The sequence below is a fragment of the Streptomyces bullii genome, from assembly GCF_042657145.1.
Lineage (GTDB): Bacteria > Actinomycetota > Actinomycetes > Streptomycetales > Streptomycetaceae > Streptomyces > Streptomyces bullii.
This window is the reverse complement of the sequence record NZ_JBHSNY010000003.1, coordinates 672,109-752,862: the sequence shown is the minus strand read 5'-3', so window position 1 is coordinate 752,862 and position 80,754 is coordinate 672,109. Positions and strand designations below refer to the sequence as shown.

The following is an 80,754-nucleotide window of genomic DNA, read 5'->3' as shown; positions in this document are numbered from 1 at the left end:
TATCTGGCGTTGACTTTTGGCACGCTGTTGAGTTCTCAAGGAACGGACGCTTCCTTCGTACTCACCCTCTCGGGCTTTCCTCCGGGCGCTTCCCTTCGGTGTTTCCGACTCTATCAGATCCTTTCGGACCCGATTCCCGGTCGGCGGGATTTGCCTTTCGGCTGCCTTTCCAGGTTCCGCTTCCGCGTTTCCCTTTCCGGCGGTTCTGACTCTATCAGATCCTTTCGGGCCTGATTCCCTGTCAGCGGGGGCTGCCTTCCCGGCTGTTGGGCCGTTCCGACGAGGTGAGACTTTAGCGGATTCCCGACTCCCGAGCTAATCGGGGGCCGCGTCCTTTTCGAACGGGGATTCCTCATTCCGTAAATACGCATGCCAATGACGCGACGACAGACAGGTGACTGTCGTCGAGTGGGGTGGTACCTGCGGAATGGCTGTCCGGGGACCGACCGGGGTCGGCGCTCACGTCGGACAACTCGGAGAACAGTACGGAGCGGGCAGGGGCGTGTCAACTTCGGTCCGCCCGGCGCACCGGGGCGTACTCTGAGGCTTATGACGACGCGTACGTGCACCCGGCAGTGGTGGGCCGCCTGACGGCGGCCGTCTCACGTATGCACTCAACGGCCGCCTCTCGGCGGCCGTTCGTGTTTCTCCCTCCTGAACTCCAGAGGGGCGGCCCGCCGGGCGGCGACCTCGACCAGGAGGTGGAGTAGGGATGACACGGGTCTTCAGCGGGGTCAAGCCGACCGGGCATCTGACGCTGGGGAACTACCTGGGGGCCATGCGGCAGTGGGTCGCGGTCGACCAGCACCGGGCGGACGCGCTCTTCTGCGTCGTCGATCTGCACGCGCTGACCGTGGAGCACGATCCGGCGCGGGTGCGTCGGCTGAGCCGGCAGGCGGCGACGTTGCTGCTGGCGGCGGGGCTGGATCCGGAGCTCTGCACGGTGTTCGTGCAGAGTCATGTGGACGAGCACGCGCGGCTGTCGTACCTGCTGGAGTGCGTGGCGACCGACGGGGAGATGCGGCGCATGATCCAGTACAAGGAGAAGGCCGCGCGGGAGCGGGTGCGGGGCGGGAGCGTGCGGCTGTCGCTACTGACGTACCCGGTGCTGATGGCGGCGGACATCCTGGCGTACGGGACGGACGAGGTGCCCGTCGGGGACGACCAGGCCCAGCACGTGGAGCTGTCGCGGGATCTGGCGGTGCGGTTCAACCAGCGGTACGGGCATGCGTTCGTGGTGCCGCGGGCCACTCTTCCGCGGGTGGCCGCGCGGGTGATGAATCTGCAGGATCCGACGTCGAAGATGGGCAAGAGCGACGACGTCGGGCCGGGGGTCGTCTATCTGCTCGACGAGCCGGACGTGGTGCGGAAGAAGGTCATGCGCGCCGTGACCGACAGCGGGCGGGAGGTCGTCTACGACCGGGAGGCCCGGCCCGGAGTGGCGAATCTGCTGGAGATCCTCGCGGCGTGCACGGGTGGGAGCCCCGCGGACCTGAGCGGTGTGTATGAGTCGTACGGCGCTTTGAAAGCGGACACCGCGGAGGCCGTGGTCGAGCTCCTCAGGCCCGTACAGGAGAGGCACAAGGAGTTGTGCGCGGATCCTGGCTATGTGGAGGGGGTGCTGCGGGATGGCGCGGAGCGGGCGCGGGCCATGGCGCGGCCGATCGTGGACGCCGCTTATCGCGCGATCGGGTTGCTGCCGGCCGTTCCTGACACGGGTGCCGCGCTGAACGCGGTGCGGTAGGCGCGGGGGCTGGTGGCGAGGCGCGATGCGAAGTGCTGGCGCATCGTGACCTCGCTGCCGAAGCCGGCGCGGCGGGCGACCTCCGGCATGGGGAGGTCGGTGCGTTCGAGGAGCTTCTGAGCGGCTGCCATGCGCTGGTCCAGGAGCCAGCGCAGGGGCGTGGTGCCGGTCGCCGCCGTGAAGTGGCGGGCGAAGGTGCGGGCGGACATGCCGGCGTGGGCGGCCAGGTCGGCGACCGTGAGGGGCTCGTGCAGGTGGCGCAGGGCGTGTTCGCGTACAGCGGCCAGGGTGTCGGCGTCCCGGTCCGCGCGGGGGGTGGGGTGCTCGATGAACTGTGCCTGGGTGCCGGTGCGGAAGGGCGCCGTGACCATGGAGCGGGCGATGGTGGCGGCCGTCTCGGCGCCGTGGGCTTGGCGGACCAGGTGGAGGCAGAGGTCGATGCCGGCGGCGGTGCCGGCCGCGGTCCAGATGTTGTCGTCCTCGATGAAGAGGGCGTCGGGGACGACGGTGACATGGGGGTGGTGTGCGCGGAGGAGGTCGGCGAGGTTCCAGTGGGTGATGGCGCGGCGGCCGTCGAGGAGTCCGGCCTGGGCGAGGGTGAAGGCGCCGCCGCACAGGGCGGCGAGGGTGGTGCCGCGGGCGTGGGCGCGGCGGAGGGCGTCGAGGACGGGGGCCGGTGCGGGGGTGAGGTGGTCGTCGAGGCCGGGGATGAGGACGAGGTCGGCACGGGAGAGCCAGGTGAGGCTGCGGTCGGGGAGGAGGGTGAGGCCGCCGCGCATCGGGACGGGGGTGGTCTTGTCGGTGGCGACGCGGCGCAGTTCGAAGGCGGGGACGCCGCGGTCGGTGCGGTCGGCGCCCCAGACCTCGGTGATGACGGAGACGTCGAAGGCACGGATGCCGGGGAAGGCGACGAGGGCCACGCGATACGGGCGGTCGCCGTCTCTCGTTCTGCTCTGGGCGGCCACGACTGGCAGTAAACCATCGATCGACGGCTTCTGCACCTCTGGGGCGTCGGGCGAGGCCGCGTCAGGATCGTGGGCATGGAGATCGCGGAGAACGCAGCGCTGGTGGTCGTCGACGTGCAGAAGGGCTTCGAGGAGGTGGACTTCTGGGGGCCTCGGAACCATCCCGGGGCCGATGACGCCATCGCCTCGCTCATCGATGTGTGGCAGGCGACGGGGCGGCCGGTCGTCTTCGTGCGGCATGACTCCGTCGAGCCGGTGTCGCCGCTGCGGCCGGGGTACGTGGGCAACGAGTTCAAGGAGTACGTGGAGCGGCGGCGCGGGAAAGGGGGCGCGGGTGCCGAGCTGCTGGTGGCGAAGACCGTGAACTCGGCCTTCTACGGAACGCCGGACCTCGACGCCTGGCTGAGGGCGGAGGGGATCTCACAGGTCGTGCTGGCCGGGATCCAGACCAACATGTGCGTGGAGACGACGGCCCGGATGGGCGGGAACCTCGGGTACGACGTGGTGGTGGCCTACGACGCGACGTACACCTTCGATCTGGTGGGGCCGTTCGGCTGGCGGCGGAGTGCGGACGAGGTGGCGCAGGCGTCGGCGGTGTCGTTGCACGGGGGCGGTTTCGCTCGCGTGGTGACGACGAAGGAGGTGGTGGGCGCGGCCGGGTGACCGCGCCCGGGCGGATCAGTCCTTCTTGCCGGAGGCCAGTTCGCGGCTGCGGTCGCGGGCGGCTTCGAGGGCGGCGATGAGGGCGGCTCGTACACCGTGGTTCTCGAGTTCGCGGATGGCGTTGATGGTGGTGCCGGCGGGGGACGTGACGTTCTCGCGGAGCTTGACCGGGTGTTCGCCGCTGTCGCGGAGCATGGTGGCCGCGCCGATCGCGGACTGGACGATCAGGTCGTGGGCCTTGTCGCGGGGCAAGCCGAGCAGGATGCCGGCGTCCGTCATGGCTTCGACCAGGTAGAAGAAGTAGGCCGGGCCGGAGCCGGAGAGGGCGGTGCAGGCGTCCTGCTGGGACTCGGGCACGCGCAGTGTCTTGCCGACGGCGCCGAAGATCTCCTCGGCGTGGGCGAGGTCGGCTTCGCTGGCGTGGCTTCCGGCGGAAATGACGGACATGGCCTCGTCGACGAGGGCGGGGGTGTTCGTCATGACGCGGACGACCGGGGTGCCGGGGGCGAGGCGCTCCTCGAAGAAGGCGGTGGGGATGCCGGCGGCTCCGCTGATGACCAGGCGGTCGGCGGGCACGTGCGGGGCGAGTTCGTCGAGGAGGGTGCCCATGTCCTGCGGCTTGACCGTGAGGATCAGGGTGTCGGCGGTCTTGGCGGCCTCGGCGTTGCTGACCGGGGTGACGCCGTAGCGGGTGCGGAGTTCTTCGGCTCGTTCCTGACGGCGGGCGGTGACCAGGAGGTCGGTCGGGGCCCATCCGGCTCGGATCATTCCGCTGAGCAGGGCTTCGCCGATCTTGCCGGTGCCGAGGACTGCGACTTTCTGGGTCATGGCTGCGGGTGCCCTCCGGGAGTTGCGTCGTCCGGGTTCATCCTCGCACCCGGGAGGGGTGCGCGGGGTGGGGTGTCCGGTGGGCGGAACGTCGGTGGTGGTGGCGGCGCAGGGGACCGGTGCTGGTGCCAGGTGCCGTTGCCGTGCGTGCGCGGCGTGCGGCGTGCGGCGTGCGGCGTGCGGCGTGCGGCGTGCGGCGTGCGGCGTGCGGCGGCAGGGTCTACGGGGTGCGGCGGCAGGGTCTACGGGGTGCGGCGGCGCAGTGTCGCCGCACCCAGGGCCAGGACCAGCAGGGCGCAGCCCGCCACGATCAGGGCGTCGCGTACGAATGCGGCGGTCATGTCGGTGTGCTGGAGGACTTCGTTCATGCCGTCGACGGCGTAGGACATGGGGAGGGCGTTGGAGACGGCCTCCAGGACGGGGTGCATCTTGTCGCGCGGGGTGAACAGGCCGCAGAGGAGGATCTGGGGGAAGATCACCGCCGGCATGAACTGGACCGCCTGGAACTCGGAGGCCGCGAAGGCCGAGACGAAGAGGCCGAGGGCTGTGCCGAGGAGGGCGTCGAGGAGGGCGACGAGGAGCAGGAGCCAGGGGCTGCCGGTGACGTCCAGGCCGAGGAACCACAGGGCCAGACCCGTGGCGAGGGCCGACTGGATGATCGCGAGGGTGCCGAAGGCGAGGGCGTAGCCGGCGATGAGGTCGCCTTTGCCGAGGGGCATGGCGAGGAGGCGTTCGAGGGTGCCCGAGGTCCGTTCGCGCAGGGTGGCGATGGAGGTGACCAGGAACATCGTGATCAGGGGGAAGATGCCCAGGAGTGAGGCGCCGATGTTGTCGAAGGTGCGCGGGTTGCCGTCGAAGACGTAGCGCAGCAGGAACAGCATCAGGCAGGGGACGAGGATCATCAGCGCGATGGTGCGCGGGTCGTGGCGGAGCTGGCGCAGGACCCGGGCCGCCGTGGCGAGGGTGCGGGAGGCGTTGAGGGGGCTCGTCGGGGCGGGCGGAGCCGTCGCGGCCGGTGTGGTCGTCGTGGTCATCGGGAGGTCTCCTTCCTGCGGCCTGCCGCTGTCGCCTCGTCGACCAGGTGCAGGAACGCTGTCTCGACCGTGTCGGAGCCGGTGCGGGTGCGCAGGGCCTCGGGGGTGTCGTCGGCGAGGATCTCGCCCTCGCGCATGAGCAGGAGGCGGTGGCAGCGTTCGGCCTCGTCCATGACGTGCGAGGAGACGAGGAGGGTGGCGCCACGGGATGCCGCGATGTCGTGGAAGAGGTGCCACAGGTCGCGGCGGAGGACGGGGTCGAGGCCGACCGTGGGTTCGTCGAGGACCAGCAGTTCGGGAGTGCCGAGGAGGGCCACGGCCAGGGAGGCGCGGCTGCGCTGGCCGCCGGAGAGGTTGCCGGCCAGGGAGTCGGCGTGGGTGGTGAGGTCGACGTCGGCGATCGCGCGGGTGACGTGGTCGTGGCGGCGTTCGGCTGCCGTTCGGCCGGGGTCGAGGACCGCGGCGAAGTAGTCGAGGTTCTGGCGGACCGTCAGGTCGTCGTAGACGGAGGGCGCCTGGGTGACGTAGCCGACGCGGGTGCGCAGGGTGGGGTGGCCCGCGGGGTGGCCGAGGACGTCGAGGGTGCCGGTGACCTTGGCCTGGGTGCCGACGATCGCGCGCATGAGGGTCGACTTGCCGCAGCCGGAGGGGCCGAGCAGCCCGGTGATCTGGCCCCGGGGGACGGTGAAGTCGAGGCCGCGCAGGACGGTGCGGGGCCCTCGGACGACGGTGAGGTTCCCGGCGCGGATGGCGGGGGTGCCGTCGGGGGGTTCCGCTGCCGGGCGGGGTGGACCGGAGGCGTAATTCATCATGTGATGAATAGTGCTCCCGTGCGGAGGAGGGCGTCAAGCGGGGACCGTGGACCTCTCTGGGGCGGGGGTCAGTCGGAAGAGGGGCTGGAGGCGGTGTCGGGGGTGGTGGGGGCGACGAGCAGCCTGACGTCGTAGACCTCTTCGACGATTCCGTCGGGGAAGACCTTGAGCAGGTGTTCGCGCTCCTCGCTGAGGAAGGCGGCGCCGCGTTCCTCGTCGTGCACCAGGAGGACCGAGTGGCTGGCGATGTTGGCGAGATGGGTGTCGAGGGGGACGCGACGGCTCCAGCGGACCGTGCGGCGGGTGAAGCGGAGGCGGCCGGTGGGGTCGGCGGCCTGGGCGTTGACGTTCCGTTTCTCGGCGGCGACGTTCACACCGAAGTGCCGGGCGGTGCGGTCGGCCGCCTCGGCGATCCACGGCACGTCCAGGGCGTCGGTGTTCCACCACAGGGCGAGCGCGCCGCCGGGGCGCAGGACGCGCAGGGCCTCCGGGACGGAGCGGGCGGGGTCGGTCCAGTGCCAGGCCTGGGCGTAGGTGACGAGGTCGACGCAGGCGTCGGCGAGGGGCAGGTCGTCGCCGTCGCCGCGGACGAGCGGGACGTCGGGCAAGGTGCGGCGGAACTGGGCGGTCATGCCGGCGCCGGGCTCGACGGCGATCACGTCGGCGCCGCGGGCGCGCAACAGGCCGGTCGCGATGCCGGTGCCGGCCCCGACGTCCGCGACGCGGGCGCCGGCCAGGGGTCGGCCGGCCAGCTCTTCCAGCGCGTCGAAGAGGGCGGGTGGGTAGGAGGGGCGGTTGGCGGCGTACTGGGCCGCGGCCGCGTTGAAGGAGTGGCCGCGGGCGGCGTGCGGGTTCTGGCCGGGGACGGCGCCCGAGCAGGTGGCGGCCTGGGTGGCGTGGCCTTCTTCGTGGGAGGCCGGGGCTTCGGCGGTGTGGGGCTCGGCGGTGTGGGGCTCGGCTGTGGGGCGCTCGGACGCCCGGATCCCGGCCGCCCCGGTCCCGGCGGTGGGGCGGGATTCGGTGGGCCGGAGGGCTGAGGGCCGTGTGGTCATACGGCCATGGTGGCCGCGGACGGGCCCGGGGCGGGGTGAGTTTTCGGTGAGAGGCGGCGGCCGGGCGATGCGGAGGGGGTCAGGAGCGGCGGCGCTTCTTCAACGGGTTGCCCGAGCGGCGGGTGGCGCGCTTCTCGTGCTGTTCGCGGGCCGCCTCGTACTCCTCGCGGTGCAGCTTCTCGCCGGGCGCCTCGGTGAGGGAGCGGAAGAAGTACGCGAGGAGGGAGCCGATGAACCCGATGGCCAGCAGGCCGCGCAGGGAGGCCTGGCGTTCGGGGTCGGGGCGGCGGGTGAAACCGTCCCAGGTGTGCCGGAAGGCTAGCGCGCTGCAGATCGCGAACATCACGACCATCAGGAGGGTGACGAACCGGCCGATGGCGGCGATTTGAAGCCCCTCGTAGGCGAGGCGCAGGACGAGGCAGACGGCGGCCGCCACGGCGAGCGAGCCGACGGCGACGCCGATGCGGCGGGCGGTGTAGCCGCCGTCGTGGTCCACCCAGGTCGTGCCGAAGAAGCGGAGGGGCTCCGGGCGCGGTCCGGTGGAGGGCGTGGAGCCCGCGGGGGTGTCCGTGGTGCCGGTTTCGTCGCTCACGGCTCGATTATGGCTCCGGCACCGCCGCGGGCTCCGGCCGGGTTCAGCCGCAGCGCGGACGGACGTAGCCGTCACTGCCGGTGTTCACGTACGCGTCCGAGACGTACTCGCCGTTGTCGATGTTGTCCCAGATGTTGCTGGTGCCGTACGGACCCGTGATCGTGGTGCCCGGTGTCTGGCAGTAGATCGGGACCTTGGCGCCCTCCGGGAGGACCCGGACGACGGGGTAACCGGTGCCGGGGCCGCTGCGGACGTTGAGGCGGTAGCCCGGGGCCACCGGGTAGTACGTCACAGCCGTGGTCTGCACGGCCAGGACGACCGGCTCCGAACCGCCTCCGTCCGCGACCTCTTGGACTCTGTCCGCTTCGACCCTGTCCGGCGCCTCTTCGACGCGGTCAACAGACATGCAAACCTCCCCCGTTGCGCCCCATGACTGCCATGGGGTCCCGTTGATTCCCCCGGATCACGCGACGAAACACAGACGCGCGACTCGCACACGGAGGCTAGCAAGCCGCCTCTGTCCCGTACGAGTCATCGACTAGGCTCCGAGCGTCGCGCGCGCGGACAGACAGCACGGGGGTGGTCCCATTGGCGCCACAGCGGAACGCCGGGGCGGGCGCGGAAGCGGAACTTCCCGAATACGCCGGTCACTACCGTCTGGAGTCCTGTCTGGGATCGGGCGGCATGGGCGTGGTGCACCTGGCCCGGAGCACCTCCGGGATGAAGCTCGCGGTGAAGGTCGTGCACGCGGAGTTCGCCAGGGACCCCGAGTTCCGGGGGCGGTTCCGGCAGGAGGTGGGTGCGGCCCGCAGGGTCAGCGGCGCCTTCACCGCGCCGGTCGTGGACGCCGACCCGGAGGCCGAACGGCCCTGGATGGCGACGCTGTTCATCCCCGGCCCGACCCTCGCCGAACAGGTGAAGCGGAACGGGCCTATGGCTCCGGGCCAGTTGCGCCGTCTGATGGCCGGGCTCGCGGAGGCGCTGCGCGACATCCACCGGGTCGGCGTCGTGCACCGGGACCTCAAGCCGAGCAACGTCCTGCTCGCCGAGGACGGGCCGAAGGTCATCGACTTCGGCATCTCCCGGCCGAAGGACAGTGAACTGCGCACCGAGACCGGCAAGTTGATCGGGACTCCGCCGTTCATGGCGCCCGAGCAGTTCCGGCGGCCCCGGGAGGTCGGGCCGGCCGCCGACATCTTCGCGCTCGGGTCGGTGATGGTGCACGCGGCCACCGGGCGCGGACCGTTCGACTCCGACAGCCCGTACGTCGTCGCCTACCAGGTGGTGCACGACGAGCCGGAGCTGACCGGCGTACCGGAGGAGCTCGCGCCGCTGGTCCTGCGATGCCTCGCCAAGGAGCCGCAGGAGCGGCCCTCGCCGGACGAGTTGATGCGGGAGCTGCGCTCGGTGGCGGCCTCGTACGACACGCAGGCGTTCATACCGGCGCAGCGGACGAGCGATCCGGCGGCGCTGGAGTCGGAGCCGGAACCCGGAGCGGGACCGGAGCCCGGAGCCGGAACAGGTCAGGGTCCGGGAACAGGTCAAGGTCCGGGAGCAGGTCAGGGCCCGGGTCGTCGTCCGGTGCCGGGGCCGGGACGGACATCCGAGCCGGAACCGGTCCCGGGCCCGGAGCGGGGACCGGAGTCGGAAGCCCGGTCCCGCCCCGGGTCCCCCGTGGAGGGGTCCGAGCGACGGGTCAGGAGGCGTCGGACGGGTCGTCGGGTGGCCCTGGCGGCCGGGTTGGTCGGGCTGGCCGTCGCCGGTGTGCTGGCGTCGGTGCAGTGGTCCGGCGGTACGGGACCGGCGCCCGAGAGCAGTACGCGTACGAAGGCCGCCGGTTTCAGCGCCTGGGAGACGGCGCCGGGGTCCAAGGAGAGCACACCGCAGTGTGCGTACGGCCGGGACAAGGTGCTGTGTGCCCAGTCCGGGCTGGTCTTCGCCCTCGATCCGGCCGACGGCCGCCTGCTGTGGCGGCAGTCCGTCGCCCGGACGCACGTGAGCGGGCCGCCCGTGCTGTCCGGCGGGCTCGTGCAGCCCTCGCTGGAGCAGGGCCGTCGCAGGGAGGCGCTCGATCCCGCCTCGGGCGAGGTGCGCTGGCGGCGGTCCATGCCCGCGTACAACGGCCTGGTGAGCGCCGGAGACATGCTTCTGCTCACCGGCACCGACGGGACGGTCACCGGCGTGGACAGCGCCTCGGGCGAGACGCGGTGGAGCCGGCGGGTGCCGGGCCACGCGGTGCCGTACTTCTCCTCGTTCGACGGCCACCCGCTGGCGTACGCGGCGAGCACCTCCGCCGACGGAACGAGCACCCGCCTCACCGCGGTCGACCCGAAGACGGGGGACGTGCGGTGGGACGCCCGGCTGGAGGGCGCCCTGAAACCGCTCGGCAGCGCGGACGGGTCGGTGTTCCTCACCGCCGTCGACGCGGTCTACGGGGACACGAAGGCGGTGGTCCGCTACACCCCGGGCAGCCGCGCGGTGCGGCGGGTCGCCCTTCCGGTGCCGGTGCAGCAGGCCCACGGCACGGTGCGGGGGGACATCGTCCACCTCGTCGGGAGCGGCGGATCGGTGGTGGCCGTGGACATGGGCGCGGGCAGGCAGCTGTGGCGCCTGGAGACGTCGGTGACCCGCGGCTCGACGCCGGTCACCGACGGCCGGCACGTGTACTTCACCGCCCCGGACGGTCGCCTCCTCGCCGTCGACGCGCGGGCGGGCCAGCTCGTGGGCCAGACGTCGCCGCGGCTCGGGCGCAACGCGGACCGGGTCGCGGCGGCCCTGCCCGAACCGGTGATCGTGGGCGACCGGGTCTACGCGTCCGCCCCGGACGGCACCGTCTTCGCGGTGGACGGTCGTGAGCCGTCGGACTGGTAGCGCGCCGGTGGCCCGTACGGGAACGGGCCCGATGACCCGAATCTGAGCTGGAACCCGTGACCCGTACGGGAAAGGGCCGCCCCCCGGTCATGGGGTGGCGGCCCTCGGTCCCTCGTGGAGCCTCCCGGAGCCTCGCGGAGCCTCCCGGAGTCTCGCGGGGGTCAGCCCAGTTTGCTCACGTCCCGCACGGCGCCCTTGTCCGCGCTGGTCGCCATCGCCGCGTACGCCCGCAGGGCCGCCGAGACCTTCCGGTCGCGGTTCTTCGGTGCGTACGTCCCGCCCAGGGCCTGCTCGCGGCGGGCCAGTTCGGCGTCGTCGACCAGGAGGTCGATCGAACGGTTCGGGATGTCGATGCGGATGCGGTCGCCGTCCTCGACGAGGGCGATCGTGCCGCCGGAGGCGGCCTCCGGGGAGGCGTGGCCGATGGACAGGCCAGAAGTGCCGCCGGAGAAGCGGCCGTCGGTGATCAGGGCGCAGGCCTTTCCGAGACCCCGGCTCTTCAGGTACGAGGTCGGGTAGAGCATCTCCTGCATGCCCGGCCCGCCCTTGGGGCCCTCGTAGCGGATGACGACGACGTCGCCCTCCTTGACCTGCTTGGTCAGGATCTTCTCGACGGCCTCCTCCTGCGACTCGCAGACGACCGCCGGGCCCTCGAAGGTCCAGATCGACTCGTCGACGCCGGCCGTCTTGACCACGCAGCCGTCGACGGCGAGGTTGCCGCGCAGGACCGCGAGGCCGCCGTCCTTGGAGTAGGCGTGCTCGGCGGAGCGGATGCAGCCGTTCTCGGCGTCCTCGTCGAGGGACTCCCAGCGCTCGGACTGGGAGAAGGCCTCGGCGGAGCGGACGCAGCCGGGCGCCGCGTGCCACAGTTCCACGGCCTTCGCCGACGGCGAGCCGCCCCGGATGTCCCAGGTCTTCAGCCAGTCCGCCAGGGACGGGCTGTGCACGGAGTGGACGTCCTCGTCGAGCAGGCCCGCGCGGTGCAGTTCGCCGAGGAGGGCGGGGATGCCTCCGGCGCGGTGCACGTCCTCCATGTAGTACGTACGGTTCTTGGCGACGTTCGGCGCGACCTTCGCCAGGCACGGCACCCGGCGCGACAGCTCGTCGATCTCGGGCAGGCCGAAGGGGACCTCTGCCTCCTGGGCGGCGGCCAGCAGGTGCAGGATCGTGTTGGTCGATCCGCCCATCGCGATGTCCAGCGCCATGGCGTTCTGGAACGCGGCGAAGGTGGCGATGCTGCGGGGCAGGACCGAGTCGTCGTCCTGCTCGTAGTAGCGGCGGGTGAGGTCCATGACCGTGTGGGCCGCGTCGACGTACAGCTGCTTGCGGGCCGTGTGGGTGGCCAGGACCGAGCCGTTGCCGGGCAGGGACAGGCCGATCGCCTCGGTGAGGCAGTTCATCGAGTTGGCGGTGAACATGCCGGAGCAGGAGCCGCAGGTGGGGCAGGCGTTCTCCTCGATGCGGAGGACGTCGGCGTCGGAGACCTTGTCGTTGGCGGCCTCGACCATCGCGTCGATCAGGTCCAGGGTGCGGACCGAGCCGTCGACCAGGGTGGTGCGGCCGGCCTCCATCGGGCCGCCGGAGACGAAGACCGTCGGGATGTTCAGGCGCAGGGCCGCGTTGAGCATGCCCGGGGTGATCTTGTCGCAGTTGGAGATGCAGATCAGGGCGTCGGCGCGGTGGGCCTCGACCATGTACTCCACGCTGTCCGCGATCAGGTCGCGGGAGGGCAGGCTGTAGAGCATGCCGCCGTGGCCCATCGCGATGCCGTCGTCCACGGCGATGGTGTTGAACTCGCGCGGGATGCCGCCGGCCGCGACGACCGCCTCGCTGACGATCCGGCCGACCGGCGCGAGGTGGGTGTGGCCGGGGACGAACTCCGTGAAGCTGTTGGCGACGGCGATGATCGGCTTCCGCCCGATGTCCGCACCGGGTACACCGGAGGCGCGCATAAGGGCGCGGGCGCCCGCCATGTTGCGGCCGTGGGTGACTGTGCGGGACCTCAGCTCGGGCATCGTCGCTCGCTCCTTCGGAGAGTCCTGCCAGAGGGCTCTGACAGATTTCTGACTGCTACCGAGCGTACGCCGGTCATCCAGGGGTCGGGACGCGGTGTCCGTAATGCGGGACGCATATCTCAGGGCAGCGGGGGTGGTCTCAGGGCATCGGGGAGGTCTCAGCACGACGGGGCCGGGTCGGCGTTGGCCACGGGTCGGGTGTCAGGGGTTGGTCAGATGGCCCTGCACCACCGGTGCCACCCGGGCGATGATCTCCTCCGGGTCCGCCGACGCCAGCGGCTCGACCTTGATCACGTATCGGATCATCGCGATCCCGACCAGTTGCGCCGCGGCCAGTTCGGCGCGCAGTTCCGCGTCCGGCAGGCCGAGCTGGGCCGCGAGGCGGCGCAGCAGCTGGGTGGCGATCATGCGGCGGAAGACGGCGGCGGCGGCCTCGTTGTTGACGGCCGAGCGGACCACCGCGAGCAGCGGGGTCCGGGTCACCGGGTTCTCCCAGAGGCCGAAGAACATCCGGGCAAGCCGCTCGCCGGTGTCCTCCAGCGGGCCTTCCAGGAGGGTGTCCCGGGCGGTGAGCGCGGGCGCGATGGCGACCTCGACGGCCGCCTCGAAGACCTGCTCCTTCGTGCCGAAGTAGTGGTGGACCAGCGCCGAGTCGACCCCGGCTGCCTTGGCGATGCCGCGCACGGACGCCTTGTCGTAGCCGCGCTCGGAGAACTCCGCGCGGGCCGCGTCCAGGATGCGGTCGCGGGTGTCGCCGGACTCCGCACGCGGCGGCCGGCCCCGGCGACGGGAGGCCGTGCCGTGGCGGTCGGCCGTGCCGTGGCGCTCGGCCGGGTCTTTGGAAGCGGGTGCGCCCTGGCGGCCCTGGGAAGCGGGCGCGCCCTGGCGATCGGCCGAGCCCTGACGGTCCGCCGAGCCCCGGCGGTCGGCCGAGCCCTGGCGTCCGGTCGTCCCCTGGGAAGCAGGTGCGCCCTGGGAAGCGGGTGCGCCCTGGGAAGCAGGTGCTGCGCCCTGGGAAGCTGTCTCCCGGGAGGTCCCGTCCCCGTCGGCCGGCGTCCCGCGCCCCGCCGTTCCGTCGGGCGGCGTCCCCTGCCCCGCCCTCGTGCCGGTCATCGCCGCGGCACCCGTACCGCCGAGGCCAGGTGCAGGCGGGCGAAGGCCAGCGCCTCGGCCAGGTCGGCCTCCCGCTCCGCGGCGGACATGGCGCGACGGGTGTTGACCTCGATGACGACATGGCCGTCGAAGCCGGTGAGGGCGAGACGTTCCAGCACCTCGGCGCAGGGCTGGGTGCCGCGGCCGGGCACGAGGTGCTCGTCCTTGGCCGAGCCCCGGCCGTCGGCGAGGTGGACGTGGCCGAGACGGTCGCCCATGCGGTCGATCATCTCCAGCGCGTCGCTGCGGGCCGTGGCGGTGTGGCTGAGGTCGATCGTGAAGTGGCGGTAGTCGTCCTTGGTGACGTCCCAGTCGGGGGCGTACGCGAGCATCTCGCGGTCGCGGTAGCGCCAGGGGTACATGTTCTCGACGGCGAACCGCACGTCCGTCTCGTCGGCCATCCGCCAGATCCCGCTGACGAAGTCGCGCGCGTACTGCCGCTGCCACCGGAACGGGGGGTGGACCACCACGGTGCTCGCCCCCAGCTTCTCGGCCGCCGTCCGGGCGCGCTGGAGCTTGGTCCAAGGGTCCGTCGACCACACGCGCTGCGTGATCAGCAGGCAGGGGGCGTGCACGGCCAGGATCGGGATCCGGTGGTAGTCGGAGAGGCGGCGCAGGGCTTCGATGTCCTGGCTGACCGGGTCGGTCCAGACCATGACCTCGACACCGTCGTACCCCAGGCGCGCGGCGATCTCGAAGGCCGTCGCCGTGGACTCCGGATACACGGAGGCCGTCGACAGGGCGACCTTCGCATCCGGGATGCGGACAACGTCCCTTGGTTCTGCCACGAGGGACAGGTTACGGGGTGAGGTCGGCAGGCCGCCGGGTCCCTCTTCGCCGTTGTGGTGTTTGCCATAGGCGCGGGTGCGGCGCGGTCGGGTGTGCTCGCGCGGTTCCCCGCGTCCCCCGCGGCGTCCCGTCAGCCCTGCCTCACGACGACACCATGTGGTCAAGTCGCCGCAGGATCACGCCCTCCCTGAGCGCCCACGGGCAGATCTCCAGCGTCTCCACGCCGAACAGGTCCATCGCGCCCTCGGCGACCAGGGCTCCGGCCAGCAGCTGAGCGGCCCGGCCCTCGGAGACTCCGGGCAGCTCGGCTCGTTCCGCGGCGGTCATGCCGGCCAGCCTGGGCACCCAGCCCTCCAGGGACTGCCGCTTCAGCTCGCGCTGCACGTACAGGCCCTCGGCGGAGCGGGCGGCGCCGGCGATGCGGGCGAGCTGCTTGAAGGTCTTGGACGTGGCCACCACGTGGTCGGGGGCGCCGAAGCGGCTGAACTCACCGACCGTACGGGCGATCTCGGTGCGGACATGGCGGCGCAGGGCGCGCACGTCGTCCGGGCTGGGCGGATCACCGGGCAGCCGGGCGGCGGTGAGGCGGCCGGCGCCCAGCGGCAGCGACACGGCGGCGTCGGGGTCCTCGTCCATGCCGTAGGCGATCTCAAGGGAGCCGCCGCCGATGTCGAGGACGAGCAGCTTGCCGGCCGACCAGCCGAACCAGCGGCGGGCGGCGAGGAAGGTGAGCCGGGCCTCCTCCTCGCCGGTGAGGACCTGGAGCTCGACGCCGGTCTCGGTGTGCACGCGCGCGAGGACGTCATCGGCGTTGCTCGCTTCCCGCACGGCGGAGGTGGCGAACGGCAGCAGGTCCTCGACGCCCTTGTCCTCGGCGGCCTGGAGGGCGTCGCGGACCACCGAGATCAGCCGGTCGACCCCGTCGGGGCCGATCGCTCCCTCGTCGTCGAGGAGCTCGGCAAGGCGCAGTTCCGCCTTGTGCGAGTGCGCCGGCAGCGGGCGCGCGCCGGGGTGTGCGTCCACCACCAGCAGATGCACCGTGTTCGATCCCACGTCGAGGACACCGAGTCTCATGGGGGAACGCTACTGCCAGCAGGGCCGGTCTCCGTCCCCGGCACTGTCCCGGAAGGACCCGGGGGCGTCTTACCCTGGTCGCGTGCCAAAGACGAAAAAGGCGAAGAACGAGAAGGCGACCAAGGCCGCGAAGAAGGACAAAGCGGCCAAGGGTTCTTCGCAGGCCGTAGCAGCGAGGAAGTCGAGGGAGGCGCCGGTGGACGACGAGAAGGGCCTCGACTTCGCCCGCGCGTGGGTGGAGTTCCCTGATCCGGCGGACGAGGAGCAGGTGTTCCGCTGCGATCTGACGTGGCTGACCTCCCGCTGGAACTGCATCTTCGGCAGCGGCTGCCAGGGCATCCAGGCGGGCCGCGCGGACGACGGGTGCTGCACCCTGGGCGCCCACTTCTCCGACGAGGACGACGAGCGGCGGGTCGCCGAGCATGTGGCGAGGCTCACGCCGGACATCTGGCAGCACCACGCCGAGGGCACGAGGAACGGCTGGGTCTCCGAGGACGAGGACGGCGACCGCCAGACCCGCCCCTACCAGGGCTCCTGCATCTTCCAGAACCGGCCGGGCTTCCCGGGCGGCATGGGCTGCTCGCTGCACATCCTGGCCCTGAGGGAGGACCGCGAGCCGCTGGAGACCAAGCCGGACGTGTGCTGGCAGCTGCCGATCCGGCGCACGTACGAGTGGATCGACCGGCCCGACGACACACGGGTGCTCCAGGTGTCGATCGGTGAGTACGACCGGCGCGGCTGGGGGCCGGGCGGCCACGACCTGCACTGGTGGTGCACCTCGGCGACCTCGGCGCACGGCGCGGGCGAGCCGGTGTACGTCTCCTACCGGGCGGAGCTGACCGAGCTGATGGGCAAGGCCGGCTACGACCGTCTGGTCGAGCTGTGCGAGCAGCGACTGGCCTCGCAGCTGCCGCTGCTGGCCCCGCATCCGGCGGATCCGGCCGGCTGAGCCCGGCTGACGCGCTGGACGGCCGACCCGGCGCCTACGACGTGGACGGGCTCGGGTCGCCGCTGCCGCCGGACGGCGGCGGTGAGCTCGCCGGGTCGGTGGGGGCCGACGGCGTGGGCGAAGGGTCCGGGCCGGACGACGACGGGGGCGGGTCGCTCGGCGTGGGATCGGCGGGGGCCGACGTCGTGGGAGTCGGATGGGGGCGGCTCGGGGGCGGGCCGTCCGGGACGCTGGGGCGGGGTTCGGGGCGCGGGGCCGGGTCGGAGGGGCGGGGTGCCGTGCCGTAGCCCTCGATGGTGACGACGGCGCCGGCGGGTGCGATCGCCACCCGCGCGCTCCAGGGGCCGGAGGGCTCGCGCAGATGGTCCACGTACACCTTGATCGTCAACGATTCGCCGCGCCGCAGCGTTCCCGACGACTGGCTGAAGTAGAGCCAGTCCGCTCCGGTGGAGGCGGACCAGCGGACCGGTCCGGTGCCGGTCGCGGTCAGGGTGATGAGGGTGGTGTCGCCGTTGTGGCCGGCCGTGACCTCCAAGCGGGCCGCGTCCTTCCTGTCGGCGCCGCTGGTCACCTCGACGGAGACGTCGTGGTCCCCGTTCCTGCCGTGTCCGCCGAAGCGGGCGCCGGGCTGGGTGCGGGCGTTGCCCGCGTTCTCGTAGCCGCCGCCCGCCACCTCACCGTCGAGGCCGACGGCCTCCTCCGCCTCCAGCGCGGAGGCCGAGCGGCCGTCCTGGGCCTCACCGACGGGGGTGCCCCGGTAGGCGGCCCACAGGGCCAGCACGGGAGCCGCGACGACGGTGGCGACGACGGTCGTGGTGACGGCACGCGCGCGTAGGCGGTCTCTTCGGGCCGCGTGGTCCTTGGGGTCCATCGGGAAGCCGCGCCGGTCGAAGCGGGGCGCGGCGCGGCGCACGCGCGGATGGTGGGCCAGGGCGAGGCGCAGGGCTGCGCGGGGTGCCGGAAGGACGGGCAGTTCGGCGGGTGTGGCGCTGGTGCCGGGCCAGCGGCCCGGGAGGGCGCGCTCGGCGGTGCGGCGGCATCGCGGGCAGTCGTCGACGTGCCGTACGAGCTCGCGGCGCAGGGCGGCGCTGAGCACGAACTGGTTGTCGCCGGTGAGATGGGCCACGCTCGGGCAGGCGCCGGTCTCCACGACGGCGAGGGCCGCGCGGGTGCGCTCCACCTCACAGGCGGCGGAGGCGAGCAGTTCGCGGGCCGCGGCCTGGTCGAGGCCGAGGACGGCGGCGACCTCCCGGGGGGTGAGGTCGTGGCGCACGGCCAGCTCCAGGGCCTCCCGCTGCTCCGGGGTGGTGCCGGCGGCCTCCGGCCAGGCGAGCAGCGCCAGTTCGCGCCGCCGCCGCTCCAGGTCGTCCACGGACACCGGCGGGTCGGCCGGCGGTGCGGACCGCTGCCGGTCGGTGCGGCCCGCCGCGTGGCTGGCCTGACGTTTCTGCTTGGCCTCGGCCAGCCTGCGCAGGCACGCCCAGCGGGCCAGCGCGTACAGCCAGGCCCTGCGGTCCCCGGCCGCCTCCGGGACGTGCCGGCCGCGGCGCTCGGCGAGCGCCAGGACGTCGCCCAGGGCGGCGGTCGCCGCGTCGTGGTCGCACAGCACGGACAGGCAGTAGGTGAACAGGCCGTCGAGGTAGGGCTCGTAGGGCGCGAAGGGCCGCACCGGCGTGCGCTCGGCAGTGCGGTCGCGGGCCTCCCTGCGCGCCCGGTGCGCGCCGGTCGTGCGGGTCGGTGTCTCCGAACTGCTGCTCATCATCCGGCGACCGTAGGGGCCCGGGAGTGGCACCTTGTGGCGCCTTGAGCACTTTTAATCCGTACGGGTGAAACGATCCCTCAATAGGGGACAGGCCCTTGTTCCGCCGTGGGCGCGGGGTGGCGCGTTCCCGGTGCGCGGGCGGCCGTCCCCTGCCGGGCCTGCCGCTGAACAGCGGGAAGACAGCGCGCAGGGCGCCCGTCAGTGCCGCAGTCACGGCCGCCGAAACCTGCCTGCGGATATCGATGTCAGTGCCGCAGGCTACGGTTTCGTCCATGGCTGCCCGTACCAAGACCACCAAGGACCGCCCGTCCTACCGCTGCACGGAGTGCGGCTGGCAGACGGCCAAGTGGCTTGGCCGGTGCCCCGAGTGCCAGGCGTGGGGCACGGTCGAGGAGTACGGCGCGCCCGCGGTCCGCACGACGGCGCCGGGCCGGGTGACGACCTCCGCGCTGCCCATCGGCCAGGTCGACGGCCGCCAGGCCACCGCCCGCTCCACCGGCGTGCCCGAGCTGGACCGGGTGCTCGGCGGCGGGCTGGTGCCCGGGGCGGTGGTGCTGGTGGCGGGCGAGCCCGGCGTCGGCAAGTCGACGCTGCTGCTCGACGTGGCGGCCAAGTCGGCGAGCGAGCAGCACCGGACGCTGTACGTCACGGGCGAGGAGTCGGCGAGCCAGGTCCGGCTGCGCGCCGACCGCATCGGCGCCATCGACGACCACCTGTACCTGGCGGCCGAGACGGACCTGGCGGCGATCCTGGGCCACCTGGACGCGGTCAAGCCGTCGCTGCTGATCCTCGACTCGGTGCAGACGGTGGCGTCCCCGGAGATCGACGGCGCGCCCGGCGGCATGGCGCAGGTCCGGGAGGTCGCCGGGGCCCTGATCCGGGCCTCCAAGGAGCGCGGGATGTCGACTCTCCTTGTGGGCCATGTCACCAAGGACGGCGCGATCGCGGGGCCGCGTCTCCTGGAACACCTCGTGGACGTCGTCCTGCACTTCGAGGGCGACCGGCACGCACGCCTTCGTCTGGTACGCGGCGTCAAGAACCGCTACGGCGCCACCGACGAGGTCGGCTGCTTCGAGCTGCACGACGAGGGCATCACGGGCCTCGCGGACCCGAGCGGACTTTTCCTGACACGTCGTGACGAACCGGTCCCCGGCACCTGCCTGACGGTCACCCTGGAGGGCCGCCGCCCGCTGGTGGCCGAGGTGCAGGCGCTCACGGTCGACTCGCAGATCCCCTCCCCCCGCCGCACCACCTCCGGCCTGGAGACCTCCCGCGTCTCGATGATGCTCGCGGTACTGGAACAGCGCGGCAGGATCAGCGCCTTGGGCAAACGGGACATCTACTCCGCGACGGTCGGCGGTGTGAAGCTCTCGGAGCCGGCCGCCGATCTGGCCGTCGCCCTGGCCCTGGCCTCCGCCGCGAGCGACACCCCGCTGCCGAAGAACCTCGTCGCGATCGGCGAGGTCGGCCTCGCGGGCGAGGTCAGACGGGTCACGGGCGTCCAGCGCAGGCTCGCCGAGGCCCACCGCCTGGGCTTCACGCACGCCCTCGTACCGGGCGACCCGGGCAAGATCCCTTCCGGTATGAAGGTCCTGGAAGTGGCGGACATAGGGGACGCCCTGCGGGTCCTCCCCCGCTCCCGTCGCCGAGAGGCCCCACGGGACGCGGAAGACCGCCGGTAGACTTTGCCCTGGTCTCGCCCGTCCGTACGAACCGAGTGTGCGAAACGGGAGCGCCCCAGAACCTGCGACCGGAGGAGTGCAGTGGCAGCCAACGACCGGGCAGCAGCTCCCGGAAAGTCCGGTGGGAGTGCCGGTTCCGATGGCCTGATGCGCGCCTCGCTGAGCGCCGTGGCACCCGGCACGCCCTTGCGTGACGGCCTGGAGCGCGTGCTCCGCGGCAACACCGGCGGTCTGATCGTGCTCGGCTCCGACAAGACCGTCGAGGCGATGTGCACGGGCGGTTTCGTCCTGGACGTCGAGTTCACGGCGACGCGCCTGCGCGAGCTGTGCAAGCTCGACGGCGGCATCGTGCTGTCCTCGGACCTGTCGAAGATCCTCCGGGCGGGTGTGCAGTTCGTGCCCGACGCGACGATCCCCACGGAGGAGACGGGCACCCGGCACCGCACGGCCGACCGGGTCTCCAAGCAGGTCGGCTACCCGGTCGTCTCGGTCTCCCAGTCGATGCGGCTGATCGCCCTGTACGTCGACGGCCAGCGCCGCGTCCTGGAGGACTCGGCGGCGATCCTGTCCCGCGCCAACCAGGCCCTGGCGACCCTGGAGCGCTACAAGCTCCGCCTCGACGAGGTCGCGGGCACGCTGTCGGCGCTGGAGATCGAGGACCTGGTGACCGTCCGGGACGTCTCGGCGGTCGCCCAGCGCCTGGAGATGGTGCGCCGCATCGCCACCGAGATCGCCGAGTACGTGGTGGAGCTGGGCACGGACGGCCGGTTGCTCGCCCTCCAGCTGGACGAGTTGATCGCGGGCGTGGAGCCCGAGCGCGAGCTGGTCGTCCGGGACTACGTCCCCGAGCCCACGGCCAAGCGCTCCCGCACCGTCGACGAGGCCCTGGCCGAGCTCGACGCCCTCACCCACGCCGAACTCCTCGAACTGCCGACCGTCGCCCGCGCCCTGGGCTACACCGGCTCCCCCGAGACGCTCGACTCGGCGGTCTCCCCGCGCGGCTTCCGGCTCCTGGCCAAGGTGCCGAGGCTGCCCGGCGCGATCATCGACCGCCTGGTGGAGCACTTCGGCGGTCTGCAGAAGCTGCTGGCCGCGAGCGTCGACGACCTCCAGACGGTGGACGGCGTGGGCGAGGCCCGGGCGCGCAGTGTCCGCGAGGGCCTGTCGCGGCTGGCGGAGAGCTCGATCCTGGAGCGCTACGTGTAGCTCCGCCGAGCTGCCGCGGCCTGACTAGTCGGCCTCCAGCACGAACGACGTCCGCACCTTCGCGAACCCGGGAGCCTTCGCCTCCACCAGATACGTCCCGGCCCCGGCCGACCCCGCCGGAGGCGTGGCGCACTGCGGCGCGCTCGGCCTGCGGTCCCACTTCACGGGGAAGGTGATGCTGCTCTCCGACGGCACCCGGAACACCAGGCTCCCCGCTCCCTTCGGGCAGTCCGCCGACGACCAGTAGGCGTTGTCGGCGCTCGCCTGAGTGATCGTCAGCACCGCGCTCTTGGGGCCGAGGTCGACCTTGCAGTCGTGCCCGGAGGTGTTCCGCGCGGTCAGCAGGAAGGTGGGCGTCTGGCCGGGCTCGTACGTGTTGTGTTCGCTGCGCAGGCTCAACCGGACCACGCTCGCGGTGCAGTTGGGCAGCGTGGACCCGGCCGGGAGCGTGTCCCCCGCGCCGACGCCGGGGCCGTCCGCCGTACCGCCCCCGGCACCGGCACCGGCGCCGCCGCTACCCGTGCCGTCCGCCCCGCCGGAGTCGCCCGTACCGGAGCCGGAACCGTCACCGTTGCCGTCGTCCGAGCCGGACGAGCCGCCGGTCCCCGAGCCGTTGCCGGGCTCGTCGCGCCCGCCGGGCGCCTGGCTGATGGCGGGTCCGGAACTCGACGGTCCCGGGGTGATCGAGGGCGCGGGATTCTTTCCGTTGGCACCGTTCTCGCGGTCGCCGCCGCCCCCGCCGCCGGACGTGACGATCCACGTGATCAGCAGCGCCAACAGGGCGACCACGGACAGCAGTACGGCCCTCCGTCGCCAGTAGATGGAGGAGGGAAGCGGCCCGACCGGATTGCGCAGAGATCCCACGGCGGAAACTGTACGAGAGATCGGCGCGTTCGCTTGTCCCACCCGCCGCTGGGACCACAACTTTTCCGGATCATCATCCCGGAAACGGTCCGCGCACCCCTGACTGTCGTCAGGTGCCGCTCGTGACGATCGCGGCGTGTGACGGCGACGGCCCACCGCCTACCGTCCGTGACCATGGACGTCCCCCACGCCGGGCTCCACCGAGACATCACAGACTTCGCGCACGGCAGCCCGACGTGGGTGCAGCACGCGACCCAGACATGGACGGAGGCCGAACTGCTGCTGTTCGTCGCGCTGTTCGCCGTCGCGTGGTGGCGTTCCCGGCGCGGCGGCTCCTCGGGCCTTCGCGATCGCGGACCTCGTCCCCTGGCCACGGCCCTGGCGTATGGGGGGAGCGGAGTGCTCAAGTCCGGTGTCACGCAAGAGCGTCCGTGCCGCGCGGTCGCCGGGGCGGTCCCGTCGCCGGCCGCCTGCCCGCCGCACGGCGGCTGGTCGTTCCCCAGCCACCACGGGACCGTCGCGGGCGCCGCGGCGGTCGGCCCGGTGCGGGTGCGCCGCACGCTGGTGTGGCTGACCGTCCCGATGCCCTGCTGACGGCCTTCTCGCGCGTCCTCGTCGGCGTGCACCACCGCACGACGTGGCGGATGGCCTCGCCCTCGGCGCCGTCGTCGCCCCCGTCGCCGTACGACCGGGAGCCTGCCCGCCATCCCGTCGAACATCGCGGGGGTGGGGAAGTAGGGGTTCGGCACCCGTCCCGCGCCCCGGCCGGGGTTCGGCACCCGTCCCGCGCCCCGGCCGGCCGGGGCGATGCGCGGCTCGTCGGCACCCGCCGTGCGGTCGCTCACCGGGCCGGCCCGGCCCACGCCCCGTACGACCCGTCCCGGTCCCCGGTGCGCCCCGCCGATGAGCCGCACGGCCGCACCACGCCCGCCTCGTACGCCACGATCGCCGCATGCACCCGGTCGCGCGCTCCGAGCCGGTCGAGGACCGCGCTGACGTACGCCTTCAGCGCCCTGCACCAGGTGCAGCCGGGCGGCGATCCCCGGGTCGGACAGGCCGACGCCGACCAGGCCCAGCACCTCGCGCTCGCGCGGGGTCAGCTCCGCCACGCGGTGCGTGCCCGTGCCTCGTGGGTGAGGCGGCCGCCGCCGAAGCGGTCGACGACGCACCGGGCCCGCTTCGGCGACAGGAAACAGGCGCCGCCCGCCACCGCCCGTACGCCAACGAGCAGTCCGGGCGCGGTGGCCGGACGTGAGCAGGAAGCCGGTGGCGCCACCGTCCAGCGCGCGGGCCACGTAGGCAGGGGCACGGCGGCCTGACGCGCGCCCGCGCACGGCGGTCGACGCCTCGGCGTCATCGGAGAACGTGGTCAGCATCGCGACGGCCGTGCCGGGCACGGTCCGGGCGATCTGCTTTGCCGCCGCGAGGCCGTCCAGGCGCGGCGTCGTCCGGGGGCGCCGTCCCCAGGGACGCGCACCACACCGTACCCGCACGTACCCGACCAGCCCCGCCCGGCATGGCAGGATCGAAAGGCCATGACTGCTCCCACGAAACCCCCGCACACCGGTTCCGCCGACGCCCTCTCCGGTCCGCCTCCCGGGGAGAGCCTGCACAGCCCCGTCATCGACTGGTTCGACGAGCACGCCCGCGACCTGCCGTGGCGGCGCCCGGAGGCCGGCGCCTGGGGGGTGATGGTCAGTGAGTTCATGCTCCAGCAGACGCCCGTGAACCGGGTCCTGCCCGTCTACGAGCAGTGGCTGGCCCGCTGGCCGCGCCCCGCCGACCTCGCCAAGGACGCCCCCGGCGAGGCCGTCCGGGCCTGGGGCCGGCTCGGCTACCCACGCCGCGCGCTGCGCCTGCACGGCGCCGCCGTCGCCATAACGGAGCGGCACGGCGGTGACGTACCCGCCGACCACGCCCAGTTGCTCGCGCTGCCCGGCATCGGCGAGTACACGGCGGCGGCCGTCGCCTCCTTCGCGTACGGGCAGCGGCACCCGGTCCTGGACACCAACGTGCGCCGGGTGTTCGCCCGCGCGGTCACCGGTGTGCAGTACCCGCCGAACGCCACGACCGCCGCCGAACGCAAGCTGGCCCGCGCGCTGCTGCCGGACGACGAGCGGACCGCCTCGCGCTGGGCCGCCGCCTCCATGGAACTGGGCGCGCTGGTGTGCACCGCGAAGAACGAGTCGTGCCACCGCTGCCCGATCGCCGCGCAGTGCGCCTGGCGGCTGGCGGGCAAGCCCGCGCACGACGGACCGCCGCGCCGCGGCCAGACCTACGCGGGCACCGACCGGCAGGTGCGCGGCCGGCTCCTGGCCGTGCTGCGGGAGGCCCACGGTCCGGTTCCGCAGACGGCGCTGGACCGCGTGTGGCACGAGCCGGTGCAGCGCGCCCGCGCCCTGGACGGCCTGGTCTCCGACGGACTCGTGGAGCCACTGCCGGGTGGTCTGTATCGGCTGCCGTTGACGTGACCCGGGGGGCACCACGGGGGCAAATCCACCCGCCCCCGGGCGAATTGCCCCAGCCCCTTACCCAGATCCGACGGCTGTTACACAACCGACGCACAGCCGAGCGCTAGTCGCGGGCTGGCTCGGACAGCGCCGTGACAACCCCTCCGTAGCTTCTTCCCATCACCACGGACAGCAGAACCCGGCGGCAGGGGCGCGCCGGTAACGGGGATGGAGGCGGTTGGACATGACGCAGGGCCAGGTGCTCGAGTTCGAGGAGTACGTCCGCACCCGGCAGGACGCGCTGCTGCGCAGTGCCCGCCGGCTGGTCCCGGACCCGGTGGACGCGCAGGACCTGCTGCAGACCGCGCTGGTGCGGACGTACGGCCGCTGGGAGACCATCGAGGACAAGCGGCTCGCGGACGCCTACCTGCGGCGCGTGATGATCAACACGCGGACCGAGTGGTGGCGGGCCCGCAAGCTGGAAGAGGTGCCGACCGAGCAGCTCCCGGACGCCTCGGTCGACGACTCCACCGAGCAGCACGCGGACCGCGCCCTGCTGATGGACGTCATGAAGGTGCTCGCGCCCAAGCAGCGCAGCGTCGTCGTGCTGCGACACTTGGAGCAGATGTCCACGGAGGAGACGGCCGCCGCCCTCGGCATGTCGGCGGGTACGGTCAAGAGCACGCTGCACCGGGCGCTCGCCCGGCTCCGCGAGGAGCTGGAGGCCCGCGATCTGGACGCACGCGCGCTGGAGCGTGAGGAGCGGGAGCGTTGCGCGGCCTAGCCACCACGGACGGCGAAGGGTCGGCTCCGGCCCGGGGCCACGTCCCGGCGGCGATCACGGTGACGGCCGTGCTCGCCGCCCTCGGCCTTTTCACGTCCGCCTGTGCCGCCGGCGGCACGGGTGCCCGCGACGAGGGCCCGGCGCACGCGGACTCCGTGGCCGGTGCCGCCGCCTCGCCCTCGGCCGCGCCGTCCAGGACACCCGACCGCGTGAACGCCGTCCGGCTCATCAAGGACGACCCGAAGGTCTCGGCGGAGGTCAAGCGGGAGCTGAAGCCGTGCGTCGCCGACGAGTACCCCGTCGACGTGTCGTACGGCAACCTGACCGGAGGATCGGCGGACGACGTCGTCGTCAACGTGCTGACCTGCGGTGACGCGGTTGGCATCGGCTCGTACGTGTACCGCGAGGAGGGCGGCGCGTACCAGAATGTGTTCAAGGCCGAGGAGCCGCCGGTCTACGCGGAGATCGACCGCGGGGACCTGGTGGTGACCAAGCAGGTGTACGAGAAGGGCGACCCGGTGTCGAGTCCGTCCGGCGAGAACGTGATCACGTACCGCTGGACGTCGGGCCGGTTCACCGAGGAGTACCGCACGCACAACGACTACGGCAGGGTCGTCGGCGACACCCCCTCGCCGGCCCCCGGCAGCTGACGCGGCGGCCGGGGCGGGCACCGGTCAGGGCCGTTCCGGCCCACGCAACGGGCGGCGGATCGGGCGGCGTGAACCGCTCGGCCGGACGGACCATACAGGGACGGGTGAACCTGGCAGGCTCCTGCCGCGTCCGTCCAGGGGACCCACCGAACACCCGAGATCACACGAGAACTGAGAGCACCGGGATGGCAGACCAGACCCACGTCCTGTTCGTCGAGGACGACGACGTCATCCGCGAGGCCACCCAGCTCGCCCTGGAGCGGGACGGCTTCGTGGTCACCGCCCAGCCCGACGGGCTGTCGGGCCTGGCGTCGTTCCGGGCGAACCGCCCGGACATCGCGCTGTTGGACGTGATGGTGCCCGGGCTCGACGGGGTGAGCCTGTGCCGCCGCATCCGGGACGAGTCGACCGTCCCCGTGATCATGCTGTCGGCGCGCGCCGACTCCATCGACGTCGTCCTGGGCCTGGAGGCGGGCGCCGACGACTACGTGACCAAGCCGTTCGACGGTGCCGTGCTGGTCGCCCGGATCCGGGCGGTGCTGCGGCGCTTCGGTCACGCCGGCGGTGGCCAGGGCGGGGATTCCGGTTCCGCGGCGAGCGGCGGGGTGCTGACCTTCGGCGATCTGGAGGTCGACACCGAGGGCATGGAGGTGCGCCGGGCCGGGCAGCCGGTGGCGCTGACGCCGACCGAGATGCGGCTGCTGCTGGAGTTCTCCTCGGCGCCGGGCACGGTGCTCTCCCGCGACAAGCTGCTGGAGCGCGTGTGGGACTACGGCTGGGGCGGCGACACCCGCGTCGTCGACGTCCATGTGCAGCGTCTGCGGACGAAGATCGGCCAGGACCGCATCGAGACGGTCCGCGGCTTCGGCTACAAGTTGAAGGCCTGAGCAGGGGTATGAGGGGGAACTTCCGGCGCCTGGTGGCCTCGTTCGTGGAACGCGCGGGTATCCGTACGGGCCTGAGGTGGAAGCTCAGCGCGGCCATCGCGCTGGTCGGCGCGCTCGTCGCGATCGTGCTGAGCCTGGTCGTGCACAACGCGGCCCGGGTGTCGATGCTGGACAACGCGCGCGACCTCGCCGATGAGCGCATCATGATCGCCCAGCGCAACTTCGAGCTGTCGGGGCGGCTGAACTTCCCCAACACCAAGATCGACGACCCGGAGCTGCCGGCGGCGCTGCGGGCCAAGGTCGAGGCGGGCCGGCGGGCGACGTACGTGGCGGACCGGCCCGGTGACGCGCCGGACATATGGGCCGCGGTGCCGCTGAAGAACGGCCATGTGATGTCGCTGCACTCCGGGTTCACCGACCGCAGCTCCGACATCCTCAAGGATCTCGACCAGGCCCTGTGGATCGGCTCCATCGCGGTGGTGCTCGGCGGCAGCGCGCTCGGCGTGCTCATCGGCGGGCACCTGTCGCGGCGGCTGCGCAAGGCGGCCGCCGCCGCCAATCAGGTCGCGGGAGGCGAGACGGAGGTGCGGGTACGGGAGGCCATCGGCGGGGTCGTACGGGACGAGACCGACGACCTGGCCAGCGCCGTGGACGCGATGGCCGACGCGCTGCGGCAGCGACTGGAGGCCGAGCGGCGGGTCACCGCCGACATCGCGCACGAGCTGCGCACCCCGGTGACCGGGCTGCTGACCGCCGCCGAGCTGCTGCCGCCCGGCCGTCCTACCGAGCTGGTGCTGGACCGGGCCAAGGCCATGCGGACGCTGGTGGAGGACGTGCTGGAGGTGGCCCGCCTCGACGGTGCCTCCGAGCGGGCCGAACTGCAGGACATCATGCTCGGCGAGTTCGTCACCCGGCGGGTGGCGGCCAAGGACCCGGACATCGAGGTACGGGTGGTGCACGAGTCGGAGGTCACCACCGACCCGCGCCGTCTGGAGCGGGTGCTGTTCAACCTGCTCGCCAACGCCGCCCGGCACGGCAAGCCGCCGATCGAGGTCACCGTCGAGGGCCGGGTCATCCGGATCCGCGACCACGGCCCGGGCTTCCCCGAGGACCTGCTGGCCGAGGGGCCGAGCCGCTTCCGCACCGGCAGCAAGGACCGGGCCGGTCACGGCCACGGTCTGGGCCTGACCATCGCCGCCGGACAGGCGCGGGTGCTGGGCGCCCGGCTGACCTTCCGCAACGTCCGGTCGGCGGGGGCGCCGGACGGGGTGCCGGCCGAGGGCGCGGTCGCGGTGCTGTGGCTCCCGGAACACGCGCCGACGAACACCGGCAGCTACCCGATGCTGCCGCTGCCCGGGCAGTGAGCTAGGACCAGTCCTGGTCCATGTCGAGGCCGCCTTCCCGGGGCTGGGTGAAGGAGAACCAGTTGCCGGAGTCGTCGCGGAAGAGGGCCTCCGTGCCGTAGGGGCGCTCCTGCGGCTCCTGGAGGAACTCCACGCCGCGGTCCTTGAGCTTGCGGTAGTCACCGTGGATGTCGTCGGTGGTCAGCACGCCCGCGCCGAGCGCTCCCTTGGCCACCAGCTTCCTGATCATCTCGGCGGACTCCGGGTCCATCGCGGGACCGCCCGGGACCATCAGCGTCAGCTCGACGTCGGGCTGGTGGGGGGATCCGACGGTGAGCCAGCGCATGCCGCCCTCCCCCATCGTCATGTCCGTGCGGACCTCCAGGCCGAGCTTCTCCGTGTAGAACTTCCTGGCCCGTTCCTGGTCGAGGACCCAGACGGTCGAGATGGCGAGACCCTTGATCATGGCGTGCTCCCGTGGGCGGTGTCGGTGCCTTGTCCCTCACCGTAGGCATCGGCGCTCTCAGCCCGCTTCTTCGGAATTGCGCTGTGCGCGGCCGGGAGCGGACCGGAAGCCGCCCGCCCAGAGCATGGCGTAGCAGCCCGGTATGAGGGCGGCGCCGCGGCCCACGTGCTTCCTGCGGTAGTCACTGGGCGTCAGCCCCGTCCACGCCTTGAACCGGGCCGAGAACGTGCCCAGGCTGCTGAAGCCGACGAGGTGGCAGATCTCCGTCACCGACAGGTCGGCGGTGCGCAGCAGGTCCTCGGCCCGCTCGATACGGCGGTGTGTCAGGTACTGGCCGGGCGTCTCGCCGTACGCCTCCTTGAAGGCCCGCAGGAAGTGGTAGCGGGAGTAGCCGGCGTGCGCGGCGACCGCGTCCAGGTCGAGCTCCGGGTCGGCCCAGTCCCGGTCCATGGCGTCCTTGGCCAGCCGCAGCTGCCGCACCTTGTCCATGTGCCCGATGGTGGCACGGGGGTCTGACACCCGTGCCGGGAGAAGGCCCCCCGGGGACGGCCACCCCGGGGGCCTGCGGATTCGCTCGGCCGGTTCAGACCGCCTCGACGACCGGCGCCCGCACCGCCGTACCGTCCGCCTGGTCCTGCTCGGCCTGCGGTCCGGCGCCCTTCAGCGGGACCTCCTTCACGAACACCGCCGCCACCAGCGCGACCACCGCCACGACGGCCCCCAGCAGGAACGCTCCGTGCGTTCCGGCGGACACCGCGTGCTGGTACGCCTCCCGGGCCACCGCTGGCAGCTTCGCCAGGCTCGCCGCGTCCAGCTGGGCCGACTGCTCGGTCACCTTCGAGCCCAGCGCCCCGGCCCGCTCGGCCATGACGTCCTGGACGCGGTGGTTGAACAGCGCGCCCATGATCGCGACGCCGAAGGACGAACCGAGCGTACGGAAGAGGGTGGTGGACGAGGACGCGACGCCCATGTCCCTCATCTCCACGCTGTTCTGCGCGACCAGCATGGTGATCTGCATCAGGCAGCCCATCCCGGCACCGACCACGGCCATGAAGACACCGGAGGTCAACCGGGAGGTGCCGGTGTCCATCGTCGACAGCAGGTACAGCCCGACGACCATCAGCGCACTGCCGACGACCGGGAAGACCTTGTACCGGCCGGTGTTGGTGGTCACGCGGCCCGCGATCATCGAGGTGACGAGCATCGCGCCGAGCATCGGCAGGAGCAGCAGCCCGGAGTTCGTCGCGGAGGCGCCCTGCACGGACTGCTGGTACAGCGGCAGGAACAGTGTGGCGCCGAACATCACGAAACCGGTGATGAAGCCGATGACGGACATCAGCGTGAAGTTGCGGCTGCGGAAGATGTGCAGCGGCACGACCGGCTCGGCGGCCCGGGTCTGCCAGAACACGAAGCCGACGAGCGCGGCGACACCGATGCCGGTCAGCTCCATGATCCGCGTGGAGGTCCAGGCGTACTCCGTGCCGCCCCAGGTGGTCACCAGCACGATCGCGGTGATGCCGACGGTCAGCAGCGCCACGCCCAGGTAGTCGATGCCCGCCTTGGCCCGCTTCTTCGGCAGGTGCAGCACGACGCCGACGGCGGCCAGGGCGACCGCGCCGAGCGGCAGGTTGATGTAGAACGCCCAGCGCCAGCCCCAGTTGTCGGTGATGGTGCCGCCGACCAGCGGTCCGCCGATCATCGCCAGCGCCATGACACCGGCCATCAGGCCCTGGTACTTGCCGCGCTCCCGGGGCGGGATCAGATCGCCGATGATCGCCATGACACCGACCATCAGACCGCCGGCCCCGAGGCCCTGCACGGCGCGGAAGGCGATGAGCTGCCCCATGTCCTGGGCCATGCCGCTGAGCGCGGAGCCGATCAGGAAGAGCACGATCGACGACAGGAACGAGCCCTTGCGGCCGTACATGTCACCGAGCTTGCCCCAGACCGGTGTGGAGGCCGCGGTCGCCAGGGTGTAGGCGGTCACGACCCAGGACAGGTGCTCCAGGCCGCCCAGCTCACCCACGATCGTCGGCATCGCCGTGCCGATGATCATGTTGTCGAGCATCGCGAGCATCATCGCGATCATCAGCGCGAGCAGGACGACCCGCACGCTCCTCGGTTGCTTGTCCGGCCCCGTCTGGGCCGTCGGTGTGTCCGCCATCGCTCCACTCCCCCACCGCTGCTACTTACTTGCCGCCCGGCTAGTTATTACACTCGGGAAGGTAGACACCTAACTAGCCGGGCGTCAAGTAAGTTTTCTGGAAAGCGCGTGACGTAGGAGGATGGGCGGCACCATGGACGGCACCAGGCAGCGGCGCCGCGGGAACACCCGCCAGCGCATCCAGGACGTGGCGCTCGAACTCTTCGCAGAGCAGGGCTACGAGAAGACCTCCCTGCGCGAGATCGCCGAGCGCCTGGAGGTCACGAAGGCGGTGCTGTACTACCACTTCAAGACCAAGGAAGAGATCCTGGTCAGCATCTTCGAGGACCTGACCCGGCCCATCGAGGAGCTCATCGAGTGGGGCCGGCGGCAGCCGCACACCCTGGAGACGAAGCAGGAGATCGTCCGCCGCTACAGCGAGGCCCTGATGGACACGGCCCCGCTCTTCCGCTTCATGCAGGAGAACCAGGCCGCGGTACGGGAACTGCGCATCGGCGAGGTGTTCAAGGACCGCATGCTCGGCCTGCGGGACATCCTCGTGGACCCGGAAGCGGACCTGGTCGACCAGGTCCGCTGCATCAGCGCCATGTTCACGATGCACGCCGGGATGTACCACCTGCAGGACGTGGAAGGCGACCCCGAGGACAAGCGCAAGGCCGTCCTGGAGGTCGCCACGGACCTGGTGACCCAGGCCCACAGGAGCGCCGGACGCTCCGGGACGGACGCTTAGACCGTCACGCCCTTGGAGCGCAGGAAGGCGACCGGGTCCACGGCCGTGCCGTAGTTCGGGGTCGTGCGGATCTCGAAGTGCAGGTGCGGGCCACTGGAGTTACCGGTGTTGCCGGACAGGGCGATCTTCTGCCCGGTCTTGACGGTCTGACCGATCTTCACGTCGATCCGCGACAGGTGGGCGTACTGGGAGTACGTGCCGTTGCCGTGCTTGATGACGACGGCGTAGCCGTACGCGGGACCGTCACCGGCGCCGTTGCCGCCGGCCTTGACGACGGTGCCGTCGTGCACGGCCAGGACCGGGGTGCCGCTCGGCACGGCGAAGTCCTGACCGCTGTGGGTGGACTGCCACATGCCGCCGGCCTGGGCGAAGCTCGCGGAGAGCCGGTACTTCTTCACCGGGTCGACCCAGGAGGGCTTGGCCTTCTTCTTGGCGGCAGCGGCCTTCTTCACGGCGGCGGCCTCGGCCGCCTTCTTGGCCTGCGCGGCCTCGGCGGCCTTGGCCTGCGCAGCCTTTGCCTGGGCGGCGGCCTGCGCCTGGACGGCACCGGCGACACCGGACGCGGCCGTGGTGTCGGCGGCGTTCGCGACCCCGGCCCCCAGCACGGCCGCGACTCCCAGGCCTGCGGCCAGGACGGAGGCGCGGGTGCGAAGTCGGGACGTACGGGAAGAACGGGACGTGACGCGCTGGGACATCGAAACCTCATGGGGACGGGAGCAGAGAAAACCACCCGACGCGCCGAGGCGTCGCCGAATGGGCTGTCCCTTGGTAACCCGAGGCCCGCCATATGCCCAAAACGGCTATCTACGACGGAAGCTAGTAATTTCCCTCAGTGGCCTACGTCTCTTGACGTAACCCTCATTCGGGACGAATACGCACAGTACGGCCTACTACAGCCGTGACTACAGACGAAAAGTCCCTTTTATCCGATCGCGCTTGCCACTATTCCGCCTAGTACCGGACAAATCGCCTGTGCGGCATGTCACCGGGCGGCCGATTCGGCCGTTCTGGAAATGTGGCGCACGCCTCTAGGCACCTACCGTCCGGTAACCCTACGGTTCCCCTCGCGCCACCCTCGCCTACGAACATGCACACGACATGTTGGCAGCGTTACGGACGTGAAGGGACCCCCACAACATGACCAGCCGACACCCCTGGCTGCGCCGCGCCTCGGTGACCGCCGTCTCGGCGGCCGCCCTCGTGGCGATGGCCGCTCCGGCCGACGCCACGACGTCCACGAGCACCACCACGACGTCCACGAGCACCGCCACAGCGGCGCGCACCACCACCCCGGCCACCGGCATCTCCACGGCGGCCACCACCGCCGCGAGCACCGCCACGGCCGCGGACGTCGACTACGCGACCTGGCAGAAGGACTGCCAGGCCGTGATGGACCAGGCGCTGCCGTACCTGAAGCAGCGGATCGCCGCCACCAGGCCCGGCGAGAAGCAGGCGATCGTCTTCGACATCGACAACACCACGCTGGAGACCGACTTCGGCTTCAGCTACCCGCAGCCCGCCAACAGACCGGTTCTGGAAGCCGCCCGGTACGCCCAGGACCGCGGCGTCGCCGTGTTCTTCGTGACCGCCCGTCCGGGCATCATCTACTCGGCCACGGACCACAACCTCAGGCACGTCGGCTACAAGGTCTCCGGCCTCTACGTCCGCGGCTTCCTCGACCTCTTCAAGAACGTCGCCGACTACAAGACCGCCCAGCGCGTCGACATCGAGTCGAAGGGCTACACGATCATCGCGAACATCGGCAACAGCGCCACCGACCTGTCGGGCGGCCACGCCGAGAGGACGTTCAAGCTGCCGGACTACGACGGGCAGCTGTCGTAGCGCCACCGCGCACGGAAAGGGGCCGGTGCCCGAAGGCACCGGCCCCTTTCTGATCGGCGTGACGCCTGCCGGCGACGCCTACTCCTTGCTCAGGTTCGGTCCGGTTCCACCGGCCGCCTGCTCGATCGGCGGGACGTCCGGCAGTGCCGACTTCTCCTCACCCCGGAAGGTGAACTTCTTGGTCTCGCCCTCGCCCTCGGTGTCCACGACCACGATGTGGCCGGGGCGCAGCTCGCCGAAGAGGATCTTCTCGGAGAGGGAGTCCTCGATCTCGCGCTGGATGGTGCGGCGCAGCGGGCGCGCACCGAGCACGGGGTCGTAGCCCTTCTTCGCGAGCAGCTCCTTGGCGGACTGGGAGAGCTCGATGCCCATGTCCCGGTCCTTCAGGCGCTCGTCCACCTTGCCGATCATCAGGTCGACGATCCGGAGGATGTCGTTCTGCGTCAGCTGCGGGAAGACGACCACGTCGTCGACGCGGTTGAGGAACTCGGGCCGGAAGTGCTGCTTGAGCTCGTCCGACACCTTGTTCTTCATGCGCTCGTAGTTGGTCTTCGTGTCACCACTGGCCGCGAAGCCCAGGTTGAAGCCCTTGGAGATGTCCCGGGTACCGAGGTTGGTCGTCATGATGATGACCGTGTTCTTGAAGTCCACGACCCGGCCCTGGGAGTCGGTCAGGCGGCCGTCCTCCAGGATCTGCAGCAGCGAGTTGAAGATGTCCGGGTGTGCCTTCTCGACCTCGTCGAAGAGGACGACGGAGAACGGCTTGCGGCGGACCTTCTCGGTCAGCTGGCCGCCCTCTTCGTAGCCCACGTAGCCGGGGGGCGAACCGAAGAGACGCGACACCGTGTGCTTCTCGCTGAACTCCGACATGTCGAGGGAGATCAGCGCGTCCTCGTCACCGAAGAGGAACTCGGCGAGCGCCTTGGACAGCTCGGTCTTACCGACACCGGACGGGCCGGCGAAGATGAACGAGCCACCCGGACGCTTCGGGTCCTTCAGACCGGCACGCGTACGGCGGATCGCCTTCGACAGCGCCTTGACGGCGTCGTCCTGGCCGATGACCCGCTTGTGGAGCTCGTCCTCCATGCGGAGCAGGCGGCTGGACTCCTCCTCGGTCAGCTTGAAGACCGGGATGCCGGTGGCCGTGGCGAGGACCTCGGCGATCAGCTCGCCGTCGACCTCGGCGACGACGTCCATGTCGCCGGCCTTCCACTCCTTCTCCCGCTTGGCCTTGGCGGCCAGGAGCTGCTTCTCCTTGTCGCGCAGGGAGGCGGCCTTCTCGAAGTCCTGCGAGTCGATCGCGGACTCCTTGTCCCGGCGGACCGCGGCGATCTTCTCGTCGAACTCGCGCAGGTCCGGCGGCGCGGTCATCCGGCGGATACGCATCCGGGAGCCGGCCTCGTCGATCAGGTCGATCGCCTTGTCCGGCAGGAAGCGGTCCGAGATGTACCGGTCGGCCAGGGTGGCGGCCTGGACCAGCGCCTCGTCGGTGATGGAGACGCGGTGGTGCGCCTCGTAGCGGTCCCGCAGGCCCTTGAGGATCTCGATGGTGTGCGGCAGGGACGGCTCCGCGACCTGGATCGGCTGGAAGCGGCGCTCCAGGGCCGCGTCCTTCTCCAGGTGCTTGCGGTACTCGTCCAGCGTGGTCGCACCGATGGTCTGCAGCTCACCGCGGGCCAGCATCGGCTTGAGGATGCTCGCCGCGTCGATGGCGCCCTCGGCGGCACCCGCACCGACCAGCGTGTGCAGCTCGTCGATGAACAGGATGATGTCGCCGCGGGTGCGGATCTCCTTGAGCACCTTCTTCAGGCGCTCCTCGAAGTCACCGCGGTAGCGGGAGCCGGCGACCAGCGCGCCGAGGTCCAGGGTGTAGAGGTGCTTGTCCTTGAGGGTCTCGGGCACCTCGCCCTTGACGATGGCCTGCGCGAGGCCCTCGACGACGGCGGTCTTGCCGACGCCGGGCTCACCGATCAGGACCGGGTTGTTCTTGGTACGGCGGGACAGCACCTGCATGACCCGCTCGATCTCCTTCTCGCGCCCGATCACCGGGTCGAGCTTGGACTCACGAGCGGCCTGGGTGAGGTTCCGGCCGAACTGGTCGAGGACCAGGGACGTGGAGGGCGTGCCCTCGGCAGGACCACCGGCGGCGGCGGTCTCCTTGCCCTGGTAACCGGAGAGCAGCTGGATCACCTGCTGCCGCACGCGGTTGAGGTCTGCGCCCAGCTTCACGAGGACCTGGGCGGCGACGCCCTCGCCCTCGCGGATCAGGCCGAGCAGGATGTGCTCCGTGCCGATGTAGTTGTGGCCGAGCTGCAGCGCCTCGCGCAGGGACAGCTCCAGGACCTTCTTGGCACGGGGGGTGAAGGGAATGTGACCCGAGGGCGCCTGCTGCCCCTGGCCGATGATCTCCTCCACCTGCTGGCGGACCGCCTCGAGCGAAATCCCGAGGCTCTCAAGGGCCTTGGCGGCGACACCCTCACCCTCGTGGATCAGGCCCAGGAGGATGTGCTCGGTGCCGATGTAGTTGTGGTTGAGCATCCGGGCCTCTTCCTGAGCCAGGACGACAACCCGCCGCGCGCGGTCGGTGAACCTCTCGAACATCGTTAATCGCTCCTCAGAGCGGTCAGGCAGTGGGGGGAACTTCCCCTCCCTGTCCTTCCGCAGCTTAGTCCCGCGAGCGGGGACCGCTCATTCCAACTGCCGACACCGTCCTTGGCCTCCTGACCCCGAACGCCGACATCTGCTCCAACCCGATGGTGCGAGACGATGTTCCCGCAGGCCAGGCAGATACCCCTCTCGCCAGTACGCCGATGGCGAACGTGAGACGGCCTGTCCTGCGTGTCGCCCCCTCCCACTAGGCATGTCTTACCCGTACGGACCGACAGTCCATGCCGAGCGCCCCCGCGGGCTCCGCTACGGGCGAACAACCTTGCGCCACGGCACACCCCCTCGCGCCCCCCGTTTCGGAACTATGTGCATCCACAACACCACCCAGCGTAACCGGCACGCGCTTCCGGCGGTTGCACTTGGCATGGTCGTTGGGGCGGGCGGGCGGTGGACGGACGGGGCGGACGCAGGGGCCGGTGCCCGGCGGACGTACGGGGTGGCCGACGGCGTGAGCGGTCAGGCGGGGCCCCGGACCGGTGGGTGGGTGAGCGAGCAGGCGTGGCGGTGGTACGAGAGGGCGTTGGGCTGGCCTGCCGTGCCCGGGGTGCCCGCGCGGCTCGTCGTGGGAGTGCGGTTCGACGTGCTGGACGTGCCGGCCGAAGCCGGATACGGGGCTCTGCGGCGCCTGGCGCCGGGGTGCCCGGTGGCCCTGCAGGGCGACCGCATGCGGCTGCTGGTGGCCGCGGGCACCGCCGAGGAGCTGCCCGGGCTGCTGGACTGGCTGGAGTGGGGGGCGGTGGCGCTCGATCTGGTGGCGATCGGCGCGGGCGGCCTGATGGACGCGCCCTCGCCCCCCACGCCCGTCCCCGCCGCGAGGCGGCCGCTTCCCCTGGACCGCCGAGGCGCGCGGGGGGCCGCCGTGTGGCTGCGGCCCCCGGAGCCGGGATGCGAGGTCGAGTCCTCGCTGCCGACGCTGTCGGCCATGGGGGGCGGTGGAAACGCCCCCGATCTCGTACGGCTCGTGGACACGGTGGCGACACAGTGCCACCGGATCCGGCTGAGGCGCGCCTGCGCCCAGCCGCCGGCCTGTTCACAGGCCGCGCGTGCCTGATGTCCCGAGGACGTCCCTTTCAGGGCTGCCCTCGAGGTCCCGCCGCCGATCAGCCGTTGGCCTTCTCGTACGCCTCGCGGATGGACGCGGGGACACGGCCGCGGTCGTTGACCTCGTATCCGTTCTCCTTCGCCCAGGCGCGGATGGCCGCGGTGTCCTGGCTGCCGCCGGCAGCGGAACGCGCCTTTCCGCGTCCGCCCGAAGCGCGGCCTCCGGTACGACGACCGCTCTTCACGTAAGGCTCGAGAAGGCCGCGGAGCTTGTCCGCGTTGGCGGTGGTGAGGTCGATCTCGTACGTCTTGCCGTCCAACGCGAACGTCACGGTCTCGTCCGCCTCGCCGCCGTCGAGGTCGTCGACAAGAAGGACCTGAACCTTCTGTGCCACCGGATTTCCTTTCATCGATAACTTGAGGGCCGGGGGTGTGCCGGCGTCCGCCGTATCGCCGTCCCCTGTTATATGCAGTACTGCAGTACGTCGGAAAGCAAACCGCTTTTGCCGGAAAAACACAAACCCTCGGCAGAGACCGGCGCCCCTCCCCTCGTCCGGAAACGTACGCGTTTCGGACATAGGGCACCCGGGCATGGGGCGCGGCGCGGAATATGTCGTGACGAACCCGGGGCGGGCCTTGACGGTGCCCGGCGATCACAGATGCAGAAGCATCCGGCTGTTGCCCAAGGTGTTCGGTTTCACCCGTTCGAGACCGAGGAACTCCGCGACGCCCTCGTCATAGGAACGCAGCAGCTCCGCGTAGACATCGGTGTCGACGGGCGTCTCGCCGATCTCCACGAAGCCGTGCTTGCCGAAGAACTCCACTTCGAAGGTCAGACAGAAAACACGGCGAACGCCGAGCCAGCGGGCGGTCTGCAGCAACTTCTCCAGCAACTGGTGGCCGACCCCCGCGCCCTTCAGGCCCGGCTTCACGGCGAGCGTGCGGACTTCCGCGAGGTCTTCCCACATCACGTGCAGGGCGCCGCAGCCGACGACCTCGGCGTTGTCGTCCCGTTCCGCGACCCAGAACTCCTGGATGTCCTCGTAAAGCGTCACCGTGGCTTTGTCGAGCAGGATGCCGTCGCGGACGTAGGCGTCGAGCAGGTGGCGCACGGCCGGCACATCGCTGGTGCGGGCCCGTCGGACGGTGATGGCTTTTGTGGTGGCTTCGGGGCTCTTCGCGGACATGAGCGGACGCTATCGCCCGGCACCGCCCTCTGCGGCGCCGGGGTTGTCCTCGCCGGGTTCCTTCTCCTCGCGGCGTTCCTTCGGCTCGCCGTGTTCGTTCGGCTCACGGGGTTCGCCGGGTTCTGTGCGTTCCCGGTGTTCCGACGGTTCCCGCGGCGGAGCGGGTTCGGGGGGTTCCGCGGTTTCCGGCCCCTGGACGATGCGTACGGCATCTCGCAGAGCATGTCGCTGTTCCTCGCTCATCATCCCGAAGAAGGCGACGAGAGCGGCGGCGGGGTTGTCGCTCTGGGACCAGGCGTCGTTCATCAGCGCAGCGGCGTAGGCGGCTCGTGTGGAGACCGCCTCATATCGATAGGCCCGGCCTTCCGCCTCGCGGCGCACCCAGCCCTTCTGATGGAGATTGTCCAAAACGGTCATCACCGTGGTGTACGCGATCGACCGTTCCTTCTGAAGATCTTCCAGGACTTCTCGAACGGTCACCGGGCGGTTCCACTTCCACACCCGCGTCATGACCGCGTCTTCGAGTTCTCCCAATGGGCGAGGCACACCTCAGAACAATAGTGGGAGAACTCGGCAATGGCGTGCCGGACAGTACCTTTCGCGGGCGAACAGGCACAAAAAGGGCGTACGACTCGGAAGCGCGGGGTGCGCGCGGTGGAGTCGTACGCCGGTGCCGGCGCCGTCGGCGGGAAGGCTCAGGCGTCGGTGTTCGTCCCGGGAGAGGTCTGGCGGGCGCCGTTCGCGCGCGCGATGGCGGCGTCGACGGCCGCGTCCTCCTTGGCCTTGTTGGCGCCGCCCTGGGTCTTCACGATCACGCGGATCACGCCGATGAAGAAGACGGCCATGACGGCCGGGGGCAGCAGCGCGGAGACGTAGTCCATGGATCCAGAGTAGCCACGGGGTGGTGGGCCGCTGGGCCGGGGGCGGCGGGTGCGGTGGGCGGCGCTCGTCGCCGGCGGGCGTCGGACGCCCTCAGCCGGCGGCGAGCTGCTGGTGGCCGGCCGGGGGCGGGGCCGGTTTGCGGCGCGGGAAGACCTCGCCCGGGGTGGGGATGGGGCGGCCGGGCTTCGGAGTGCCGGGCGCGGGGGTGGGGGAAGGCGCGGGGCTCGGCGCGGCGGGGGCGGGCTTGGGGGCCGGTTTCTCGGCGGGTTTCTTCTGGGCGTCCTCGTCCTCGGCGGAGCCCCGGGCGGCCTCGGGGCGGCCGGCGGACAGGCCTCCGGGGAGGGCCAGGAGGCGGGTGCGGGAGGCGGGGACGGTCGGGAGGGTGGAATCCGCCGTGCGGGCCGGGTTCGGGGCCGTGCGGCCGGTGAGGCGGGTGCGTACGTCCTGCTCGGCGAGGGGCCTGCACCGGTTCAGGAGGGCCTCCGCGACGGGGTTGCCGCGCAGGGCCCGGAGGGCGGCGAGGTCGTCGGCGTTCGGGAGGTAGCCGGCGCCCAGGGCCTCTTCCAGCAGCGTGAGGTAGCCGGCGGCGGTGCCGGGGAGTGCGGCGCGGTACCGGCCGAGGTCGGCCACGAGGAAGGCACGCAGGCGGGCACCCTCGCGCATCGCCTCGTCGAGCGACTCGGCGAGGCGGAGGCAGTCCTGGACGTCGTTGGCCGAGGCGGGTGTGGGGTGTAGGGCGAGGGCGAGGGCGCGGCGGAGCACGCGCAGCTCCTCCGCGCCGAACGCCATGCCGCCGCGGGATCCGTAGGGCGTGGGCATGCGGCGACGATACGCGCTAATCAGACAAATTCCGCATAGGGGGCGGGTGTGGCGCGGGGCTGCCACTCAGGTGGAGGTGGGGGCAGCGCACCTGCGGGCGGGCGGCACGCCGTCGCGCCGGACCGCGCGCCCCGCCTGCCCCGGCCGCAAAGGCCGAGCAGTCACATCCGTGACACGTTCCGCTCGTACACCAGCCGCAGGCCGATCAGCGTCAGCCACGGCTCGTGTTCGTCGATGACCGACGACTCGCCCAGGACCATCGGCGCCAGCCCGCCCGTCGCGATCACGGTGACGTCGTCCGGGTCGTCGGCCAGTTCGCGGGCCATGCGGTTGACGACCCCGTCGACCTGGCCGGCGAAACCGTAGACGATGCCCGCCTGCATCGCCTCCACGGTGTTCTTGCCGATGACGCTGCGCGGGCGGGCCACCTCGATCTTGCGGAGCTGGGCGCCCTTGACGCCGAGTGCCTCGACGGAGATCTCGATGCCGGGGGCGATGACGCCGCCGACGTACTCCCCCCGCGCGCTGACCGCGTCGAACGTCGTCGCCGTGCCGAAGTCGACGACGATGGCCGGGCCGCCGTACAGGTCGACCGCCGCCACCGCGTTGATGATGCGGTCCGCGCCGACCTCCTTGGGGTTGTCGGTGAGGATCGGGACGCCCGTCTTCACGCCGGGCTCCACGAGCACCGCGGGGACGTCGCCGTAGTAGCGGCGGGTCACCTCGCGCAGTTCGTGCAGGACGGAGGGGACGGTCGCGCAGATGGCGATGCCGTCGATGCCGTCGCCCAGGTCGTCGCCCAGGAGGGGGTGCATGCCCATCAGGCCCTGGAGCAGGACGGCCATCTCGTCGGCCGTGCGGCGCGCGTCCGTGGAGATGCGCCAGTGTTCGACGATCTCCTCCCCGTCGAACAGGCCCAGGACGGTGTGGGTGTTTCCTACGTCGATCGTCAGCAGCATGGCCGGTCCCCGCTCCCCTACTCCGCCGCTCGCAGGTCCAGGCCGATGTCCAGGATGGGAGCGGAGTGCGTGAGGGCTCCGACCGCCAGGTAGTCGACGCCCGTGTCCGCGTACGCCCGGGCGTTGTCCAGCGTCAGGCGGCCCGAGGCCTCCAGCTTCGCGCGGCCGTCGACGATCGCGACGGCCTCCTCGCACTCGGCCGGGGTGAAGTTGTCGAGGAGGATCAGGTCTGCGCCGGCGTCCACGACCTCGCGCAGCTGGTGCAGCGTGTCGACCTCGACCTCGATGGGGACGTCGGGGAAGCGTTCCCGGACCGCCTTGAAGGCCTGGGCGACGCCGCCTGCGGCGACCACGTGGTTGTCCTTGACCAGGGCCGCGTCCGAGAGGGACATGCGGTGGTTGACGCCGCCGCCGCAGCGGACCGCGAACTTCTCCAGGGACCGCAGGCCCGGCGTGGTCTTGCGGGTGTCGCGGACCTTGGCCTTGGTGCCCTCCAGGGCGTTGGCCCACGCGCGCGTGGCGGTCGCGATGCCCGACAGGCGGCACAGGATGTTGAGCGCGCTGCGCTCGGCGGTGAGCAGGTCACGGGTGCGGGTGGTGACGGAGAGGAGTTTCTGGCCCGCCTCCACGCGGTCGCCGTCCTCCACGTGGCGCTCGACGGTCAGTTCGTCCTCGCAGACCACGGAGAGCACCGCTTCGGCGACCCTGAGGCCTGCCGCCACGCCCGCCTCGCGCGCCGTGAAGTCGGCCGTGGCCACGGCGTCCTCGGGGATCGTGGCGACCGTGGTCACGTCGACGCCGTGGGCCAGGTCCTCCTGGACGGCCACGTTGGCGATGTCCTCCACCTCCACGGGGTCGAGACCGGCGTCGGCCAGGAGCTGGGCGAGCGCGGGGTCGAGGCCGCACTCCAGGTAGGTCTCGTCGGCACCGCAGGCGCAGTCGTCGCCGCAGCCTTGGGACGAGGCGAGGGGGAGGTCGGGGGTGGTCACGTCTGTCACTGCTCCTGTGGCTGCTGCCGGGTCGGGGGGAAGTCTGCGGTGTCGGTGGTGTGCACGGCCAGGGTCCGGTCGGGGTTCAGCCGTACGACGATGTGGCGGCGCCATGCCGCGTCGTCGCGCTCGGCGTGGTCCATGCGCCAGTGGCAGCCCCGCGTCTCCTCGCGCAGCCGCGCGGCGGCGACCAGGACGCGGGCCACGCACAGGAGGTTGGTGGCCTCCCAGGTGTCGACGCCCGGCTCGGCCGTCTTGCCGTTCTCCGCGAGGGCGTCGCGGGCGTCGGTGTGCAGCTGCTGGAGCTGGTCGGCGGCCTTGCCGAGGGACTCGGCCGAGCGCAGCACGCCGGCGCCCTGCGTCATGATCCGCTGGATCGTGAAGCGGGCCTCCGGCGTGAGCAGGGGGTGCTCGGGCGTCTCCGGGTACGGCAGGGGCCGGGGCACGCGCGCGTGGAGGGCGTTTCCGGTCCTGCTCGCCGCGATGTCCGCGGCGATGCGCTCGGCGTAGACCAGGCCCTCCAGCAGGGAGTTGGAGGCGAGGCGGTTGGCGCCGTGCACGCCGGTGCAGGCGACCTCGCCGCACGCGTACAGGCCGGCGACGGTCGTCCGGCCGTGGGAGTCGGTGCGGACGCCGCCGGAGGCGTAGTGGGCGGCCGGGGCGACCGGGATGGGGTCGGTGACCGGGTCGATGCCGTGGGCACGGCAGGCGGCGAGGATCGTCGGGAAGCGGTGCTCCCACATCTCGGCGCCGAAGTGGCGGGCGTCGAGGTACATGTGCTCGGCGTCCTGCTGCTGCATGCGGCGCATGATGCCCTTGGCGACGATGTCCCGGGGCGCGAGTTCGGCCAGTTCGTGCTGTCCGAGCATGAAGCGCACGCCGTCGGCGTCCACCAGGTGGGCGCCCTCGCCGCGCACCGCCTCGGAGACCAGGGGCTGCTGGCCCTCCGCGTCCGGGCCGAGGAACAGCACGGTGGGGTGGAACTGGACGAACTCCAGGTCGCTGACCTCGGCGCCCGCGCGCAGCGCCAGGGCGACGCCGTCGCCCGTGGAGACCGACGGATTGGTGGTCGCGGAGTAGACCTGGCCCATACCGCCGGTGGCGAGGACCACGGCGGGCGCGTGGACCGCTCCGACGCCGTCGTGCTGGCCCTCGCCCATGACGTGCAAGGTGACGCCGGCGGTGCCGCCGTCGGCGTCCGTGAGGAGGTCCAGGACCAGCGCGTTCTCGATCGTGCGCACGCCACGCGCGCGTACCGCCTCGACGAGGGCGCGGGAGATCTCGGCGCCGGTGGCGTCGCCGCCTGCGTGGGCGATGCGGCGGCGGTGGTGGCCGCCCTCGCGGGTGAGTTCCAGGCCGCCCTCGGAGGACTCGTCGAACTGGGCGCCGGTCTCGATCAGGCGGCGTACGGCGTCGGGGCCCTCGGTGACGAGGATGCGGACCGCTTCCTCGTCGCACAGGCCGGCGCCCGCCACCAGCGTGTCGTCCAGGTGCTGTTCGGGGGTGTCGCCCTCGCCGAGGGCGGCGGCGATGCCGCCCTGGGCCCAGCGGGTGGAGCCGTCGTCGAGGCGGGCCTTGGTGACGACGACGGTGTGCAGGCCGGCGGCCTCGCAGCGCAGGGCCGCGGTGAGACCGGCGACGCCGGAGCCGACGACCACCACGTCCGCGGAGATGGACCACCCGGGCGCGGGCGCGTGCAGTCGTATGCCTGTGCTGGTCACGAGGCGGCTCCGAAGGTGAGGGGGATGTTGTCGATCAGCCGGGTCGTCCCGACCCGGGCGGCGACGGCGAGGACCGCCTCGCCGGTGAAGTCGTCCCCGATCTCGGTGAAGTCGGACGGGTCGACCAGCGCGAGGTAGTCCAGTTCGAGGGGCGGGTCGAGGCGGGCGGCCTCGTCGAGGACCGCGCGGGCCGCGACGAGCACGGCCGCCGCGGCACCCGGCAGGGCCGTGGCGACGGCGTGGGCGTCGGCCGCCGCGCGGGACTCCCCTATGGCGCTGAGTGCCTCGGCACGCGCGTGCGTGGCGGGCACCTCGCGGGCGCGGGCGCGCAGCGCCTCCTGCGCGGCGTGCCGGTCGCGGCCCGCGAACAGCGCCTGCGACAGGGCGAGGGCGGTGCGCCGCTCCTGGGGCGAGAGGTAGCGGTTGCGGCTGGACAGGGCCAGACCGTCGTCCTCCCGCACGGTCGGCACGCCCACGATCTCCACGCCGAAGTTCAGATCGCGCACCATGCGGCGGATCAGGGCGAGCTGCTGGGCGTCCTTCTGGCCGTACAGCGCCACGTCGGGGCGGGTGAGGTGGAGCAGCTTGGCGACGACGGTGAGCATGCCGTCGAAGTGGCCGGGGCGCGAGGCGCCCTCCAGCCGCCCGCCCATGGGCCCGGCGCTGATGCGGACCTGCGGCTCGCCGCCCGGGTAGACCTCCTCCACGGACGGGGCGAACACCACGTCCGCGCCCGACTGGTCGGCGATCTTGATGTCGGCGTCCAGGGTGCGCGGGTAACGGTCTAGGTCCTCGCCCTGGCCGAACTGGAGCGGGTTGACGAAGACGGTGACGACGACCTGGCCGTCCTCACCGGCGATGTCGCGCGCGGTGCGGATCAGCGTGGCGTGGCCCTCGTGCAGGGCGCCCATGGTCATCACGACGGCGCGGCGGCCCGCACGCGTGCGTACGCGCAGTTCGTCGGCGGTGCGCAGCAGGGTGGTGGTCATCGGGCGTCTCCGTTCTGGGGCACGCGCGTCGTCGTACGGCTGGGACGGGCGGGCCGCAGGGGTGTGGCGGTGGTCCGGCGGCCCGTGCCCCGCCGTTCGGGGCCGCTCATCCGGCTTCTCCCCCGCTGCCGTCGGTCCCGGTCGTCCCGTTGGCGAGTACCCCGAGGAGGTCCTCGGCGAGCTCCGGCTTGAGCAGTCCGTGGGCGAGCGCCCGGTCGGCGGTGGCGCGGGCCATCGCCAGGTAGCCGCCGAGGGCCTGCGGGGCGTGCCGACGCAGCTCGGCGACGTGCGCGGCGACCGTGCCCGCGTCGCCGCGCGCGACCGGGCCGGTGAGGGCCGCGTCGCCGGAGCGCAGGGCGTTGTCCAGGGCGGCGCCGAGCAGCGGGCCGAGCATCCGGTCGGGGGCCTCGACACCGGCCGTGCGCAGCAGCTCCAGTGACTGGGCGACGAGGCTGACCAGATGGTTGGCGCCGAGCGCGAGCGCCGCGTGGTAGAGCGGGCGGTTCTCCTCGGCGATCCACTCGGGCTCGCCGCCCATCTCGATGACGAGGGCCTCGGCGGCCAGCCGCAGCTCCTCGGGTGCGGTGACGCCGAAGGAACAGCCGGCCAGCCGCTGCACGTCGACGGGCGTGCCGGTGAACGTCATCGCCGGGTGCAGGGCCAGCGGCAGCGCACCGGCGCGCAGGGCCGGGTCCAGCACCTTCGCGCCGTAGCGGCCGGAGGTGTGCACGAGCAGCTGCCCCGGCCGGACGGCACCGGTCTCGGCGAGTCCGGCGACGAGGCCGGGCAGGGCGTCGTCCGGCACGGTCAGCAGCACCAGTTCGGCGCGCTGAAGGACGTCGGCGGGCGTGACCAGCGGTACACCGGGGAGCAGTTGGGCGGCACGCCGCCTGGAGGCGTCCGACACCCCCGAGACGGCGACCGGGCGGTGTCCGGCGAGCTGGAGGGACGCGGCCAGTGCGGGTCCCACGCGACCGGCGCCGACGACGCCGACGGTGAGCCGCGCGGGGCGGTCCTTGGGGTCTGGCTGTGGGGTTGTGTTCACGCGACGGCGGCCTTCCCGTTCCAGTCCGCTCCGGGTACCGGACGATTTCTCGTCATGTTAACGCGATCGGTTCGGGGGGCGTCCGGTTGTCCACAGGCTGTGGGTTGACGCACATCGTCCGGGTACGGGCCGTCGTACGGAAAACCACATGTCCGCGTGGACCCGGGCGCGGGATGATCCCCGGCATGAGCGATACGGCGGAGCGGGACGGGACCGGCGGGCGGCTGTCGGACGAGGAGCGGCGCGGCCGGCTGCGTGAGCGGCGCCTGGCCGCCCACCGGGAAGCACGGCGGGTGTTCTCACGCTTCGGCTTCCACAAGACGCTCCGGGAACGCCTGGCGCTGCTCGACGCGGCGAGCGGGGTGTACGACCTGGACGAGCGGTCCGACGTGTACGGCGACGGCGTCGTCGAGGCCCTTGAGGAGAAGGTCGCGGGGCTGCTGGGCACGGAGGCCGCCGCGTTCTTCCCGACGGGCACGATGGCCCAGCAGGTGGCCCTGCGCTGCTGGGCGGGCCGCACCGGCGGCACGGCCGTCGCCCTGCACGCGCTCAGCCACCCGGAGGTGCACGAACGGCACGCCTTCGGTCAGGTCAGCGGCCTGCGCCCGGTGCGGGTGACGAGCGAGCCCCGGCTGCCGACCGCCGCCGAAGTGCGCGACTTCGAGGAGCCCTTCGGGACGCTGATGCTGGAACTCCCGCTCAGGGACGCCGGTTTCGTCCTGCCCTCCTGGCAGGAGCTGACCGAGGTGGTGGAGGCCGCCCGGGAGCGGGACGCGGTGGTGCACCTCGACGGGGCCCGGCTGTGGGAGTGCACCGTCCACTTCGGCCGCTCCCTGGACGAGATCGCGGGCCTGGCGGACAGCGTCTACGTGTCGTTCTACAAGACCCTCGACGGCTTCGGCGGTGCGGCCCTCGCCGGTCCGAGGACGCTGGTGGAGGAGGCCCGGGCCTGGCGGCACCGGTACGGCGGCACGGTCTTCCAGCAGTTCCCCACGGCCCTGTCGGCGCTGGTCGGGCTGGAGCACGAGCTGCCCCGGCTGCCGGGGTACGTGCGGCACGCGCGCGTGGTGGCCGCCGCGCTGCGCGAGGGCTTCGCTGCGGCCGGGCTGCCGTGGGCACGCGTCCACCCCCAGGTGCCGCACACCCATGAGTTCCAGGTCTGGCTGCCGTACGACGCGGACGTCCTCATGGAGGCCGCGGTCCGCACGGCCGAGGAGACGGGGACCGTCCTGTTCGGCCAGGCCTGGGATGCCACGGGCCCGGGCCTGGCCCGCACCGAGGTGTCCGTCCGGGCAGAGGGTCTGGAGTGGACGGCCGAGGACGTGCGGAGCGCGGTCGCCGAGTTCGTCGCGCGGCTGACCGAGGAGGTCAGCCGGTAGAGCGCGGGCGGGGGTCCGGCCACCGGGCCGGCGCCTGCCGGACCCGCACCCGGGCCGGGCGTTCCGCGACGACCACGCGGGACCGCCGGTGGGCACGGAACTGAGGCTGCCGATGCGCACCCGCCGGCCCCTCGCGCGCGGACGACCCGCGCCGGACACAAGCCGCCCGATGCCACCCGAGGCCCCTGGGCCGGCCTGCCGGCCCGCATCCGGGCCCGGCGATCGCCACGACCACGCCGGACCGCCGGTGGGCACGCACTGAGGCTGCCGAACCCCACCCGCCGGCCGTTGCACGGACGGACCGCGCCGGCCCCAGGCCGCCCGATGCCACCCGGCGGCCCTGCCCGCCGACGAACCACGCCGGACCCGGCCGCCCGGGGCCGCCCAAGCCCGCCCGTCAGCCGTGTCCGCCGGCCCGCACCAGGCCCGTCTCGTACGCCAGGACCACCACCTGGACGCGGTCCCTGAGGCCCAGCTTGGTCAGGATCCGGCCCACGTGCGTCTTGACGGTCGCCTCGGACAGGACGAGCCGGGCCGCGATCTCCCCGTTGGACAGGCCCTGCGCGACCAGCACCATGACCTCCCGCTCGCGGTCGGTGAGCCGCTCCAGCTCCTTGTGCTGGGGCTGCTGGCCCGTGCCCGGCAGCATCGGCGCGAAGCGGTCCAGCAGCCGGCGCGTGGTGGAGGGCGCGACCACCGCGTCACCGCTGTGCACGGCCCGGATCGCGGCCAGCAGCTCACCGGGCGGCACGTCCTTGAGCATGAAGCCGGACGCGCCCGCCTTGAGGGCGGAGAAGGCGTACTCGTCGAGGTCGAAGGTGGTCAGGATCAGCACCTTCGGCGCGTCGGGGTCCGCGCAGATCCGGCGGGTCGCCTCCACCCCGTCCAGCTTGGGCATGCGGACGTCCATCAGCACCACGTCGACGGCGGTCGAGCGCAGCACCTGGAGGGCCTCGACGCCGTCGCCCGCCTCCGCCACGACCTCCATGTCCGGCTGGGCGGCGAGCACCATCCGGAACCCGGTGCGCAGCAGCACCTGGTCGTCGACGAGCATCACGCGGATCGTCATCGGGTCCTCTTCCGTTTCCGTCACCGGCGAGCCGGTCTGCGGGGTGTCGAGCGGGCATCGAGCCGGTCATGCGGTGTTACCGGCAGTTACAGGTGTCACCAGGGGGCGTGCGGTGGCGTCAGTGCGCCGGTTTGAGCGGGAGCAGGGCGCTGATGCGGAATCCTCCGCCCGGGCGCGGTCCGGCGTCCAGGGTGCCGCCGACCATACCGACCCGTTCGCGCATGCCGATCAGGCCGTGGCCCTGGCCGTCGAAGCCGCCCTCCTCGTACAGCTCGTGCGGGGCACCCTTGCCGTCGTCCTCCACGAGCAGGCCGAGCCCGTCGTCGAAGTAGACCAGGCGCACGCTCGCGCCCGCGTTGGGCCCGCCGTGCTTGCGGGTGTTGGTCAGCGCCTCCTGCACGATGCGGTACGCGGTGAGCTCGACGCCGCTGGGCAGCGGGCGCGGGGTGCCCTCGACCCTGAAGTCGACGGGCAGGCCCGACCCCCGGCACTGCTCCACGAGTTCCTCGATCTGCTGGACGTCGGGCTGCGGCACGTACTCCCCGGCCTCCTGGTGTTCGCCGGTGCGCAGCACGCCGAGCAGGCGGCGCATCTCGGCGAGGGCCTGGCGGCCGGTGGAGGAGATGGTCTCCAGGGCCTTCTTCGCCTGGTCGGGCGAGGAGTCGAGGACGTAGGCGGCGCCGTCGGCCTGCACGACCATCACGGAGACGTTGTGCGCGACGACGTCGTGCAACTCGCGTGCGATCCGGGCCCGTTCGGCCGCGACCGCCACCTTGGCCTGCGCCTCGCGTTCCTTCTCCAGCCGGGCGGCACGCTCCTCCAGCTGCGCGAAATAGGCGCGGCGGGTACGGATCGAGTCACCGAGCACCCAGGCGAGGGCGAAGGGCACGGTCTGCAACACCGTCAGGGCGATGTTGCCGGCGGTGCCCGTCTGGTCGTTCGGCCAGCGCAACTGCGCCAGCGGGGCCGCGGCCAGACCGCCGGCCAGGGCGAACCGGGAGGGCCAGCGGGCGCCCTCCGCGGCCACCGTGTAGACGATCACCAGCAGCGCGAAGTCGGCGGGCAGGACCGCGACGTCCGTGACCAGCTGCGCCACGCCGGTGCCGGCCGCGAGGAGCAGCATCTTCTCCGGCATACGGCGGCGCAGCGCGACGACCAGGCAGAGCAGCAGCGTGATCGGGACCGCGGCGACGGGGAGGTCGGCTCGCCGGGCCTCCTCCTGGGCCGCTCCGCCGAGCACCGAAATCCCGAACAGGACGACGGCCCAGAAGCCGTCGACCCACGTCGGGTGCCTGCGGAGGAAGTCGTAGAGGCGCTGCACGTAACCCAGCGTAGGGAAGCGGGATAGGTGCAGGGGTCAACCGGAGGGCCGATCCGCGTCGGGCGCGTGTACTCCCCAAGGTGGAGTTTCGTTGGTTGCGTCCACGTAGCCTGAGCCGGTGACAGCGGGGACGAGGGACGAGTGGCGCGGCTGGCGCGCGGCGACGCGGACGGCTCTGTACGGGCCGGGCGGCTTCTACCGCGGGCCACAGGGCCCGGCCGGGCACTTCCGTACGTCCGTGCACGCCTCGCCGCTGTTCGCGCGAGCCGTGGCGCGGCTGCTGTGCCGGGTCGACGCGGCGCTGGGGCGCCCGGCGCGGCTCGGCTTCGTCGACATGGCGGCCGGGCGGGGCGAACTGGCCGCCGGCGTGCTGGCCGCGCTGCCCGCGGACGTGGCCGCCCGCACGCGCGTGTACGCCGTCGAGATCGCCGACCGCCCCGACGGCCTGGATCACCGGATCGAGTGGCGGGCCGAACCGCCGCAGGGTGTCACCGGGCTGCTGTTCGCCAACGAGTGGCTGGACAACGTGCCCGTGGACGTCGCGGAGGTGGACGGCGCGGGCGTGCCGCGGCGGGTACTGGTCCGCGAGGACGGCACAGAGCGGCTCGGGGAGCCGGTCGACGGAGCCGAGGCGCAGTGGCTGGCGCGGTGGTGGCCGCTGCCAGCCGAGGAGGGGCTGCGGGCGGAGATCGGGCTGCCCCGGGACACCGCGTGGGCGTCCGCCGTCGCCTGCGTCGAGCGGGGGCTCGCGGTCGCCGTGGACTACGCGCACACGGCGGACGCCAGACCGCCGTTCGGCACGCTCACCGGGTTCCGGGAGGGCCGGGAGACCGCGCCCGTCCCGGACGGGTCGTGCGACATCACCGCGCACGTCGCCCTGGACGCGTGCCTGCTGCCCGGCGGGCGCGTCGTCACGCAGCGGGACGCGCTGCGCGCCCTGGGAGTCGCCGGCCGGCGCCCCCCGCTCGCGCTCGCGTCCACGGACCCCGCCGCGTACGTGCGCGCCCTCGCGGGCGCCTCCGAGGCCGCCGAGCTGACCGCGCCGGACGGGCTCGGCGGCTTCGGCTGGCTGCTCCAGCCGGTCGGCCTCCCGGACGGGCTCGACCTACTTGTCGATGTCGCCGACCACGAAGAACATTGACCCCAGGATCGCCACCATGTCCGCCACCAGCGTCCCCGGCAACAGCTCCGTCAGCGCCTGGATGTTGTTGTACGAGGCCGAGCGCAGCTTCAGCCGGTACGGGGTCTTCTCGCCCTTGCTGACCAGGTAGTAGCCGTTGATGCCGAGCGGGTTCTCGGTCCACGCGTACGTGTGCCCCTCGGGTGCCTTCAGGACCTTGGGGAGCCGCTGGTTGATCGGCCCCGGCGGGAGCTCGGCGAGCCGGTCGAGGCAGGCGTCGGCCAGGTCCAGGGCGTTGTGGGTCTGCGCGAGCAGGCACTCGAAGCGGGCCAGGCAGTCGCCCTCCTCGCGGGTCACCACCTCCAGCACGTCCTGGAGCTCGCCGTACGCCAGGTACGGCTCGTCGCGCCGCAGGTCGAAGTCGACCCCGGAGGCGCGCGCGAGGGGGCCGCTCACGCCGTAGGCGTGCACGATCTCCGGGGCGAGGTGGCCCACGCCCCGGGTGCGCCCCCGGAAGATCTCGTTGCCGAGCACCAGGTCGTCGAAGACGTCCATGCGGGAGCGGACGGCGGCGACGGCGGCACGCGCGCGTGCGGTCCATCCGGCCGGCAGGTCCTCCTTGAGGCCGCCCACCCGGTTGAACATGTAGTGCATGCGCCCGCCGGAGACCTCCTCCATCACGTTCTGGAGCGTCTCGCGCTCCCGGAACGCGTAGAACACCGGGGTGATGCCGCCGAGCTCCAACGGGTACGACCCGAGGAACATCAGGTGGTTGAGCACCCGGTTCAGCTCCGCCAGCAGGGTCCGCGTCCACACCGCCCGCTGGGGAACCTCCATGCCGAGCATCCGCTCCACGGCGAGGACCACGCCCAGCTCGTTGGAGAACGCCGACAGCCAGTCGTGGCGGTTGGCGAGCACGATGATCTGCCGGTAGTCGCGCGCCTCGAAGAGCTTCTCCGCGCCGCGGTGCATATAGCCGATCACCGGCTCCGCGCGCGTGATGCGCTCGCCGTCCAGGACGAGCCTCAGGCGCAGCACACCGTGCGTCGACGGGTGCTGCGGTCCGATGTTGAGCACCATGTCGGTGCTCTCGGCGGCGCCGCCGATACCGACCGTGGTCTCCGTCGTAGGAGTCATGGACACAGTCTCTCCTACGTACGCTGGCCCTATGGAGACGGGGAGCCCGCAGAACACGGGACCAGCGGCGACGGCGGGGGCGGCGGGGGCCGGGGGAGCCCCGGGCCCCACCGGGGCCAGCGACACGAGGGACGAGCCGGTGTGGACCGGGCTGCCGCCGGGGCTGCTGAGGATGCGGCGGTTGCTGCTGGTGGTGTGGCTGGGACTGACGACCGTCGCCACGGCGCTGGTGCCGTGGCTGCTGGCCGGGCCCGCCTGGGCCGCCTTCGCGCTGCTGCCGCTCGCGCTGACGGCGTGGGGCTGGGTGCTGCTCGGCCGCAACTGGCGGTCCTGGCGGTACGCCGAGCGCGCCGACGACCTGCTGATCAGCCGGGGCGTGCTGTGGCGGCAGGAGACGGTGGTGCCGTACGGGCGGATGCAGCTGGTGGAGGTCACCTCCGGGCCCGTCGAGCGGCACTTCGGGCTGGCCAGCGTGCAGCTGCACACGGCCGCCGCGGCCACCGACGCCACCATCCCGGGCCTGGACCCGGCCGAGGCGGAACGGCTCCGTGACCGGCTCACCGAGCTGGGCGAGGCCCGATCGGCGGGCCTGTGACGGCGCCGGGCGTCGACGACGCCGTACGCGACAGGCCGCCCGTGGCCGAGCGGCGGCTGCACCCCGTCACGCCGTTCAGGCGGGCGTGGGCGCCGGTCGCCGTGCTCGTCGGGTGGGCGGTGCACGATCCCGACCAGGCGCAGCGCCACCTGACCCGGCTGACGACGGACACGATGCTGATCGCGCTGGCCGTGGTGGTCCCGGCCGCCGCGCTGTACGGCTTCTGCTCCTGGTGGTTCACGCACTTCGCGGTCACCGACACCGAACTGCGCATCCGCACCGGCCTGGTGTTCCGCCGCACCGCGCACATCCGGCTGGAACGCGTCCAGGCCATCGACGTCACCCAGCCGCTGCTCGCCCGGATCGCGGGTGTCGCCAAGCTCAGACTCGACGTCGTAGGCACGGACAAGAAGGACGAACTCGCCTTCCTCGGCGCCGACGAGGCACGGGCGCTGCGGGCCGAACTGCTCGCGCGGGCGGCCGGTTTCGCACCGGAGACCGCGCACGAGGTCGGCGAGGCGCCGTCCACGCGGCTGCTGCGCGTGCCGCCCGGCGTGCTGGCCCTGTCGCTGGCGCTGACCGGGGCGGCCTGGGGGTGGCTGCTCGTCGCGCTGGTCGTGGTGCCGGTGGTGTGGCTGGTCAGCGGCAGTCCGTGGACGGTGCTCGCGGCCGCCGTGCCGCTGCTCGGCGCGGCCGGGGCGAGCAGCGTGGGACGGTTCGTCACCGAGTACGACTGGACGGTGGGCGAGTCCCCCGACGGGCTGCGCGTCGACCACGGGCTGCTCGACCGCGCCCACGAGACGGTGCCGCCGGGGCGGGTGCAGACCGTACGGATCGTGGAACCGCTGCTGTGGCGGCGGCGCGGCTGGGTGCGGGTGGAGCTGGACGTGGCGGGCTCGTCCAACTCCCTGCTGGTGCCGGTCGCTCCGCGCGAGGTCGCTCAGGCCGTCGTCGCGCGCGTCCTGCCCGGGGTGACCGTGCCGCCGCACGAGGCGCTGTCGCGGCCGCCGCGGCGGGCCCGGTGGTGCGTGCCGGTGTGGTGGCGCGGGTACGGCCTCGCCGTCACCGACGCGGTGTTCGCGGCCCGCTTTGGGCTGCTGCGGCGGAGCCTGGCGCTGGTGCCGCACGCCAAGGTGCAGAGCGTACGGCTGGCACAGGGGCCCTGGGAGCGGGCCCGTGGCGTCGCCGACGTGCACGTGGACACGGGCGCCGGCAAGACGGTGACGGCGCGGCTGCGGGACGCCTCCGAGGCGGCGGAGCTGCTGCGGGCGCAGGCGGAGAGGTCGCGGACGGGGCGCAGGGACGCGCGGCCGGACCGGTGGATGGCCTGACGTACGACCGTGCGTCGACGGCGGCGGCACCGCCGTCGACGCCGCCGACGGGCGCGGACCGCCGAGGGGCCGCCGTCGCGCAGACGCGGACACGGCACTGCCCGCGACCCGGTGAACGAGCCGCGGGCAGCCGGTCGTACGTCCGTCAGGAAGCCGCGCTGCGCAGCCCCTGGACGTCGATCTGCTCCGTCTCGTCGTGCGCCGTCAGGTCGATGACCTGGCCCACGGCCCGCGACTCGGCGCCGGCCGGCTTGAACTGCGCCTCGGTCTCGGCCTTGTGCAGGGCGAGCGCCTCCTGGCCGACGACGTCGGCGAGGTCCTCGTTCTGGACGGCCTCCAGGGCGGCCGGCGACGTGCCCTTCTTCGTGCCGAAGAAGTCGAACCCGCCCTCGGTCACCGGGCGCCGCACGGGCGCGGTCGGCGGTACGACCGCCACCGCGGTCGGCACGGTGAAGTGCCCCGAGGGCTGCTGGCCGGGCTGGTCGTGCCGCGCGGCGGTGGAGGTGGCGGCGGTCGCGTGCTCCGGCCCCTCGGCCGCCTCGGACGGTCCCTGCGGCTCGTCCGCCGGCTCGCGCTGCGACTGCTCCGTCGTGGACCCGGCCGCGTCGCCGTGCGGGACGCCGTCGCCCTGCGGGGCATCGTCGTCCTCGGGGGTGCCGTCACCCTTGGGGGCGCCGTCGCCGTCGGGCGTGTCACCGTCGGGTGTGTCGCCGTCCTTGTCGGTCGCGTCGGTCTTTGCCGTGCCGTCACCGTCCGTGCCGTCACCGTCCGGGGCGACGCCGTCCGTGCCGTCACCGTCCGGGGCGACGCCGTCCGTGCCGCCACCGTCCGGGGCGACGCCGTCCGACGTGTCGCTGTCCCGGGTGTCGCGGTCCGGGGTGTCGCCGTCGAACCGGGCCAGCGCCGCCTTCGCCCTCAGGAACAGCTGGGAGCCCTCCGGCGAGAACACCGCGGGAACCGCCGGCTTCTCCTCGACTGCCTCGGGCTCACTCCCGCCCTCGGGCGCCGCGTCCACCCCGGCGGTCTCCGCACCGGACGCCTCATCACCGGACGCCTCGGCATGGGTCGACCCAGCACCGGCCGCCGTCTGCGGGCGAGCCGTCTGCGGACCGGTCGCCTCAGGACCGGCCGTGGCCGGCCCCGCCGTCAGCGCGCGGGCGGGAGCCGCGGCCTCTATCTCCAGGACCCGGCGTTCCTCCAGCACGCTCGCCCGGTCGGCCTCCGCCGTGGCGTAGCGCCGCAGCAGGGCCGCGTGCTCGTTGCGCAGCCCCGCCAGCTCCGCGCGCTTGGCCCGCAGCCGCTGCTCCAGCTTCACGCGCAGCTCGCGCGACTCCTCCAGGTCGGCCTCCAGTTCGGCGACCCGCTCCTCGAAGCGCCACTCGTCGCTCGCACGCGCGCGCGTGAGGTCGGCGACCTGCTTGCCGGCCTGGATGTCCCAGCGGCGCATCACGGCCGCACCGACGAGCGCCGTGGCCGCGCCGGCCGCGGCCAGCGTGCGCAGCACACCAGGCGCCGTGAACACCCAGGGGCCGAGCGCGCAGACGAGTGAGACGCCGGCGATCGCCGAGGGCGGCAGCAGCCTGTGCAGAGGTGGGGAATGGCGGTGACGTCCACGTGGCATGGCCAGAAACTTACCGCGCGTAGGGGAATCGTGGTGCCCCGCCCCGCAAAAACAAAGCCGCACGGATGGATTCACAGGGAATCAGGAACTCCGCGGCACGGCCAGTGGAATTCCCGCAAGATCATTTCACCGGTCGGCCGTCAGCCGCTCGCTGATCCACTGCAGCGTTCCCGGAATCTCCCGCCGCCAGGTGTTGAAGTTGTGTCCGCCGCTTTCCAGGATGATCGACGAGATCCGCGTCAGCCCGGTCGCCTTGACCCGGTCGATGAACCTCAGCGTGTCCTTGTAGTTGGACTCCCCGGTCCTGCTGCTGCTGACGAGCAGTGAAGTGTCGGCCGCGGGCATGTGCTTGAGGTACCAGAACAGGTCGGCCCGGTTCTCGCGTTCCTTGTCACCGTGGAACAGATCGCCCGTGGTGGGGTCGATCGGCGCCTTGTAGTACGCCGACAGGCCCGCCCCGGCGGCGTACACACCGGGATGGTGCAGGGCGATCTTGAGCGCGCAGTAGCCGCCCGTGGAGTTGCCGACGATGCCCCAGCCGCGCGGCTCCCTCGCCACCCTGTAGTGCGCGCGTACGGCGTCGGGCAGGTCCCTGGCGAAGAACGACTCGGTCTGCGGACCGCCCGGGACGTCCACGCACTCGGTGTCCCGGGGCGGAGCCACCGTCGGCCGCAGCATCACCAGGATCATCGGCTCCATCCGGCCCTCGCGGGCCAGCTCCAGGGCCGTGCGCGGATAGCGCAGCTTCTCCACCAGCGCCGAGGCCGTGCCCGGATAGCCGGTGAGGACGACGGCCACCGGGAACCTCCGCGTCCGGTACTGCGGCTGGAAGTACTCCGGCGGCAGGTACACGTACGCGGGCGTGGCGATCCGGGTGGTACGGCCCACGATGCCCACCTCTTGGATCGCGCCGCTCACCTGCGGCCGGCCGCTGCCCGCTCCCGGCACCCGGCGGGTGTCGGCCACCCGCAGCGGACCACCGGCCGCGTGGTCGACGACCACGCCCTGGTCCTTCTCCATCCCGAACAGGTCCGACCAGCTGGCGTAGAACCCGAAGGCCTGGTTGGCGGCCAGGCCCACCGCGGCGAAGATCGCCAGCTGGGTGGCGAGCAGCAGGCCGACCCGCCCGCAGACGGCCCGCCAGCCGCGCCGGGCCAGCCGTGGCCACAGCCACACCGTGCCGACGAACAGCAACACCGCGGCCAGGACCGCCAGCCCCAGCACCTCTTTGCTCGTGAGACCTATGCGTGGTTACCCGCCTGCGCTTTCCGCCCGGGCACAGCCGTCCCCACGTCCTTCGCGAGGGCTTGCCCCGGGCTTTCCTTGAGCTTTGAACCGGCTTTGACGAGCGGAGTGAACCTCTCCCCCCGAGACACCGTCCTAGAGGGCGCAATGTCGCCGGATGCCCGAATCGGCACCGGATCCAAGGTCTCTGCAGAACTACGGGATGCGATGTCTGTCAGGACAGATGAGGAAATGTCGGGCGAGGTTCCGAACCGCGCGCGCGGCACGAGCCGTACGAACCCGACAAGCCGTGTGCGCCGCCTGGTGCGCGGTCCGCGCCCCGAGGCCGTTCCCGTCCTCGTCGGCAGAGCCTGTGCCCTCGTGGGCCTCGTGGACATCGCCGCGGGCGTCTTCCCGCGGTTCCGGCACAGCCGTATGCACGCCATCGCGGAGGTGCTGCCCGGTGCGCTCGGCCCGTTCGCGGCCGCGCTGTCACTGAGCGCCGGTGTGCTGTTGCTGCTGCTCGCCCACGGCCTCAGACGCGGCAAGCGCCGGGCCTGGCGGGCCGCCGTCGCCCTGCTGCCGGCCGGCGCCGTGGCGCAGTTCACCTACCGGCACTCGATCGTCGGCGTGCTGATCTCCCTCGCGCTGCTGGCGCCCCTGCTGCGCCACCGCGACCAGTTCGCGGCCCTGCCCGACCCGCGCAGCCGGTGGCGGGCGCTGGCCAACTTCGTCCTGATGAGCGCCGGTTCGCTCCTCCTCGGGCTGCTCATCGTCAGCGTCCACACGGAGCGCATGGTCGGCGACCCGAGCCTGGCCGACCGCCTCACCCACGTCCTGTACGGCCTGTTCGGCTTCGAGGGCCCGGTCGACTACCGCGGCAACACCTCCTGGACCGTCGCCTTCTCCCTCGGCGCCCTCGGCCTGCTCACCGCCGTCACCACCATCTACCTGGCCTTCCGCCCCGAGCACCCGGCCGCCCGCCTCACCCCCGAGGACGAGTCCCGGCTGCGCGCCCTGCTCGACAAGCACGGCGGCCGCGACTCCCTCGGCCACTTCGCGCTGCGCCGCGACAAGGCCGTCGTCTTCTCGCCCAGCGGCAAGGCGGCCGTGACGTACCGCGTCGTCTCCGGCGTGATGCTCGCCAGCGGCGACCCCATCGGCGACGTCGAGGCGTGGCCGGGCGCCATCGAGCGCTTCATGGACGAGGCCCGGGCACACTCCTGGACCCCCGCCGTGATGGGCTGCTCGGAGACCGGCGGCGAGGTCTGGACCCGCGAGACCGGCCTGGACGCCCTCGAACTGGGCGACGAGGCGGTGGTGGACGTCAAGGATTTCTCCCTCGCCGGCCGCGCGATGCGCAACGTGCGCCAGATGGTCAAGCGCATCGAGCGGGCCGGTTACGAAACCCGGGTACGACGTGTCCGTGACCTCGGCGAGGCCGAGCTGGAGCGGATCCGCCGCGCCGCCGACGACTGGCGCGGCACCGACACCGAACGCGGCTTCTCCATGGCACTGGGCCGCATCGGCGACCCCGGCGACGGGGACTGCCTCGTCGCCACCGCCCACAAGACCGACGCCGAGCCGGGTCCGTACGGCGACCTGAAGGCCGTCCTGCACTTCGTGCCCTGGGGCACCGACGGCGCCTCCCTGGACCTGATGCGGCGCGACCGCTCGGCCGACCCCGGCATGAACGAGCTGCTGATCGTGGCCGCGCTCCAGGCCGCCCCCAAGCTCGGCATCGAACGCGTCTCGCTGAACTTCGCCATGTTCCGCTCGGCTTTGGCACGCGGCGAGAAGATCGGCGCGGGTCCGGTGCTGCGCGCCTGGCGCGGCCTGCTGGTGTTCCTCTCGCGCTGGTTCCAGATCGAGTCCCTGTACAAGTTCAACGCCAAGTTCCAGCCGCGCTGGGAGCCGCGCTTCGTCGTCTACCGCGCCTCCGCCGACCTGCCCCGCATCGGCTTCGCCGCCATGCAGGCGGAAGGCTTCGTCAACCTCGCCCTGCCGCTCCCCCGCTTCCTGCGCCACCGCCGCGCGACCGCCCGACGCCCCTGCGCCCACAGCACCCCCGGCCCGACCTCCGAACGCAACATCAGAGCGGCATGACCCGACCGGCCCACCAGGACCCCCGAACAGGCCCGAGCGGAAGCCGAGCCCCCCGCCCCGGGGCTTCCGCTCGGGCCGTGCCGTGGGAGGAGTGGGCGCGGGTCAGGGGCGGCGGCGGGAGACCTCGGACGCGGTCAAGCGCCACCAGCCGGGCGAACAGGGCACCTACCACAAGCCGGACGGGCGCGGGCGGGGACGGATAAGCGCCACCACAACCGGGCGGGCGCGGGCGCCCACGCGGCCCAGCCCAGGCACAACCCGCGACAAGTGCGCCACGCGTCCCGCCCGGCCGGACGACGGACGGGGCCACCCACCCGACACCGCACGCACCCGACACGGGCGGACGCGGACACAGCCGGGCACCACCCCAGGCACCACCCCAGGGACCAGCCAGGCAGCACCCAGGCTCACGCACGACACATCCAGCCGGCGAACGCCGGGGCGGGCCGGAAAGAAAATCCCGCCACGGAGTCGCGCCTGCGCACCGCCTACGCTGAACACATGAGCTATGAGACCGGCCGCCGCCACGTGGCGGGCCTGCCCGCATGGGACCGCTGCGCGGTCATGGGAGTCGTCAACGTGACCCCCGATTCCTTCTCCGACGGCGGCCGCTGGTTCGACACGACGGCCGCCGTCAAGCACGGCCTCGCCCTGGTCAGCGAGGGTGCCGACCTGGTCGACGTCGGCGGCGAGTCCACCCGTCCCGGCGCCACCCGGGTCGACGAGGCGGAGGAACTCAGGCGCGTCATCCCCGTCGTGCGCGGCCTCGCCTCCGAGGGCGTCACGATCTCCGTCGACACCATGCGCGCCTCCGTCGCCGCGCAGGCCCTGGCGGCCGGGGCCTGCCTCGTCAACGACGTCAGCGGCGGCCTCGCCGACCCGTCGATGATCCCGGTGGTGGCGGACGCGGGCGCCCCCTTCGTCGTCATGCACTGGCGCGGCTTCCTCCGGGGCGGCAACGTCGAGGGCGTCTACGCCGACGTCGTCACCGAGGTCGTCGACGAACTCCACGCGCGCGTGGAGGCCGTCCTGGAGGGCGGCATCGCCCCCGACCGGATCGTCGTCGACCCCGGCCTCGGCTTCTCCAAGAACGCCGAGCACGACCTCGCGCTCCTCGCCCGCCTCGACCAGGTCCTCGGCCTCGGCCACCCCCTCCTCGTCGCCGCCTCCCGCAAGCGTTTCCTCGGCCGCGTCCTCGCCGGCCCGGACGGCGCATCCCCGCCCGCCCGCGAGCGCGACGCGGCCACCGCCGCCGTCTCCGCACTCGCCGCGCACGCCGGCGCGTGGGCGGTCCGCGTCCACGAGGTGCGCGCGACGGCGGACGCCGTACGGGTCGTCCACGCCATCGAGGAAGCACGTACGACGAGCCGCGCGCACCGCGCAGAAGGAACCCGGTGAGCGCCCCCCACACGGACGTCGAGCAGGTGGAGGCCGCCAACACCGCCTTCTACGAGGCGATGGAACGCGGCGACTTCGAGGAGCTGGCGTCGCTCTGGCTCACCCCCGCCGACCTCGGGGTCGACGAGACGTACCACGACCCGGCCGACACCGGCGTGGTCTCCTGCGTGCACCCCGGATGGCCCGTGCTCACCGGCCGCGGCGAGGTCCTCAGGTCGTACGCCCTGATCATGGCGAACACCGACTACATCCAGTTCTTCCTCACCGACGTGCACGTCTCGGTCACCGGCGACACCGCCCTCGTGACCTGCACGGAGAACATCCTCAGCGGCGGCCCGGCCCCCGAGGGCGACGACGAGCTCGGCCCGCTCGTCGGCCAGCTGGTGGTCGCCACCAACGTGTTCCGGCGCACACCCGACGGCTGGAAGCTCTGGTCGCACCACGCCTCCCCCGTCCTGGCCGAAACCGACGACAACGGCGAGAACCCGGACGACGACACACCCGTCTGAACGGGTAGACGCATCACAGGGAGCGCCACAGGCTCCCCGAGCCGAAGCGGGAGCCGGCGAGAAAGTGACCGGCACAGAAGGACCGGCACAGAAGGACGGACCGCCGGGACGAAGAAGTGGCGAGAAGTGGCGAGAAGTGGTTGGGATCACCCACCCGCGGGTAGGGGCGGCTACCGACCCGTGAGCCGCCGGGTTCCCCAGGGGAAACACACGGTGAAATCCTCCTGGCCCGGGCGTGACCCACGCCCTCGTGGCCCGGCCCTGTCAGCGGCCGCGGGTAGATTCGACTTCAGGCCGGTGTGCCGCCCGCACGCGGCGCCCCCGGCCGAGACCGACGACTGCAGGAGTGATTCGCGTGGATCGTGTCGCGCTGCGCGGCCTGAAGGCCCGCGGGCACCACGGTGTGTTCCCCAAGGAGCGCGAGGAGGGTCAGACCTTCATCGTGGACCTCGTCCTGGGACTGGACACCCGGCCGGCCGCGGCGGACGACGACCTGGCGAAGACCGTGCACTACGGCATCGTCGCGGAGGAGGTCGTGGCCGTCGTCGAGGGCGAGCCCGTCAACCTCATCGAGACGCTCGCCGAGCGCATCGCCCAGGTGTGTCTGAAGCACGGCGGCGTCCACGAGGTGGAGGTCTGCGTCCACAAACCGGACGCGCCGATCACGGTCCCCTTCGACGACGTGACCGTCACCATCACCCGGAGCCGAGTATGACCGCGCCGTTCACCAAGGGGCCCAGCGACCCGACCGTACAGCCCGTGCCCGCCTCCGTCGTCGAGAAGGTCGACGCCGCCGACACCACCCTGCACAACCCGAAACGGGCCGTGATCTCCATCGGCGCCAACCTCGGCAACCGCCTGGAGACCCTCCAGGGCGCCATCGACGCCCTGGAGGACACCCCCGGTGTCCGCGTCAAAGCCGTCTCCCCGGTCTACGAGACGGAGCCCTGGGGCGTCGAGCCCGGCACCCAGCCCTCGTACTTCAACGCGGTCGTGGTCCTGAAGACCACCCTGCCCCCGTCCTCCCTGCTGGAGCGGGCGCACGCCGTCGAGGAGGCCTTCCACCGCGTCCGCGACGAGCGCTGGGGCCCGCGCACCCTCGACGTCGACATCGTTTCCTACGCCGACGTCGTCTCCGACGACCCGCACCTCACCCTCCCTCATCCGCGCGCCCACGAACGCGCGTTCGTCCTCGCCCCCTGGCACGACGTGGACCCCGAGGCGCAGCTTCCGGGCCGCGGCCCCGTGGCCGCGCTCCTCGACACGGTCACCCGCGACGGCGTGGCACCCCGCGGCGACCTGGAACTCCGGCTGCCCGAATAGCCGTTAAGGTCAAGACGACCACAGTCCGTGGGCCCCGGGGGAACTGAAGGGACACCGTGAGAGAGCTGCGCATCAGGGTGCTGGCCGGCGTCTTCGTCGTGGCCGGGGTGCTGTCCTGGGCGGGCGCCCGCCTGTGGAACTCGGTGGGGACCCTCCCGAGCGTCCCCCTGGCCGCCCCCATCGTCCTGGCCGTGATCGCCGTCGTCCTGCTCGCCACGGCCCTCTCGATCCGCGCCCGCCTCAAGGCCCAGCGGGAACGTCAGCCGGAAGCCAAGGGCGTCGACCCGCTGATGGCGGCCCGAGCGGTGGTTTTCGGCCAGGCCAGCGCCCTGGTCGCCGCCCTCGTCGCCGGCATGTACGGAGGCACCGGCGTCTTCCTCCTGGAGTCCCTGGACATTCCCGCCCGCCGCGACCAGGCCATCTACGCCGCCTTCTCGGTCCTGGCAGGCATTGCGGTCATAGCGGCGGCCATCTTCCTGGAGCGCGTCTGCAAACTCCCCGAGGACGACGAACACAACGGAGCGGGCACAGCTCCGGCGGCGTGAGACACATCGGGCCGCGCAGGACCCAGAGTGCAGGAACCCAGGGTCGAGGCGGGCAGGACATGTGTGAAGGCCGGGCAGCGCGGCGGGACGGCGTCAGCGGGCCATGATGAGGCTCATTGCCTCGTTGCGCGTCGCCGCGTCCCGCAGCTGCCCGCGCACGGCTGACGTGAGCGTCTTGGCACCGGGCTTGCGGATGCCGCGCATCGACATGCACATGTGCTCGCACTCCACGACGACGATCACGCCGCGCGGCTCCAGGATCTCCATCAGCGAGTCGGCGATCTGCGTGGTGAGTCGTTCCTGCACCTGCGGGCGGCGGGCGTAGACGTCCACCAGCCGGGCCAGCTTGGACAGGCCCGTGATCTTTCCGCTGGTCGACGGGATGTACCCGACATGGGCCACACCCCGGAACGGCACCAGATGATGCTCACATGTCGAGTACACCTCAATGTCCTTCACGAGCACCATCTCGTCGTGCCCGATGTCGAACGTGGTCGTGAGCACATCCTCGGGCTTCTGCCACAGCCCCGCGAATATCTCCCTGTAGGCTCGCGCCACCCGCGCCGGCGTCTCCCGCAGGCCCTCGCGGTCCGGGTCCTCGCCGACCGCGATCAGCAGTTCGCGTACGGCGTTCTCGGCCCGCTTCTCGTCGAACTCGCCGATCTGGCCCTCGCCGTCCAGCATCACGGGGTCGGTCATGTGGTGCCTCGTTCCTGTGTCTTTCACCAGCGGCATGCAGAAATGGCGAAATGCCGCGCCCCCCAGGCTAGAACCAGGGGGGCGCGGCATCCATTCCGGGCCCGGTGGGGCCGCCGGGAGAGCCGGGTCAGCTCTCGGGGCGTTCCTCCGGGGCTCGCTCCGGCGTCGCGGAGGGCTCCGTGGCGGTGCTCTTCGCGGTGGTGATCGCCGGCGTCGCGCCGTTCGCCCCGTTGGTCAGTGCGAGCTCCTTCGGGGAGAGCACCGGCGGGCGGGTGGACGGCGTACGGCGGGAGGAGCCGGTCCAGGCGGGCCGCGGCGGGCGCTTGACGACCGGGGCGAAGATCTCGGCGATCTCCTCCTTGCCCAGCGTCTCCTTCTCCAGGAGGGCGAGGACGAGGTTGTCGAGCACGTCGCGGTTCTCGACCAGGATCTCCCAGGCCTCGTTGTGCGCGGTCTCGATGAGCTTCTTGACCTCTTCGTCGACGAGCGCCGCGACCTCTTCCGAGTAGTCGCGCTGGTGAGCCATCTCACGTCCGAGGAACGGCTCGGTGTTGTCGCCGCCGAACTTGATCGCACCGAGACGCTCGGTCATGCCGTACTGCGTGACCATCGCGCGGGCCAGGTTGGTGGCCTTCTCGATGTCGTTGGCGGCACCCGTCGTCGGGTCGTGGAAGACGAGCTCCTCGGCCGCGCGGCCGCCCAGCATGTAGGCCAGCTGGTCCAGCATCTCGTTGCGGGTCGTGGAGTACTTGTCCTCGTCCGGGAGCACCATCGTGTACCCGAGGGCCCGGCCTCTCGACAGGATCGTGATCTTGTGGACGGGGTCGGAGTTCGGTGAGGCCGCCGCGACCAGGGCGTGACCGCCCTCGTGGTACGCGGTGATCTTCTTCTCCTTGTCCGACATGATCCGGGTCCGCTTCTGCGGGCCCGCGACCACACGGTCGATCGCCTCGTCCAGCATGTGGTTGTCGATCAGCTTCTGGTCGCTGCGGGCCGTCAGCAGCGCGGCCTCGTTCAGGACGTTGGCCAGGTCGGCACCGGTCATGCCGGGCGTACGGCGGGCGACCGCCGACAGGTCGACGTCGGGAGCGACCGGCTTGCCCTTCTGGTGGACCTTGAGGATCTCCAGACGGCCCTGCATGTCCGGGCGGTCGACCGCGATCTGACGGTCGAAACGGCCGGGGCGCAGCAGCGCCGGGTCGAGGATGTCAGGCCGGTTCGTCGCGGCGATGAGGATCACACCGCCCTTGACGTCGAAGCCGTCCATCTCGACGAGCAGCTGGTTCAGGGTCTGCTCGCGCTCGTCGTGACCGCCGCCGAGGCCGGCGCCGCGGTGACGGCCGACCGCGTCGATCTCGTCGACGAAGACGATCGCCGGGGCGTTCGCCTTGGCCTGCTCGAACAGGTCACGGACTCGGGAGGCACCGACACCGACGAACATCTCGACGAAGTCGGAACCGGAGATCGAGTAGAACGGGACACCGGCCTCGCCCGCCACGGCACGCGCGAGCAGGGTCTTGCCGGTACCGGGCGGGCCGTAGAGCAGGACGCCCTTGGGGATCTTCGCCCCGACGGCCTGGAACTTCGCCGGTTCCTGGAGGAACTCCTTGATCTCCTGGAGCTCCTCGACGGCCTCGTCGGAGCCCGCGACGTCCGCGAACGTCGTCTTCGGCGTGTCCTTGGTGATGAGCTTCGCCTTGGACTTGCCGAAGTTCATGACGCGGGAGCCGCCGCCCTGCATCTGGTTCATCAGGAACAGGAAGACGACCACGATCAGGACGAACGGCAGCAGGGAGAGCAGGATGCCGACGAACGGGTTCTGCTTGGACGGCGAGACCGTGTAGCCGTCCGGGATCTGCTTGTCCTGGTACTTGTTCTGCAGCACGTTGGCGAGGTCACGGCCCTGATCGCCGATGTAGCTCGCCTGGATCTTCGTGCTGCCCTCGACCTTCTCACCGTCCTTGAGCTCGACCTTGATGGTCTGCTCGTCGCCGGTGGTCAGCTTGGCCGACTCGACCCTGTTCTGGTTGATCGCCTGGACGACCTGGCCCGTGTCCACCGTCTTGTAGCCGCCGGACGAGCCGACGACCTGCATCAACACGACCACGGCAAGGACGGCCAGCACGATCCACATGACCGGCCCACGGAAGTATCGCTTCACGTCCATCCATACGGAGCGGTGCCGCCCCGTCCCTCCTGCCATAGTGAGTTTGATAAAGGCTGTTCTTCGGACGGTACCCCAGCATTGTCACCTGAAGCCGCGTGGGACGGCTGGCAATCCCGCCTACGCATGCTCCAACGGCGCGAGACCCGCTGGGGTTCCCGATCACCGTGACCGACGCCCCGGACGGGGGTTCAGCCGCCGTAGACGTGGGGCGCGAGCGTACCGACGAACGGGAGGTTCCGGTACTTCTCGGCGTAGTCGAGGCCGTAGCCGACGACGAACTCGTTGGGGATGTCGAAGCCGACCCATTCCACGTCGATGGCGACCTTGGCGGCCTCGGGCTTGCGCAGGAGCGTGCACACCTTGAGGGATGCGGGCTCGCGCGAGCCGAGGTTGGAGATCAGCCAGGACAGGGTCAGGCCGGAGTCGATGATGTCCTCGACGATGAGGACGTGCTTGCCCTTGATGTCGGTGTCGAGGTCCTTGAGGATCCGCACCACACCGGAGGACTGGGTGCCCGCCCCGTACGAGGATACGGCCATCCAGTCCATGGTGACGGGGGTGGACAGCGCCCGGGCGAGGTCGGCCATGACCATCACAGCGCCCTTGAGGACGCCGACGATGAGCAGGTCCTTGCCCGCGTACTCCGCGTCGATCTTCGCGGCCAGCTCGGCCAGCTTGGCGTCGATCTCTTCCTTGGTGATGAGTACCTGCTTGAGGTCGGCACCCATGTCTTTCGCGTCCACCCGCATCACTTTCGGTCGTCCCACCGGCTGGTCCGGAACCGCCCCGGGTCCCGCCGGCGGGGTCAGGATTCAGCCTTGCCGAATCACCAGTCTGCCACCCTGGCGCTGGGCGACGACCTTGCCGGGGAGATTGATGGCTCCCTGACCGCGCCAGCCGGTGATCAGCCGGTCGAGTTCCTCGATGTGGCGGGCGAACAGCGAACCGGCCGGGGCGCCGGCCTCGATGGCGGCGCGGCGCAGGACGCGGCGGCGTACGGCGGGCGGCAGGGCGTACAGCTTGGCGCACTCCAGGAGGCCCGCGGCGTCGCGGACGGTGCTCTCGGCCTGGGCGGCCCAGGCGTCGAGGGCGTCGGCGTCGTCGCGGGAGAGCTGGGCGGTGCGGGCCAGGGCCTCGACGACGCCCTTGCCGAGGGCCTTCTCCAGGGCGGGCAGGCCCTCGTGGCGCAGGCGGGACCGGGTGTAGGCGGGGTCTGCGTTGTGGGGGTCGTCCCAGACGGGGAGGGACTGGGCCATGCAGGCCTTGCGGGCGGTCTGCCGGTCGAGCTGGAGGAAGGGGCGGCGGTAACGGCCGCCGGCCCCCGAGACCGCGGCCATTCCGGACAGGGAGCGGATGCCGGAGCCGCGGGCGAGGCCGAGCAGGACGGTTTCGGCCTGGTCGTCGCGGGTGTGGCCGAGCAGGACGGCGGCGGCACCGTGGTGTTCGGCGACGGTGTCGAGGGCGGCGTAGCGGGCGTCGCGGGCGGCTGCCTCGGGGCCGCCTTCGCGGCCGACGGTCACGGCGACGGACTCGACCGGGTCGAGGCCGAGTTCGCGCAGCCGCAGCACGACCTCGTCGGCGCGCAGGTCGGAGCCGGGCTGGAGCCCGTGGTCGACGGTGACGCCGCCGGCGCGGATGCCGAGCTTGGGAGCCTCGAAGGCGAGGGCGGAGGCGAGCGCCATGGAGTCGGCGCCGCCGGAACACGCCACGAGCACGAGCGGCGGGGGCGGCTGCTCGTGCGGGGTGCGGTGGGCGCGGGGGTGTCCGCCGGCGTGCGCCGTCGCGCGCGCGGGCTCGGGGACCGTGGCGCGCGGGGGCTCGTCGGTGATGCGGCCGTGTTCGGTGAGGATGTCGTGGAGGACGCGGCGGACCGCCAGGCGTATCGCCGCGACCGCAGGATGGGGACCCATGTCCCGTCCCTTCATGGAGTTGTCGGGGGTGAGCCCGAGGTTTCGGTCACGCAGAGTGTGTAGATGGTGACAGAACCGGGCCGTTCCCCGAGCATTGCACGCCTACCCCTCGCTCACGGTCCCTCGGACGGGTGATTGAAGGGGCGTTCGCCTGCCGTCGGCCGGATTCCTTTCACGACTCCTCCCCCGTTGCTCACGCCTCGGGCCTGCGGTGCACCCGCGCGATCCAGTCCGCCGGTTTGGCGATCTCCGACTTGGTCGGGAGGGTGTTCGGGGAGGTCCACACGCGGTTGAAACCGTCCATGCCGACCTCGTCGACGACGGCCCGCACGAAGCGTTCGCCGTCCCGGTACTGCCGGAGTTTGGCGTCCAGGCCGAGCAGTTTGCGCAGGGCCAGGTCGAGGCGGGAGGCGCCCTTGGCGCGGCGCTGCTGGAACTTCTCGCGGATCTCCGCAACAGTCGGTACGACCTCCGGTCCGACGCCGTCCATGACGAAGTCGGCGTGGCCCTCCAGCAGGGACATCACGGCGGTGAGGCGGGCAAGGATCTCCCGCTGGGCGGGTGTCTGCACGATGTCGACGAGGGAGCGTCCGCCGTCGTCCTCCTCGCCCTCGGGGCGGCCGCCGGCGAGGGTCTGGGCGGCTTCCCGGACGCGTTCCAGGACAGTCATGGGATCGACGTCGGTCTCTCCCAGGAACGACTGGATCTCGCCCTCGAGGTGGTCGCGCAGCCAGGGCACCGCGGTGAACTGCGTGCGGTGCGTCTCCTCGTGCAGGGCGACCCAGAGGCGGAAGTCGTGGGGCTCGACGTCGAGCTCACGTTCGACGTGCACGATGTTGGGGGCGACGAGCAGCAGGCGTCCGCCGCCGTTCTCGCCGGCCGGGAGTTCGCGGGTCGCGGGGGCGAAGGTCTCGTACTGGCCGAGGACGCGGGAGGCGAGGAAGGACAGCAGCATCCCGAGTTCGACGCCGGTGACCTTGCCGCCGACGCTGCCGAGGACCGCGCCGCCGGGGGCGTTGCCGCGCCGCTCCTGCATCTTCTCCAGCAGGGGGCGCAGGATCTCCCGGAAGCCCGCGACGTTGGCCCGGATCCAGCCCGGGCGGTCGACGACGAGGACCGGGGTGTCGTGGCCCTCCTCGGTGGCCAGACGCGTGAAGCCCCGGACGTGTTCCTCCGAGGCTTTGGCATGCCGGCGCAGCTCGGCGACGACGGCGCGTGCCTCGTCGCGGCTGACGTCGGGGCCCGGCCGTACGAGCCGGGTCGCGGTCGCGACCGCGAGATTCCAGTCGACCATGCCGGATGAGGCAGCGCCACCGATGCTCGTCATGTGTCAACCGTACGTGAGCGCCGGGGCCGGGGGCAGGGCGTGCGGGCCGACGGGCTGCCAGGGCGGCCGGCGGCTGGCCGGGGCGGTCCGCGGCCGGGAAGGGCAGTCGCCTATCGGCAGCCGCAGCCCGCCAGCGCGGTCGCCGCCTTGTCCATGGCCGTCTGGGCCGTGGTCGGGTCGGCCGTGCCGGTGGCCAGGAAGGCGAAGGCCAGAAGGCGGCCGTTCTGGTCGACCACCGTGCCCGCCAGGGCGTTGACGCCCGTCAGGGTGCCTGTCTTGGCGCGTACGACGCCGGCCGCTCCGTCGCTGTAGCGGCTGGTCAGGGTGCCGGTGAAGCCGGCGATGGGCAGGCCGGTGAGGACGGGGCGCAGGTCGGGGCGGGTGGGGTCGGCCGAGAGCCTGAGGAGGGAGGTGAGGAGGTCCGCGGTGAGGCGGTCGGCGCGGTTCAGGCCGCTGCCGTCCTGGACCGCGGCGCCTTCCAGGGGCAGGCCCAGCTCGGCCAGCTGGGCGGTGATCGCCTCGCTGGCGCCGGCGAAGTCGGCCCGCTTGCCCGTGGCGATCGCCGTCTGGCGGGCGAGGGCCTCGGCGATGTCGTTGTCGCTGTGGGTGAGCATGCGCTCGACCAGGGCCGAGAGCGGCGGCGAGGAGACCGTGGCGAGGGTCTGGGCGCGGGTGGTGGCCTTCGACGGGCCGGGGGCCTTCGTCTTGATGCCGCGGTCCTGGAGGAGGTCGCCGAACGTGCGGGCGGCGTGTGCCGCCGGGTCGGGCACGCGCGGCGCCGGGCCGCTGGTGGAGTCGTCGGTGCGGCCCTCGTCGGTCATCAGGGCGGTGACGGGGGCGAGGTTGTCGTTGACCCCGATGGGGTGTCGTTCGGGGCCCGCGTAGAGGGTCGTGTCGTACGAGAGCGTGACCTCGCGGATGCCGCGCTGGGCCAGGGCCCCGGCCGTTTCGTCGGCCAGGGTGCGCAGGCTCGCCGCTCCGTCGGCGTCCGCGCGGGCGGTGAGGGTGGGGTCGCCGCCGCCGACCAGGACGACTTCGCCGGTGTCGGGTTCGAGGGCGGCGCGGGTGATGAGGCGGTGGTCCGCGCCCAGGGCCGACAGGGCGGCGACCGCCGTGGCGATCTTCGTCGTGGAGGCGGGGGTGAGCGCGGTGCCGGACCCGGTGCCGTACAGGCGCTGTCCGGTGGCCACGTCGACCACCGCGGCGGCGTTGCGGGTGCCGAGTGCCGGCGACGTCAGGAGCGGGTCCAGCACGTCCGCGAGGGCCTTGCCGTTCGGGGCGGCCTTGACGGCCTGGCCTGCGCCGCCGAGTCCGGTCAGCACGGCGGGGGCACTGGGGGCAGGCGGCGGTGTGGGCTTCGTGGCGGACGTGCCGTGGTGATCTGTGCCACCCGCGCGTTCCTGGGCCGCTGCCCAGTCCCGCTCGGCCTTACGCTGACCGGAGGAGTCCCAGGGACCGGCGGCGGTCACCACTCCGGCGGCCAGCGCCAGTCCGGCGGTGGCGGCGCGCGCGGTGTACTGCCAGGTCCGCTGCGTCCGGGGGGTCTGCGGTCGCACGGTTCGCGCGAGGCGTGTGATCCGTGGTCCCGCGGCCGCCGCGGCCCGGGCCAGGTGCGGTCGTACGCTGTCCGCGGCCCGTGCCAGACGTGGTCGTACGGCGCCCGCGATCCGCACCACGTGCGGTCTCGCGGCCCGCCAAGGCCTCAGCTCTGGCACGACCACCAGCCCCTTTCGCGATCACACACCTGCGTGAGGGACACTTAACCACCAGAACTATGTGCTGATCATGGAGGAGCCACCGGTGGAGTTCGACGTCACGATCGAGATCCCGAAGGGTTCGCGCAACAAGTACGAGGTGGACCACGAGACGGGTCGGATTCGCCTGGACCGGCACCTCTTCACCTCGACGGTCTACCCGGCCGACTACGGCTTCATCGAGAACACCCTCGGTGAGGACGGCGACCCGCTGGACGCGCTGGTCATCCTGGACGAGCCGACGTTCCCGGGTGTCCTGGTCAAGTGCCGCGCCGTCGGCATGTTCCGGATGCGCGACGAGGCGGGCGGCGACGACAAGGTGCTGTGCGTGCCGGCGTCCGACCCGCGGATGGAGCACCTGCGCGACATCCACCACGTCGCCGAGTTCGACCGCCTGGAGATCCAGCACTTCTTCGAGGTCTACAAGGACCTGGAGCCGGGCAAGTCGGTCGAGGGCGCCAACTGGGTGGGCCGCACGGACGCCGAGGCGGAGATCGAGCGGTCCTACAAGCGTTTCACGGAGCAGGGCGGTCACTGACACCCCTGGGCCCGCTGAGGGCTCGGCAATGCTCACGGGTCGCACGCGTGCGCGTGCGGCCCGTTCGTCCATCTGTGCGCATACGGGTGCGCATACTGAGGTTCACGGACGGTGTCGTACAGGGAGCGCTACGCAGTGACGGACGTGGAGGACCGCAAGCCGCAGTCGGACGAGGCGAGGAGCACCTACCCGCCGACGCCGCCCGCCGGGGCCGCGACGCCGGTCGACAACGAGTCGTCGACGACGTCCGAGTTCGCGGTCCCCGAGGGGCTCGCGGTGCCCCGCGCGGTGGGGACGGAGTCCGAGGCGACGTCGGAGTTCGCGATCCCCGAGGGGCTCGACGTGCCGGTGCCGCCGGCCGCTGAGCCGGAGGGGTCGGCGTTCAGCCCGCCCAGTACCTACAGCGCCCGGCACGCACCGGCCGCGTTCACCCCGCCGAGCGGGACACCCGTGGTCAGCCTCACCAAGGACGTGCCCTGGCAGGACCGGATGCGCACGATGCTGCGCATGCCGGTGGCCGAGCGGCCCGCGCCGGAGCGGGTGCAGAAGGTCGAGGACGAGGGGCCGGCGGTCCCGCGCGTGCTGGACCTGACGCTGCGGATCGGTGAGCTGCTGCTGGCGGGCGGCGAAGGCGCCGAGGACGTGGAGGCGGCGATGTTCGCCGTGTGCCGGTCCTACGGCCTGGACCGGTGCGAGCCGAACGTCACGTTCACGCTGCTGTCGATCTCCTACCAGCCGTCGCTGGTGGACGACCCGGTGACGGCGTCGCGCACGGTGCGCCGCCGGGGTACCGACTACACGCGGCTGGCGGCCGTTTTCCGGCTGGTGGACGACCTGAGCGACCCGGAGACGGCGGTCTCCCTGGAGGAGGCCTACCGGCGGCTCGCGGAGATCCGCCGCAACCGGCACCCCTATCCGGGCTGGGCGCTGACCACGGCGAGCGGGCTGCTCGCGGGCGCGGCGTCCGTGCTCGTCGGCGGTGACGTGATCGTCTTCATCGCGGCGATGCTGGGCGCGATGCTCGGGGACCGGCTGGCGTGGCTGTGCGCGGGGCGCGGGCTGCCGGAGTTCTACCAGTTCACGGTGGCCGCGATGCCGCCCGCCGCGATCGGGGTCGCGCTGACGGTGGCGCAGGTGGACGTGAAGGCGTCCGCCGTGATCACCGGTGGGCTGTTCGCGCTGCTGCCCGGGCGGGCCCTGGTGGCGGGCGTCCAGGACGGGCTGACCGGCTTCTACATCACCGCCTCCGCGCGTCTGCTGGAGGTCCTGTACTTCGTCGTGGGCATCGTCGCCGGAGTGCTGGTGGTGCTGTACTTCGGCGTGCAGGTGGGCGCCGAGCTCAACCCGGACGCGGCCCTGGGCACCGGGGACCAGCCCCTCGTGCAGATCGGCGCGTCGATGCTGCTGTCGCTGACCTTCGCTGTGCTGCTGCAGCAGGAACGGTCCACGGTGGTCTGGGTGACCCTCAACGGGGGTGTCGCCTGGGTGGTGTATGGCGCGATGCACTACGCCGGGGGCATCTCGCCGGTGGCCTCCACGGCTGCCGCGGCGGGTGTCGTCGGGCTGTTCGGGCAGCTGCTGTCGCGCTACCGCTTCGCGTCGGCGCTGCCCTACACGACGGCGGCGATCGGGCCTCTGCTGCCGGGTTCGGCGACGTACTTCGGGCTTCTCGCCATCGCGCAGAACGAGGTCGACGCGGGGCTGGTGTCCCTGAGCAAGGCGGTGGCGCTCGCCATGGCCATCGCGATCGGCGTCAACCTCGGGTCGGAGATCTCGCGGATGTTCCTGCGGATCGGGTCCGCGGAGAAGCGGCGCGCGGCGAAGAGGACGCGGGGGTTCTAGCGCCGGGCCGGCCGGCAGCTCGGTGTGTTCCCGAGCCGCATGGCGAGCCCGGCCCCAGCGCCCCTTGAGGTCGGCTCAGTACCCCGGGTTGCGGGGGTACTGTCCGCCCTGCTGGTAGCCGTAGTCCTGGCTCTGGTTCTGGCTATGGTTCTGGGGGTACTGGCCGTAGTACTGCTGGTCGTAGCCGCCCTGGTGGCCGTACGGGTGCTGCTGGGGCCGCTGTTGCGGGGGCTCCTCGGTCGGGGAGATGCGGCGGAGCTGGGTCGTCGCGTCGTCCATGACCGGGGGGTGGGGCTGCGCGGCCGCCGGGGACGAGTCCGCGGCGCGCTTCTTCTTGGAGCGCTCGCGCAGGTACTCGACGATGATGGGGACCACGGAGACGAGGACGATCAGGACGAGGATCGCCTCGACGTTCTTCTTGATGAAGTCGATCTGGCCGAGCCAGTAGCCGGCGACGGTGACACCGGTGCCCCAGGCGATGCCGCCGATGACGTTGTACGTGAAGAACGTGCGGTACTTCATACGGCCGGCGCCCGCCACGATGGGGGCGAAGGTGCGCACGATGGGGACGAAGCGGGCCAGGACGATCGCCTTGGGGCCGTACTTCTCCATGAACTCGTGGGCCTTGTCCAGGTTCTCCTGTTTGAAAAGCTTGGAGTTCGGCCGGTTGAAGAGCTTGGGGCCGAGGAACTTGCCGATCATGTAGCCGACTTGGTCGCCCACGACGGCGGCGATCACGATCAGCGTGCAGACCAGCCACAGGGGCTGGCTGATGTAGGTCCCCTCGGCCACGAACAGGCCCGCCGTGAACAGCAGGGAGTCGCCGGGGAGGAAGGCGAACAGCCCGGACTCGGCGAAGACGATCAGCAGGATGCCGGGAAGGCTGAAGGTCTCGATCAGGTAGTGCGGGTCGAGCCACTCGGGGCCGAGCGCAAGCGTGGTCACGGGGATGTGGCTCCTGCTGCTGGGGGGACGGGCTGGGGCTGGCTGCCCAAATTATCAACGCAGCCAAGGGGCCCCAGGTTCCATGGGGGTACCCAGGATGCACCGTGGCTCCGCCGGAGCAAAGCTGGGAGCCATGAGCATCGACGAATTCGGCGGCGGGCAGGGACCCGATCCGGACGTACTGGTCGTCACCACCAACGACATCCCCGGCTACCGGGTGGAGCGGGTGCTGGGCGAGGTGTTCGGGCTGACCGTGCGGTCCCGGCACATCGGCAGCAAGATCGGCGCCGGATTGAAGTCCGTGGTCGGCGGTGAGCTGCGCGGGCTCACCAAGACGCTCGTGCAGACCCGCAACCAGGCGATGGACCGGCTGGTGGAGCAGGCACGCGCGCGTGGCGCCAACGGGGTGCTGGCGTTCCGTTTCGATGTGACGGACGCGGCGGACATCGGCACGGAGGTGTGCGCGTACGGCACGGCGGTGGTCCTGGCCCGGGAGTAGTCCCCGGGCCAGGGGGTCACGAGGTGTGACGGGCGGCGTTGGCGAGGATCGCCTGGCGCTGGTAGGCCGCGAGGCCCGGCTTCGCCTGGTCGATGTTGTGCGTGAACCGCTCGTCCGCGACGTACATCTCACCGATGCAGGTGTGCATGTCGTACCCGCAGTCGAAGTGGTTGCGGGAGAGCCACCGGCGGTGCTCCTCGGCGGCGTCCATCGCCGCGTCGGAGTCCGCGGACTCGCCGGCCTCCATCAGGGCGACGAAGCGCCGGGTGAGCTCGTCGGCCTCCCGCTGGATCCGCTGCCAGTCCTCCTTGGTGTAGGAGGCGGCGCGCTGCCGCGACTGCCGGTAGGCGTCGGTGTCGCCCCAGCGGTCGCGCACCTCGTCCTCGTACTGGTCGGGGTCGAAGTCCCCGAACACCTCGAACTTCTCTTCCGGTGTGAGGTTGATGCCCATCCTGCGTGCCTCCAAGGCGTGCTCCACGGCCTCGGCCATCTTCTGCAGCTTCTCGATCCGGGCGGTCAGCAGGTCGTGCTGGCGGCGCAGATGTGCGCGCGGGTCCGCGTCCGGGTCGTCGAGCAGGGCCGCGACCTCCTCGAGCGGGAAGCCGAGCTCCCGGTAGAACAGGATCTGCTGCAGCCGGTCGAGGTCGGCGTCGCTGTAGCGCCGGTGACCCGCGTGGCTGCGCTCGCTGGGGACGAGCAGGCCGATGGCGTCGTAGTGGTGCAGGGTGCGCACCGTGACGCCGGCGAACCCGGCGACCTGTCCCACGGAGTAGTTCACTTCCGCTCCCTTCCTCTTACGCACTCCACGGTGAGCCCTTACGCGACGTGAGGTGCAAGCCCCGCTTTCCGGACCTACCGTCGTAGGCATGCCGCTGCACAAAGGTCCCGATAGGTCCGACAAGTCCCTGCTGTCGGTCAACCCCTTCCACGGTGAGGCCAATCCCGCCGGCGGTATGACCGAGGCTCCGCCCAGGCACCGCCTGGCCGACACCCCCCTGCCGCCGGCGACGGCGTATCAGCTGGTGCACGACGAGCTGATGCTGGACGGCAACGCCCGGCTGAACCTGGCCACCTTCGTCACGACCTGGATGGAACCGCAGGCCGGAGTGCTGATGGCGGAGTGCCGGGACAAGAACATGATCGACAAGGACGAGTATCCGCGCACCGCCGAACTGGAGCGGCGGTGCGTGGCGATGCTGGCCGATCTGTGGAACGCCCCGGATCCGGCCGCGGCCGTCGGGTGCTCGACGACCGGGTCGAGCGAGGCCTGCATGCTGGCCGGGATGGCGCTGAAGCGGCGGTGGGCGCGGCGCAACGCCGACCGGTATCCGGGCGCGCGCCCCAACCTCGTCATGGGCGTCAACGTCCAGGTCTGCTGGGAGAAGTTCTGCACGTTCTGGGAGGTGGAGGCCCGTCAGGTGCCCATGGAGGGCGACCGGTTCCACCTGGACCCGCAGGCGGCGGCCGAGCTGTGCGACGAGAACACCATCGGGGTCGTCGGGATCCTCGGCTCCACCTTCGACGGGTCGTACGAGCCGATCGCCGAGCTGTGCGCGGCGCTGGACGCGGTGCAGGAGCGGACCGGTCTGGACGTTCCCGTGCACGTCGACGGGGCGTCCGGCGCGATGGTCGCGCCGTTCCTCGACGAGGACCTCGTGTGGGACTTCCGGCTGCCGAGGGTGGCGTCCATCAACACCTCGGGGCACAAGTACGGGCTGGTCTACCCGGGCGTCGGCTGGGCGCTGTGGCGTGACGCGGAGGCCCTGCCGGAGGAGCTCGTCTTCCGGGTGAACTACCTGGGCGGCGACATGCCGACCTTCGCGCTGAACTTCTCCCGCCCGGGCGCGCAGGTCGTCGCGCAGTACTACACGTTCCTGCGGCTGGGCCGGGAGGGATACCGTGCCGTGCAGCAGGCCGCGCGGGACGTGGCCACGGGTCTAGCCGAACGCGTCGAGGCGCTCGGTGACTTCCGGCTTCTGACCCGGGGCGACCAGCTGCCGGTCTTCGCCTTCACGACCGCGCCGGACGTGAAGGCGTACGACGTCTTCGACGTCTCCCGGCGGATGCGGGAGAGCGGCTGGCTGGTGCCCGCGTACACCTTCCCGCCGCACCGCCAGGACCTGTCCGTGCTGCGGGTGGTGTGCCGCAACGGCTTCTCGGCCGACCTCGCGGAGCTGTTCACGGAGGATCTGGGCCGGCTGCTGCCCCAGCTGCGCAGCCAGCCGGGGCCACTGACCCGGGACCGGGGCTCGGCCACCGGATTCCACCACTAGAGGCCGCAGCGGCCCACGTCGCGCGTCGATGCCGATGCCGATGCCGATGGGTCGATAGTCCAAGTGGCCTACCGAGGGTCCGGCATCCTCACGCCTCGAAAGTCGATCAGCGGTCGTCCTCGGGGTGCCGCTCCCCCGTCGCGTACGGGTTCTCCTGGCCCTCGGCGAGGACGCCGACGAACGGCTCGCCCTCACCGGCGAACGTGTACGCGCCGCCCTCGATCCGCTCGATCAGTCCGCGGGTCCACTCGGCCTCGGAGTCGGCCGTGTGGACCCACATGTTCATGATCTCGCCGATGTGCCCGAGCTGTCCGGGCCCTTCCTCGGGCACGTAGTGCTCCAGGACCGAGGACCGCCACTCCTCGATCCGCCGGGTGCGCTCCTTCAGGAGCGCCACCGCCTCGGCCCTCGGCAGGTCGACCACGAAGCCGACGGCCGCCGTCTTCACGTCACCCCGCTGGTCGTACGTGGTCAGCGCGTCGCGCAGCAGGGCGAAGTACTCCTCGGTGCCCTTCTCGGTGAGCTCGTACTCGGTGCGCGGGGGGCCGCCGGCCGTGGACGGGGCGATCTCGTGCGCGTACAGCAGCCCCTGCTTCGCCATCTGCTTCAGGGCGTGGTAGATCGACCCGGGCTTGGCGGTGGACCACTCGTGCGCGCCCCAGTACTCGAGGTCGTTGCGGACCTGGTAGCCGTGGGCCCGCCCGTGCATACGGACCGCGCCGAGCACGAGGAGACGGATCGCTGACATGGGGCCAGCGTATGACCCACGGGGTCAGCCCCAGGAGCGGCCCTGCTCCTTCGCCACCAGTTCGAAGGCGGTCGCGCCGTCCAGCGACTCGCGGATGATGTCGGCGTGGCCCGCGTGCCGGGCCGTCTCCCGGATCAGGTGCAGGCACAGCCAGCGCATCGAGAGCCGCTCGTCCTTCGGGTTCCAGGACGTCCTCGGCAGCTCGAAGGTGTCGTCGAGGCTGGGCACCGCGCGGATGAAGGCCTCCGTCTCGGCGGCCACCTTCTCGTAGGACGCGAGGCACGACTCCACGGTCTCCTCGCCGATCAGCTGGAAGCACTCGTGCCAGTTCGACTCGTCCCGGTGGACGGCCGGCGGCTCGCCCTTGGCGCGGGCGATCCAGCCCTGCTCGACCTCGGCGACGTGCTTGAGCAGCCCGGCCAGGGACAGCTCGCTGGCACTGGGGCGGGACGACGCCTGCTCGTCCGTCAGCCCCAGCAGCGCCCTCCGGATGCCGCCGCGCTGCTCCGCGATGAAGGACAGGAGCGCTCCGCGCTCGTCGCCGGGTGCCTCGGGTCCCACGTGCGTCACCATGACCGGCCGCCTTTCGTCTGGTCGGGCTTCTGCCTGACACCGACGAAGCTACGGGCCCTTGCGGTCAGGTTCTGTCCGCAAGGGCCTGAAGGGTCTGAGCCGAAAGGTCCTGCCAAAGGCTCTAGAAGGGGAAGCCGCTCCGGCCGTGCTGCACCGAGATCCACTTCACCGAGGTGAAGGAGTCCAGCATCGTGTCGCCGTTCAGCCGGCCGAGACCCGAGTGCTTCTCGCCGCCGAAGGGGACGATCGGCTCGTCGTGCACGGTGCCGTCGTTCACGTGGAACATGCCGGTGTCGATCCGCTTGGCGAACGCGACGCCCCGCTCGATGTTCCCGGTGTGGACGGCGCCGCTCAGGCCGTACGGGGTGTCGTTGACGATGCGTACGGCCTCCTCCTCGCCGTCGAACGGGATGAGGAAGGCGACCGGGCCGAAGACCTCCTGCCGCAGCAGGGCCGAGTCGGCGGGCAGGTCCGTCAGGACGGACGGTTCGACGAGGTTGTCGGTCCTGCCGCCGCGCACCAGGGCGGTGGCGCCCTCGGCGAGCGCCTGCTCGACGACGGCGGAGACGGCGTCCGCCTGCGAGGCGTTGATGACCGGGCCGATGACGGTCTCCGGGTCGCTCGGGTCGCCGGCCTTGAGGGTCCTCACCTTGGCGACGAACTTCTCGGTGAACTCCGCCGCGATCGAGCGGTCCACGAGGACGCGGTTGGCGGCCATGCAGACCTGGCCCTGGTGGACGTACCGGCTGAAGACGGCCGCGTCGACCGCGTAGTCGATGTCGGCGTCGTCGAGGACCACCAGCGCGCTGTTGCCGCCCAGCTCCAGGACCGAGCGCTTGAACAGGGCGGCGCAGACCGTGGCGACGTGCCGGCCGACCTGGTCGGAGCCGGTGAAGGAGATGACCTTCGGGACCGGGTGTTCGATGAAGGCGTCGCCTATCTCGGCTATGTCGGTGATGACGACGTTCAACAGGCCGCCGGGCAGCCCCGCGTCCTCGAAGATCTTCGCGACCAGGGAGCCGCCCACGATCGGCGTGTTCTGGTGCGGCTTGAGGACGACGGCGTTGCCGAGCGCCAGAGCCGGGGCGACCGACTTGATCGACAGCAGGAAGGGGAAGTTGAAGGGGCTGATGACGCCGACGACGCCCACCGGCACCCGGTAGACGCGGTTCTCCTTGCCGTCCGCCGGGGAGGGGATGATCCGGCCCTCGGGCGCCAGCGCCAGGTGGACCGCCTCGCGCAGGAACTCCTTGGCGAGGTGCAGCTCGAAGGCGGCCTTCAGCCGGGTCCCGCCGAGCTCGGCGATGATCGCCTCGCTGATCTCCGCCTCGCGCTCCTCGATGAGCCGCAGCGCCTTCTCGAAGACCGCGCGGCGGGCGTACGGATTGGTGGCCGCCCACTGCTTCTGGGCCCGCTGCGCGGCCCGGTACGCCTGGTCGATCTCGTCGACCGTGGCGATGGTGATCGACGCCAGCTTCTCGTCGTCGTACGGGTTGAAGTCGATGATGTCCCAGGAGCCGCTGCCCGGGCGCCACTCACCGTCGATGTACTGCTGAGCCAGGTCGGTGAAGTACGACGACATGTGATCCCTCAATCCGTTGCTGCCGCAGCAGAGCACTGATCAACTTCACGGTCTGATCACATGTCATCGTACTTGCGTTTCAAGAGAGTTGAAGGAGTCCCCGGAGAAGATCGCGGCTCTCCGAGGGGCCGGGGCTGTCCTGCTGGAGCTCCTTGAGCGCCTTCTCGTACTGGGCGACGTCCTCGGGCTTGTCGAGGTAGAGCGCGCTGGTGAGCTGCTCCAGGTACACGACGTCCGACAGGTCGGACTCGGGGAAGCTGAGGATGGTGAACGCGCCGGACTCGCCGGAGTGCCCGCCGAAGCTGAACGGCATGACCTGCAACCGCACGTTGGGCCGTTCCGAGATCTCGATGAGGTGCTGGAGCTGGCCGCGCATCACGTCGCGGTCGCCGTAGGGGCGGCGCAGGGCGGCCTCGTCGAGGATGACGTGGAACTCCGGGGCGTTCTCGGAGACGAGGTACTTCTGCCGCTCCAGCCGCAGCGCCACGCGCTTTTCGACGTCGGCCTCGCTCGCGCCCTTCATGCCGCGTCTGACGACCGCCCGGGCGTACTCCTCGGTCTGCAACAGCCCGTGCACGAACTGCACCTCGTACGCCCGGATCAGCGAGGCCGCGCCCTCCAGACCCACGTACGTCGGGAACCAGCTGGGCAGCACGTCGGAGTAACTGTGCCACCAGCCCGCGACGTTGGCCTCCTTGGCGAGGGACAGCAGGGAGGCGCGCTCCTGCTCGTCCGTGATGCCGTACAGCGTCAGCAGGTCCTCGACGTCCCTCGTCTTGAAGCTCACCCGGCCCAACTCCATCCGGCTGATCTTCGACTCGGAGGCCCGGATCGAGTAACCCGCGGCCTCGCGCGTGATGCCCCGCGCCTCACGCAGTCGCCTGAGTTGTGATCCGAGCAGCATGCGCCGCACCACCGATCCCGGCTCTCCCGCGCTCACGTTCGCCAGCCTCCCCAACGTCTTCAGGGGCCGAAGTCTGCCACTAAAACACTTCGAGCAGTACTCGTCCGGTTACGGAAACGGAATCGAGACAGCCGGTCCTCGCGGGAGGGTGCGGTGAAAGGGCAGTGAAGAAACGGGGGGAGGGCGAGAGGGCGGCGGGAGTCCTGCGAGAACAGCGCACCGAAGATGACGGAAAAATTGGCCAAGAAGCGGTACGGGCAGGTCCATTTCGGTCACCTGCACGTGCAGCTGCCCTTGCATCTGCTGTTCGCATCCGAAACCATGGTCCCGCACCACCGCATCGCTTCGGCCGCGAACTCCCGGGAGTGCCTCGCATGGGGACGAATGGATCGACCATGCTCGAGCCTTTACGGCAGGGCCTTCCGCCGCTGGATCTCGCGGCCGTGTCCGACGCCGCCTCCTGCGCTCTGCCCGCCCGCTACGAAGCGGTGCGCGAGGCACGGCAGTTCACCCGCCGAACGCTCGACCAGTGGGAGCTGGGCGACCGCTTCGACGACGTGTGCCTGGTGGTCTCCGAGCTCGTCACCAACGCCCTGCGCCATGCACTGCCGGCCGGTACGCCGTGTGCGGCGGAGCAGGACCCCCC

The 80,754-nt window shown here is 71.9% G+C and carries 74 protein-coding genes and 2 pseudogenes (1 of these 76 only partly in view); 30 read left to right on the top strand and 46 right to left on the bottom strand.

The features are described 5' to 3' along the window. The first annotated feature begins 712 nt into the window (after positions 1-712). A complete protein-coding gene (gene trpS, locus ACFPZJ_RS11395; protein ID WP_381020108.1) occupies positions 713-1,744 on the top strand; it encodes a tryptophan--tRNA ligase in 1,032 nt (343 codons plus the stop codon). Here the strand turns inward: trpS and ACFPZJ_RS11390 are convergent. Beyond that, the gene (locus tag ACFPZJ_RS11390) at positions 1,678-2,709 is read right to left on the bottom strand and encodes a GlxA family transcriptional regulator (RefSeq protein ID WP_381020106.1); all 1,032 of its coding nucleotides are present in this window, start codon (positions 2,707-2,709) and stop codon (positions 1,678-1,680) included. The two genes, trpS and ACFPZJ_RS11390, sit on opposite strands and share 67 nt — an antisense overlap. A 75-nt stretch (positions 2,710-2,784) precedes the next feature. Here ACFPZJ_RS11390 and ACFPZJ_RS11385 point away from each other — a divergent pair, with 75 nt between their 5' ends. After that, complete coding sequence (locus ACFPZJ_RS11385) at positions 2,785-3,372, top strand: cysteine hydrolase family protein (RefSeq protein WP_381020104.1); 588 nt, start codon at positions 2,785-2,787, stop codon at positions 3,370-3,372. Between the two features lie 15 nt (positions 3,373-3,387). Here the strand turns inward: ACFPZJ_RS11385 and proC are convergent, their stop codons facing one another. The 6 genes from proC to ACFPZJ_RS11355 form a co-directional block, all read right to left on the bottom strand. Continuing rightward, entirely contained in the window at positions 3,388-4,200 is an 813-nt protein-coding gene (proC, locus tag ACFPZJ_RS11380; protein ID WP_381020102.1) for a pyrroline-5-carboxylate reductase, read from the bottom strand. 242 nt (positions 4,201-4,442) lie between these two features. Further along, positions 4,443-5,234: an ABC transporter permease gene (locus ACFPZJ_RS11375; protein WP_381020100.1), complete on the bottom strand. Its 792-nt coding sequence runs from the start codon at positions 5,232-5,234 to the stop codon at positions 4,443-4,445. Next, positions 5,231-6,046: an ABC transporter ATP-binding protein gene (locus ACFPZJ_RS11370; RefSeq protein WP_381020098.1), complete on the bottom strand. Its 816-nt coding sequence runs from the start codon at positions 6,044-6,046 to the stop codon at positions 5,231-5,233. The genes ACFPZJ_RS11375 and ACFPZJ_RS11370 overlap by 4 nt, the downstream gene beginning before the upstream one ends. A gap of 68 nt (positions 6,047-6,114) precedes the next feature. After that, a complete protein-coding gene (locus ACFPZJ_RS11365; RefSeq protein ID WP_381020097.1) occupies positions 6,115-7,098 on the bottom strand; it encodes a class I SAM-dependent methyltransferase in 984 nt (327 codons plus the stop codon). Positions 7,099-7,177: 79 nt separating this feature from the next. Then, positions 7,178-7,690 (bottom strand): EamA/RhaT family transporter, encoded by a 513-nt coding sequence (locus ACFPZJ_RS11360; RefSeq protein WP_381020095.1) that lies wholly within the window; start codon positions 7,688-7,690, stop codon positions 7,178-7,180. A 43-nt stretch (positions 7,691-7,733) separates the two neighbouring features. Continuing rightward, the gene (locus ACFPZJ_RS11355; protein WP_381020093.1) at positions 7,734-8,096 is read right to left on the bottom strand and encodes an SH3 domain-containing protein; all 363 of its coding nucleotides are present in this window, start codon (positions 8,094-8,096) and stop codon (positions 7,734-7,736) included. Between the two features lie 182 nt (positions 8,097-8,278). On the opposite strand from ACFPZJ_RS11355, the gene ACFPZJ_RS11350 reads away from it, so the two are divergent. Then, the gene (locus tag ACFPZJ_RS11350; protein ID WP_381020091.1) at positions 8,279-10,561 is read left to right on the top strand and encodes a serine/threonine-protein kinase; all 2,283 of its coding nucleotides are present in this window, start codon (positions 8,279-8,281) and stop codon (positions 10,559-10,561) included. Between the two features lie 161 nt (positions 10,562-10,722). Here ACFPZJ_RS11350 and ilvD read toward each other — a convergent pair whose 3' ends face one another. From ilvD to ACFPZJ_RS11330, 4 genes and pseudogenes are all read right to left on the bottom strand, one after another. Beyond that, a complete protein-coding gene (gene ilvD, locus ACFPZJ_RS11345) occupies positions 10,723-12,576 on the bottom strand; it encodes a dihydroxy-acid dehydratase (RefSeq protein ID WP_381020089.1) in 1,854 nt (617 codons plus the stop codon). Between the two features lie 201 nt (positions 12,577-12,777). Beyond that, positions 12,778-13,377: pseudogene (locus ACFPZJ_RS11340) on the bottom strand (TetR/AcrR family transcriptional regulator); the annotation flags it as partial. A 308-nt stretch (positions 13,378-13,685) separates the two neighbouring features. After that, positions 13,686-14,516, bottom strand: coding sequence for a sugar phosphate isomerase/epimerase family protein (locus ACFPZJ_RS11335; RefSeq protein ID WP_381020086.1), 831 nt, complete (start codon positions 14,514-14,516; stop codon positions 13,686-13,688). A 142-nt stretch (positions 14,517-14,658) separates the two neighbouring features. Beyond that, entirely contained in the window at positions 14,659-15,591 is a 933-nt protein-coding gene (locus ACFPZJ_RS11330) for a Ppx/GppA family phosphatase (RefSeq protein WP_381020085.1), read from the bottom strand. 82 nt (positions 15,592-15,673) lie between these two features. On the opposite strand from ACFPZJ_RS11330, the gene ACFPZJ_RS11325 reads away from it, so the two are divergent. After that, positions 15,674-16,540: a DUF3109 family protein gene (locus ACFPZJ_RS11325; RefSeq protein WP_381020083.1), complete on the top strand. Its 867-nt coding sequence runs from the start codon at positions 15,674-15,676 to the stop codon at positions 16,538-16,540. A 34-nt stretch (positions 16,541-16,574) separates the two neighbouring features. Here ACFPZJ_RS11325 and ACFPZJ_RS11320 read toward each other — a convergent pair whose 3' ends face one another. Continuing rightward, positions 16,575-18,302 (bottom strand): BACON domain-containing protein, encoded by a 1,728-nt coding sequence (locus tag ACFPZJ_RS11320; protein WP_381020082.1) that lies wholly within the window; start codon positions 18,300-18,302, stop codon positions 16,575-16,577. 272 nt (positions 18,303-18,574) lie between these two features. Between ACFPZJ_RS11320 and radA the strand changes: the two genes are divergently transcribed. Next, complete coding sequence (radA, locus tag ACFPZJ_RS11315; protein WP_381020080.1) at positions 18,575-19,984, top strand: DNA repair protein RadA; 1,410 nt, start codon at positions 18,575-18,577, stop codon at positions 19,982-19,984. 81 nt (positions 19,985-20,065) lie between these two features. Continuing rightward, entirely contained in the window at positions 20,066-21,190 is a 1,125-nt protein-coding gene (gene disA, locus ACFPZJ_RS11310) for a DNA integrity scanning diadenylate cyclase DisA (RefSeq protein WP_381020078.1), read from the top strand. 24 nt (positions 21,191-21,214) lie between these two features. On the opposite strand, the gene ACFPZJ_RS11305 is transcribed toward disA, so the two are convergent. Next, the gene (locus tag ACFPZJ_RS11305) at positions 21,215-22,054 is read right to left on the bottom strand and encodes a hypothetical protein (protein WP_381020077.1); all 840 of its coding nucleotides are present in this window, start codon (positions 22,052-22,054) and stop codon (positions 21,215-21,217) included. Between the two features lie 174 nt (positions 22,055-22,228). Between ACFPZJ_RS11305 and ACFPZJ_RS11300 the strand changes: the two genes are divergently transcribed. Further along, positions 22,229-22,648 (top strand): hypothetical protein, encoded by a 420-nt coding sequence (locus tag ACFPZJ_RS11300; protein WP_381020075.1) that lies wholly within the window; start codon positions 22,229-22,231, stop codon positions 22,646-22,648. A 247-nt stretch (positions 22,649-22,895) separates the two neighbouring features. Here the strand turns inward: ACFPZJ_RS11300 and ACFPZJ_RS11295 are convergent. After that, a pseudogene (locus tag ACFPZJ_RS11295) lies at positions 22,896-23,496 on the bottom strand (response regulator transcription factor); the annotation flags it as partial. Between the two features lie 93 nt (positions 23,497-23,589). Between ACFPZJ_RS11295 and ACFPZJ_RS11290 the strand changes: the two are divergent. From ACFPZJ_RS11290 to cseC, 5 genes are all read left to right on the top strand, one after another. Continuing rightward, positions 23,590-24,525, top strand: coding sequence for an HhH-GPD family protein (locus ACFPZJ_RS11290; RefSeq protein ID WP_381020074.1), 936 nt, complete (start codon positions 23,590-23,592; stop codon positions 24,523-24,525). A 223-nt stretch (positions 24,526-24,748) separates the two neighbouring features. After that, the gene (locus tag ACFPZJ_RS11285; protein ID WP_381020072.1) at positions 24,749-25,288 is read left to right on the top strand and encodes a SigE family RNA polymerase sigma factor; all 540 of its coding nucleotides are present in this window, start codon (positions 24,749-24,751) and stop codon (positions 25,286-25,288) included. After that, complete coding sequence (locus ACFPZJ_RS11280; protein ID WP_381020071.1) at positions 25,276-25,938, top strand: hypothetical protein; 663 nt, start codon at positions 25,276-25,278, stop codon at positions 25,936-25,938. Before ACFPZJ_RS11285 ends, ACFPZJ_RS11280 begins: the two co-directional genes overlap by 13 nt. A gap of 185 nt (positions 25,939-26,123) precedes the next feature. Further along, the gene (gene cseB, locus ACFPZJ_RS11275; RefSeq protein ID WP_381020069.1) at positions 26,124-26,825 is read left to right on the top strand and encodes a two-component system response regulator CseB; all 702 of its coding nucleotides are present in this window, start codon (positions 26,124-26,126) and stop codon (positions 26,823-26,825) included. 8 nt (positions 26,826-26,833) lie between these two features. Next, positions 26,834-28,189, top strand: coding sequence for a two-component system sensor histidine kinase CseC (gene cseC, locus ACFPZJ_RS11270; RefSeq protein ID WP_381020067.1), 1,356 nt, complete (start codon positions 26,834-26,836; stop codon positions 28,187-28,189). 1 nt (position 28,190) lies between these two features. Here the strand turns inward: cseC and ACFPZJ_RS11265 are convergent, their stop codons facing one another. From ACFPZJ_RS11265 to ACFPZJ_RS11255, 3 genes are all read right to left on the bottom strand, one after another. Further along, complete coding sequence (locus ACFPZJ_RS11265) at positions 28,191-28,634, bottom strand: VOC family protein (protein WP_381020065.1); 444 nt, start codon at positions 28,632-28,634, stop codon at positions 28,191-28,193. 57 nt (positions 28,635-28,691) lie between these two features. After that, entirely contained in the window at positions 28,692-29,123 is a 432-nt protein-coding gene (locus ACFPZJ_RS11260) for a helix-turn-helix transcriptional regulator (RefSeq protein ID WP_381020063.1), read from the bottom strand. 94 nt (positions 29,124-29,217) lie between these two features. Then, positions 29,218-30,798: an MDR family MFS transporter gene (locus ACFPZJ_RS11255; RefSeq protein WP_381020061.1), complete on the bottom strand. Its 1,581-nt coding sequence runs from the start codon at positions 30,796-30,798 to the stop codon at positions 29,218-29,220. A 121-nt stretch (positions 30,799-30,919) separates the two neighbouring features. Between ACFPZJ_RS11255 and ACFPZJ_RS11250 the strand changes: the two genes are divergently transcribed. Continuing rightward, complete coding sequence (locus tag ACFPZJ_RS11250; RefSeq protein ID WP_381020059.1) at positions 30,920-31,528, top strand: TetR/AcrR family transcriptional regulator; 609 nt, start codon at positions 30,920-30,922, stop codon at positions 31,526-31,528. Here the strand turns inward: ACFPZJ_RS11250 and ACFPZJ_RS11245 are convergent. Beyond that, positions 31,525-32,223, bottom strand: coding sequence for a M23 family metallopeptidase (locus ACFPZJ_RS11245; protein ID WP_381020057.1), 699 nt, complete (start codon positions 32,221-32,223; stop codon positions 31,525-31,527). The two genes, ACFPZJ_RS11250 and ACFPZJ_RS11245, sit on opposite strands and share 4 nt — an antisense overlap. Positions 32,224-32,665: 442 nt before the next feature. Here ACFPZJ_RS11245 and ACFPZJ_RS11240 point away from each other — a divergent pair, with 442 nt between their 5' ends. After that, positions 32,666-33,370, top strand: coding sequence for an HAD family acid phosphatase (locus ACFPZJ_RS11240; RefSeq protein ID WP_381020055.1), 705 nt, complete (start codon positions 32,666-32,668; stop codon positions 33,368-33,370). Between the two features lie 78 nt (positions 33,371-33,448). On the opposite strand, the gene ACFPZJ_RS11235 is transcribed toward ACFPZJ_RS11240, so the two are convergent. After that, on the bottom strand, positions 33,449-35,971 hold the full coding sequence (locus ACFPZJ_RS11235) for an ATP-dependent Clp protease ATP-binding subunit (RefSeq protein WP_381020054.1): 2,523 nt from the start codon (positions 35,969-35,971) through the stop codon (positions 33,449-33,451). Between the two features lie 430 nt (positions 35,972-36,401). Between ACFPZJ_RS11235 and ACFPZJ_RS11230 the strand changes: the two genes are divergently transcribed. After that, positions 36,402-37,088, top strand: a complete 687-nt coding sequence (locus tag ACFPZJ_RS11230) for an SCO3374 family protein (RefSeq protein WP_381020052.1) — start codon at positions 36,402-36,404, stop codon at positions 37,086-37,088. 49 nt (positions 37,089-37,137) lie between these two features. Here the strand turns inward: ACFPZJ_RS11230 and ACFPZJ_RS11225 are convergent, their stop codons facing one another. The 10 genes from ACFPZJ_RS11225 to ACFPZJ_RS11180 all read right to left on the bottom strand — a co-directional run bounded on the left by ACFPZJ_RS11225 (position 37,138) and on the right by ACFPZJ_RS11180 (position 45,669). After that, positions 37,138-37,473: a histone-like nucleoid-structuring protein Lsr2 gene (locus ACFPZJ_RS11225; protein WP_381020050.1), complete on the bottom strand. Its 336-nt coding sequence runs from the start codon at positions 37,471-37,473 to the stop codon at positions 37,138-37,140. 258 nt (positions 37,474-37,731) lie between these two features. Then, on the bottom strand, positions 37,732-38,265 hold the full coding sequence (locus tag ACFPZJ_RS11220; protein WP_381020049.1) for an amino-acid N-acetyltransferase: 534 nt from the start codon (positions 38,263-38,265) through the stop codon (positions 37,732-37,734). A 9-nt stretch (positions 38,266-38,274) separates the two neighbouring features. After that, positions 38,275-38,775 carry a BlaI/MecI/CopY family transcriptional regulator gene (locus ACFPZJ_RS11215; protein ID WP_381020186.1) on the bottom strand — a complete coding sequence of 167 codons (501 nt, stop codon included), beginning with the start codon at positions 38,773-38,775 and terminating at the stop codon, positions 38,275-38,277. Between the two features lie 185 nt (positions 38,776-38,960). Continuing rightward, complete coding sequence (locus ACFPZJ_RS11210; RefSeq protein WP_381020048.1) at positions 38,961-39,146, bottom strand: hypothetical protein; 186 nt, start codon at positions 39,144-39,146, stop codon at positions 38,961-38,963. 91 nt (positions 39,147-39,237) lie between these two features. After that, positions 39,238-39,936 carry a hypothetical protein gene (locus ACFPZJ_RS11205; protein ID WP_381020184.1) on the bottom strand — a complete coding sequence of 233 codons (699 nt, stop codon included), beginning with the start codon at positions 39,934-39,936 and terminating at the stop codon, positions 39,238-39,240. Positions 39,937-40,127: 191 nt separating this feature from the next. Continuing rightward, entirely contained in the window at positions 40,128-40,925 is a 798-nt protein-coding gene (locus tag ACFPZJ_RS11200) for a type III pantothenate kinase (protein WP_381020046.1), read from the bottom strand. A 17-nt stretch (positions 40,926-40,942) separates the two neighbouring features. After that, positions 40,943-41,914, bottom strand: a complete 972-nt coding sequence (gene nadC / locus ACFPZJ_RS11195) for a carboxylating nicotinate-nucleotide diphosphorylase (protein WP_381020045.1) — start codon at positions 41,912-41,914, stop codon at positions 40,943-40,945. A 5-nt stretch (positions 41,915-41,919) separates the two neighbouring features. Next, positions 41,920-43,635: an L-aspartate oxidase gene (locus tag ACFPZJ_RS11190; protein WP_381020043.1), complete on the bottom strand. Its 1,716-nt coding sequence runs from the start codon at positions 43,633-43,635 to the stop codon at positions 41,920-41,922. After that, positions 43,632-44,624 carry a pantoate--beta-alanine ligase gene (gene panC / locus ACFPZJ_RS11185; protein WP_381020041.1) on the bottom strand — a complete coding sequence of 331 codons (993 nt, stop codon included), beginning with the start codon at positions 44,622-44,624 and terminating at the stop codon, positions 43,632-43,634. The genes ACFPZJ_RS11190 and panC overlap by 4 nt, the downstream gene beginning before the upstream one ends. Positions 44,625-44,730: 106 nt before the next feature. Further along, complete coding sequence (locus ACFPZJ_RS11180; RefSeq protein WP_381020039.1) at positions 44,731-45,669, bottom strand: Rossmann-like and DUF2520 domain-containing protein; 939 nt, start codon at positions 45,667-45,669, stop codon at positions 44,731-44,733. 173 nt (positions 45,670-45,842) lie between these two features. On the opposite strand from ACFPZJ_RS11180, the gene ACFPZJ_RS11175 reads away from it, so the two are divergent. After that, on the top strand, positions 45,843-47,048 hold the full coding sequence (locus tag ACFPZJ_RS11175; RefSeq protein WP_381020037.1) for a threonine aldolase family protein: 1,206 nt from the start codon (positions 45,843-45,845) through the stop codon (positions 47,046-47,048). Between the two features lie 397 nt (positions 47,049-47,445). Here the strand turns inward: ACFPZJ_RS11175 and ACFPZJ_RS11170 are convergent, their stop codons facing one another. Both ACFPZJ_RS11170 and ACFPZJ_RS11165 read right to left on the bottom strand, forming a co-directional pair. Continuing rightward, positions 47,446-48,117 carry a response regulator transcription factor gene (locus ACFPZJ_RS11170; protein WP_381020035.1) on the bottom strand — a complete coding sequence of 224 codons (672 nt, stop codon included), beginning with the start codon at positions 48,115-48,117 and terminating at the stop codon, positions 47,446-47,448. 118 nt (positions 48,118-48,235) lie between these two features. Further along, positions 48,236-49,438: a sensor histidine kinase gene (locus tag ACFPZJ_RS11165; protein WP_381020033.1), complete on the bottom strand. Its 1,203-nt coding sequence runs from the start codon at positions 49,436-49,438 to the stop codon at positions 48,236-48,238. Between the two features lie 118 nt (positions 49,439-49,556). On the opposite strand from ACFPZJ_RS11165, the gene ACFPZJ_RS11160 reads away from it, so the two are divergent. Then, positions 49,557-50,579: an SAM-dependent methyltransferase gene (locus ACFPZJ_RS11160; protein ID WP_381020031.1), complete on the top strand. Its 1,023-nt coding sequence runs from the start codon at positions 49,557-49,559 to the stop codon at positions 50,577-50,579. Here the strand turns inward: ACFPZJ_RS11160 and ACFPZJ_RS11155 are convergent. After that, positions 50,544-51,695 (bottom strand): NADH-quinone oxidoreductase subunit D, encoded by a 1,152-nt coding sequence (locus ACFPZJ_RS11155; RefSeq protein ID WP_381020029.1) that lies wholly within the window; start codon positions 51,693-51,695, stop codon positions 50,544-50,546. The genes ACFPZJ_RS11160 and ACFPZJ_RS11155 overlap by 36 nt on opposite strands. A 31-nt stretch (positions 51,696-51,726) precedes the next feature. Between ACFPZJ_RS11155 and ACFPZJ_RS11150 the strand changes: the two genes are divergently transcribed. Continuing rightward, complete coding sequence (locus ACFPZJ_RS11150; protein ID WP_381020027.1) at positions 51,727-52,290, top strand: PH domain-containing protein; 564 nt, start codon at positions 51,727-51,729, stop codon at positions 52,288-52,290. Continuing rightward, positions 52,287-53,621 (top strand): PH domain-containing protein, encoded by a 1,335-nt coding sequence (locus ACFPZJ_RS11145; protein WP_381020025.1) that lies wholly within the window; start codon positions 52,287-52,289, stop codon positions 53,619-53,621. The genes ACFPZJ_RS11150 and ACFPZJ_RS11145 overlap by 4 nt, the downstream gene beginning before the upstream one ends. A gap of 145 nt (positions 53,622-53,766) precedes the next feature. Here ACFPZJ_RS11145 and ACFPZJ_RS11140 read toward each other — a convergent pair whose 3' ends face one another. Both ACFPZJ_RS11140 and ACFPZJ_RS11135 read right to left on the bottom strand, forming a co-directional pair. Next, positions 53,767-55,242 carry a hypothetical protein gene (locus tag ACFPZJ_RS11140; RefSeq protein WP_381020023.1) on the bottom strand — a complete coding sequence of 492 codons (1,476 nt, stop codon included), beginning with the start codon at positions 55,240-55,242 and terminating at the stop codon, positions 53,767-53,769. Between the two features lie 126 nt (positions 55,243-55,368). After that, positions 55,369-56,487: an alpha/beta hydrolase gene (locus tag ACFPZJ_RS11135; protein ID WP_381020182.1), complete on the bottom strand. Its 1,119-nt coding sequence runs from the start codon at positions 56,485-56,487 to the stop codon at positions 55,369-55,371. Positions 56,488-56,718: 231 nt separating this feature from the next. Here ACFPZJ_RS11135 and ACFPZJ_RS11130 point away from each other — a divergent pair, with 231 nt between their 5' ends. From ACFPZJ_RS11130 to ACFPZJ_RS11105, 6 genes are all read left to right on the top strand, one after another. After that, a complete protein-coding gene (locus tag ACFPZJ_RS11130) occupies positions 56,719-58,572 on the top strand; it encodes a phosphatidylglycerol lysyltransferase domain-containing protein (protein ID WP_381020022.1) in 1,854 nt (617 codons plus the stop codon). Between the two features lie 501 nt (positions 58,573-59,073). Beyond that, complete coding sequence (folP, locus tag ACFPZJ_RS11125) at positions 59,074-59,970, top strand: dihydropteroate synthase (RefSeq protein ID WP_381020021.1); 897 nt, start codon at positions 59,074-59,076, stop codon at positions 59,968-59,970. Beyond that, complete coding sequence (locus tag ACFPZJ_RS11120) at positions 59,967-60,479, top strand: nuclear transport factor 2 family protein (RefSeq protein ID WP_381020019.1); 513 nt, start codon at positions 59,967-59,969, stop codon at positions 60,477-60,479. The genes folP and ACFPZJ_RS11120 overlap by 4 nt, the downstream gene beginning before the upstream one ends. Positions 60,480-60,834: 355 nt before the next feature. Then, complete coding sequence (gene folB / locus ACFPZJ_RS11115) at positions 60,835-61,194, top strand: dihydroneopterin aldolase (RefSeq protein WP_381020017.1); 360 nt, start codon at positions 60,835-60,837, stop codon at positions 61,192-61,194. After that, entirely contained in the window at positions 61,191-61,802 is a 612-nt protein-coding gene (folK, locus tag ACFPZJ_RS11110; protein ID WP_381020015.1) for a 2-amino-4-hydroxy-6-hydroxymethyldihydropteridine diphosphokinase, read from the top strand. Before folB ends, folK begins: the two co-directional genes overlap by 4 nt. Positions 61,803-61,858: 56 nt before the next feature. Then, positions 61,859-62,347 (top strand): DUF3180 domain-containing protein, encoded by a 489-nt coding sequence (locus ACFPZJ_RS11105; RefSeq protein ID WP_381020013.1) that lies wholly within the window; start codon positions 61,859-61,861, stop codon positions 62,345-62,347. A 93-nt stretch (positions 62,348-62,440) separates the two neighbouring features. Here ACFPZJ_RS11105 and folE read toward each other — a convergent pair whose 3' ends face one another. The 6 genes from folE to dacB form a co-directional block, all read right to left on the bottom strand. After that, positions 62,441-63,046, bottom strand: coding sequence for a GTP cyclohydrolase I FolE (gene folE / locus ACFPZJ_RS11100; RefSeq protein WP_381020012.1), 606 nt, complete (start codon positions 63,044-63,046; stop codon positions 62,441-62,443). 127 nt (positions 63,047-63,173) lie between these two features. Then, positions 63,174-65,213, bottom strand: a complete 2,040-nt coding sequence (gene ftsH, locus ACFPZJ_RS11095; protein WP_381020010.1) for an ATP-dependent zinc metalloprotease FtsH — start codon at positions 65,211-65,213, stop codon at positions 63,174-63,176. Between the two features lie 188 nt (positions 65,214-65,401). Beyond that, positions 65,402-65,962, bottom strand: a complete 561-nt coding sequence (gene hpt, locus ACFPZJ_RS11090) for a hypoxanthine phosphoribosyltransferase (protein WP_055523757.1) — start codon at positions 65,960-65,962, stop codon at positions 65,402-65,404. A gap of 63 nt (positions 65,963-66,025) precedes the next feature. Continuing rightward, complete coding sequence (gene tilS / locus ACFPZJ_RS11085; protein ID WP_381020009.1) at positions 66,026-67,123, bottom strand: tRNA lysidine(34) synthetase TilS; 1,098 nt, start codon at positions 67,121-67,123, stop codon at positions 66,026-66,028. 193 nt (positions 67,124-67,316) lie between these two features. Further along, complete coding sequence (locus ACFPZJ_RS11080; protein WP_381020008.1) at positions 67,317-68,450, bottom strand: zinc-dependent metalloprotease; 1,134 nt, start codon at positions 68,448-68,450, stop codon at positions 67,317-67,319. Between the two features lie 110 nt (positions 68,451-68,560). Further along, positions 68,561-70,171 (bottom strand): D-alanyl-D-alanine carboxypeptidase/D-alanyl-D-alanine endopeptidase, encoded by a 1,611-nt coding sequence (gene dacB, locus ACFPZJ_RS11075; RefSeq protein WP_381020006.1) that lies wholly within the window; start codon positions 70,169-70,171, stop codon positions 68,561-68,563. A 79-nt stretch (positions 70,172-70,250) separates the two neighbouring features. Between dacB and ACFPZJ_RS11070 the strand changes: the two genes are divergently transcribed. Together ACFPZJ_RS11070 and ACFPZJ_RS11065 are read left to right on the top strand one after the other, a co-directional pair. Further along, a complete protein-coding gene (locus tag ACFPZJ_RS11070; RefSeq protein ID WP_381020005.1) occupies positions 70,251-70,742 on the top strand; it encodes an inorganic diphosphatase in 492 nt (163 codons plus the stop codon). 135 nt (positions 70,743-70,877) lie between these two features. Beyond that, on the top strand, positions 70,878-72,584 hold the full coding sequence (locus tag ACFPZJ_RS11065) for a threonine/serine exporter family protein (protein ID WP_381020003.1): 1,707 nt from the start codon (positions 70,878-70,880) through the stop codon (positions 72,582-72,584). 75 nt (positions 72,585-72,659) lie between these two features. On the opposite strand, the gene ACFPZJ_RS11060 is transcribed toward ACFPZJ_RS11065, so the two are convergent. Further along, positions 72,660-73,529 (bottom strand): DedA family protein, encoded by an 870-nt coding sequence (locus ACFPZJ_RS11060; protein ID WP_381020002.1) that lies wholly within the window; start codon positions 73,527-73,529, stop codon positions 72,660-72,662. A gap of 133 nt (positions 73,530-73,662) precedes the next feature. Between ACFPZJ_RS11060 and ACFPZJ_RS11055 the strand changes: the two genes are divergently transcribed. Continuing rightward, positions 73,663-74,028, top strand: coding sequence for a YbjQ family protein (locus ACFPZJ_RS11055; RefSeq protein WP_381020000.1), 366 nt, complete (start codon positions 73,663-73,665; stop codon positions 74,026-74,028). 16 nt (positions 74,029-74,044) lie between these two features. Here ACFPZJ_RS11055 and ACFPZJ_RS11050 read toward each other — a convergent pair whose 3' ends face one another. Continuing rightward, positions 74,045-74,806 carry a MerR family transcriptional regulator gene (locus ACFPZJ_RS11050; RefSeq protein WP_381019998.1) on the bottom strand — a complete coding sequence of 254 codons (762 nt, stop codon included), beginning with the start codon at positions 74,804-74,806 and terminating at the stop codon, positions 74,045-74,047. Positions 74,807-74,894: 88 nt separating this feature from the next. Between ACFPZJ_RS11050 and ACFPZJ_RS11045 the strand changes: the two genes are divergently transcribed. Then, complete coding sequence (locus ACFPZJ_RS11045) at positions 74,895-76,301, top strand: glutamate decarboxylase (protein WP_381019996.1); 1,407 nt, start codon at positions 74,895-74,897, stop codon at positions 76,299-76,301. A 106-nt stretch (positions 76,302-76,407) separates the two neighbouring features. Here the strand turns inward: ACFPZJ_RS11045 and ACFPZJ_RS11040 are convergent, their stop codons facing one another. The 4 genes from ACFPZJ_RS11040 to ACFPZJ_RS11025 all read right to left on the bottom strand — a co-directional run bounded on the left by ACFPZJ_RS11040 (position 76,408) and on the right by ACFPZJ_RS11025 (position 80,108). Continuing rightward, a complete protein-coding gene (locus ACFPZJ_RS11040; protein ID WP_381019994.1) occupies positions 76,408-77,049 on the bottom strand; it encodes a PadR family transcriptional regulator in 642 nt (213 codons plus the stop codon). Between the two features lie 24 nt (positions 77,050-77,073). After that, positions 77,074-77,622, bottom strand: coding sequence for a DinB family protein (locus tag ACFPZJ_RS11035; protein ID WP_381019993.1), 549 nt, complete (start codon positions 77,620-77,622; stop codon positions 77,074-77,076). Between the two features lie 121 nt (positions 77,623-77,743). After that, on the bottom strand, positions 77,744-79,204 hold the full coding sequence (locus tag ACFPZJ_RS11030) for an aldehyde dehydrogenase family protein (protein ID WP_381019991.1): 1,461 nt from the start codon (positions 79,202-79,204) through the stop codon (positions 77,744-77,746). A gap of 79 nt (positions 79,205-79,283) precedes the next feature. Further along, positions 79,284-80,108 (bottom strand): helix-turn-helix domain-containing protein, encoded by an 825-nt coding sequence (locus tag ACFPZJ_RS11025; RefSeq protein WP_381020180.1) that lies wholly within the window; start codon positions 80,106-80,108, stop codon positions 79,284-79,286. Between the two features lie 374 nt (positions 80,109-80,482). Here ACFPZJ_RS11025 and ACFPZJ_RS11020 point away from each other — a divergent pair, with 374 nt between their 5' ends. Further along, on the top strand, positions 80,483-80,754 hold the 5' portion of the coding sequence (locus ACFPZJ_RS11020; RefSeq protein WP_381019990.1) for an ATP-binding protein. Its footprint extends 229 nt past the window's final position; only the first 272 of its 501 coding nucleotides appear in the window; its start codon is at positions 80,483-80,485; the stop codon falls past the right edge of the window.

Bases quoted from the DNA above. Each gene is read 5' to 3' on its own strand.
- trpS (WP_381020108.1), top strand. From the start codon at position 713: ATGACACGGGTCTTCAGCGGGGTCAAGCCGACCGGGCATCTGACGCTG.
- ACFPZJ_RS11385 (WP_381020104.1), top strand. From the start codon at position 2,785: ATGGAGATCGCGGAGAACGCAGCGCTGGTGGTCGTCGACGTGCAGAAG.
- proC (WP_381020102.1), bottom strand. From the start codon at position 4,200: ATGACCCAGAAAGTCGCAGTCCTCGGCACCGGCAAGATCGGCGAAGCC.
- ACFPZJ_RS11375 (WP_381020100.1), bottom strand. From the start codon at position 5,234: ATGACCACGACGACCACACCGGCCGCGACGGCTCCGCCCGCCCCGACG.
- ACFPZJ_RS11370 (WP_381020098.1), bottom strand. From the start codon at position 6,046: ATGATGAATTACGCCTCCGGTCCACCCCGCCCGGCAGCGGAACCCCCC.
- ACFPZJ_RS11365 (WP_381020097.1), bottom strand. From the start codon at position 7,098: ATGACCACACGGCCCTCAGCCCTCCGGCCCACCGAATCCCGCCCCACC.
- ACFPZJ_RS11355 (WP_381020093.1), bottom strand. From the start codon at position 8,096: ATGTCTGTTGACCGCGTCGAAGAGGCGCCGGACAGGGTCGAAGCGGAC.
- ilvD (WP_381020089.1), bottom strand. From the start codon at position 12,576: ATGCCCGAGCTGAGGTCCCGCACAGTCACCCACGGCCGCAACATGGCG.
- ACFPZJ_RS11330 (WP_381020085.1), bottom strand. From the start codon at position 15,591: ATGAGACTCGGTGTCCTCGACGTGGGATCGAACACGGTGCATCTGCTG.
- ACFPZJ_RS11320 (WP_381020082.1), bottom strand. From the start codon at position 18,302: ATGATGAGCAGCAGTTCGGAGACACCGACCCGCACGACCGGCGCGCAC.
- radA (WP_381020080.1), top strand. From the start codon at position 18,575: ATGGCTGCCCGTACCAAGACCACCAAGGACCGCCCGTCCTACCGCTGC.
- ACFPZJ_RS11300 (WP_381020075.1), top strand. From the start codon at position 22,229: ATGGACGTCCCCCACGCCGGGCTCCACCGAGACATCACAGACTTCGCG.
- ACFPZJ_RS11290 (WP_381020074.1), top strand. From the start codon at position 23,590: ATGACTGCTCCCACGAAACCCCCGCACACCGGTTCCGCCGACGCCCTC.
- ACFPZJ_RS11285 (WP_381020072.1), top strand. From the start codon at position 24,749: ATGACGCAGGGCCAGGTGCTCGAGTTCGAGGAGTACGTCCGCACCCGG.
- cseB (WP_381020069.1), top strand. From the start codon at position 26,124: ATGGCAGACCAGACCCACGTCCTGTTCGTCGAGGACGACGACGTCATC.
- cseC (WP_381020067.1), top strand. From the start codon at position 26,834: ATGAGGGGGAACTTCCGGCGCCTGGTGGCCTCGTTCGTGGAACGCGCG.
- ACFPZJ_RS11265 (WP_381020065.1), bottom strand. From the start codon at position 28,634: ATGATCAAGGGTCTCGCCATCTCGACCGTCTGGGTCCTCGACCAGGAA.
- ACFPZJ_RS11260 (WP_381020063.1), bottom strand. From the start codon at position 29,123: ATGGACAAGGTGCGGCAGCTGCGGCTGGCCAAGGACGCCATGGACCGG.
- ACFPZJ_RS11255 (WP_381020061.1), bottom strand. From the start codon at position 30,798: ATGGCGGACACACCGACGGCCCAGACGGGGCCGGACAAGCAACCGAGG.
- ACFPZJ_RS11250 (WP_381020059.1), top strand. From the start codon at position 30,920: ATGGGCGGCACCATGGACGGCACCAGGCAGCGGCGCCGCGGGAACACC.
- ACFPZJ_RS11245 (WP_381020057.1), bottom strand. From the start codon at position 32,223: ATGTCCCAGCGCGTCACGTCCCGTTCTTCCCGTACGTCCCGACTTCGC.
- ACFPZJ_RS11240 (WP_381020055.1), top strand. From the start codon at position 32,666: ATGACCAGCCGACACCCCTGGCTGCGCCGCGCCTCGGTGACCGCCGTC.
- ACFPZJ_RS11235 (WP_381020054.1), bottom strand. From the start codon at position 35,971: ATGTTCGAGAGGTTCACCGACCGCGCGCGGCGGGTTGTCGTCCTGGCT.
- ACFPZJ_RS11230 (WP_381020052.1), top strand. From the start codon at position 36,402: ATGGTCGTTGGGGCGGGCGGGCGGTGGACGGACGGGGCGGACGCAGGG.
- ACFPZJ_RS11220 (WP_381020049.1), bottom strand. From the start codon at position 38,265: ATGTCCGCGAAGAGCCCCGAAGCCACCACAAAAGCCATCACCGTCCGA.
- ACFPZJ_RS11215 (WP_381020186.1), bottom strand. From the start codon at position 38,775: ATGACGCGGGTGTGGAAGTGGAACCGCCCGGTGACCGTTCGAGAAGTC.
- ACFPZJ_RS11210 (WP_381020048.1), bottom strand. From the start codon at position 39,146: ATGGACTACGTCTCCGCGCTGCTGCCCCCGGCCGTCATGGCCGTCTTC.
- ACFPZJ_RS11205 (WP_381020184.1), bottom strand. From the start codon at position 39,936: ATGGCGTTCGGCGCGGAGGAGCTGCGCGTGCTCCGCCGCGCCCTCGCC.
- ACFPZJ_RS11200 (WP_381020046.1), bottom strand. From the start codon at position 40,925: ATGCTGCTGACGATCGACGTAGGAAACACCCACACCGTCCTGGGCCTG.
- panC (WP_381020041.1), bottom strand. From the start codon at position 44,624: ATGACCACCACCCTGCTGCGCACCGCCGACGAACTGCGCGTACGCACG.
- ACFPZJ_RS11175 (WP_381020037.1), top strand. From the start codon at position 45,843: ATGATCCCCGGCATGAGCGATACGGCGGAGCGGGACGGGACCGGCGGG.
- ACFPZJ_RS11170 (WP_381020035.1), bottom strand. From the start codon at position 48,117: ATGACGATCCGCGTGATGCTCGTCGACGACCAGGTGCTGCTGCGCACC.
- ACFPZJ_RS11155 (WP_381020029.1), bottom strand. From the start codon at position 51,695: ATGACTCCTACGACGGAGACCACGGTCGGTATCGGCGGCGCCGCCGAG.
- ACFPZJ_RS11150 (WP_381020027.1), top strand. From the start codon at position 51,727: ATGGAGACGGGGAGCCCGCAGAACACGGGACCAGCGGCGACGGCGGGG.
- ACFPZJ_RS11140 (WP_381020023.1), bottom strand. From the start codon at position 55,242: ATGCCACGTGGACGTCACCGCCATTCCCCACCTCTGCACAGGCTGCTG.
- ACFPZJ_RS11130 (WP_381020022.1), top strand. From the start codon at position 56,719: ATGTCGGGCGAGGTTCCGAACCGCGCGCGCGGCACGAGCCGTACGAAC.
- folP (WP_381020021.1), top strand. From the start codon at position 59,074: ATGAGCTATGAGACCGGCCGCCGCCACGTGGCGGGCCTGCCCGCATGG.
- folK (WP_381020015.1), top strand. From the start codon at position 61,191: ATGACCGCGCCGTTCACCAAGGGGCCCAGCGACCCGACCGTACAGCCC.
- folE (WP_381020012.1), bottom strand. From the start codon at position 63,046: ATGACCGACCCCGTGATGCTGGACGGCGAGGGCCAGATCGGCGAGTTC.
- ftsH (WP_381020010.1), bottom strand. From the start codon at position 65,213: ATGGACGTGAAGCGATACTTCCGTGGGCCGGTCATGTGGATCGTGCTG.
- hpt (WP_055523757.1), bottom strand. From the start codon at position 65,962: ATGCGGGTGGACGCGAAAGACATGGGTGCCGACCTCAAGCAGGTACTC.
- tilS (WP_381020009.1), bottom strand. From the start codon at position 67,123: ATGGGTCCCCATCCTGCGGTCGCGGCGATACGCCTGGCGGTCCGCCGC.
- ACFPZJ_RS11080 (WP_381020008.1), bottom strand. From the start codon at position 68,450: ATGACGAGCATCGGTGGCGCTGCCTCATCCGGCATGGTCGACTGGAAT.
- ACFPZJ_RS11055 (WP_381020000.1), top strand. From the start codon at position 73,663: ATGAGCATCGACGAATTCGGCGGCGGGCAGGGACCCGATCCGGACGTA.
- ACFPZJ_RS11045 (WP_381019996.1), top strand. From the start codon at position 74,895: ATGCCGCTGCACAAAGGTCCCGATAGGTCCGACAAGTCCCTGCTGTCG.
- ACFPZJ_RS11040 (WP_381019994.1), bottom strand. From the start codon at position 77,049: ATGTCAGCGATCCGTCTCCTCGTGCTCGGCGCGGTCCGTATGCACGGG.
- ACFPZJ_RS11035 (WP_381019993.1), bottom strand. From the start codon at position 77,622: ATGGTGACGCACGTGGGACCCGAGGCACCCGGCGACGAGCGCGGAGCG.
- ACFPZJ_RS11030 (WP_381019991.1), bottom strand. From the start codon at position 79,204: ATGTCGTCGTACTTCACCGACCTGGCTCAGCAGTACATCGACGGTGAG.
- ACFPZJ_RS11025 (WP_381020180.1), bottom strand. From the start codon at position 80,108: ATGCTGCTCGGATCACAACTCAGGCGACTGCGTGAGGCGCGGGGCATC.